Raw genomic sequence first — 114,912 nt, forward strand, 5'->3', positions numbered from 1 at the left:
ACGATCTCCGCTTCACGCAGCTTGCCAATGATGTCTTCCGGCTTGTGCTTTCTTGCCATTCCATTCCTCCTTCGTGGCCATTCCTAAAATAGAAATTGGGCCACTCAGAAGGGGGCAGATCACGCAACCCGATGACAGTCAGCCAAGTTTACGGGCGGACCGCCATCATCGATGAGCAGGAAATTGATTGCCGAAGGCCCGACCAGGCGTCGAATGAGTGGTTCAAAGTTGTACCGCGCCCAAACAATCAAGAGCAGCGCGGACACGCAACCCAGCCCAAATCCGAACCGGGAAAGGAGTAAGCTGCTACGTGCGAGGAAGAGGAGCACCACCACCAGCATGCCCGTGAAGAGCAAACCTATTGTTGCACGCTGGACCCCATATTCCGGCGCGACCAAAGCCTGAACCCCATACGTTCGATTGAGGAGGGCCACTGTCCAGAACAGCGGCAATGCCAATTGGGCCGATCCCCAAACCGCGTCATCGAATGGGCTGCCAAGATAAAGCCAAGTCGATAATGCGAACCCCGTCAGCAGCATGGCGCCATCGAGCAGCATCTGGATCAAGTAAATCCGAAGCCGGGTGCGCTCGAGCGATTGAGGAATGGTAAAGGATGCGGCCGTCACGAGGGTTGAATGCCGGTGCGAGAACACCGAATTGAAACTATAAGTGATAACGCGTATTCTTTAGCAGCGTTAACGCCTTGGCCAAGCCTCTATTTTCGCGGCGCGGCAACCCTAGCGATCTCGGTCAGTCCCTGGGCAAGCAAGAGCTCGGCCTGTTGGCTGTTGGCGAGCAGTGCACGGTGCAAGCCAATCAGTTTCTCGACCAGACGTGACAGCCGTGGGCCGCGCCACTTCTGCAATTGGCGCAGGATATCGCCCTTGTCCTTGAAGAAAATCCGGCGCGCCGCGGTCTCGGCTTCGACAAAGCGTTCGATATCGCCACTGCGCCCGATCTTCGCCGCCAATTGGGCCAACTGCGCCGCACGCCGTTCGACGGCGAGCAGCAGACCAACCGGGTTGAGGCCAAGTTCACGCATTCGCCGCAGTTCCCCGGGCAGGCGTTGGACATCACCAGACAAGACGGCGTTGACCAACGGCATCAGTCCGTCGTCCTCGGTCCGGGCGCCAATTGCTTCAAAGGTCTCGGCATCCGCGGTGCGTGGGGCCTGCGGCGTTGCGTCCAGGTAGAGCGCAAGCTTGGCCACTTCGCTGGCCGCAATTCGCGTATCGAGTGCGGCTGCACGGGCGATCCGCTCAGCCAGATCGCCGCCTAGCTTGACCCCGGCGGCCCCGGCCATGTCACGAACCGCGCTGCTTACGCTGCGCAGGTCCGGCGGATAGAACATCGCCATCAGCGCGTCGGGTCGGCCGGCCAGCAATTTGGCCGTGCGCGACTTGTCCGTCGCGCTGCTGGCCATGACGATCACCGGGCAGGGCTCGCTTTCACCCTGGAGCATGGCCTCGATCGCATCGTGGGCTTCATCGCCACTGGCGCGGACCAGGATATGGCGGCTCCCGCCGAACAGGGAGGTAGAGCGGGCCTCATCGCCCAGCCGGGCCGGATCCTTGCGCAGGTCGGCACCGGCCAACTCGATGCGTTCCCCGGCATCGGGTAGCAGTTCGACCAGCAGCTGAGCCGCATCCTGAATGCCGGCATCATCCTGCCCACACAGGAAGAACACCCGCGCCTCGCGCACGGCGCGGGGGGCGATTGACTTGAAATCCTTCTGGGTGGCCTTCACTGCCCGCCTGCTTGGCCTTCACGCAGCTGCAAGGCCAGCCGCGCCACGATCTTGTCTGCCACGACCTTTGCCAGATTTTCGAGCGCGGTCTGCTCAGCGGCGATTGTCGCATACTCCGAGCTGACCACGTCGATCCCGGCATCCGATCCTGCCGTCGCATCCAGGACAATCGCGCCGCTCACGGTATCGACCAATTGATAGCGCGCGCGCAGCGTCCGGCGTTCGCGGCCGATCGCATCGTTGGAAAGCAGGCCAAGGCCTTCAAGCTTTTCATCAAGCCGGACATCAAGCCGGTAACGCGGCACGGCCGATCCGGCCGCGCCCAAACGGTCAACCAGCGCATTGCGGACCAGCCAGCCGGCCTTGCCCTCAATTGCCGGAACCTCGACCGCGGCGAGGCCTTGGGCAACTTGCCCGCCCGCCCCGCCGGCATACATCGGCTTCAACCCGCAGGCTGATAGCAGCATCGCGCCGGCAAGGATGCCGACATGCCTCATGCGACGAGATTGACCAGCCGGTCGGGCACCACGATCACTTTCTTTACAGGCTTGCCATCAAGCGCACGCTGCACCTTGTCGCTGGCCAGCGCAAGCGCCTCCAGTTCCTCGCGCGGCATGCCCTTCGCCACGGTGATCGTGTCGCGCAGCTTGCCCAGCACCTGGATCGCGATGGTGACTTCGTCTTCAACCAGCAGCGCCGGATCGACTGCCGGCCAAGCCGCATCGGCCACCAGACCCCCAGATTCTTTGGCGCCGCCGATCGCGGTCCAGGCTTCCTCGGCCAAGTGGGGCATCATCGGTGCAACCAGCAGCAGCAGGGTGCGGATCGCGGCCGAACGGCTGGCGCTTGGCGCCGCCTTTTCGACTGCGCCGGTCAGTTCGTAGATCCGCGCCACGGCCTTGTTGAAGCCCAGTGCGGCAATGTCCTGCGTTGCCGCATGGACCGTCTGGTGGGTCTTGCGGTCCAGGGCCTTGTCTTCACCGCTTGCGCCGCCATCGTACTGGCCAAACAGGCGCCACAAACGCTGGACAAAGCGGGCGCAGCCTTCGATCCCGGCTTCGGACCACGGCAGGTCGCGTTCAGGCGGGCTGTCAGAGAGCATGAACCAGCGCACCGCGTCGGCACCGTACTGGGCAATGATGTCGTCAGGGTCGACAACGTTCTTCTTGCTCTTCGACATCTTGATGACGCGGCCGATCTCAACCGGCTGACCATCGGCCTTGAGCACTGCGCTATCCCCGCCGCGGTCGACTTCGCCAGGGCTGAAGTAGACCGGCTGACCGTTGGTAGGATCGATCCGCGAATAGGTCTCATGCGTCACCATGCCCTGGGTGAACAAGCTGGCGAAGGGCTCTTTCACATCGATCAGACCTATGTGATTGAGCGCACGCGTCCAGAAGCGGGCGTAGAGCAGGTGCAGGATCGCGTGTTCGATCCCGCCGATGTATTGCTCAACCGGCAACCACTGCTTGATCACTTCCGGATCGAATGGGCGGTCGCCCGGCTGGCTGGCAAAGCGCAGGAAATACCACGATGAATCGACGAAAGTGTCGAGCGTATCGGTTTCGCGCTCGGCGGGCTTGCCGCACTTGGGGCAGTCGACGTGCTTCCAGGTCGGATGGCGCAGCAGCGGGTTGCCGGGCACATCGAAGCTGACGTCCTCGGGCAGGGTGACCGGCAGCTGGCTCTTCGGAACCGGCACCACGCCGCAGCTATCGCAATGGATGAACGGGATCGGCGTGCCCCAATAACGTTGGCGCGAGACGCCCCAGTCGCGCAGGCGGTACTGGGTTTCGCCCTGACCCCAGCCATCGTGGGCCGCCTTGGCGATGACAGCGGCCTTGGCTTCGTCGATGGTCATACCATCAAGCCATTCGGAGTTCACGATCCGGCCCGGGCCAGTATAGGCCTCGTCACCATCGAACGCGGCATCGGTCTGCTCGCCTTCGGCGACCACGCGGGTCACCGGCAGCTCATACTTGCGGGCAAAGTCCAGGTCGCGCTGGTCATGCGCCGGGCAGCCAAAGACCGCGCCGGTGCCGTAGTCCATCAGCACGAAGTTCGCGACATAGACCGGCAGGTGCCACGATTTCTTGAGCGGATGTTCAACCGAATAGCCGGTGAAGAAGCCCTTCTTTTCCGCGGTCTCCAGTTCGGCTGCGGTGGTGCCGCCCTGCTTGCATTCGGCAATGAAGGCTTCGAGCTCGGGCGAGCCGGCGGCCAGCTTCTGGGCAAAGGGATGATCCGCGGCGATTGCCACGAAGCTCGCCCCGAACATGGTGTCGGGCCGGGTGGTATAGACCTCGATCCCGTCCGTGCTGTCGACGAAGTGGAACTTGCAGCGCAGGCCCTGGCTCTTGCCGATCCAGTTTTCCTGCATCAGCCGGACTTTTTCGGGCCAGTCCTTGAGCTCACCCAGGCCGGTCAGCAGATCGTCGGCGAACTGCGTGATCTTGAGGAACCACTGGTTGAGCTTACGCTTTTCGACCAGTGCGCCCGAGCGCCAGCCCCGGCCGTCGATCACCTGCTCGTTGGCCAGCACGGTCATATCGATCGGGTCCCAATTGACCGCCGATTCCTTGCGGTAAACCAGGCCGGCTTCATAAAGGTCAAGGAACAGAGCCTGTTCCTGGCCATAGTAGTCCGGCTCGCAGGTTGCCAATTCGCGGCTCCAGTCGAGCGCGAAGCCCAGCCGTTTCAGCTGCGCCTTCATGTTGGCGATATTGTCACGGGTCCAGCCGCCGGGGTGAACGCCCTTTTCCATTGCGGCATTTTCGGCCGGCATGCCGAAGGCGTCCCAGCCCATCGGGTGGAGCACTTCAAAGCCCTGCATCCGCTTGGTCCGCGCCAACACGTCGCCCATCGTGTAGTTGCGCACGTGGCCGATGTGGATGCGGCCCGAGGGATAGGGAAACATTTCGAGCACGAAGGAGCGCGGCTTGGCGCTGTCATCGTTCGCGCGGAAGGTCTGGCGTTGGTCCCATGCCTGTTGCCAGCGCGAATCGGCGCTGGACGGATCGAAGCGTCCGGACTCTGGATTTTGGCTCGTCATGGCCTGCCCTCTAGCCGCTGTGCGCGGCTTGTCGAGGGGGCGATTATTCAGCGACGGCACCCCGGCGCAGGTCACGGGCCTTGGTCAGGATGATGTCTTCCAGCTTCTGGACCGTAGCGGCCTGGACCGGGGCATCAACCCAGACGCCATTCTGGGCAACCTGGCGGCTGGCGGCGACGCGCAGGGCATCGGCACGCAGGTCCTGGTCAAGGATCGTGACGGTCACCTTCATCCGCTCACCCGGGTTGTTCGGGTTTGCATACCAATCGGTCACGATCACGCCGCCGTTGCTGTCAGTCTGGAGCATTGGCATGAAGCTCAACGCCTCAAGGCTGCCGCGCCACAGGTAGCTGTTGACGCCGATCGTGGTGATCTTGGATGCCGCCAGGTCAGCCTTGGGGCGATCCTTGCCGCCGCAGCTGGCAAGCGTGATCGCTGCCATGGCAACCAGGCCGGCGCGGCCGATGCGGGAAAGGGTGCTCTGGCCGGAAAAGACGGTCATCATGGTCAAGGTACGATCCTGTTATTGCGGAAGCTGCAGCCACCGCGCGAAACCTGCGTTGCTTCTATAGCCAAGGCGGCAAAGGCGGCAAGTGCGCATTGGCCGCCAGCGGCGTGAACCGCCGCTGAATGTGGGGCCGTTGCAAGCGGTTCAGGCCGAATTCATCGGGCAGCGGACAGTTTGTGCTTGGATTCTGAAGCCAGTCGCGCGAAAATCCGCGAGTCTCAAGCTGGATAGCTGCCAAGCATAATGACTGTTACCAGAAGCATCGCCGGCAATCAGGCCAAGGGGCGCAACACCGCCTCGGCTATGTTGCTGACTGCGGCCGTCACGGTACTGGCATTGCCCAGTGGGGTTCTGGCGCTGTCAGTTGGTATTGGTCCAAAGTTATCCGTCCCATCTGGCGACGCTGATATTGGCTTCGAACCGGCCCGGGTCGATCCGCGGCTCGCGCGGTCAATTTCAGTCCGCGCGCTTGGTGCCGGGCAGACCTTCCGTTTTACCCCCGGCGCGGCGCCCAACCGGCTTGACCGTTCGGTAACCGTCGCGGTGCGCGTTGACGGGGGAATGAGCCGGTCTGGACGCAATTCCCTGGCCGCTAGCGACGGCGGGTTCCGCATCGCGCCAACGGCCTATAGCCTGGGCGTTTCGCGGGGCTACCGCGGCTTTGCGCAGAACGGTACCACAAGCAGCGAATTGCGCCGGGTCGAGTTGCCAGACCTGGCCAGTTTCAAGCCCTCCCCGGGGGCAAAGGCCGATCCTTCGCGGTTTAGTCCGCGCATCGCACTCGATGGCCGCGAGCCTGCCGGCCGATCTCCGCGCACCCTGCAAGGTCAGCCAGAAGAAGTCGTCGATCTTGGCGGTTCCTATCGTCTGACCCGCAATATCAATGTGACGGCCGGCGTACGCAGCACATCGGACCGCGATCGGCTTGCGCCGCTCAGCGATGGTCGCAAGGACAACCAGGCCGTCTACGTCGGCACCCAGTTCAAGTTCTGATTTCAGGCCTGCGAATAGCTATGCTTAAAGCTTGTCGGACCTGCGGGTCTTGCATAACCTGACGCTACGTCTTCGCGGTGTAGGAGTGGGTCTGATGGCACGTGTGGCAGTGGTTACCGGCGGTACGCGCGGGATTGGTGAAGCGATTTGCCAGCGGCTGAAACGACAGGGTCACCTGGTGATTGCCAACTATGCCGGCAATGAAGCAAAGGCCAGCGCCTTCACTGCGGCCACCGGGATTCCTGCCTATCGCTGGGATGTCGGTGACCACGAAGCGACATTGGCTGGCTGCGCCCGGATCGAGGCGGAACACGGCCCGATCGACATTGTCGTCAACAACGCTGGTATCACCCGCGATGGGACGCTGCACCGCATGAGCTTCGAGGACTGGAACGAGGTCCTGCGGATCAACCTGGGCGGCTGCTTCAACATGGCCAAGGCCACCTTCCCCGGCATGCGCGAGCGCGGCTGGGGCCGGATCGTCAACATCGGTTCGATCAACGGCCAGGCCGGGCAATACGGCCAGGTCAACTATGCCGCGGCCAAGTCTGGCATCCACGGCTTTACCAAGGCGCTGGCCCAGGAAGGGGCCAAGTTCGGCGTAACCGTCAACGCCATCGCGCCGGGCTATATCGATACCGACATGGTGGCGGCGGTCCCTGCGCCGGTGCTGGAAAAGATCGTCGCCAAGATCCCGGTCGGCCGACTGGGCATGGCCGAGGAAATCGCCCGCGGTGTTGCTTTCCTGACCAGCGACAACGGCGGCTTCATGACCGGTTCGACCATGAGCATCAACGGCGGTCAGCACATGTACTGATTGCCGATCCCGTTGGCGAAAGTGAACACAGTGGATACCGAGTCCACTTTTTCCAACAGCCAGTGCCGGTCATTTATCGTCAGATTTTCGGGCTTTTGGCGCGGATCATCAGGGCGATGGGCGTTCGAACAAAGAAAAGATTTTCTGCCCGTCCAGTTCGCGCCAGCCTTTAGCCAACGATGTCAAAGACTGACTGCATATTGCAGGCTGCGGCCAAGTTGGAAAATGGTTCCCGCCCGGCGGCGCGCGAGCTAACACTTGGCCATGACCACCACCTATCACCCCCCGGTCAAACGCTCGGTCGAAATCGCCGGGCACAAGACCTCGATCAGCCTGGAACCGCTGTTCTGGGAACTGCTCAAGCAGGCGGCGGATGCCGAAGGCCTGCCGATCAGCGCGCTGGTGGCCCGGATCGACAGCGAACGGATCGTCGCGCCGACTCCGCCGGGGCTGGCCGGGGCGGTGCGGGTATGGCTGGTCGGACGGCTGGCGTCAAAATTGGGTCAGAACCAGCCCACCAAGGGCCGCGGCCCCCAGCACCGGCAGCACCCCCCATTTCAGGCGGAATAGCAGCACAGCGCATATCATGCTGAGCACGGCCGCGCGCCAATCAAGGCTGGCCCAGACCGGCAGGCCATTGGCATAGCTGCGGAACAGGACATGGCCGCCAAACCAGAGCGCAAGGCTGGCGATCACCCCGACGACGGAGGCAGTGACTGCCGCCAGCGCGCCCTTCAATCGCACCGCCTGTTCCATCCGCTCGATCCACGGCGCAAAGGCAAAGATCCACAGGAAGCAGGGGGCAAAGGTCACCCAGGTGGTCAGCGCAGCGCCAAGGATACCGGCGACCAGCGGCGTGAACGGCTCCGGTGCGCGGAAGGCAGCGAGATAGCCCACGAATTGCGTGACCAGAATCAGCGGCCCGGGCGTGGTTTCGGCCAGGCCCAGCCCGTCGGCCATTTCACCCGGCTGCAGCCAGCCAAACCCGCTGACGGCTTCCTGCGCCATGTAAGCGAGCACGGCATAGGCCCCGCCGAAGGTCACTACGGCAAGCTGCGAGAAGAAGCTGCCGATCTGCCACAACACATGATCGCGCCCCAGCAGGGTCAGGACCAGCGCCATCGGCAGCGCCCAGATCGCGCCCCAGATCAGCACGGCTCTCAGCGAGGCCGCCCAGGGACGCGGCGGCAATCGCCTGGCTTCCCCGGCTGGCTTCAGCGCCAGCAAGTCAGGCCGCAACGCAGCAACAGCAAACCCGATCAGACCCGCACCCAGTACGGCGACTGGAAAGGGCAGGGCGAACAGCGCCAGTGCCAGGAAGGCGGAAACGGCCAGTGCTTGCTTAAGCCGCGTATCAAGCGCGCGCCCGGCGATCCGCAGCAGCGCCTGCACCACCAGCGCCAGCACGGCCGCCTTGACCCCCAGGAACAGCGCCGCAAACCAGCCCAAGTTTGCTGCCGCCGCATAGAGGACCGAGAGTGCGAGGATCACCGTTGCGCCGGGCACCACGAACAGCAGCCCCGCCGCCAGACCCCCGCGCCACCCGTGCAGCTTCCACCCGATCCAGGTGGCCAGCTGCTGCGCTTCTGGCCCAGGCAGGAAGTGGCAGAAGTTGAGCGCGTGGAGATATTGCGCGTCGGTCACCCAGCCGCGCTCTTCCACCACCTCGCGGTGCATCAGGGCGATCTGGCCGGCCGGACCGCCAAAGCTGAGGCAGCCGATCCGGGCGAAGGTTTTGACGAGTTCGGCGAAAGTCGGGGTCGGTTGCGCAGTCACGCCATGCTCCATGCCTAACGCATCGCCGATAGGCGATGCATTTCAGGCAACGCTTGGGCGGACTGGCGCCTGACCGGGAGGTTGCGTGGCCCCGATGCCGCAGAAAATGCTATGGCAGCGGGGCCCGGTCAAGCGGCTTCAGGTAAACTTGCCGGCGGCCGGCGGGTCGCTTGCCGGGAAGCTTTCGTCGCTGGCTTCGTCAACCTGGTCCCAGTGCTTGGGATCGCTTTTCATCGCTTCGGGCCCGGCATTGCGCACCGGGGCAAAGCCTTCGGTAGCCTCACCATTGGCAAAAGCGGCGGAAGCCTTGGGTTCGGCGCTGCGGGTGGCGTAGCGATAGATGCCGTAGCCAACGGCACCGGCGAAGGCGAGTTTGAGCAGCATGGCATGGGCTCCTTCCATAAGTTTGCCCCATGCCTAACGGCTTTGGCACCGCCGGGTTCCGGCGATGATGTCAGTCCCCGCCGACCCGTTCGATCTCTGCGCCGACCAGCGCCAGTTTCTCTTCCAGCCGCTCGTACCCGCGATCAAGGTGGTACAGCCGGTGGACCTGTGTCTCACCCTCGGCGGCAAGGCCGGCGATCACCAGGCTCATCGAAGCGCGCAGGTCCGTCGCCATAACTTCGGCGCCGGTCAGCTTCTTCACGCCGTGGACCACGGCGGTGCGGCCCTTGGTTTCGATATGCGCGCCCATCCGGTTCAGTTCGGGTACGTGCATGTAACGGTTCTCGAAGATCGTCTCGGTCAGCACCGAACTGCCATCGGCCAGGCACAGCATGGCCATCAGCTGGGCCTGCATGTCGGTGGCAAAGCCGGGATAGGGCGCGGTCGAAAGCGTCACCGCCTTCATCGGTCCGTCGCGCCAGACTTTGATCCCATCGTCCGCGGGCTCAACTTGAACCCCGGCATCGCGCAGTGCTTGGAGCGTTGCATCCATTTCGTCTGCAACTGCGTGCTTAAGGAACACCTCACCCCCGGTTATCGCCGCCGCGCAGGCGTAAGATCCGGCTTCGATCCGATCGCTCATGACGCGATAAGTGGCGCCGTGGAGACGCGGTACGCCGTGGATTGTCAGGTCGCTGGTGCCGATCCCTTCAATCTGCGCGCCCATCGCCACCAGCAGCTTGCACAGGTCAACGATCTCCGGTTCCCGCGCAGCGTTGTGCAGCACGGTCTTGCCGGTGCAGAGCACGGCGGCCATCAGCGCATTCTCAGTTGCACCAACCGAGACCACCGGGAAGGCATAGCGCCCGCCGGGCAAGCCGCCATCGGGTGCGATTGCGCGGACATAGCCGGCTGCCAGTTCGATTGTCGCGCCCATCGCTTCCAGCACCTTGAGATGCAGGTCGATCGGGCGGTTGCCGATTGCGCAGCCACCGGGCAGTGAAACGGTCGCCTCGCCCATTCGCGCCAGCATCGGCCCCAGCACCAGGATCGAGGCGCGCATCTTGCGCACCAACTCATACGGCGCGACCGAAGAGGTCATCCGCGTGGCCGACAGGGTCATGACCCGGCCAAATTCTTCGGGCCGTGACCCAGCGATAGCGGTAGAAACACCGAATTGATTGAGCAGGTGCTGGAACCCGTCAATGTCCGCCAACCGCGGCAGGTTGCGCAGTGTAAGCGGCTCTTCGGTCAGCAGCGCGCAGGGCAGCAGCGTCAGCGCAGAGTTCTTGGCGCCCGAAATCGGGATGGTGCCAGACAGGCGCTTGCCGCCCTGAATGATGATCTTGTCCATGGAGGCCTGATTTAGCTGGTTTCCGGGAACCGGCAAGCGCCCTGCAATGCTATGCACAGCCTGGCACATCCGGGTTGCCAAGCGGCCCGTGCTGGCCTTAACCCGGCTGCAACAACTGAAGGATAGACGGCCCCCATGACTGAAGCCGCCAACCGCAAGCCGATCAAAAAAGCCGTCTTTCCCGTTGCCGGGCTTGGCACCAGGTTTCTGCCTGCCACCAAGGCGATCCCGAAAGAGATGCTGCCGATCATTGACCGACCGCTGATCCAATACGCGGTGGACGAGGCGCGCGAGGCCGGAATCGAGCAGCTGATCTTTGTGACCGGACGCGGCAAGAGCGCGCTGGTTGAGCATTTCGACATGGCGTTCGAGCTTGAGAAGACCATGGCCGATCGCCACAAATCGCTCGAAGTGCTGGAGCCCACCCGGATCCAGCCGGGTAATCTTGTGGCCGTTCGTCAACAGGTCCCGATGGGGCTGGGCCATGCGATCTGGTGCGCGCGGGCGATCGTGGGCGATGAGCCCTTTGCCATCTTCCTGCCGGACGAATTGATGATCGCCCACCAGGGCGGGGGCGGCTGCATGAAGCAGATGGTCGAGGCTTACAACGCGCACGGCGGGAATGTGATTTCGGTGCTGGAAGTGCCGGAAGCCGAGGTGTCCTCTTACGGCGTGATTGCCCCAGGCGCGCAGGTAAGCGCGCAGGTTACCGAAGTGGCCGGCCTGGTTGAAAAGCCCCGGCGAGAGGAGGCGCCCAGCAACCTTATCATTTCGGGCCGTTACATCCTGCAGCCCGAAGTGATGCGCGTTTTGGAAGGTCAGGCCGCCGGGGCGGGCGGGGAAATCCAGCTGACCGATGCCATGGCCCGAATGATCGGTCAGCAGCCGTTCCATGCCGTCACTTTCAATGGCCGCCGATTTGACTGTGGCAGCAAGACCGGGTTTGTCGAAGCGACTTTGGCCTTGGCGCTGGAACGCGATGACATGGCCGATGAAGTTCGTGCCATGGCCAAGCGGCTGCTGGCGCAAGGCTGATTATTGCGCCAATAGGTCGCGATGCGGATTGCCCTGTTCGAGCCCGAGATTGCCGGAAACGTTGGCGCGGTGATGCGGCTGGGCGCCTGTCTCGGCGCGCAGATTGATTTGATCGAGCCGCTGGGTTTTGCCTGGGATGATCGCCGCGTCCGTCGCACCGCGATGGACTATATCGATCACGTTTCGGTTACGCGCCACGTCAGCTTTGCAGCCTTCCAGGAGACGCTGGGGCAAAGCCGGCTGGTGCTGTTCACCACCAAGACCACGCAGAGCGCCTATGACGTGACTTATCGCGCGGACGATGTCCTGCTGTTCGGCAAGGAAAGCGCCGGGGTTCCGCTGGAGGTGGTTGGCGCTGCCCATGAACGCGTCCGCCTGCCGATGCGGCCGGAAGTCCGTTCGCTCAATCTCGCGACCTCGGCCGCGCTCGCATTGGGTGAGGCGTTGCGGCAGACGGGTGGATTGCCGGGTTAGCCCCGCACTTGCCCCGGCGTCACCCCGTGCCGCGCGCGGTAGGCGCGGATGAAGGCTGTGCTGGAAGCATAGCCGAGGCGCGTTGCGACATCGTCAATGGTCAGCGAACGATCGCGGAGCAGGGTAGCGGCAAGGCTGTCGCGGGCGTCGGCCAGGAGATCGCGAAAGTCACGGCCGGCAGCCGATAGCTCGCGCTGGAGCGTCCGGGGGTGGCGGCCCAGCGCGCGCGCAACGTTGGCCAGCGAGGCGCCGCCCATCGGCAGAAGGGTGTGAATCAGCCTGACCACGGCGATCTCCACCGCATCGGCCTGCTGCGCGGGCAGGGCATCAAGCAGCGCTGCGGCATAGCTGGCAAGCGCGGTGTCGGCGCCCGGGTTGACCCGATCCAGATCGGCAGCGGGAAATTCGAACCCGTCAAACACCGCGTCAAACTGGACCGGGCAGCCGAAGAAGCGGCGGTGCAGGGTGGGGCCGCGCGGCGGCGAGTGCGAGAAGTGCACCGCATCGGGCTGCCAACCCTCGCCCAGCTGCAGGCGGAACAGGTGAACGAAAGCCGCCAGTCCCAGCTCGCGCGATTGGCGCTGCGGCGCGGCGCTGCCGATCGCGAGGCCCAGCATGGCCGTTGCCGTGCCTCCCGCCTCGGTCAGGTGCAGGCTGAGCGAATCGCTCATCAGGTGGCGATAGCGTTCGACCATCGCCAGCGCGCCGCGCACCGTTGGCTGCTGGCCCAGCACCAGCCCGGCGACCCCGATGTTGGCCAGTCGGCGACGCGAAGCCAGGCGCAGGCCAAGGTCGTGGATGCCGCAGCGCTCGGCCAGTCCATCGAGCAGCCAGGCCACCGTTTCCGCCGGAATGGTCAGGTCGGCCCGGGCCAGGATCGCCGGATCGATCCCCGCCGCGCGCAGCGCCGGGTAAGGATCGCCGCCTCGTTCCAGCACGACGGCGGGCAGGTCGAGCAGCGCCGTGGCGCGAACCTGGGTCGTGGCGGACATGAAATGAGTGTCGCAAACTATCTATCATTTGTCACGAAATGATAGCTCCTGCGGCTAAGGCCGGGTGTAGCACTGCTGCCAAGCGAACGAAGGCTTGGGAGAGCCCCCATGAAAGTTGAACAATTGACCTGCGCCCTGGGCGCGGAAATCAAGGGCATTCGCCTGGCCGAGGCAGCTACCAATGCTGACCTGGCGGGTGAGATCAACGCGTTGCTGCTGGAGCACAAAGTCCTGTTCCTGCGCGATCAGGACATGACCGACGCCGAGCATGCCGGGGTTGCCCGCCAGTTCGGTGAGCTGGAAGACCATCCGTTGGCGAACAGCGCGGAAGGTGAGCCGGGTATCATCCATATCTGGAAAAGCCCGGAAAGCCCGCCGTTCCGTTATGAGAACGCGTGGCATCACGATGCCACCTGGCGCGAGATCCCGCCGATGGGGGCCGTGTTGCGCTGCGTTGAATGTCCGCCGGTGGGCGGCGACACGATGTGGTCCAATATGGAGCTGGCTTACGATCAGCTGCCCGATCACGTGAAGGAAGAAATTGCCGACCTGCGCGCGCGCCACTCGATGGAAGCCAGCTTCATGGCGGCCAAGCCGATCGAGGAGCGGCTGGCGATGAAAGAGCGCTATCCCGATCCAGAGCATCCGGTGGTCCGCACGCACCCGGTAACCGGCAAAAAGTCGCTGTTCGTGAACAGCTTCGCCACCCATTTCACCAATTACCACACGCCCAGTCGGGTGCGGGTGGGGCAGGACTTTACCAATGGTTCGGGTGAATTGCTGCGCTATCTGACCAGCCAGGCGGCGATCCCCGAGTACCAGGTGCGGTGGCGCTGGACCCCCAACAGCGTGGCGATCTGGGATAACCGCTGCACCCAGCATTATGCCGTGATGGACTATCCGTCCTGCGTGCGCCGGATGAACCGCGCCACAATCGTCGGTGATCGACCCTTCTGAACCCAATCAAGAACAAGACTTCCGGGAGAATGCCAATGACCTTTTTTGCCGACAGCGTCGGAACCGCACTGGTTGATGTCGATGCCCTGCCATGGATCCCGTTCACGCCCTATTCGGACGAGGTGTTCCTGAAGCTGATCAAGATCAACCCGATCAACGGCGAATGGACTACGCTGCTCAAGCTGCCGGCCGGGATGGCGCTGCCCAAGCACCACCATGCAGGCACGGTCCACGTCTATACCGTCGCCGGGCGCTGGCGCTATCTTGAGCATGACTGGGTGGCGGGCCCCGGCTCGATGGTGTTTGAAACTGCGGCCTCATCGCATACCCCGGTCGCCCTGCCCGAGGCCGACGTGATCGCGCTGAACATCATCATCGGGGATTGGAACCTGCTTGATGAGAATGACAACATCATCGCGGTGGAAAATTGGCGCACCATGCTGAAGCGCTATGCAGACTATTGCGCTGCCACCGGGATTGAGCCGGTCGACGTCACCAGCCAAGCGGGCAACTAAGTCACCATGCCGGCGCGCTTCGAACATGCCTGCATCGCCGTGTCCCGCGCCACGCTGCATTGCGTAAGCGCGGGCCCGGCGGATGGCGCGCCGCTGCTTTTGCTGCACGGTTGGCCGCAGACCTGGTTCATGTGGCGCGATGTGATGCCATTGCTGGCCGCGGCAGGCTACCGCGTGATCGCGCCGGACCTGACCGGGCTGGGGGATTCGACCCGGCCCGAGGACGGCTATGACAAGGCCACGATCGCCCGCGACATGGCAGAGTTGATGACGGCGCTGGGTCATGAGCAGTTCGGCGTTGTGGCCCACGATTGGGGCGGCCCGGTCGCCTTCTTCCTGGCCGCGCAGTTCCCGCAGCGCGTGCAGGCCATGGCCGTGTTCGATGCGCCAGTGCTGGGCGATGGCGGGCCGATCGAGCATCACGGCCGCTGGCACTTTGGCTTTCACGCCCTGCCAGGCCTGCCCGAAGCCCTGACCGCCGGACGCGAGGATACCTACCTGCGTTTCTTCTTCCGCTTCGCCGGAGCGAGCCAAGATGCAATCGCGGAAGCGGCACAGGCTGAATATGTGCGCGCCTATTGCCAGCCAGGGGCAATGACGGCCGGTTTCAACTATTATCGCGCCGTGCCGCAGGACATCGGCGCGGTCACCGCCTTTCGCGAATCCGGCCAGCGGCTGGCCATGCCGCTGCTGATCTATGGCGGCGATCCCGCCACCCGCGGCCGCGGCATGACCGCGCTGGAAAGCTGGGCGCGGGTAGCGGACAATGTCAGCGGCGGGGTGGCGGAGAACTGCGGGCACTGGATCCCCGAGGAGCGACCCGATTTTGTCGCGGGCGAGGTGCTGCGGTTCCTTGCCGGACTGACAGGCTGAGTGCGGCCAAGGCTGATCGGTAATACCCCTTAACTTTCGCCAATTGAGCGATAATGCCGATTACTGTGTGCCGGAAATCCCGTTGGGCTCGGCTGCTCTGCCAAATTAGCGGATCCTCCATGCTGGCCCGTGCCAGCGAAACAGGAGGAGAGATACCCCATGCAGATGCGCAAGATCGCGTTGGCCGTGCTGATGGCCGCCGCTTCGCCGCTGGCGCTGGCCGGCACCGCCCAGGCCGAAACCGCCACCCCGGCTACCGATGCCGCCAAGGAATGGTACCCCAAGACGCTCGACCTGGCTTCGCTGCGCCAGAACGAGGCCCAGTCGAACCCCTATGGCGCCGACTTCAACTATGCCGCCGAGTTCGCGAAGCTCGACCTTGATGCGGTCAAGGCCGACATCCGCAAGGTGCTGACCACCTCGCAGCCGTGGTGGCCGGCCGACTACGGCCACTATGGCCCGTTCTTCATCCGCATGGCCTGGCACAGCGCCGGTACCTATCGCTCGGGCGACGGCCGCGGTGGTTCCGATGGCGGTGAGCTGCGCTTTGAGCCGCTCAACTCCTGGCCGGATAACGTCAATCTCGACAAGGCCCGCCGCCTCGTCTGGCCGATCAAGCAGAAGTATGGCCGCGCGCTGTCGTGGGGCGATCTGATGATCCTGTCCGGCACTGTCGCGATGGAAGACATGGGCTTCAAGACGCTGGGCTTTGCCGGTGGTCGCATCGATGCCTGGCAGCCGGACCTGGTGTTCTGGGGCCCGGAAAAGAAGCTGCTGGCCGATGAACGCCGCGATGCCAAGGGCAACCTCAAGGGCCCGCTCGCTGCAACCCAGATGGGCCTGATCTACGTCAATCCGGAAGGCCCGAACGGCGTTCCCGATCCGTTGGCCGCTGCCGCTGATATCCGTCGCGCTTTTGGCGGCATGGCGATGAATGACGAAGAAACCGCCGCGCTGATCGCGGGCGGCCACACCTTCGGCAAGGCCCACGGTGCCCGCAAGCCGGAAGAGTGCGTGGGCAACGATCCGGGCACGGCCAGCATTGAGCAGCAGGGCAAGGGCTGGGTCAACAAGTGCGGCAAGGGCCATTCGGAAGACACGATCACCAGCGGACTGGAAGGCGCCTGGACCGCCAACCCGATTGCCTGGACCACCCAGTACCTCGACAACCTCTATGGCTTCGAATGGGTCAAGACCAAGAGCCCGGCCGGTGCCACCCAGTGGGTGCCGAAGGACGGTGCCGCTGCCAACATGGTGCCCGATGCGCATCGGGCCGGTGTGCGCCACGCGCCGATCATGTTCACCACCGACCTTGCGCTCAAGGAGGATCCGGCGTTCCGCAAGATCACCCAGCGCTGGCACAAGAAGCCTCAGGAATTCGCGGACGCCTTCGCCCGCGCATGGTTCAAGCTGACTCACCGCGATATGGGTCCGCAGGCGCGCTATCTGGGCAAGGATGCCCCAAAGGTGACCTTCGCCTGGCAGGAACCGCTGCCCAAGGCCGACTATCCGCAAGTGGATGCAGCGGACGTTGCCACGCTTAAGGGGCGGATTGCCACTTCGGGCCTGAGCACGGCCGAACTGGTGCGCACGGCCTGGGCTTCGGCCTCCACCTTCCGGGCCACCGACATGCGCGGCGGGGCCAACGGCGCCCGCATCCGCTTCGAACCGATGAAGACCTGGGCGGCCAACGATCCGGCCGAGCTGAACAAGGTGCTGGCTTCGCTTGAAACGATCCGGGCCGAGTTCAACAAGGGCGGGACGAAGAAGGTTTCGCTGGCCGACCTGATCGTGCTGGGCGGGACTGTTGGCATCGAACAGGCGGCCAAGGCGGCCGGCCATGACGTGACCGTGCCGTTCTCCCCGGGCCGGGTCGATGCCCTGCCGACCCAGGCTGATGCCAAGGCGCTTAACGACCTGCGGCCGACCGCCGATGGCTTCCGCAACTATTATGGCGCGGATGCCCACTTTGGCCCGACCGAGGCGCTGATCGACAAGGCCGACATGCTGAACCTGACCGTGCCGGAAATGACCGTGCTGGTTGGCGGGATGCGCGCGCTGGGTGCCAATGCCGGTGGTTCGACCGCGGGGGTCTTTACCAGCCGTCCGGGCAGCCTGACCAATGACTTCTTCGTCAACCTGCTGTCGATGGACACGGTTTGGAACAAGTCGGCGGCGACGCCGGGCCTTTATGAAGGCAAGGACCGTGCGACCGGCGCGGCCAAGTGGACCGCCACCCCAGTGGATCTGGTCTTCGGTTCGAACTCCGAACTGCGGGCCGTGGCCGAAGTCTACGCCTCGAACGACGCCAAGGAGAAGTTCGTGGCCGACTTTATCAAGGCCTGGACCAAGGTGATGAACGCGGACCGCTTCTGATCCGCGGATAACGGCAAAGGGGGCGATGGCTGGCAATGCCGGTCATCGCCCCTTGCGCGTCTAGATTGGAGAATAGCGTGCGCGACCTTGCCCTGATCCCGCTGCTGACCATGCTGGCCGCTGTCCCGGTGCAGGGGCAGTCCCGCCCGCCGGCCTTCGCGCAGTGCGCATCGTGCCATTCGACCGAGCCGGGCAAGACCGTGTTTGGCCCCAGCCTGCACGGCGTGGGCGGGCGCAAGGCTGGCAGCCTGCCGGGCTATGACTATAGCCCAGCGCTCAAGAAGGCGAAGATCACCTGGAATGCCGCCTCGCTTGATCGCTGGCTGGCTTCGCCGCAGAAGACCGTGCCCGGAACCCGGATGCCCTTCGGCGGGATCCAGGACCCGGCTGCGCGCCGGGCCCTGGTTACTTATCTGCTGACGCTCAAGTAATCGTTTACCCGGCGCGGGCGGCGATCCATTCATCAACGCGGCGCTCAAGGATCGAGAGCGGCTGCGAGCCGGAAGCGATCAGCAGGTCGTGGAAGGCCTTTACATCGAACTTCGCGCCCAGCTTCTGTTCGGCCCGCGCGCGCAGTTCCATGATCTTGAGCATGCCGATCTTGTAACCCGTCGCCTGGCCCGGCAGCGTCAGATAGCGGCGGATTTCGGAACGCGAGCGCTCGATCGGCTGGCGGCCGGTGGTGTTCATGTAAGTCACCGCCTGATCCTCGGTCCAGCCCTTGGCGTGTAGGCCGGTATCGACCACCAGTCGAGCCGCGCGGAACAGTTCGGCGTCAAGCCGCATGAAATCGGCCGCGATATCCGGGAAGGCGCCCATTTCCTTGCAGACCGCCTCGGCATAGAGGCCCCAGCCTTCGCCAAAAGCGACGTAGCCGGTGGCCGAGCGGAACTTGGGCCCGCCTTGCTGGCGCACCTGGATATCGCCCTGGGTGTTATGGCCGGGCACAGCTTCGTGGCACATCAGGGTGTAGAGCGCCGCCGGATCTGGGCGGGTGCCGACAAGGTGGACATAGGTTCGGGCCGGGCGCTTGCCATCGGGGCTGGGCTGGCTGGCATGGGCCGCACCGCCGGGGACTTCGGAAAAGGCCGGCTCGCGCACTACCTCGATCCCATAGGCCGGGAGCATGCCGAAATAGCCCGGCAGCAACTTGCGGGTATTGGCCACGAATTCATTCGCAGTCTTGAGGTATTCGGCGCGGGTTTCATCCGTAAAGGGCTGCGGTGGGTAAAGCCGCTTGCGTTCCTGGTAGAAGGCTTCGCGGTCCTTGAACCCGGCCTGGCGGGCAAGCGCGTCCTGCTCTGCTTCAATCCGGGCAACCTCCTTGAGACCGATCTGATGGATCTGGTCCGCGGTCAGGTCGGTGGTGGTGACGAGCTTCAGTTCGTTGGCATAGTAGTCCAGCCCGCCTGGCAGGGTTACCGCGCCGACCTTGCCGCTGGGGGCCGTGGCGAGGTTGCCCTTGGCCCAGTCGATCACGCGGCCATAGGCTGGCTTCAGGGCAAGGATCGCGTCCTTCGCCTGACCAAGCAGCAGGTCGGCATCGGCCTGGCCAAGCTTGCCGGCGCTGACCAGCGCAGCGGTCTTGGCCTTGACGTCAGCCCACAGCGCAGCATCCGGGCCGGGGCCGAACGGTGCGCCGCTGGTCAGCTTTTCGCTGGTGGCTATGATCGTTTCGATCTGGAACTTGGGCGCGCGGATCCCGGCCTGTTCACTGGCCTTGGTGCGGGCGAGCGCAAGATCAAGCACCGCCGGCATGCCGCGCAGCCGGGCAATGTAGTTGTTCAGGTCCGTCGCATCGGTAACCGAATGCGTGTTGATCAGGAAGTCCGGCAGCTGGCTGTGCGCCGAATAGAGCCGCGAATAGAACGGCGGCCGGTAGACACGGTTCTTGTTGCTCAGCGCGGCCCGGTCGGCTTCCAGCGCCCAGATGTCATAGTTGACCTGGCCTTCGGGGGAGAGCCTGGCGCGATCGAACTGTGCCTTCATCCGTGCCACGCTGGCCTGGCGCCAGGCCACCTGGGCATCGGCGGCAGCATCGCTGATGTCGCTCCACTTGTCGCCGCCGTCCTTGATGCCAAGGCGGGTGGCGAGCTGCGGCTGAGTCTTCACATAGGCGGCGAATTCGGCGTCGAGGAACTGGGTCAGCCGGGCATCCTCGCTGGCCTGGGTGCTCGCCGCTGCGGGGGCGGTCGGCGCGGTCTGGGCGGACAAGGCCGTCGAGGCAAACAGGGCGAGCGTTGCGGCGGCAAGGCCGGCATAGATTGGGCGGGTCGAAAGCTTGGTCATGTCGATTCAGTCCCTCTTGTGGCGCGCTTGATGGAGCGCTGCTCCATTCCGCTGAAGCCGGTTTAACCGCTACAGGCCATTGGCGATCCTGCCAATCGCCCTTCCGCTTCGACCAATGGCGCACTAAGCCGGACCGCGATGACGCTGATTGCCTTCAACAAGCCGATGAACGTGCTGTCGCAGTTCACCGATGCCGGTACGGCTGGAAGCCCGCGGGCTACCCTGTCGGACTATATCGACCTGCCGGCTGTCTATCCCGCCGGGAGGCTCGATCGCGATAGCGAGGGGCTCTTGCTGCTGACCGACGACGGCCGGCTGCAGGCGCGGATTGCCGATCCGAAGTTCAAATTACCCAAAACGTACCTTGTCCAGGTAGAGGGTGAGATCACTGACGAGGCGCTGGCTGCGTTGCGCGGGGGGGTGATGCTCAACGACGGGATGACCCGTCCGGCCCAGGCCGAGCGGATCGATCCGCCGCAGCTGTGGCCGCGCGATCCGCCGGTGCGGTTTCGCAAGACCGTGCCCGATGGCTGGCTGCGCCTGACGATCAGCGAAGGCCGCAATCGCCAGGTCCGGCGCATGACGGCTGCGGTTGGCCATCCCACCTTGCGGCTGGTGCGCTGGGCGATTGGCGATTGGTCGCTCGATGGGATTGCGCCGGGGGAATGGCGGCAGATTTAGACCGTCATCATCCTGCAACACGGCCATGAGACCTTTTGGACCATGGACCAGACAGAAACCCGCTTCGACTGGATCAGCTGGCTCGCCAGCATCCCCGGCATCCCCGCCGACTGGGGCAACCAGGCGGTAGAGTGCCCCGCCGACGATGACCCCTTGCCGTTGGCCGCCTAGCGCGCAGTAAAGCGCAGCGGCAGGGTCTTCAGCCCGCCGACAAAGGTGCTCTTGGCGCGGCGCGGTTCGCCGGCCAGTTCGACGCTTTCGATCCGGTCAAGCAGCGCTTCGAACAGCAGCTTCATTTCCAGCCGCGCCAGGTGCAGGCCCAGGCATTGGTGCGCGCCCGCCCCGAAGGCGAGGTGGCGGGTCTGGTCACGGGTCACGTCGAATTTGCGCGGATTGTCGAATTGGGCGGGATCGTGGTTGGCGGCGACATAGTTGATCATGATCCAGTCGCCCTTGGCGATCTTCACGCCCGAAAGCTCGACGTCCGCATTGGCCATGCGCATGAAGTGCTGCACCGGCGTGGTCCAGCGGATCGCTTCCTCAACGATATTGGCCAGCAGGCTGCGGTCCGCCTTTACCTTGGCGAACTGTTCCGGGTCCTTGGCCAGGGCCAGCATCGCCCCGGCTGTACTGGCGCTGGTGGTATCGTGCCCGGCGCTGGCGGTGATGATGTAATAGCCGGCGCGGTCACGGGCCGAGATCGGCTCACCATCCACTTCGGCATTGGCCAGGATGGTTGCCACATCATCGGTGGGGTTGGCGCGGCGCTGGGCGGCCAGGCCTTCGAAATAGGTTTCGAATTCGGCCACGGCCCCGAACACGATCTGGCTGATCATTTCAGGCGTCATGTCGGCCATGCCGCTTTTGGAAAGATCCTCGTCCTGCCCACCGAACATCTGCTGGGTCAGGAACAGCATCTTCGGCTCGTCTTCCTCGGGCACGCCCAGGATCTGCATCACGACATGGAGTGGATAGGGCGCGGCGACATGGGTAACGAAGTCTGCGCTGCCGGTTTCCCCGCCGGCGGCGATGAACCGATCGACCGTGGCCGCCGCCAGCTCGCGCACCCGGCCTTCCAGGCTGCGCAGGTTCTTGGGCATGAACCAGTCCTGCGTCAGGCGGCGCAGCTTGGGGTGCTTGGGCGCGTCCATGGCAACCAGCGATGCGACAAGGTTGGGGCTCTCGTCGCCCTGCTGCGCGGTGACCTGGCGGGCCAGCGCTTCACCCCCGCGATTGGTGAAGACCACCGAACGCGGGGCATTGAGGAAGGTCGCATTGTCCTTTGAAATGCGCATGACATCGTCATACTTGGTAACCAGCCAGAACGGCTCGTGATCATTCGTCGGGCTTTCGATCCTGACGACCGGGGTTTCGGCCCGCAGCCGGTCAAACAGGTCCAGCGCCGCGTTCCAATCGGCATAGGACTTGGGATCGATCACCGCCAGGGCATCGGCGGGGCTGGCAACGGGTCCGGTCATCGGTCTTACCCCTTGGCTTGCGCGGCTTCATAGGCCGCCTTGTATTCATCACGCAGCAGCCGCTTGTAGAGCTTGCCGGTCAGTTCGCGCGGAAGCTGTTCGCGGAAATCGATCTGGCGCGGCATCTTTACGCGGCTGAGCTGGCCAGAAAGGTAGGTGCGGATTTCGTCCGCCAGCGCCTCACCGGCTTCGGCCATGTTGAGCGGCTGGATCACCGCGACCACCTTTTCGCCCATTTCCGGATCGGGCGCGCCGATCACGGCGGCGTCGGCCACCTTGGGGTGGGTGACCAGCAGGTTCTCGATCTCCTGCGGGTAGATGTTGACCCCGCCCGAGATGATCATGAAGCTCTTGCGGTCGGTCAGGAACAGATAGCCGTCCTCGTCCTGGTAACCGACATCGCCAAGGCTCGACCAGCCGTGCTTGTTGCGCGCATCGCGGGTCTTGTCGGGATCGTTGTGGTATTCGAACGGAACCATGCCTTCGGTCGGTTCGAAGAAGATCTGGCCTTCGGTGCCGCGCGGCACCTCGTCGCCGTTCTCGTCGCAAACGCGGATGATTCCGGTCAGGGCCTTGCCGACCGTACCCGGCTTTTGCAGCCATTCCGGGCTGGTGACGAAGGTGAAGCCATTGCCCTCGGTCCCGGCGTAATATTCATAGATCACCGGCCCCCACCATTCGATCATCGCCTGCTTAACCGGCACCGGGCAGGGTGCCGCGGCGTGGATCGCGCATTTGAGGGTGGAGGTGTCGTACTTCTTGCGGACATCTTCGGGCAGTTTGAGCATGCGGACGAAGTGCGTCGGCACGAACTGGCTGTCGGTCACTTTGTACTTCTCGATCGCGGCCAGCGCGGCTTCGGGATCGAACTTTTCCATCACCACCACGGTGCCGCCCAGCTTCTGGATCGTCATCGACCAGCGCAGCGGCGCGGCGTGGTACAGCGGGGCGGGGGACAGGTAGACCGAATCCGGCTTGATCCCGAAGGCCATCATGGTCAGCCCGACCAGTGCGTTGGCCTGATCAATCGCCGGGTCTTCGGGCAAGGGGATCTTCACCCCCTTGGGCCGGCCGGTCGTGCCCGAGGAATAGAGCATGTCGACCCCGGCGCGCTCATCGGCGATCGGGGTTTCGGGCATGCCGGCCAAGGCATCTTCCGCCGAAAGCGCACCTGGCGTGTCAAAGCGCAACTGCTCAACTTGCGGTGCCAGCTTCGCAACGTCATCGAGCGTGGGGGCCAGATAGGCCGAGCCAAACAGGATTTTCGCACCGCTATCCTCAAGGATATAGGCAATCTCTGGTGGGGTGAGGCGGCTGGATATACCGACATAATGGACGCCCGAACGCTGGAAGCCCCAGGTCAGGCAGAAGAACCAGGGGTGGTTCTCCATGCACAGGGCAACCGTATCGCCGACCTTGATCCCGCGGGCGCGAAGCAGGTGCGCCACCTGGTTGGAACGGCGGTCAAGCTCGGCAAAGCTGATCGTCTGGCCGCTGCCGGCCATGATGATCGCGGGCTTGTCGGGATTGCTCTTGGCATGGATCGACGGATGCATCGGGAATCACTCTCCAGTGGTGGCAGTTACCATCCGGGAGTAACTTTAACCGGTCGATTAAACCCGGCAAGCGCAAAAGAATGGCGGGCGGCCCTTACGCAAAGAAAAAGGGCGGCGGTTGCCCGTCGCCCTGCTTTCTTGCGCAATGCTGTGATGGCTTACTTGCTGCCGCCCTTGGCGGAAGAGCCTGCGTCGTCCTTGGCGGCGAGCGAGCCGCCCCAAGCATCGCCCTGCATGTAGGGAACCGGGTTTACAGCGGTGCCGGCGATGCGGACTTCATAATGCAGGTGCGGGCCAGTCGAACGGCCGGTCGAGCCAACATAGCCGATCAAGTCACCCTTGCGGACAGCCTGGCCTTCGGCAACGTTCAGGCGCGAAAGGTGGCCATAGCGGGTTTCCAGCGCGGCACCGTGATCGAGCGAGATGTAAAGACCATAGCTTGAGTACCAGTCAGCCCGGGTTACCACACCATCGGCGGTGGCATAGATCGGTGTCCCGATCGGGCTTGAAAGGTCGATGCCCTTGTGCTGGCGGCGACCACCGAGAACCGGATGGGTGCGCATGCCAAAGCTGCTGGTCAGGCCGGCGCCTTCAAGCGGCATGCGCGACGGGATCGATACGGTGCGGCGGCGCGCCGGCACCGAAGTGCTCGAAGTGCTGCTCCAGCTCGCGAAGAGGCGGCGGAATTCTTCGTCGCCGTGCACGCCAGACTTTGCAGCCTGAGCTTCACGCAGGGGGGCAGCGATATCGGCTGCCGTGGCGCTGGCATTGGCCAGGGCCGGCGTGGCAAGCCCAAGGGCGGCGAGGACAGCGAGACCGCCGACCATGCTGCGAACCTTGGCAATAAATGCGAAACCGACCACTAAAAAACCTTAAAGTTAGGCAGGCCAACCGTTGCCGATCGGTCCACCCGGACCCCTGTATGCTTTGCCTGCCACGAAGGCCTGCAACTGGAATTTTGAGATGGTCGGACCCCCCGCCGTCTCGTTGGGCGTGGTTAAAGAGGCGTCATTCCGATGTCGCAACCCCTTCGTAGAAAGAGCGCGATAAACCGGCAGTGAGACGCGCTGAGTCGTTGAATGGCGGCTTAATCGCCCCTCTAAAATGAGTCGTCACCAACGATTTCCATAGGATTTGCGGAGATTCTCCGCGTGATTCGGCCAAAGCGATAAAATGAGTTGTCCCGAATCGAACATGGGCGATTTCATCGTCAAGGATTCGTTGCAGGACCCGCGCGCCGGTTTCGTCCCCCAGGCTGCGGATGCGTTCGAGGGTGTGGGGTGTCACATCCAGCCCGCGTGCTTCGAGCACCATCGGCACCACGGCCAGCCGCGCCGCGACATCGTGCCGCGTTTCAAAGGCGGCATCCCACAGCCCATCGTGGGCCGGGAGGGCGCCATAATGCGATCCCAGGCTGCGCAGCCGGCGTGCGAGCAGCGCGAAATGCATCGCTTCGTCTGCTGCGACCGAGAGAAAGTCGGAAACGAAGCCCGGTCCCATCTCCGCCCCGAACCGTCCGGCCATGTCGAGCGCGAGGTCGATGGCGACGAATTCAATATGGGCGAGCGAATGCCACAGCGCGATCCGCCCGCGTTCGGAGCCCGCCTTGTTGCGCTTGGGCATGCGGTTGGGTGGCAGCAGTTCGGGCTGTGCCGGCCGGGCCGGACGATCCGGCATGGCGCAGTCGAAGACGAATTCCAGTTTATCGGCCACCCAGTCACGCGCGACCGCGCGGGCGGCAAAGGCCTTGTCGGTCGGGTCTGCGGTTAGCAGCGCGGCGCGGATGGCCGCGGCAACGGTGGTCACAACGCCTTGGCCGCTTCCAGCACTTCGGCGGCGTGACCCTTGACCTTCACCGGGCTCCACACCTGGGCAACCTTGCCGTCCGTGCCGACCAGCACGGTTGAACGGACCATGCCCATGTAGGAGCGGCCATACATCGATTTCTCGGTCCAGAAGCCCAGCGCATCGGACAGGCCGCCTTCTTCGGGGTCGCTCGCCAAGGGCGCGGTTAAACCGTGCTTGGCGATGAACTTTGCGTGCTTCTGGGGCGGATCCTTGCTGATCCCCAGCAGCGCTGTGCCGGCCTTGGCGAAATCAGCCGACAGGGCCGAGAAATCAAGGTTCTCGGTGGTGCAGCCGGGAGTGTCATCCTTGGGATAGAAGAACAGCACCAACTTCTGTCCGGCATAGTCGGCCGGGCGCACGGCGGCGCCATCGGGTCGGGCCAGGGTCACGTCGGGCAGGCTGTCACCGGGGGCAATGGCCATTATTCGATCTCCAGTTCTTCACCGAAGGTCGCGGTCCAGGCCGCGGCCAGGATCCGGCGCGATTCGGTAAGCTTGTCAGTCAGGGCGCGCCAATCGCCAGATTCGCAAGCGCTGGCAAGTACGGCCTTTGCGCCGGGGTCGGGTTCGGTCCCTTCAGGTGCAAGCAGGCGCGAGGCAATCAGGAAGCGGGCAAGGGTGCGATGCGTCGGCAGAATCGCCTGATCCAGCTTGCCCGCCGCAACCAGCGCTGCCAGCGCGACCGGGATCGACGGCTCCAGCGCCACGTGATCGCGCAGTTGCAGGTAATGGACAATGAACTCCGCGTCGACCAGCCCGCCGCGTGCCAGCTTGACGTCGAGGGGCCCCTTGGCCGGCTTGTGCTGCGCCATCGTGGCGCGCATTTCCAGCACATCGGAACGCAGCTTTGTCGGATCGCGCTTCATCGCCAGCACGCCGCGGATGATGCCGGCCAACTGGTCGCGGGCCGCATCCGATCCATACAGCGGCCGCGCGCGGGCAAGGGCCATATGCTCCCAGGTCCAGGCGCTCTCACGCTGATAGCGTTCGAAGGAATCGAGGCTGACCGCCATCGGTCCCTGCGCGCCAGAGGGGCGCAAACGGGTATCAACTTCGTACAGCGCGCCCTCAGCCGTGGGGACAGAGAGCGCCGCAATCACCCGCTGGGCCAGCCGGTTGAAATAGAGCGTCGCGCCCAGCGGGCGGTCGCCCTCGCTTTCCGCAGCGTGGTCGCCAGTAAACAGGAAGACAACATCCAGGTCCGAGGCATGGGTCAGCGCTCCACCGCCCAGCCGGCCATAGCCAACGATCAGCAGCTCACCGCCCGGCACCCTACCATGCACGCGCTCAAATTCGGCCGTGGCGGCGCGGGCCAGAACCTGGATCGCGGCCTGGGCCACCCGGCTGAGCGCCTGGCCAATCTCCATCGGATCGCGCGTGCCTTCAATCAGCTGGACGCCCAGCGCGAAGCGGATTTCGCCCACCTTGCGGCGAACCCGGCCGAGCAGGGCTTCGTAATCGTCACCGGCCTCGCCGCGGGCCATGACCTCGGCCAGATCGTCAACCGCACCCGGCAGGTCAAAGGCGCTGGCGTCGATCAGCGGATCGAGCAGGTCTGCCCGCCGCGCCAGGGCATCGGCCAGCGGCGGGGCGAGGCACAGCACCCGGGCGACCAGATCGGCCAGGCCGGGCCGGGCCTCAAGCAAGCGGAACAGGTTGACCGCGCTCGGCAGATTGGAAAGCAATTGCTCCCACCGCAGCAGGGCATGGAGCGGCTCGGGCGCAGCGGCAAAGGCGGCCAGCAGGCGCGGCTGGACCGCATCAAAGGCGGCGCGGGCGGCCTCGCTGCGCAGCACCCGCAGCTTGCCGCTGCGCCAGCCCTCGATCCGGTCGGCCAAGGCATCCGGCTCCGGAAAACCAAGCCGCGCGATCTCTGCTGCCAGCGCGGCGCCGCTGCGCGGGGCGGAAACGGCAACGCTGGTCTGCTCCCCCGCGTGTTCGGCCACCAGCCGGTCGTACCGCTGGCCGACGGCTTCGGTGATTTCGGCCAGCTCCGCCACCAGCGCGGCGCCATCGGCCAGGCCATCCAGCTGCGCGACATTATCGAGCGCGGCAGGATCGATCGGCAGGCTGTGGGTCTGGTGGTCAGCCACCATCTGCAGCCGGTGTTCGATCACACGCAGCCGGTCATAGCTTTCGCCCAGCAGCGCGGCATCGCCGCCATCGATGATCCCGGCTGCGGCCAGGGCATCGAGGCTGGCGCGGGTCCCGCGCAGGCGCAGTGCCGGATTGCGACCGCCGTGGATCAGCTGGTGGATCTGGGCGAAGAATTCGACCTCGCGGATGCCGCCACGGCCCTTCTTCAGATCAAAGCCCGGACCGGGTGCGGTCGGCCCGTGGTGATTGGCCCGAATTCGCCCGGTCAGCCGCCCAACTTCGGCAATTGCCCCGAAGTCGAGGCTCTTGCGCCAGACAAAGGGGCGGATTGCGGTAAGGAAAGCCTCACCCGCCGCAATATCTCCGGCACAAGCCCGCGCACGGATAAAAGCGGCGCGTTCCCAGGCCAGGGCTGAGCTTTCATAGTGTGTCAGCGCCGCGCCGATCGGGATTGCCAGCGGGCTGACCTCGCTCGCCGGACGCAGCCGCAGATCGACGCGGAAGACATAACCTTCATCATCGACATGGCTCATCAGCTCCATCAGGCTGCGTGCCACGCGCTGCGCCGCTTCACCCGGCTCATCCCGGTCACGCCGGGGAAGCAGGGCGGGATCGTAAAGCAGGATCGGATCGATGTCGGAGCTGTAGTTCAGCTCCTGCGCGCCGTGCTTGCCCAATGCGAGGGCCAGGAACCCGGCGGGTTCGGCATCGGGTACGCGGCGGCGGATAGCCTCGGCAATTGCGGCATCAAGGGCGCGGTCGGCAAAGGCGGAGAGCTCCCCTGTTACCCGCAGCAGCGGGAAGGCACCCGCCAGGTCACCCACGGCCAGTGCCACGGCCAGCGCCAACTTCTCGCGCCGCAAGGCGGAACCGACCGAGGGCGCGCCTTCACCCGCGCGCTTGGCCCAATCGAGCGCGGCTTCGCCGTCTCCGGCTGCGAGCAGCGCTTCCAGTTCAGGCAAGCGCGCTAGCCCCCGCTCCAGATAGGGAGCGTGGCCACGGGCGCGGGCCAGGGCATAGGTCCAGTCGGCTTTCATCCTGCCTGTGCTTGCGAAGGGGGCGCGGCTCTGTCAATCGGCGGACCAAACTGTCGCTCCGAAAGGTTAGTGCAAAGATGAAACTCCGCGCCCTGCTGCTTGCCTCCCTGATGATCCCTGCCGCTGCCCAGGCAAAGGCCCCGCCGGTCCCCGTGGTTCAGCCGGTAGCGCTGAACCAGCCGGCGCTGGCCGAGATGGTGAAGACCCTGTCTTCCGACGAATTCGAGGGCCGCGCGCCCGGCACCGCGGGTGAGCAGAAGACGGTTGCCTACCTGATCGACCGGTTCAAGGCTGCCGGCCTGCAGCCCGGCAACAAGGGTTCGTGGACGCAGGACGTGCCGATCGTTGAGATCACTGCGAACAACGTGGCGGGCCTGGCGATCACCGGTGGCACCCAGACCATGCTGTTCGCGCCGGGCAAGGATTTCGTTGCCGGATCCTATCGCGCGGTCGATCGTACCGCGATTGCCGATGCGGAGCTGGTCTTTGTCGGCTTCGGGATCAATGCCCCTGAACTCGGCTGGAATGACTATGCCGGGATCGACATGAAGGGGAAGGTCGCGGTGATCCTGGTCAACGATGCGGACTTTGAAACCGCGACCGAGGAAGGCCCGTTCAAGGGACGGCGGATGACCTATTACGGCCGCTGGACCTACAAGTTTGAGGAAGCCGCCCGGCAGGGTGCGCGCGGCGCGTTGATCATCCATGACACGTTCCCGGCGGCCTATGGCTGGAACGTGGTCGAAAGCTCGTGGACCGGGGCGCAGTACTTTGTCCAGAAGGCCAACAAGGGCATGGACCAGACCGAAGCCAATGGCTGGATCCAGAAGCCAGTGGCCGAAGCGATCCTCTCCGCCGCGGGGCAGGACTTGGCCCGGCTGACCGCCGCGGCCAAGCAGCGCGGGTTCAAGGCCGTGCCATTGGGGCTGAAGGCCAGCCTGAACTTTGACAACCAGCTGCGCACCGCCATGTCGAAGAACGTGGTCGGGATCCTGCTGGGCAAGAAGCGGCCGGATGAATATGTCCTCTATACCGGCCATTGGGACCATCTTGGTCGCTGCAAGGCCAACGAAAAGGGCGATGACATCTGCAATGGGGCGGTCGACAATGCCACCGGCACGGCCATGCTTGCGGCGCTGGCCGAAGCGAACGTCAAGGCCGGACCGGCCGATCGCAGCCAGGTCTTCCTGGCGGTGGCGCTGGAGGAATCGGGCCTGCTCGGCAGCGAATACTATGCCGCAAATCCGATCTATCCGCTGGCCAGGACCGTGGGCGGGGTGAACATGGATGCGCTATCGCCCGGTTCTGCCTCGCGCGATTTCGAAGTGGTCGGCGGCGACAAGAGCGAGCTGACCCGCTACGTCAAGGCCGTGACCAGGGCGATGGGCCTGACCCAATCGGCCGAAAGCGATATCGAGCGTGGCTATTACTATCGCTCGGACCACTTCAGCATGGCCAAGCGCGGCGTGCCGATGTTCAACCTTGGCCGCGGAAGCGACTGGGTGAAGGGCGGCAAGGCCGCTGGCGAGGCCGCCGCTGAGCGCTACAACAAGGAAGCCTATCACGGGCCGGCCGACGAATTCGATCCCAATTGGGACTGGTCGGGCATGCTGCAGGATGGCGAGCTGTTCTATCGCCTCGGCCGCAGCCTGGCGATGACCAGTGACTGGCCGAACTGGCACCTGACCGACGAATTCCGCAGCATCCGCGACAAGAGCCTGAAGGGCGGCAAGTAATGGAAAATCCGAATGTGTGGATGCCGCCCGAATGGCATCCGCAGGACTGGATCTGGATCGGCTTCCCGCATGATCCGGTTGAATGGCCGGGCTTTCTGGAGCGCGCGCAGGAGCAGATCGCCGCTTTCGCCAATGCCGTGGCCGAAAGCGGGCAGGAAGTGCGCCTGATCGTGCGGAATGAGGCCAACCGGGCCCGCGCCAGCGCCCTGTGCAGCGCGGCGGTGAAGCTGGAAGTGCGGCGCTATGGCGATGTCTGGCTACGCGATACCGGGCCGCTGGTTGTGCAGCGCCAGGGCCAGCCGCTGGGCCAGCGCTTCGGCTTCAACGGCTGGGGCGGCAAGTACCTGATGGATGGCGATCAGGAGATCGGCGCCGAACTGGCGTCAAGCGCCGGGCTGCCGGTGGCTGCGGCTGACTGGATCCTGGAGGGCGGGGCGCTGGATTGCGATGGCACCGGCCTCGTCGCCACGACCGAGCAGTGCCTGCTGAACCCGAACCGCAACCCCCAGCTGTCGCGCGCCGACCTTGAGGCGCGGCTGGCCCGCGATCTGGGCTTCGACAAAGTACTGTGGCTGGGCGATGGCCTGATCAACGATCATACCGATGGCCATGTCGATAACCTGGCGCGGTTCGTTGCGCCCGGGGTGCTGGCACTGCCGCGCGCGACCGGCGCGGATGATCCGAATGCCGAGATTTACGCCGATGCGAAGCGCCGCGCCGAGACGGCCGGGCTGAAAGTGGCCGAAGTTCCTTCGCCGGGCCGGGTGGAAAGCGATGGCGGGCGGATCGAGCCGGCCAGCTACATGAACTTTGCCGTGACCAGCCATGTCGTCGTTGTGCCGATCTATGGCACGAAGCACGACGATGAAGGGGTGGCGGCAATCCAGGCGCTGTTCCCGGATCGTGCGGTGGTGGGCGTGCTGGCCGATGCGGTGCTGGCCGGTGGCGGTTCCTTCCACTGCGCCAGCCAGCAGATGCCGCAGTTCTGACTTAGGCTGTTTGCCTGACCCGGCTTCGACAAGCTCAGCCGGAGCGGTAAGAAAAGCCAAGGTGGATGGGCCATGCCCGCTGACCCTATGCCCCGCTCGCCCTGAGATTGTCGAAGGGCCAGCTCAATCGCCAGCGATCCTTGCGAATCCTTGACTCTGGCCTCATGCGCATTTAGTTTCAATTGAAACCGGAAGCGCGACAGGAGCAAGTCCCCCCATGGCCGACCTTTTCGAAAACCCGCTGGGCCTCGATGGGTTCGAATTCGTCGAATTCTGCGCGCCGGCAAAGGGCGTGCTCGAACCGGTATTCGCCGCTATGGGCTTTACCGAGATTGCCCGTCACCGCTCCAAGGACGTCCAGTTGTGGCGGCAGGGCGATATCAACCTGATCGCCAATTACGAACCGAAGAGCCCGGCCTGGTACTTCGCGCAGGAACACGGCCCTTCGGCTTGCGGGATGGGCTGGCGGGTGCGTGATGCAGCCAAGGCTTATGCCGAGGCGATTGCGCGCGGGGCCGAGCCGGTGGAAAGCCGCACCGGGGTGATGGAACTGCGCCTGCCGGCCTTCCGCGGGATCGGCGGATCGATGATCTACCTGATTGACCGCTATGGAGATGACCTGTCGATCTATGACATCGACTTCATTTATCATCCGGGGGTTGATCGTCATCCGGTTGGTACCGGGCTGCACGTGATCGATCACCTGACCCACAACGTCTATGGCGGGCGCATGGCCCACTGGGCCGCGTTCTATGAGCGGATCGCCGGCTTCCGCGAGATCCGCTATTTCGACATCAAGGGCGAATATACCGGCCTGACCAGCAAGGCGATGACCGCGCCTGATGGCAAGATCCGCATTCCACTGAACGAAGAGGGCGCCGGCGGCGGCGGCCAGATCGAGGAATACCTGCGCGCCTATAATGGCGAGGGGATCCAGCACATCGCCTTTGCCTGTGATGATCTCTACGCCGTCTGGGACCGACTGGCCGCGCTGGGCACGCCCTTCGCGCCCGCGCCGCCCGCGACCTATTACGAGATGCTGGATGAGCGTCTTCCCGGCCATGGCGAGCCGGTAGCGGAATTGCAGAAGCGCGGCATCCTGCTTGATGGCTCGACCGCCAATGACGATCCGCGCCTGCTGCTGCAGATCTTCAGCCAGACCATGATTGGCCCGGTCTTCTTCGAATTCATCCAGCGCAAGAAGGATGAAGGCTTTGGCGAGGGCAACTTTACTGCCCTGTTCAAGTCGATCGAGGCGGACCAGATCCGCCGCGGCGCGCTGCAGGTTGAAGGGGCGGAGCAATGAGCGCGATCCAGCTCGAGCGCATCCACCATGTCGCCTATCGCTGCCGCGACGCGAAGGAGACGGTGGAGTGGTACAGCCGCGTGCTGGGCATGCGCTATACGACCGCCTTTGCCGAGGATCACGTGCCCTCGACCGGCGAATTCGATCCCTACATGCATGTCTTCCTCGATTGCGGCGGGGGCAATGTGCTGGCCTTCTTCGAGCTGCCCAACCAGCCGGAGATGGGCAGGGATCCGAATACCCCGGCCTGGGTCCAGCACCTGGCTTTCAAGGTGCCGGATCTGGATGCGCTGCTGGCAGCCAAGGCGCACATTGAGGCGCAGGGCGTCGAGGTTCTGGGGCCAACCTATCACGGCATCTTCCGCTCGATCTATTTCTTCGATCCCAATGGCCACCGGCTGGAATTGGCCTGCGATATCGGTACGCCCGATCAGTATGCCGAACTGGCGGCAGTCGCCCCGGCCATGCTCCACGAATGGAGCGAAACCAAGCGCGCCCCGCGCCATGCCGCCTGGCTGCATGAAGATCCGGCTGAGCGCGGCGACAGCTGATATTGCCGGCAAGAGACGGATTGCCTTGGTTCTTAGGGTTTCATCGTGCAATTAATCGGCTAAGGGCCGCGCGTGCGCTCGCTTGTCTTGATCCCGCTCTGCCTCGCCACTGTTTCCGCTCCGGCCCTGGCCCAGCGCGCGGGTGACAACGCCGCGACCCAATCGAGCGATGCTTTTGGCCGCTCGGTCGGCAGCGAGAAGACCGGACTTTACAACAGTGAAGACGTGCGGGGGTTCAATCCGGTCGATGCCGGAAACATGCGGCTGGAAGGGCTCTATTTCGACCAGGTTGAGCGGATTTCATCGCGCCTGGCCGATGGCAACACGATCCGGGTTGGGGCTGCTGCACTGCGCTATCCCTTTCCCGCTCCGACCGGCCTGGTCGACTATAACCTGACCCAGCCACGCAAGGACACCAGCTATAGCATCAATGCCGAACTGGGCTCGTCCAACGCGATAGGGCCCGGTGGTTCGTTCGAGTTCAAGCAGCCGCTAACCGGCACCTTTGGGCTGTCGGGCGGGGTGGGCTTTCGCAATGCGACCCGGTTCGAAGGCGGGCACAGCCGGTATCGCACCTGGGGCTTTACTTCGGCCTGGCGGCCGCGGACGGGCACCGAGCTGCTGCTGTTCCTTGGCGATTTCATTTACCGCAGCGACGAACTGCGGCCCTATTACTATCCGGCGGGCACCACCCCTCCGCCCAAGGCCGAGCGCGGCCTTGACCTGAGCCAGCCCTGGGCCAGCCGCAATCAGGACCTGTGGACCGGGGGCGCAATCGTCAAAACGCCGCTGTTGGGGGCTCGGCTGGAGGCGGGGCTGTTTTACTCGGCCAAGGACCAGCACAGCACCTATGCCGACCTGATGCGCGGCGTGGCGAGTGATGGTTCGGTTGCCAACCGCCGGATTATTGCCGAGCAGGACAATTATGATGGATCGTGGTCGGGCGAAATGCGCCTGATCAAGGAATGGGTTGGCGGCACAGTCAACCATCGCCTGATCGCTTCGGTCCGTGGTCGCGCGCGCAATCGTGATTTTGGTGGCGGCAGCGTGCTGGCGCTGGGTGCCTCAACGATCCTGCGGCCTGACCTGCGCAGTGAACCGAACTGGACCCAAGGGGCCAAGAACCGGGATGAGGTGCGCCAGATTACGGGTGGCGTTTCGTGGTCGGTTGTATCGCCGCAGCACTTCAGCCTTGATCTGGGCCTATCCAAGAGCCGCTACCGCAAGGCGCTTGATTTTGCCGATGCGGCGCAAGTCGATCCGGTGACGCGCGACAATCCGCTGCTGCTAAACGTGGCCGGTTCGGTCCATCTTGCACGAGGGCTGTCGGTTTACGCCGCTTACACGCGCGGACAGGAAGAGGCCCTGGTCGCTCCGGATATCGCGACCAACCGGTCAGAAGCGCCGCCAGCGCTGCGCACCAGCCAGGTTGAGGCCGGCGCGCGCTGGGCAGTTACGCCGCGCCTGACATTGATCGCCGGGGCCTTTTCGATCCGCAAGCCCTATTACAACCTCGATCCGTCGCTGCGCTATCGCCAGCTTGGCACCCTGACCAACCGCGGGGTGGAGCTGTCGCTGACTGGTCAGCTCGCCCCCGGGCTTACGGTCGTCAGCGGCTCGCTGTTCCTCGACCCAACGATTTCGGGCGAAGCGGTTGATAGCCGGCTGATAGGGCCGCGGCCGGTCGGCCAGATCCGTCGTCGCTCGGTCGCAACGCTCGATTGGCGGATGGATGGCGGGCATGGGCCGCTGTCCTTCGATGCAACAGTCGAAAGCCTGTCGAGCCGGATGGGCAATGCCGCCAACACGCTGCTCGCCCCGCCGCGCGCCACGCTCAATCTGGGCGCGCGCTATCGGTTCAAGATGGCGGGCGGCACCTGGCTGCTGCGCCCCGTGGTGCTCAATGCCTTCAACGAATACAGCTGGAATGTGAATGCGTCTGGCGGGTTCACCTATTCCAACCCGCGCACGGTGACGCTCCAGCTCGTCGCCGACTTTTAGGTAACTGCCGGCGCGGCGAATTAACCCGGACCAACCACACCCGCCCCTCAACCCGCTCAGGGTGAGCGGGGATGCGGGAGACAATGGTTTTTGGGGGCGTGTGCATAATAGCCCGCGCCAACTCCAGCCCCCAACCGGAAGAGCTATGGGTTTAGCCCGGTTATTCCCCAGGCACCTTCACGCGCAGCATCGCCGCTGCGGCCAGCACCAGCGTGACCGCGGCGAAAGCCATGGTCCAGATCGGCTGGTCGGGGAAAAAGGCCTTCATGATCGAACCCATCACCGTGGCGACCAGCAGCTGCGGCACCACCACGAAGACGTTGAACAGCCCCATGTAGATGCCCAGCTTGGCCTGCGGCAGGCTGCTCGCCAGGATCGCATAGGGCATGGCCAGGATCGAAGCCCACGCAATGCCAATGCCGATCTCGCTGATGATCAGGTATTCCGCCGAGGTAAAGATGAAGAAGCTGGCGAACCCTGCAGCCCCCGCCAGCAGGCACGCGATGTGGGTCCTGGCCTTGCCGATCCGGCGCGAAAGCAGCGGCAGCAGCGTCAGCGCGGCGATCGCCGCGACGCCGTTATAGACGGAAAAGAGCAGGCCGACCCAGTTGCCGCCTTCCTGATAGGCGGCGCTGGCCGGATCGCCCGATCCGAAGAAGTTCTGGGCAACGACCGGTGTGGTGTTGATCCACATGATGAACAGTGCCGACCAAGAGAAGAACTGAACCACCGCCAGCTTCTGCATGATGTCCGGCATGCCTGAGAAATCGCCGACGATGGCAGTGAGCATGTTGGCGCCCTTGCCGGCCCGGGCCAGCCGGATCGCAAGGTAGCTCAGCACGCCATAGCCAACCAGCAGCATGGCCAGAAGGTAGACTTCCTTTTCCAGGCCCCACTGCTCGGTCGCCAGGGCCAACAGGCCGCCGCTGGCGATCCACCAGAACGGACCGCCCGTGTTGCGGTCTGCCAGGGCGCGCAGGGTCGGGGCCTCGGCATCTGCGGCCTCGCCAAAGGTGCGCATTTCTTCGGGTGAGTATTCCTTGGTGGTCAGCACGGTCCACAGCACAGCGGCAAACAGCGCCAGACCGCCGGCCCAGAAAGAATAGCGCACGGTATCCGGGATCTGGCCCAGTGGCGCCTCGTTGGCGACGCCCCAGTGATCCAGCAGATACGGAAAGATCGAGCCGACCACCGCGCCCGCACCGATGAAGGCGGTTTGCACGGCATAACCCGCAGTGTGCTGGTCCTTGCGCAGCATATCGCCGACGAAGGCGCGGAACGGCTCCATCGAAATGTTCAGGCTGGCATCCAGCACCCACAGCAGCACGGCTGCCATCAGCAGCACGTTGCTTGCAGGCATGGCCAGCAGCGACAGCGCGGCCAGCACGGCGCCAAGCAGGAAGAAGGGCCGGCGGCGGCCAAGGCGGCCCAGCCAGGTCTTGTCAGAGAGATGGCCGATGATCGGCTGGACCAGCAGGCCGGTCAGCGGGGCCGCGACCCACAGCGCGGGCAGATCATCAATCGACGAGCCAAGCGACTGGAAAACACGGCTCATATTTGCGTTCTGCAACGCGAAGCCGATCTGGATGCCGAAGAAGCCGAAGCTGATGTTCAACAATCCGGCCCAGCTTTGCCGCGGTTTTTCGATGCCCATAGCTCTCCCCTTTATGGCCAGCAGGGCTGGCATGCCCGCTGCCGGCAGGCAATAGGCATACGAATACGTAATCCGGCTTCAGCCGGCAGTGCTGGCCCGCACGATCAGCCGCGGCGGCAGGCTGCGGTTGGCGCTGACCCGGTCCTCGATTTGCTCGGCCAGTGTTTCGACCAGCAGCTCGCCCGCGGCGACCAGATCCTGCTGGACAGTTGTCAGCGGTGGATTGGTAAGGCTGGCGGCCGGAATATCATCAAAGCCGACCACGGCAACATCGTCTGGCACCTTGCGCCCGGCCTCGGCCAGCGCGCGCATCGCGCCGATGGCGATCAGATCGCTGGCTGCGAAAACGGCATCGAATTCGGCGCCGCGTTCCAGCAGTGCCCGGATCGCCGCACGGCCATCGCCCTCGCTGGACAGCGCCGCGACCTGGAGCGCCGGATCGGCGGTCAGCCCGGCGTCTGCCATGGCCTCGCTCATGCCGCGATAGCGGTCGGCAAATTCGGGGTAATGTTCGTCGGCCTGACCCAGGAAGGCGATCCGCTTCCGCCCGAGACTCAGCAGATGTTCACCCGCCAGGCGCCCGGCGGCGACATTGTCGGTGCCGACGGTCGAGCCGATCCCATCGGTTCGGACCGAGCCCCACCGTACGAAGCGGGTATCGTGTTCAACCAGTTCGGTCAGACGTTGGGCATAAAGCGTGTAGTCCCCATAGCCGAGCAGGATCAGGCCATCGGCCCGGTGGCTGTCCTGGTAACGGGTATGCCAATCGTCTTCCATCTTCTGGAACGAGATCAGCAGGTCCAGCCCACGGTTCGCCGTGGCCCGGGTGATCGCGCCCAGCATGGCCAGGAAGAAGGGATTGATATTGGCCCCGTCCGGGGTCGGGTCTTCGAAGAACAGCAGGGCGATGGTGTGCGAACGCTGCGAGCGCAGCGACGAGGCGTTCTTGTCGACCGAATAGTTCAGTTCGCGTGCGATCTCCTGGATCCGCTGGCGCGTCGCAAGACTGACCGATTTCGAACCACGCAGCGCGCGGCTGACGGTGGGCTGTGAAACCCCCGCCAGATAGGCGATGTCAAAGCTTGTCGGCTTGCTGGAGGGCTTGCGGCCCATCTGCTCTCCTGCCCCTGCGTGCTCCCGGTCTTTGGCCAGGATCGATTGCGGGAATAGCCGCTCGGACGCTTACCGGCAATGGCACAGGCCAAACCATCGCTGCCAACCCGGTGGCGTCCCGCAGTGCCAGTCTGAGGCGGGCCTAAGCCGTTGCCGAAACGCCACGCGGCCCATGTTGCATAATATGCGTATACGTATGCCTTCTTCCTGCTGGCCGCGATTGGCCCGTATCTGGACGCTTCCACGGGAGGAGGAGCCGCATATATTCGGCCCAATTCCGCATGGGGCATTGCGCCGAGGGATTGGACCTGTCGGCGCGGTTTAGGGAGAGTACATCGTGGCACTTCGCACCCGTTTTGCCGGTGGCCTTGGGGTTTCGGCCATCGCACTTGCAATTTCCGCTGTGGTTATGCCCAGCACCGCCTTCGCGCAGGATCAGGCTGCCGGAGACGCTAACGCCGACGACGCGATTGTCGTCACCGGCTTCCGCGCATCGATCGATTCATCGGCGGCGCAGAAGAAGTCGAACAGCTCGATCGTTGAAGTTGTTTCGTCCGAAGATCTGGGCAAGCTGCCCGACCTGTCGATCGCTGAATCGCTGTCGCGCCTGCCGGGCCTGGCCACCCAGCGCCTTGATGGCCGCGCCAACGTCGTTTCGATCCGCGGCCTTGCGCCGGACTTCACCACCACGCTGCTGAACGGCCGCGAGCAGGTCAGCGCCGGCAACAACCGCGGCGTTGAACTGGACCAGTACCCGACCGAACTGCTGAACGGCGCCGTGGTCTACAAGACCCCCGATGCCAAGCTGATCGGCCAGGCCCTGGGTGGCACGATCGACATGAAGACGATCCGTCCGATCGCCTATGGCAAGCAGCAGATCGTGGTTGGCGCCCGCGCCGAACTGAACGACCTGGGCAAGCTGAACCCGGACATCTCGAACAAGGGCTATCGCGCCAACATCTTCTACGTCGATCAGAATGCCGATGGCACGATCGGCTGGGCCTTCGGCTATGCCCGCATGCAGTCGCCGACCCAGGAAGAGCGCTGGAACGCCTGGGGCTATCCGGACCTCAATTCGACCACCAAGGTGATCGGCGGCGCCAAGCCTTACGTGAAGTCGAACGAACTGAAGCGTGATGGCTTGATGGGCGTGCTGGAATTCCAGCCGAACGATCGCGTCCACACCACCTTCGATGGCTACTGGTCGAAGTTCAACGACGAACAGCGCCTGCGCGGCATCGAACTGCCGCTGCAGTGGTCGGCTGCCTCGCTCCAGTCGGGCTACACCACTTCGGGTGGTCTGGTCACCTCGGGCCGCTTCAACGGCGTCGAGGCGGTGATGCGCAACGACATCGTCAACCGCAATGCCGAGATCTGGGCGGTTGGCAACAACACCTCGTTCAAGGCCAACGACACGCTGACCCTTGAGCTGGACCTCAGCTATTCGCGTCTGAAGAAGACCGAAGAGAACCTTGAAATCTACCTCGGCACCGGCCGTGGCGGCGGCGTCGGCGCAACCGACAGCCTGGGCTTCACCATGCCGGCCGAAGGCGGCGTGATCAGCTTCAAGCCGACCATCAACTATGCCGACCCGACCCTGTTCACGATCACCGACCCGCAGGGCTGGAACAGCTGCGGTGGCACCGTGCCGAACTGCCAGGACGGCTTCGTTAACCGTCCGACGGTCAAGGATCGCCTGCAGTCGATCCGTCTCCAGGCTATCCAGGCGCTGGACGGCTTCGTTGAAAACATCACTGTCGGCGCGAACTATTCGGATCGCCGCAAGCAGCTGATCGACGAAGGCTATGTGCTGACCAACAAGTCGTACCCGGCCAGCCCCGCCGTTCCGGCCAGCTACCTGTACCAGCCGGTCAGCCTTGGCTTCATCGGCATCCCGGGCATGGTCTCGTTCGATGCCTGGCGCTACTACAACGAAGGCAACTACAAGCTGACCAGCGAAGCGCTGTGGACGCCGAGCCGCCTGACCAACAGCTTCACCGTGCGTGAAAAGGTCCTGACCGGTTACGTCCAGGCCAACTTCAACGACGGCGCGCTGCGCGGTAACGCGGGTGTCCAGGTGGTTCACACCAACCAGCAGGCTGATGGCTTCGCCGCTTCGAACCCGGGTTCGGGTACGATCTCGAAGGCGATCACCGATGGCACGAAGTACACCGACTTCCTGCCGAGCCTGAACGTCTCGTACGAAGTCGCTCCGCAGACCCTGCTGCGCTTTGGCGCGGCCCGCATGCTGGCTCGCGCCCGCATGGATCAGCTGAACCCGGGCGTTGGCTACGGCTTCAACGCTGCCAACAATGTCGCCGGTGCTAGCATCACCCGTTCGCCCTGGTCGGGTAGCGTTGGCAATGCCAAGCTGCGCCCGCTGATGGCCGATACGCTGGATCTGGCGGTTGAAAAGTACTTCGGCCGCGGCGCCTATGTCTCGGTCGGTGGCTTCTACAAGCACCTCGAAAACTGGATCTATCGCCAGGATTCGACCTTCGACTTCACCGGCACCCCGACCCCGGGCAACGTCACCCCGACGTTCAACCAGGGCATCGTTTCGCAGTGGCAGAACGGTAAGTCGGGCAAGGTCTATGGCTTCGAAGGTTCGCTCTCGCTGCCGTTCAGCACCTTCTCGTCGACGCTCGACGGCTTTGGCTTCCTCGCCAGCGCCTCGTACACCGATAGCCGCGTGACCGAAGGTGGCGCCGCGCCGATCAACATGCCGGGCCTGTCGAAGTGGGTGGTGAACAGCACTGCTTACTACGAAAAGAACGGCTTCCAGGTGCGCGCTTCGGCCCGCTACCGGTCGGACTTCCTGGCCGAGGTCTCGGGCCTCAGCCTGGTGCGTGACAAGGTGATGGCGGCTTCGGAAGTCGTGTTCGATGCCCAGATCGGCTATACCTTCAAGGAAGGCATGCTGAAGGGCCTGGGGGTCCTGCTGCAGGGCAGCAACCTCACCAACGAACCGTTCATGACCTACTACAACAACGACAAGCGCCAGGTTCGCGATTACCAGAACTATGGCCGCAACGTCATGCTCGGCATTACCTACAAGTACTGATGCTGATCGGTGGGCCCGGCCGGTGGTCGGGCCCACCATTCCCTTCTTGGGGAAACCGTACCAGAATAGTCTAATCGTCCCTGAATGGGTGGGAGCTGGATTGTGAACGATAGTCGCATCCGCGACGTCGTCATCGTGGGCGGCGGAACGGCAGGCTGGATGGCAGCGGGCGCGCTTTCGGCGACGATGGGCGAACAACTTCGAATCCGCCTGATCGAGAGCGACGAGATCGGCATCGTCGGCGTCGGCGAGGCCACCATTCCCGCGATCCGCTTGTTCAACGGCCTAGTCCGGATCGATGAGGACGAATTCATCCGCGCCACCCAGGGCAGCTTCAAGCTGGGGATCGAATTTCTCAACTGGGGCCGCATTGGCGAAAGCTACATGCACGTCTTTGGCCAGATCGGCCAAAGCCTCGACCTGATCGAGTTCTGGCAATACTGGCTGCGCGGCCGCAAGGAAGGGCTGGCTGGCCCGCTTGGCGAATATTCGCTGAACGAGGTCGCCGCGCGCGCCGGCAAGTTCGGTCGGCTGCCGCCGCATCCGGGCGGGCAGATCGATGGCATTTCCTATGCCTTCCACTTTGATGCCGCGCTCTATGCCCGGTTTTTGCGCGGCCATTCCGAGCGCAACGGCGTGGTGCGAACCGAAGGCAAGATCACCGGCATCAACCGCAACGCACAGAACGGTTTCATCCGCTCCGTCACCCTGGAAACGGGCGAAGAGATCGCGGGTGAGCTATTTATCGATTGCTCGGGCTTCCGCGGCCTGCTGATCGAGCAGGAGCTGGAAACCGGCTATGTCGACTGGAGCCATTGGCTGCCCAGCGACAGGGCGATTGCGGTGCCGACCGCCAATGTCGGCCCGATCCGCCCCTATACCCAGTCAATCGCCCATCCGGCCGGCTGGCAGTGGCGCATCCCGCTGCAACACCGCACGGGCAACGGCCACGTCTTTTCCAGCAAGTTCATGAGCGAGGACGAGGCGACCCAGATCCTGCTGGATACGGTAGAGGGCGAAACCCTGGCCGATCCGCGCACGATCCAGTTCAAGACCGGCATGCGTAAGCTGGCGTGGAACCGCAACGTGATCGCCCTGGGGCTTGCCTCAGGATTTATTGAGCCACTGGAATCAACCTCGATCCACCTGGTGCAGAATGGCATCGCCCGGCTCATTTCGCACTTCCCCGACCGGCATTTCGCGCAGTCGAACATCGATACCTATAACCGCCGGATCGCCTATGATTATGAGCGGATCCGCGATTTCATCATCCTGCACTACACCGCCAACCAGCGCGACGAGCCGTTCTGGCGCCATGTGCGCGAAATGGAATTGCCGCAAAGTCTGCGCGATAAGATCGAGCTGTTCAAGGCGACCGGGCGGATCTTCCGCGAACAGGAAGAACTGTTTGCCGAAGTGGGTTGGTTCCAGGTCCTGATCGGGCAGAACATCCTGCCGGAAACCTATCATCCGCTGGCCGATGCGCTGACCCGCGATGAACTGGCCGGGTTCCTGAATGACCTGAAGACGATCCTGGCAGCGCCGGTGCCGCGGCTGCCAAGCCATGCCGAATTCATTGCGCAAACCTGCGCTGCCGAGCCGGCCCATGCCGGCTAACCTGTTCCTTCAAGCCAGAGGCATTGCCCGATGATCCGTTCGCTGCTCACCGCTGCCAGCCTGCTGGCCATGGCCCCTGCCGCGCTGGCGCAGGCGGCCCCCCCGGTGGCCGCGCAATCGGTGGCCGCGCAATCGCTGGCCGAGGTGCGCGCCCGCACGCCCAACCAGGAGGTGGTTTACTTCGTCCTGCCGGACCGGTTCGAAAACGGCGATCCGAAGAACGATACCGGCGGTCTGAAGGGTGATCGGCTGAAGACCGGTTATGATCCGACGAGCAAGGGCTTCTTCCACGGCGGGGACCTGAAAGGTCTGACCAGCCGGCTCGATTACATCCAGGGAATGGGCGCGACGGCGATCTGGTTTGCGCCGATTTTCAAGAACAAGGTTGTTCAGGGCCCCAAGGGTGATGAGAGTGCCGGTTACCACGGGTACTGGGTAACCGATTTCACCCAGGTTGATCCGCACTTTGGCACCAACGCCGATTTCAAGGCCTTTGTCGATGCCGCCCACGCGCGCGGCATGAAGGTCTACATGGACATTCTGGTCAATCACACGGCGGACGTGATCCAGTATCGCGATCCGGGTGACTATGCCTATCGCAGCAAGGCGGATTATCCCTATTCGCGCCGCGGCGGGCCGGGCGGGGCGCCGATCAATCCCGGCTTCAACGGGGACAATGATCCGCGGCCGGAAAACTGGGCGAAGCTGACCGACCCGAGCTGGGCCTACACGCCCTACGTTCCCAAGGAAGAGGCCTCGGTCAAGGTTCCTGCCTGGCTGAACGATCCGATCTATTACCACAACCGGGGCAATTCGAACTGGGTGGGCGAAGGCGCGGTCTATGGCGATTTCGTAGGCCTCGACGATGTGGCGACCGAGCATCCGCGGGTCGTGGCCGGGATGATCGAGATCTACGCCAGCTGGATCGAGCGCTTCGGCATTGACGGGTTCCGGATCGACACCGCCAAGCACGTCAATCCCGAATTCTGGCAAGCTTTCGTCCCGGCGATCCTGCAGGTTGCCAAGAACAAGGGTATTCCGAACTTCCACATCTTTGGCGAAATTGCGACGCAGGATATCGATCCGGCGCTGCTCGCGCGCTGGACCCGCGTTGCCGGGTTACCATCAAACCTCGACATGGCCTTTGCCAGCGCGGTGGTGCAAGCCAGCTCGGGCAAGATCGGCACCAATGTGCTGGCCCGCCTGTTCGAGGATGACGCGCTCTATGAAGGTGGCGAGAAGGCGGCGCTTAACCTGCCGACCTTCCTGGGCAATCATGATTTCGGCCGCTTTTCGATGTTCGTGAAGCAGTTCAACCCGGGCATCAGCCACGATGAACTGCTGGCCAGAGTGATGCTGGGCAATGCCATGCTGCTGACCCTGCGCGGGGTGCCGGTGGTCTATTATGGCGATGAGCAGGGCTTCATCTCGGATGGCAATGATCAGCTGGCGCGTGAGAACATGTTCCCATCAAAGGTTGCGGTCTATAACGACAACGACCTGATCGGGACCGAGGCGACCACCGCCCAATCCAATTTCGATCGCAATCATCCGCTTTACCGCCAGATCGCCACGCTGGCCGAAGTTCGCAAGGCGACCCCAGCGCTCTATGCCGGTTCGACGATTGGCCGCGCCTTCATCGATAAGCCCGGCCTGTTCGCCGTGTCGCGGATCGACCCGCAGACCGGGCAAGAAGTCGTGCTGGCATTCAATACGTCGAACCAGCCGATCACCCAGCGTGTTGCGATTGAGCCGCGCAGTTTGACTTTCAAGCCGCTTGCCGGTCAGTGCGCACGCAGCGCCGACGCACCCGGCAGCCTGACCATTACCCTGCCGCCGCTCGGCTATGCCGTTTGCGCCGCGCAGGAAACCAGCGTGAGTAATCGATGAACCGCCTGACCCGAATTGAAGCGTCTGGCCAGGACCAGGTCGGGAGCGAATGGTGGCGCGGCGCGGCGATCTACCAGATCTATCCGCGCAGCTTCCGCGATTCCAACGGGGATGGGATTGGTGACCTGCCCGGGATCACCGAGCGGCTGGACTATGTGGCCAAGCTGGGTGTCGATGCGATCTGGATTTCGCCGTTCTTCACCTCGCCGATGGCTGACTTTGGCTATGACGTTGCCGATTACTGCGGCGTCGATCCGATCTTCGGCACCCTGGCCGATTTCGATGCGTTGGTTGCCCGCGCGCATGAACTGGGCATCCGGGTGACGATTGACCAGGTCTATTCGCACACGTCAGACCAGCACGCCTGGTTCGTGGAGAGCCGCGCCAGCCGGGATAGCGCCAAGGCTGACTGGTATGTCTGGGCCGATGCCAAGCCGGATGGTTCGCCGCCGACCAACTGGCAGTCGGTGTTTGGCGGCCCGGCCTGGACCTGGGATGCGCGGCGCTGCCAGTATTACCTGCACAATTTCCTTTCCAGCCAGCCGCAGCTCAACTGCCACAACCCGGCCGTGCAAGAGGCGCTGCTGGGCGTGGCGCAGTTCTGGCTTGATCGCGGGGTCGATGGCTTCCGGATCGACGCGCTGAACTTCGCAATGCACGATCCGCTGCTGCGCGATAATCCGCCGGCCGAATCCGATGGCAAGCCGCGCACCCGCCCGTTCGATTTCCAGCAGCAGCTGTTCAACCAGTCGCACGCTGACATCCCCCGCTTCATCGAGCGGATCCGCGGCCTGACCGATAGCTACGACGGTATCTTCACCGTTGCCGAAGTGGGCGGCAAGGATGCCGAGCGCGAGATGAAGCTGTTCACCAGCGGCGAGGCCCGCCTCAACAGCGCTTACGGCTTCGATTTCCTTTACGCCCAGCAACTGACCCCCGCCGTGGTGGCGCAGGCGTTGGGCCAGTGGCCCGATGCGCCGGACATCGGCTGGCCGAGCTGGGCATTTGAGAACCACGATGCCCCGCGCGCCCTGTCGCGCTGGTGCGCACCGGATCAGCGCGATGCCTTTGCCCGGCTGAAAGTGGCCCTGCTGGCTTCGCTGCGCGGCAATATCATCGTCTATCAGGGCGAGGAACTGGGCCTGACCCAGGTCGACATCCCGTTCGAGCAACTGCAGGACCCTGAGGCGATCGCCAACTGGCCGCTGACGCTGGCCCGCGACGGCGCGCGGACCCCGCTGCCGTGGCAGGCGCAAAGCGAGCAGGGTGGCTTCACCGCCAGCGCCGCGCCGTGGCTGCCGCTGGGCGAAGAGAATATGGCCAAGGCGGTTGACCGGCAGGAGAGTGATCCGGCCTCGCTGCTGAACCTTACCCGTACCCTGCTGGCGCTGCGGCACCAGACCCCGGCGCTGCGCAACGGCACCTGCGAAGTGGTACTGGCCGACGAAGCGCGGCTGGTGCTGCGTCGTAAGTCGGCCGGGCAGGTTGTGGTTGCGATTTTCAATCTTTCATCAGCCGATGCGGCCTGGCCCGAAGACCAAGGAACCAGCGGCGAGGTGATTTTTGCGGCCAACGGGGCAGAACCCGGCCGCTTGCCGGCCTTTGGTACCGTGCTTATCCGGGAGAGCAATTGACATGAAGCCAATCCGTTTTGCGCTTGGCCTTGGCCTGGCGTTGGCAGCTGCTCCGGCGCTGGCTCAGCAGGCGCCCGTTACGGCCAGCTCACCCGATGGCGCGGTCAGCGTGGCGGTGACGATCGATGGCGATGGCCGCGCAGCCTATGCCGTAACCCGCAAGGGCAAGCAGATCATCGCACCATCGCGCCTTGGCTTCCTGTTTACCGATGAGGCAAAGATCGATCGCCGCCTGACGATCACCGGCCAGGAAGTGCGGGACTTTGACGAGACCTGGACCCAGCCGTGGGGCGAGTGGGCGAATATCCGCAACCGTTACCGCGAGTTCAAGGTCCACCTGAAGGAAACGACGGCCTTGGCGCGGGTCTTTACCGTTACCTTCCGGCTTTATGAAGACGGGGTCGGGTTCCGCTATGAGTTTCCGCAGCAGCCCAACATGGCGAAGACCAACATCGCCGACGAGCTGACTGAGTTCGCCTTCGCCCAGGATGGCACAGCCTGGTGGAAGCCTGCCTTCCTGTGGAACCGCGAGGAATACCTTTACAACAAGACCCCGCTTTCGGCGGTCAGCACGGCCGATACTCCGGTCACGATCAAGCTGGCTGACGGCACCCATGTGGCGCTGCATGAAGCGGCGCTGGTCGACTATTCAGGCATGGCGGTAACCCGCACCGAAGGCACCACGCTGCGCGCCAACCTGACGCCCGGCGCGGGCGAGGCCAAGGTTCGCAAGACGGGGGGCTGGAGTACGCCCTGGCGCACGCTGATTATCGCCGATGATGCACCCGGCATCTATCACAGCCACCTGATGTTGAACCTGAATGAACCCAACAAGCTGGGCGACATGAGCTGGTTCAAGCCTGGCAAGTTTGCCGGGGTCTGGTGGAACATGATCAAGGGCGAATGGTCCTGGGCGCGCGGGCCGAAGCACGGCGCGACCAATGCCAACGTCAAGAAGTACATCGATTTCGCCGCTGCCAACGGCGTGCCGGACGTGCTGGTCGAAGGCTGGAACGTAGGCTGGGACGGTGATTGGTTCGGCAATGGCTGGGACATGGACTTTGCCAAGCCGACCGAAGACTTCGACGTGAAGGCGTTGGCAGCCTATGCTAGGAAAAAGGGCGTTCGCCTGATCGGCCACCACGAAACCGGCGGTGCCGCGACACACTATGACAACCAGCTCGACAAGGCGTTCAAGTTCGCCGCCGACAATGGCTACATGGTGGTCAAGACCGGCTATGTCACCGACGCCGGCCAGATCGAACGGGTTGATGCCGATGGCAGGAAATACCGCGAATGGCATCAGGGCCAGTGGATGACCAACCACTTCGTCCGCGTGGCCGAGGCGGCAGCCAAGTACAAGATCGCCTTTGACAGCCACGAGCCGGTCAAGGGCACGGGCCTGCAGCGGACCTATCCCAACTGGGTGGCGCGCGAGGGCATGCGCGGGATGGAATACAACGCCTGGCTGGGTGGCAAGAACCCGCCGGAGCATGAAGCAAACCTGGTCTTCACCCGGATGCTCGAAGGGCCGATGGACTTCACCCCGGGCGTGCTGAGCCTGAAGGGTGCGGAGAACAGCGACCTGCTTTCGACCGTGGCCAAGCAGCTGGCGCTTTACGTGGTGATCTATTCACCGGTGCAGATGCTGGCCGATACGCCGGAGAACTACGCCAAGTTCCCGAAGGAGATGAAGTTCATCCGCGACGTTCCGACCGACTGGCAGGAAACCCGCGTCCTCAATGGCGAGATTGGTGACTATGTCACGATCGCCCGCAAGGAGCGCGGCGGCGAAGGTTGGTATGTCGGCGCGGTGGGGGATGAGAATGCCCACACCGTGTCCTTCAAGCTGGACTTCCTGACCGCGGGCAAGCGCTACAAGGCGGAAATCTATCGCGATGGCGATGATGCGGATTACCGCACCGACAAGCGCCATTCGATCGCAATTGAAAGCAAGGTGCTGACCAGTGCCGACAGCCTGACCCTGCGGATCGCTCCGGGCGGTGGCTTTGCAATTCGGCTGGTACCGGCCAAGTGAGGGCGCTGGGCGGCCTGCTGGCGCTGATCGGCGCTTTGCTGGCCGCCCCGGTGCTTGCCCGCGAGCAGACCGGGCGGTTCCTTGAATACGAACACGTCGCCGCCGCCGGCCTGCCCGAGCAGCGGCTGACGATCTGGTTGCCGCCGGGCTATGATCGCGGCAAACGGCGCTATCCCGTGCTCTATATGCACGACGGGCATAACCTGTTCGATCCGGCCAAGAGCAACTTCAACAAGGTCTGGGCCGCCGACCAGGCGATGTTGGCGGCGATGAAGCGCGGCAAGGTTGCGCCGCACATTATCGTGGGCGTGTGGGCGCCGGGCCGGGACCGCTATCGTCAGTACCTGCCGCAATCGCTCTATCAGGCTTCAACCGGTACCCCGCGCGCGGCGATGGACGCGATGACGGGCGGGCCAGTGCTGAGCGAGGCCTATCTCGATTGGCTGGCCGGTCCGCTCAAGCAATGGGTCGACGCCAGGTTTCGTACCCGTCCGGGCCGCGATGATACGGCGATCATGGGTTCAAGCATGGGCGGGCTGATGAGCTGCTATGCCTTTCTGGAACGGGCTGAGACCTATGGCCGGGCGGGCTGCATTTCGTCGCACTGGCCGGCAGCTGATCCGGCGAAAGTTGGTTCGGCAAATCCGGAACTGATCGCGCTTTGGGATGGCTGGTTCGCAGCGCGGCTGGGCCAGGCCAATGGCCGCCGGGTGTGGATGGACCACGGCACGGCCACACTCGATGCCTTCTATGCGCCTTACCAGCAGGCGATCGACGCGCGCATGGCCGCGAGCGGCTGGCAGCGCGGACGCGATTGGGAAAGCAAGGTTTACAATGGCGCCGAGCACGAGGAAAACGCCTGGGCACGCCGCCTGTCCGAAGTGTTCGGCTGGCTGCTGCGCAAGTAGCCCGATCAAGTAGGGCGGGGCAGGGCGGTCGTCGCCTTCATCCGCTCCATCGAAAAGCTGGAACTGACATCGGCCAGGTCGGGGATCGCGGCGATCAGCTTGCGATAGATCCGATCATAATGGGCGATATCGCGCACCACCAGCTTGAGCAGGTAATCGACATCGCCGGCCATGCGGTGGCATTCGACGATCTCGTCGATCGCGGCCACCCCGCGCGAAAAGGCTTCCAGCCACGCCGGGTCATGGCGGTTGGTGCGGATCGAAACGAAGACCGTGGTGGCAAGGCCGAGCTTTGCCGGATCGACCAGCGCCACCCGGCGGGCAATGATCCCGCTATCCTCCAGCCGCTTGATCCGCCGCCAACAGGCGTTGCTGGACAGGCCGACCCGGTCCCCCACGTCCTGGACCGCCAGCGAGGCATCACTTTGCAAGACCGCCAGGATCGCCCAATCAATCGAATCCAATTGCGATGAATTGTCATTCATTGGGATAAAATTGCATAAATTTGGCAATTAGTCCATAAAAACGGTGAAGATTTTGCATCATTTTCGGCATATTCTTGCAGCAGAAACCGGGAGAGCATGCCATGTCCCTCAAGACCCTCTTCACCGAGCACCCTGCCAGTGTTGATGAAACCTATGGCGAACATCTGGTCATGGCGACCGGCTTTGGCGCGCGGATGATCCTGGGCGGCTTCGCCTGTTTGCTTCACGGGATCTTTCCGTTCCTGTTCGTGAAGACCGGCAGCGCGCAGATCAGCACCCTGCACGAACGCATGGTCACGAACCGCCGCACCAAGCAGCTGCCGGCAATCCTCGATTTCGTGATCTGAACAAAAAACCGGCCCGGCGCTGGGCCGGACCGGTTTTGTGTTTCAGCCTTGCGGCGTGGGTCTAGTCGCCCAGCGCCTTATCCTCGTGCGCCCGCTTGATCACGTAATGGCGGATCGCTTCGGCCTGCTGCGGCGTCAGCTCGTTCTTCCAGCTGACCATGCCGTTGGCGGAGAGCGCGCCGCCGATCACGATATCGTTCCACATCTTCGCGTCTCCGAGCGATCCTGCGCGGCGCAGGTCGCGGGTCAGCGAGGTGCCGATTGCCGCATCGCCGTGGCAGACGGCACAGAACTGGCCGAATTGCTTCTGACCTTCAGCCAGTTGAGCCGGAGTGCCGGTCAAGGCCGGAGGATCGAGCGGCGGCGGAGCGGCCGAATCCATATCGGGCAGCTTCGCCTTGCCGCCCAGCTTGAAGACCAGCAGCCGCGACTGGTTGCGGATCGGACCATTGGGTTCAGACAGGTAGCCCGCGGTAATCGGCCAGGCGCCGCCCCATCCGGCCAGGACCGCAACATACTGCTCGCCCTTCACCCGGAAGGTTGAAGCCGGCGCGACAATCCCGGTCTGCGCGTTGAAGCTCCACAGCTTCTTGCCATTGGCAGGATCAAAGGCGTTGAATTCGCCAGCCATGTTGCCCTGAAACAGCAGGTCGCCTGCGGTCGAGAGCAGGCCGCCGTTCCAGGCACCAGGATACTTGATCGTCCAGCGCGCCTTCTGCGCGACCGGATCCCAGGCCACCAGTTCACCCGTGGTGACCGCCTTGGCCCCGGCCCGGACCGCCTTGTCCGCCGGCAGCATACCCGAGGCCAGGTCCAGACCGACATTGAAGCCCTGCTTGTTGGCCTTCCAGTTCGGGTTGTGAATGAAGGCGAACGAGTTGTTTATCGCGGGAATATAGACCAGCCCGGTTTTGGGGTTGAAGGCCATCGGGTGCCAATTGTGTGCGCCGATCGGACCCGGCGTGCCAAGCCACAGCTTGCCGGTGCGGTAATAGCGCGAATCCGGATTTTCGATCGGCCGGCCGCTCTTCATATCGAAACCGGTCGCCCAGTTGACGGGCACATAGTTCTTCGCGCTGATCAGCTTGCCGGTTTCCCGGTCAAGCACGAAGAAGAAGCCGTTCTTGGGCGCTTGCATCAGCACCTTGCGCTTGGCTCCGTCAATTTTCAGGTCGGCCAGCATGATGTGCTGGGTGGCGGTATAGTCCCAGGTCTCGCCCGGGGTGGTCTGGAAGTGCCAGACATACTCACCCGTTTTAGGCCGCAGCGCGACAATCGAGGAGAGATAGAGGTTATCGCCTTCGCCAGCCGAACGGTAGAACTGGTTCCAGGGGCTGCCATTGCCCACCCCGACATAGAGCAGATCGAGCTCTGGGTCATAGGCCATGGCATCCCACATGGTGCCGCCGCCGCCCTGCTTCCACCATTCGCCCTTCCAGGTGGCTTCGGCTTTCTTGAGATGCTCTTCCTTGTTCTTACCGGGCGCATCGGGCACCGAGTAGAACCGCCACAATTCCTTGCCGGTATCGGCATCATAGGCGGTCAGGAAGCCGCGCACACCCATTTCCGCGCCGCCGTTACCAATCAGGACCATGCCATTGATCACGCGCGGGGCGCCGGTGATCGTATAGGGCTTGGACTGATCAAGCGTAACCACGCTCCACACTTCCTTGCCGGTCTTGCGATCCAGCGCCACCAGTCGCCCGTCGAGCGTGCCCATGAACAGCTTGTCGCCCCAGGCGCCAAAGCCGCGGTTCACCACATCGCAACAAGCGGCAACGCCCCGCTCACCCGGGACCTTGGGATCGTATTCCCATTCAAGCTTGCCGGTTACTGCATCATAGGCCTTGGCCTTGGACCAGGCCGTCGTGATGTAGATCTTGCCATCAATGGCCAGGGGCGTGGCTTCTTGTCCGCGCGCGGTATCAAGATCGGCGAACCAGGCCAGCCCCAGGTCCTTGATGGTAGTCTGGTTGATCTGATCGAGCGGCGAATGGCGCTGTTCGTCATAGGTACGGCCATAAGACAGCCATTCATCCGGATTGGCGGCGATGATCCGCTCCGCATTGACCGCGCCAGGCATTTCCGAACTGGGCTGCTGCTTGCATGCTGCCAACGGCAGCGCCAGTGCCAGCAGCGCCACTTTCAGGCGCATTCCATCAATCAAGCGGGCCATCCCATCCCTCCAATTCTGTACGCCCGGTGAATCCGGGTCGCTCCCTTGGCGGCAATTGTGCCGTTAATCGCCCAGTTAAGCTAGCCCTCTTGTGCAACCCGGGTTATCACGAGGTATCGAGCAAAAGGAGCTTGGCGATGTGTGACGATCTGACCGCAATCGAAGAAGAACGCGCGCTGGAATTCCAGGGGATCGATCGCCGCGGTTTTGCTGCGCTGGGCGCGGCGGGGCTGGGTGCCCTGGCTGCACCGCTGGCTGGGTCCGTTCCGCAAGGTCTGACGGAACGGATGGTCACCCTCGCCACGCCGGATGGCAAGATGGATGCCTTCTATGTGCATCCCGCCAAGGGCAAGCACCCCGGCGTGATCCTGTGGCCAGACATTGCCGGCCTGCGCGATGCCTACAAGGTGATGGCGCGGCGCCTGGCGGCCGATGGTTATGCGGTGCTTGTGCTCAACCAGTATTACCGTTCTGCTCCCGCCCCGCATTTCAAGGCCATTGCCGAATGGCGGACGCCGGAGGGGCAGGCCAAGCTGCGGCCGATGATCCCGTTGCTCACCGCCGGAGCGATAGGGCGTGATGCGCGCGCCGCGGTTGGCTGGCTCGACAAGCAGGCTGCGGTCAACGTGAAGCGCGGGATCGGCGCGGCGGGATACTGCATGGGCGGGCCGTTCACCGTCCGCACGGCCCACGCTGCACCGGGCCGGGTTCGCGCCGCGGCATCGTTCCATGGGGGTGGCCTCGTAACCGACAAGGCGGACAGTCCGCACCTGCTGCTGAAGGCAACCAGGGCCGGCTACCTGTTTGCCATTGCTCGCAATGATGATGCCCGCGCTCCTGCAGACAAGGACGCCTTGCGCGCGGCGGCAAATGCCGCTGGCCGGGCCGCGGAAGTAGAGGTTTACCCCGCCGACCACGGCTGGTGCACGATTGACGCCCCGGTCTATGACAAGGTTCAGGCCGACCGCGCCTGGGCCCGGATGCTGTCGCTGTTCCGGGGGCTTTAGGCTCCGGAGCAGAATTCGCGGCGGTTGTCGCACGCCTCTCCCGCTCCCATATTCACCCAGCAAGGAGACCGGACATGGCAGACAAGCTGAACCTGACCGAAGCCGAATGGCTGGAAAAGCTGGGGCCCGAGCGGTACCACATCCTGCGCCAGGCCGGGACCGAGCGGCCCTTTACCGGCAAGTTTGAGCGCAACAAGGAGACCGGAACCTATACCTGTGGCGGCTGCGGCGCGCCGCTGTTCGCTTCGGACGACAAGTTCGATTCCGGCTGCGGTTGGCCCAGCTACACCGCGCCGCTGCCGAGCGCGCCGATCGATGAGCTGGTTGATACCAGCCACGGTATGATCCGCACCGAAGTGCGCTGTGCCCGCTGCGATGGCCACTTGGGCCATGTTTTTCCCGATGGTCCGGCCCCAACCGGGCTGCGCTATTGCATCAACAGCGCCAGCCTGGATTTCGAGCCGGAGGAATAAGCGCGCGCCCTGCATCAATTCTGCGATTCACCCCAGGTTACAAATCGCCTATGCAGAGCAGGACTGAGCCTTTGCCGGCTCGCTGGAGGGATTAGCAGACCGCAATGGCGCGCAAGGATGTAAAGGGGCGCGGTACGCCCGAACGCGAGGAACCGTCAGGATTTAGACGGTTTGTCCGCAGGCTGGTTGTCTGGGCAGTGTCGCTGGCCGTAGTTGGTGTGCTGGCGCTTGGCGTGGCGGTCGGCCTGACGGCGCGTTCGCTGCCGGAGTTTGAAGAGCTTAAGGGCAGCCAGGTTGGCCAGACCATTCTGGTGCGTGCCCGCGACGGCACCGAACTTGTCTCGATCGGGCCCAGCTATGGCCGTTGGCTCAGCCATGAGCAGATCCCGCAAATTATGCGCACGGCGATGGTTTCGGTAGAAGACCGCCGCTTCCATTCGCACCCCGGGATCGATCCGATCGGGCTTGCCCGTGCAGGTTTCGTCTCGATTTCGACCGGCAAGTCGGTCCGGGCGACCTCGACGATCACCCAGCAGCTGGCACGAACCGTCTTTCTGAACAACAACCGCAGCTATACCCGCAAATTGCGCGAGGCGGTGCTCGCCCTGGCGATGGAATGGAAATTCTCGAAGGACCAGATCCTCGAGCTTTACCTTAACAAGGTCTATTTCGGTGGCGGGGCCTATGGCGTCGATGCGGCCAGCCGCAAGTTCTTTGGCCATCCGGGCACCGAGATCACCTTGCCCGAGGCGGCGATCATCGCCGGCCTGGTCAAGGCGCCGTCGCACTATTCGCCCACTGCCGACAGCGAAGCCGCAATCGGCCGCGCCAAAGTGGTGCTGTCGGTGATGAAGGACAATGGCGATGTGACCCCTTCGCAGGCCGCCGCTGTCGATTTTGGCGCCATCAAGTTCGCGGCTGAAAAGGGCCAGAATTCGGTGCGCTATTTCACCGACTGGGCACTGCCGCAGCTTGACTTGCTGCTGCCTGACAACACCCAGGCGATCGAAGTCTGGACCACGCTTGATCCCAAGATGCAGGCGGCGGCGACCCAGGCAATCGAAACCAACACCCCCAAGGGTGCGCAAGGCGCGCTGGTCAGCATGGACCGCGATGGCGCGGTGCTGGCGATGGTCGGGGGCACGGACTACATCTCGTCCAACTATAACCGCGCCGTTAACGCTGTACGCCAGCCGGGTTCGGCCTGGAAGCTGTTCGTCTATCTGGCTGCGCTTGAGGCCGGCTATACGCCGAATGACCGGGTGGTCGATGAGCCCGTCACGATCGACGGTTGGAGCCCGCGCAACTCAAACGGGACCTATGCCGGTGAGATCGATGTTCGCACGGCCTTTGCCTATTCGAAAAACACGGTGGCGGCGCAGCTCGGCAACGAGGTGGGCTTCAGCGCGGTGGCGGGGATCGCCCGCCGCTTTGGCATCAGTACGCCGATTTCGACCGTGCCGTCGATGGTGCTGGGTACCAACGATGTCCGCGTGATTGATATGACCCGCGCCTTCGCCGCCGTTTCGGCCAAGGGTCGCGCGGTTGATCCCTATGGCATTACCAAGGTCCAGACGGTCGACGGCAAGGTCCTGTACCAGCGCGAGGTCCGGGAAGGGCCGATGCTGGTTCCGGCCTATGTATCGGCCGGGATTACCGACCTGCTGCAAAGTGCGGTCAGCACCGGCACAGGCCGCGCGGCCAGCATTGGCCGGCCGGTTGCGGGCAAGACCGGCACGACCAATTCGAACAAGGACGGCTGGTTCCTTGGCTTCTCGAGCGGGATCACCACTGGGGTTTGGATGGGCCGCGACGATGCCAAGGCGGTGCCGGGCCTGCAGGGCGGCACCGCCCCGGCTCGCGCCTTTGCCGCATATATGACCACTGCCGTGGCGAGCCGACCGGTCGAAAAGTTCGATACCGAGGTGACCCTGCCGGCCTGGCAACTGGAGCCGGACGACGAGGCGCAGCTTAGCGGCAATCCGGACGAATACTATTATGCCGACGATCAGGGGAACATGGTTGAGCCTGACCGGCAAGAGCAGCTTCCTGCAGGGGGTGCGGAACCGAAGGCTCAGCCGCCTGCCGCAAATGATGAGTTCCTGCGCGAGGCAACCGGCAGTCGTCCCGGATGACGCACAACAAAAACCCCCGCCGGTCACAGGGCGGGGGTTGTTGTATGCAGCAGCTTATAAGCCAGTTAGCGAATGCGCACCGGCAGGTAAGCAGCCGGCTGGCCGCGGCGCTGGACACGCAATAGCACCGCAGCGCGGTTCTCAGCCTTAGCAGCGCGGATAATCGATTCCAGATCGGCAATGGTAAGCACGTCGCGATAATTTGCCGAGAGGATCACATCGCCGCGCTGCAGGCCCTTGGCCCCAGCGTCTGACGTGCCATCGACCACCGAAATCACCAGTCCGCGGGTGTCGGCAGGCAGGCCAATCTGGCTGGCGATCTGCGGGGTCATCGGCAGAACCGAAAGGCCCAGCGCACGCTCGGCCAGCCCTTCGCCCTGCTTTTGCGGCGCGCGGTTATACCGGTCATCCGCGTCAGGGGTTGCCGGCGCGAACGTCTGCTTGGCCAGTTCCTCTTCGCTCGGGCGCTTGCCGACCGTGGCAGTCAGCGTCAGGCGCTTGCCATTGCGCATCACCTCGATCGGGATCCGCTTGCCGGGGGCTGTATTGGCGACGATGAACGACAAGGTGTTGTCAGGCGCAACTTCCTTATTGTCGACCTTCACCACCACATCGCCCGGCTGCAGGCCCGCTGCGGCGGCAGCCTGGCCCGGCTGAACGGTCTGAACCAGTTCGCCCCGGTTGCGGGCCAGACCCAGCGAGTCGGCCACGTCTTCGGTCACGGGGACGATCGTAACGCCAAGGTAGCCGCGCTCGATCGCCTGGCCGCGCATCAGCTTGTCGACGACCGGGGCCGCAATATCCGCGGGAATGGCAAAGCCGATCCCGACATTGCCCCCGGTGGGCGAGAAGATGGCATTGTTGATGCCGATCACATTGCCCTTCATGTCAAACAGCGGGCCACCCGAGTTGCCGCGGTTGATCGAGGCATCGGTCTGGATGTAGCGGCTGGCGCCCGATGAGCGGTGGACCGCCGAGACGATCCCCGAAGTCACCGTGCCGCCCAGGCCGAAGGGATTGCCGATGGCGATCACCCAGTCCCCAACGCGGGCTGCTTCGCTGTTGCCAAACTTGACGAAGGGCAAGGCTTTGCCCGCATCGATCTTGAGCACGGCCAGGTCCGATTGCGCATCGCGGCCGATCAGGCGGGCGGTGTGCTCGCTCCCGTCGCTCAGCGTTACGGTAATCGACTGGACTTCGCCCTGGCCATCGGCCGTGATCACATGGTTGTTGGTGACCACATAGCCATCGGCCGAAATGATAAAGCCCGAACCGAGCGACTGTGCCTCACGCGTGGTGGCTCCGCCGTTGCCACCGCCGAACAGGTCTTCGAATGGGGTACCGGCAAAGGGATTGCCATTGGCCACGCGCACGCGCTGGCGCGTGGCGATGTTCACCACCGCAGGCTGCAATTGCTGGGTCAGCTCGGCAAAGCTGGCTGGCGCACCGGCGCGGGGCACAACAGCTTCCATCCGGGCGGCGTCGTTCTGCGCAACCTGTGCCCCGGCGGGAATGCCGGTCAGCACCGAAACGGCCGCACCTCCAACCAGAAGTGCACTCGTTACTCCATAGGCGTATCGCACGTGTTCAGCTTCCTCTTCAAATTCGTTACACCCTGCACCGGGCGCGGGATGGATTCAATCGTTCCAGCCTGAACCGGAATTGAATGGTTCCACCAACGTCACTTACCGGCCTTTGAACTGCCGCAGGTATTCGTTGTTTGGCGACAGGATGATCGTGCTGCTGCCCTTGTTCGCCTGATTGGCGAAGGTGGCGTCATAGCTCTTCATCGCCCGGTAGAAATCATAGAAGGCCGGGTCCTTGCCAAAGGCGGCGGCATAAATCTGGGTTGCTTGCGCCTCGGCTTCCGAGGTGATCAGCTGAGCCTGTTTCTGGCCCTGGGCCTGGATCGTGGTTGCCTCCTGCTCACGTGCGGCCTGCATGCGGGCGAACGCGGATTCAAGCGCGCCGGCGGGCAGGTCAGCGCGTTGGATCCGCACGTCGATCACCTGGGCGCCATATTCACGGGCCTGCCGATCAAGGTTCTGCTTGATCTGCGTCATCGCTGCGCCGCGTTCGGCATTGAGCAGCGATTGGAAGGTGCGCTTGCCCAGTTCCTGGCGCAGAACCGAAGTCATGATCGGCTGGAGCTGGCTCATCACCCGGTCGGTTGTGCCGGCGGTCTTTACCATCTTGACCGGGTCGATGATCCGGAAACGGGCATAGGCCGTGACTTCCAGCCGCAACTGGTCGGTCGATAGCACGGTCTGACGCTCCATCGGGAAGGAGAGCAGCCGCTTGTCGATCCAGACCAGCTGTTCGATGAACGGAATGCGCCAGCTAATCCCCGCGCCGGTCGAACCGAAGGCCTGGTTGGGCTTGAAGGCGTTGATCTTGCGGACCGGCTCACCCAGTCGCACGACCACCACCTGCTGCGTTTCAGGCACGATCACGATCGAGGACATCGCCACGATCGCGGCTGCACCCAGCGCCAGCACGGCGCCCTTGTTGCGTTGCCACAGGCTGGTCAGCATCACTGGCCTCCCGCGGCAGGCGCCGCTTCCGGCGCACGGCGGCGCAGTTCAGGCAAGGGCAGGTAGGGCGTTACGCCATTGGCTTCGACAACGACCTTGTCGTTTGATGACAGCACGCGTTCCATGGTTTCGTAATACATTCGCCGCTTGGTTACTTCGGGGGCCAGCCGGTACTCGGCATAGACCTTGTCAAAGGCCGCGGCCTCACCCTCGGCGCGGGCCAGGGTCTGCTGCGCCCAGGCCTGGGCATTGTTCTTGTCGCGCTCGGCCAACTGCTGGGCAACGTTGACCTTCTGGAACGCGTCAGCAACCTTTTCTGGCGGATCGGCCTTTTTGATATCGACCCCGATTACGTTGACGCCGGTGCGATAGGCATCAAGGATGTCCTGCATCCGGCGGCGGGTGTTTGCTTCCAGCTGGCCGCGGCCGGTGCCATCCCACACGGCCTTCAGCGGCACTTCGGCCACCGACAGGCGCATGGCCGCTTCGGCCACGTCGCGCACGGTTGACTGGGGGTCGGTCGAAGCGAAGGTGAACTGTTCCAGGTTCTTGATGTTCCAGCGCACCTGATAGGACAGGTCGATCAGGTTCTGGTCGCTGGTCAGCACCAGGTTTTCGCCCTCGCCCTCGGGGATCACATCATTGGTGACCGAGGTGACATCGCGTGTCTCAACCTTCTGGAATGGCCAGGGCGCCGTGAAGTTAACGCCCGAACCGATCGTGCGGCTGTACTTGCCAAAGGTTGTGACGATGCCCTGCTCCTTGGGGCTGAGCTGGTGGGTCGAGCTGCTGAACAGCCACAGCAGCGCCACGCCACCCAGGATCACCGGCCACCAGCTCTTGCCGTTGGCGCGCGGTGGGAGCGAGGGGAAGCCCCCACCGCCGCCGCCTCCACCACCGGGGCCCTTGCGCTTGGCGCGGAAGATGTCCTCTATATTGGGCGAACGGCGTTCACCGGCATAGTCGTCCGGCTTGAGCCACGGATTGCGCGGGCCCGATGGGCCGGGCGGATCGCCGGCCGGTGCGCCATCGCCGGGCGGAGTTGCAGGAGGCTCTTCGCCACCGCCGCTGCCGCCAGCATCGTTTCCATTGCCCCACGGGCTCTTGCGCCCAGCCATAGCCAGCCACTGACCCGGCCTGAAACTGCCATTTGCACTCATGCACTTCGTTATAGGTAGTACTGGACCAAAAAACAGGGTCTCGCTGCGCTTTTTCCTTGCTAGGGGGCAGGCCATAGCAAACGGAGCCCCCAATTGAGCAATACTGATGCACTGAAGTCCCTTTTGCCCCCCCTGGCCCAGGCCCGGTTGCAGTCACTGCGGCTGGCTGATGGCGCGGCCACGGTGATCCTTGATGCCAGCGGCTTTGACGGGATCGAGCGAGACCGGCTGGAGGCAGCGGTGAAGGAAGCGCTTGGCGCTGCGCCAGACGTAAACGAAGTCCGCGTGGCGATGATGGCAGACAAGCCCAAGCGGCGGATCGTCGCGGTCGGTTCAGGCAAGGGGGGCGTTGGCAAGTCGACTGTTTCGGCCAACCTGGCCGTTGCTCTGGCCCGGTTGGGCCGCAAGGTCGGACTGGTCGATGCCGATATCTATGGCCCGTCGCAGCCACGTCTTCTGGGCACCGAGGGCAAGCGCCCCGATGCCCGTGAAAAGCAATTGCTACCGGTGCCCAGCGCATTCGGTGTTGGCGTCCTGTCGATGGGCAACCTGATTGAGCCAGGCAAGGCGATCGCCTGGCGCGGACCGATGGCGGGCAATGCCCTGGGCCAGCTGGTTGATGCCGATTGGGGCGCGGCCGAGATCCTGGTGGTTGACCTGCCGCCCGGCACGGGCGACGTGCAGCTGACCATGCTCCAGCGCCACAAGCCGGCCGGAGCCGTGATTGTCTCTACCCCGCAGGACCTCGCGCTGATCGACGCCACCCGGGCGATGCAGCTGTTCGAAGTCGGCCAGGTGCCGGTGATCGGGCTGGTCGAGAACATGGCCGGCTATGCCTGTCCGCACTGCGGCGAAGTGTCCGATCCGTTCGGGCGCGGCGGCGCCGAAGCCGAAGCGGCAAGGCTGGGCCACGCTTTCCTCGGACGGATCCCGCTTGATCTCGCGATCCGTCAGGCCAGCGATGCCGGTGTCCCGCCGGCTGCAGGCGATGGCCCGCAGGCCGAAGCGTTCCTCGCCCTGGCCCGTCGCGTGGCGACCTGGTTGGACAATAGCTGATGCAGCTGACGCGGCGGGGCGTTCTGATCGGAGCCGGGGCAGCCGGGGGCCTGTTGGTCGCCTGGGCACTGACCCCGCGCCGGTTCGATCCGCCGCTCGCCGCGCGAGAAGGCGAAACCGCTTTCAATGCCTGGCTCAAGATCGGGCGCGATGGCGTGGTGAGCGTTGCAGTGCCCGATCTGGAGATGGGGCAGGGGATCACCACGCTGCTACCGCAGGTCGTGGCCGTGGAACTGGGCGCGGACTGGCGCCAGATCGCGGTCGAACCGGCTCCGGTCAGCGGTGCCTATGCCAATGCCCCGCTCGCCGCCGAATGGCGCAGCATGTGGATGCCGCTGCTGCCGGATATGGCTGAGGGCGAGGATAGCGTTCTTGCCAAGCGCTTTGGCGAGCGCGAAGCTTTCATGGTCACGGCAGACGGCACCAGCCTTGCCGCGCACGAAGCCGCTGCCCGCGCGGCGGCCGCAACCGCCCGCGCGATGCTGGCCATGGCTGCCGCTGCGCGCTGGGACGTCACATGGGAGGAGTGCGAGGCGCGCGCCGGGTTCATCACCCACGGCAAACGGCGTGCCAGCTTTGCCGATCTGGTTGGAGAGGCCATGGCCTTCGATCCGCCCAGTCCGCCGGTGCTGCGCCCGCTGGCTGCGGCCGAGCGCGCAGTCGATCAGCCCGCTGGCGTCCGCCCGGCCTTCCCGCGTCTGGACCTGCCCGCAAAAGTTGACGGCAGCTATGCCTTTGCCGGCGACATTCGCCTGCCCGGCATGGTCTTTGCCGCGATCCGCCACGCACCGCAGGGTGAGGCAAGGCTGGGTACCCATGCTGCAGAAAATGCTGCACCGGTAAGCGGCCTGCTGCGTCTGGTCGAAGGGCCAGATTGGCTTGCGGCCGTGGCGCATGACTGGTGGTCGGCCGAACGTGCCCTGACCCTGATTGCGCCCAATTTTGCTGCGCAGCAAAAGCCCGACAGTGCCGTGATCGACCGACTGCTGGGCGAGGCGCTGCGTAGCGGCGATGGCAGTGAAATCGCGGCATCCGGAGATGGCGATCTGCTCCATGCTCCCTTTGACCATGCGCGGCTATACCGCATTGCCCCGGCGCTCCATGCCGCGCTTGAAACGGCCAGCGCCACGGCCCGCGTCAGCGTGGACCGGGTTGAATTGTGGGTCGCCAGCCAGGCCCCACAAGCCGCGCGCAAGGCCGTGGCGAAGGCGCTCGATCGCCCGCTGGAAGAGGTGGTGCTTTACCCCGTTGGCGCTGGTGGCAGCTTTGATGCCCGGCTTGATGCGCCCCATGCGGTTGAGGCCGCGATCATCGCGCGCGAAGTCGGCAAGCCGGTGCAGCTCAGCTGGTCGCGCTGGCAGGAAGCGGTGCGCGACCTGCCACGTGCCCCGGCGCAGGCTGCGCTGGCTGCCAAGACCGCGCCCGATGGCTCGCTTGCCGCGCTCAAGCTGCGGGTGGCCATGCCGGCGACGACGGCCGAATTTGGCGCGCGGCTGTTCAAGGGGGCTGATCCGCTGTCTGCGCGCGCCGCGCAGGGGCGGGCCGATCCGCTGGCGCTGGCGGGTTGCGTTCCGCCCTATACGATCCCGCACCTGTTGGTGGAACACGTGCCCGTGGCGCTGCCGCTTTCGACCGGGCGCTTGCGCGGCAATGCCGCAGCCCTGGGCTGCTTCCTGATCGAAACTTTCGTTGATGAGCTGGCCGTGCGTTCGGGCCGCGAAGGCCTGTCCTATCGCATGGCCATGCTGGGGCAGGACATCCGGCTGGCGAATTGCCTGCAACGCGCCGCGACTCTGGCCGAATGGAGCGGCGGCCGAGGCGGCTCAGGGCAGGGCCTGGCCTGCCACCGGATGACGCTTGACGACCGCGTAGGGCGCATCGCGCTGGTCGCCGCTGCCCGGCACGACGAACGCGGCATCCGTGTCGACAAGCTGACTGCCGTGCTCGATATCGGGCGAGTGATGAACATGGACATTGCCCGCCAGCAGGTTGAGGGCGGGCTGCTGTTCGGGCTGGGCCTCGCCCGCGGGCAGAGCACTGCCTATGCCGATGGCCTGCCGCTGTCGGGCCGGCTCAGCCAGCTGGGCCTGCCGCTGCTGGTCGATTGCCCGGAAATCGAGATCGAGTTCATCGAAGGCGATGCGCCGCCGTTCGATCCGGGCGAACTGGGCGTGGCTGTGGCCGCTCCGGCGATCGCCAATGCGCTTTATTCTGCGGGATCCACCCGCATGCACACCTTACCGCTTACCGGGGAACTTGCATGAACCTGCCCGCTGGCCACCCTCCTGTTGTCGCACCGCGCGTCGGCGTGTTGCTCGTCAACCTGGGGACGCCCGACGCACCCACGCCCAAGGCGGTTCGCCGCTATCTGAAGGAATTCCTGTCCGATCCGCGCGTGGTCGAGATTCCCAAGCTGGTCTGGTGGCCGATCCTCAACGGGATCATTCTCAATGTCCGGCCAAAGAAATCGGCTCATGCCTATGAACAGGTCTGGGGGCCCGATGGATCCCCGCTTGCCACGATCACCAAGGCCCAGGCAAAGTTGCTCCAAGGCCAGCTGGGCGAAGGCATCATGGTCCGCTGGGCGATGCGCTATGGCAATCCGGCGATGGGCACGGTGCTGGCGGAAATGAAGGCCGCCGGGTGCGAGCGGATCCTGATCGCGCCGCTTTACCCGCAGTATTCGGGCGCGACGACGGCAACGGTGGTTGATGAGCTTGGCCGGCAGCTGGCGGCCATGCGCTGGCAGCCCAGTACCCGCACCCTGCCGCCCTATTACGATGATCCGCTGCACGTGGCCGCGCTGCGTGACAATCTGGCCCGCCAGCTGCGTGCGCTGCCGTTCGTACCTGAAGTGCTGCTGCTTTCGTTCCATGGTATGCCGGACCGGACCTTGCACCTTGGCGATCCCTATCACTGCCAGTGCCGCAAGACCGCGCGGCTGGTGGGCGAGGCGCTGCGGGCAGAGTTCCCCGCCTTGCGAATCGAGACGAGCTTCCAGTCGCGCTTTGGCCGCGCCAAGTGGCTGGAGCCCTATACCGAAGAGACACTGACCGCCCTGGCCAAGGGCGGGGTAAGGCGGCTTGCCATTGCCGCGCCGGGCTTCTCCGCCGACTGCCTGGAGACCCGCGAAGAGCTGGCAATTCGCGGGCGCGAGGTGTTCGCGGAGGCCGGGGGGCTTGATTTTGCCGCGCTAGACTGTCTCAATACGTCATCTGCGGGGATGGCCATGCTCGAGGCGCTGGTGCGGCGCGAGCTTGGGGGATGGATTTAATCGTTCGATTAAGTTACATCAGTGTCAGTAACGGCAAAAGGACCCCCCCATGGCCACGCTTGCTCCTGAAGCCCCGAAGTTTACCCATTGGAGCCAGTCCCAGCCCAAGGATGCGCTTGCGCATATCCCGGGTGAGGATGGCTGGCCGATCCTGGGCAACACCTTGCAATTGCTGGCCGATCCGGCCGGCTTCGGCAACCGCATGCGCGCCAAGTATGGTGATATCTATCGCAACAACAGCTTTGGTCGCCGCGGCGTGATCATGTTCGGCGCCGATGCGAACGAACTGGTGCTGTTCGACCGTGAAAAGATCTTCTCGTCGGAACAGGGCTGGGGCCCGGTGCTGGATCTGCTGTTTCCGCGCGGGCTGATGCTGCTCGATTTCGATCATCACCGCGCTGATCGCCGTGCGTTGTCGATCGCTTTCAAGCCGGGGCCGATGCGCCACTATGCGGGTGCGCTCAACCGCGGCATTTCCGAACGGGCGGAGGAATGGCGCGGCCAGGAAATCCTGTTCTATCCGGCGATCAAGCAGCTGACGCTAGATCTTGCCGCCGATAGCTTCCTGGGCGTGCCGCTGGGGCCCGAAGCCGATGCGATCAACAAGGCCTTTGTTGACATGGTCCAGGCCTCGATCGGCGTGGTCCGCAAGCCGCTGCCCTTCACCGCGATGGGCCGCGGGGTGGCGGGGCGCAAGTTCCTGCTCGATTACTTCACCCGCGAAACGCTGAAGCGGCGCGAAGCGGGGGGCGGGCAGGACATGTTCAGCCAGTTCGCCACGGCCACGCGTGAGGATGGCTCGTTGCTGCCGGTTGACGAAGTGGTCGATCACATGATCTTCCTGATGATGGCCGCGCATGACACGATCACCAGCTCGGCCACCTCGCTGGTTTGGCTGTTGGCCAAGAACCCCGAATGGCAGGACAAGTTGCGCGCTGAAATCCTGGCCGTGACGGGCGGTGAAGGGCGGCCGCTGTCCTATGACGATCTGGGCAAGCTGGACCTGACCGAAATGGCCTTCAAGGAAGCACTGAGGCTGATCCCGCCGGTCCCCTCGCTGCCGCGCCGCGCGCTCAAGGACTTCACCTTCAAGGGCGTGCGCGTGCCTGCGGGAACCCCGGTCGGCATCAGCCCGGCGGCGGTCCACATGGAGGAAGAGCACTGGCCCGAGCCGGCCAAGTTTGATCCCATGCGCTTCACGCCCGAACAGGTCGCCAAGCGGCACAAGTACGCCTGGGTGCCGTTCGGCGGCGGGGCGCACATGTGCCTGGGGCTGCACTTTGCCTATATGCAGGTGAAGGTGCTGATGGCCCACCTGCTCAGCCGCTACCAGATCGAGATCGCCCCGGGTTATGAACCCGAATGGCAGCCATGGCCGATCCCCAAGCCCAAGGACGGGCTGAAGGTGACCTTCAAGCCGGTCTAATCGGCTTTCGGCAGGTACTTGACCGGATCAAGTGCGACGCGATTGCGCCGTACTTCGAAATGGAGCTGTGGCTCATTCGCTAGACCGGTTTCGCCGACCAGGCCGACGCGTTCGCCTGTCTTGACCTTGTCACCGTCCCGCACGGTGATCTTGTCGAGGAACGAGTAGGTCGTCGTCCAGCGGCCACCGTGGTGGATGATGACGGTCAGGCCGTATTCCTTTGGCCCCTGCCCGGCGAAGATCACCGTTCCAGCCGCTGCGGCGCGGGCGGCCGTGCCCTTGTCCGCCTTGATATCGATCCCGTCGTGGAAGGACGCATTGCCGTTGCGGGTCGCAAAGCCGCGGCGAATATCGCCGTTAAGCGGCCAGGCAAACCGTGCGGGCGGCTGAGTGCTTGTAACAGGCGCGCCGGGCGCCGGCCCTGGATCGGGCGCCATCCGCACCGATGTTCCCGCTGGGGGTTTGAAAGCAGTTGAGGGCAAAGCCGCAGGCGCGGCATCTGCCAACGGCGGCTTTGCCTTGGTCAGGGTGGGGATCACCAGCTTTTGCCCGGTCTGGATCGGTTTCTTGGGATCAAGTCCGTTGGCGGCAGCGATGGCTGACCAGGTTACGCCATAGTCCAGCGCGATGCCCAGGCTGGTTTCCCCATCCTTCACCGTGTGGGTGCGGCGACGGGGGATGACCAGCTTTTGGCCGGCACGGACCATGTAGGGTTCCTTGAGCCCGTTGGCCTCGATGATCAGCAGGCGCGGCACCGCCGCGCGGTTGGCAATGCCGCCCAGTGTCTCACCGGGCTGCACGACATATTCGGTTGCCGTCTTGGGATCATCGTTTGCCAAGAGCGGGGCGGCGGCCAGCCCGATAAGGGCCAGCGCGATACCGGCCCGCCGCATCAGCTGAAGCGTCCCGCCAATTCGGAAAGCGAACCCTCGTGGGTCAAATCGAGCTGCAAAGGTGTTACCGCCACAAAGCCATCCTGGATTGCCTCAAGATCGGTCGCATGACCGGGGGTATGTTCTATACCATTAAGACCAAACCAGAAATAGCGATATCCGCGCGGATCGATTCCTTCCACAACCGTCCCGCGCGAGTAGTCGTGGAAGCCCTGCCGGACCACGCGGATGCCCTTGACCTGATCCGCCGAAATGGCCGGGAAATTGATGTTGACCAGGGTGCGCGGGGCGAAGGGCAGGTCTAGCAGCGGGGCGATCACCTTGGCGCCCCAGGCCTCGGCCGCGCCGAAGGGAACGGCATCGCCCATGCCTTCGCTGGCGTAGACCTGGCTCAGCGCGATTGAGCGGATTCCGGCCAGCGCGCCCTCGATCGCGGCCGAGACCGTGCCCGAATAGGTCACGTCATCGCCCAGGTTGGCACCGCGGTTTACGCCGGACAGGATCAGGTCGGGTGCGGCGGGCATGATTTCCCGCAGCGCCATCATCACCGCATCGGTTGGCGTGCCCGACACCGAAAAGCGCCGATCGCCATGTTCACGCAGCCGCACCGGGCGCGACAGGGTAAGCGAGTGGCCTGCGCCGGATTGCTCCTCTGCCGGGGCGACGATCCACACGTCATCCGAAAACTGCCGCGCAATTGCCTCAAGCACGGTCAGGCCCGGGGCGAAGATCCCGTCGTCATTGGTCAGGAGGATGCGCATGGCGACCTTTCGGGTCAGAGAGGAACGAGCCGGTCGATCCCGCCCATATAGGGCCGCAGCGCCGCCGGGATTTCAACTGAACCGTCTTCCTGCTGGTAATTCTCCAGCACGGCCACCAGCGTGCGGCCAACCGCCAGCCCAGAGCCGTTAAGCGTGTGGACGAATTCCGGCTTGGCCTTCTCCTCTGCGCGGAAGCGGGCGTTCATCCGCCGCGCCTGGAAATCGCCGCAGTTGGAGCAGGAGCTGATCTCTCGATAGGCGTTCTGGCCGGGTAGCCAGACCTCAAGGTCAAAGGTCTTCCTCGCGGTAAAGCCCATGTCGCCAGCGCAGAGCAGCACCTTGCGATAGGGCAGTTCCAGCGCCTGGAGGATCGATTCGGCGGCGGCCGTCATCCGCTCATGCTCTGCCTCCGACTGGTCGGGCGTGCAGATCGTGACCAGCTCAACCTTTTCGAACTGGTGCTGGCGGATATAGCCGCGGGTATCCTTGCCCGCCGCGCCGGCTTCGGACCGGAAGCAAGGGGTCAGCGAAGTCAGCCGCAGCGGCAGCGCCGCGCCATCAAGGATCTGCTCGCGCACCGAATTGGTGAGCGAGACTTCCGCCGTGGGGATCAGCCAGCGGCCATCGGTGGTCTGGAAATTGTCTTCGGCAAACTTCGGCAACTGCCCGGTGCCGAACAGCGATTCCTCGCGCACCAGCAGCGGGGTGGCGCATTCAACATGGCCGTTTACCAGCGTTTGCTGGTCCAGCATGAACTGGCCCAGTGCGCGCTGCAGCCGCGCCATCTGGCCGCGCAGGAAAGTGAACCGCGCGCCGGAAATTGCCGCACCGGTCTCAAAGTCCAGGCCCAGCGCCGGGCCAAGGTCAGCATGCTCTTTGGGCGTAAAGGCGAACTGGCGCGGGGTGCCCCAGCGGCTGACCTCGACGTTCTGCGTCTCGTCCTCGCCATCAGGTACGGTTGGATCGGGCAGGTTGGGGTGGGCGGCAAGGGATTCCTGGAGGCTGGCCGATAGTTCGCGGTCTTCCTGCTCCAGCTTGGGCAGGTTGACCTTGATCTCGGCCACTTCGGCCTTGAGGCGTTCGGCTTCTGTCGCGTCACCGCGTCCGATTGCCGCGCCGATCGCCTTAGATGCCTCGTTGCGCCGGTTCTGCGCCTCTTGCATTGCTGTCGCTACAGCGCGGCGCGCCGTATCGAGTGCCAGGATCGAACCGGCAAGCGGTTCCACGCCCCGACGGGCAAGGGCGGCATCAAAGGCGGCGGGATCGTCGCGGATCAAGCGGATATCGTGCATAGCGCTGGCGCTATGCCCTCCAAATGCAATGGTATCAAGGGAGGGGGGAAGTGGTGGGCGCGACAGGGATTGAACCTGTGACCCCACCCGTGTGAAGGGTGTGCTCTACCGCTGAGCTACGCGCCCACTTCCTGCCAAAGGGCGCCAGGGCCAATCAGCGAAGCGCGCCCTTAAAGGGGCCTGCGCGAATTGACAAGCGGGGAAAGCCGGATAGAGGCGCAGCCATGACCGAAGAAACCCCTGCCAAGCCCGCCGCCGGTTCCGATGTGCCGCCCGATCGCCTTGCGATCAGCCCGCGCAGCCCCTGGTTCAACCAGGATGTGCTGATGCGCGGTGTTGGCATCCGCTTCAAGGGTGTGGTCCGCACCAATGTTGAGGAATACTCGATCTCCGAAGGCTGGGTGCGGGTCCAGGCCGGCAAGACCATGGACCGTCACGGACAGCCGCTTACGATCAAGCTCAATGGTCCGGTCGAAGCCTGGTTCGAAGACCTCGGCGATAATCCGCCGGTTGCCAAGGCTTAGATCCCAAGCTCTCGCTTAATGATCGCCGCGATGGGATCGCCATCGCGCGCGGCCAGTTCGGCCTTCGCCGGCTTGTTCGCGCGGGCCAGCACAGGCGCGCGGGCCGGTGCGGCGCGATCGCGCAGCTGTTCGCCCGGCTTGGGCTTGCTGGCATAGATGAAGCCAGCCAGCGGCCAGTGGGTGCTGCCCAGGGCCTGGTTCGGGCCGTACCAGACGCGCACTTCGCTCCAGTCATTTTCGGGCGAGACATCGACAGCCTGGACATTGTCCTCGATTTGGCCGCGGCGGCCGTTGATCGGGCTCCAGTTGGCGTGGCGGATCAGCACGGTGCGCGAATCGATCACCTTGCTGACCGCGGCAACGTGGCCAAGGCGCGAATTGCCATTGGGGCGGAACGCCATGACCGCGCCCACCTTGGGCTTGGTGCCCCGGGCATAGCGTCCTTCGGCCTGATCCCACCAGGTATGGGCATCGCCATAGATCCGGATCCCTGAGACCTCCCGGGCATAGGGCACACATTGCAGGTAGGGGGGCAGGCCATCGATCGCTGCTCCGCCTGCATCGCGATCATCAATATCAATCGCGCGCGCATGGGCCGGGCTTGCGGCGAGGACCAGCAGCAGAAGGGCGGGTAGAAGCGATCGGAACAGAACCATGCACCGCCTTCTGGCGAAGCGCGGTTAACGCCCGGCTTTTCGGAAAGGTTAAAAGCATAGCAAGTATCAACAGTGCGGCTTGCAAATTGGCCGCGGAAAGGTCAGGGCTGACGCGGTGAAACTCCCCCAGGTCATTATCATCGGGCGCCCGAATGTCGGCAAGTCCACGCTGTGGAACCGGTTGGTCGGCAAGAAGCTGGCCCTGGTCGATGACCAGCCGGGGGTGACGCGCGACCGCCGCTTTGGCGAAGCGCACTTGCTGGGCCTTGATTTTACCATCGTCGATACCGCCGGTTGGGAGGACGAAGACGCAGCCACTCTGCCAGGCCGGATGCGCCAGCAGACCGAGGCGGCGCTCGTTGGCGCCGATGTGGCGCTGTTCGTGATCGACGCACGCGCCGGGCTAACCCCGCTGGACGAGGAGATTGCCCGCAGCCTGCGCCAGTGCGATGTCCCGGTGGTGCTGGTGGCCAACAAGGCGGAAGGCAAGGCGGGCGACCACGGCCTCTACGAATCCTTCGGTCTCGGCTTTGGCGATCCGGTGCCGCTTTCAGCCGAGCACGGCCAGGGCATGGCCGACCTGTTCGAAGCGCTGTTGCCGCACCTTAATGAACGCCAGCTTGAAATGGATGCCGAAGCAGAAGCAGCGGCCGAGCTGGACGACGAGGAAGAGTACGACCCCAAGGCTGTGCTCAAGCTCGCGATTGTCGGCCGCCCCAACGCGGGAAAATCAACCCTGATCAACCGGTTCCTGCAAGAGGACCGGCTGCTGACAGGGCCCGAAGCCGGGATTACCCGCGATTCCATCGCGATTGACTGGGACTGGCACGATCCCGCAAGCGATGAGGTCCGGCCCGTGCGTCTGATCGACACCGCTGGCATGCGCAAGAAGGCGCAGGTCATCGACAAGCTGGAAAAGATGGCAGTCGCGGATGCCCGCCACGCGATCGATTTTGCCGAAGTGGTTGTGCTGCTGCTCGATGCCACGCGCGGGCTGGAGCATCAGGACCTGAAGATCGCCAGCATGGTGCTTGAAGAAGGCCGTGCGCTGATGATCGCGATCAACAAGTGGGACGTGGCAGAGGATGCCTCGGGCCTGTTCAACGGCATCCGCAAGGCGCTCGACGATGGTCTCAGCCAGGTAAAGGGGCTGCCGCTGCTGGCGGTTTCCGCCCGCACCGGCAAAGGTCTTGATGACCTGATCCGCGCGGCCTTCGAATTGCGCGATGCCTGGTCAAAGCGCGTGCCGACTGCCCTGCTTAACCGCTGGTTTGATGATGCCCTGGCCAAGAACCCGCCGCCGGCACCCGGCGGCCGCCGGATCAAGCTGCGCTACATCACCCAGGCCAAGACCCGTCCGCCGGGCTTCGTGCTGTTCGGGACCCGGCTGGATGAATTGCCGGCCAGTTACCAACGCTATCTGGTTAACGGCATCCGCCGCGATCTGGGCTTTGATGCCGTGCCGGTAAGGCTGACGCTGCGCACCCCGAAGAACCCCTTCGCGAAGAAGTAGGCCTTCGGGGCGGGCGGGCCGGGATCAGCTCCCGGCGGCTTCGCTTTGCAGCTGAATGTAGTTCTGCAGGCCCATCCGGGCGATCATCTCGAACTGGGTTTCGAGGAAATCGACATGCTCTTCCTCGCTTGCGAGGATCGAGCGGAACAGGTCGCGGCTGACAAAGTCGTGCACCGTTTCGCAGTGAGCGATTGCTTCCCGCAGATCCGGGATCGCATCTTCCTCTAGCGCGAGGTCGGCCTTGAGAATCTCTTCGACATTCTCGCCAATGCGGAGCTTGCCCATGTTCTGGAAGTTGGGCAGCCCTTCCAGGAACAGGATGCGTTCCGCGACCTGGTCTGCATGCTTCATCTCGTCGATCGATTCGTGCCGTTCATGATCGGCCAGCTTCTTGATGCCCCAGTTGTCGAGCATGCGGTAATGCAGCCAGTACTGGTTAACCGCGGTCAACTCGTTGAACAGAACCTTGTTAAGGTATTCGATAACCTTTTTGTCGCCCTTCACGGCGGTTTCTCCCGGGAGATTGGTGGGGATTGATTGCGGGCATGACTATGCGCCGCAACCGGGGCCGAGAGCAAGCCTGGATTCCCGGAACTTCAGCCAGTTTTACGGGTTGGTTGCCAGTACTATTGGCGAGACTTACGATCGCCTTGCGTTAGGCTGGCTCAAGCCCTGCGGTGCACGCGCGCATGCGTTCTTCGATCAACAATTCAGCGGCATCGTCAAGGCATTGGCCACATTGAGGCCGGCACCCAAGGGCTTCGTAAACGGCGTCCGGATCGCCGGGACAGCGCCGGGCAGCCTCGCGCAGCTGGCATTCGCGGATGGCATTGCAGACGCAGATATACATCGGCGGCTCCCGTTGGCTTCGACTCACTTAATAATGCGAATCGTTCGCATTCACAAGTGGCGGGCGGCGGGCAAGCGCCGTTCCGCTGTTAGCGACCGCCACAGCCACTCGATTGGTCCCTGTCGGTAGCGCATCAGCCACGGCTTGCTCCAGCCGAGCATGGCGGCCCAGCCGATCAGGACAAAACACCACTGCGCCAGAGATCCGATCCGTCCAACCAGGCCAAGGCCCCAGCCAAAGAAGCAGAAGGCCATGAGCACCGAGGTCAGCAGGTAATTGCTGAGCGCCGCCGCGCCGGCCGCTTGGAGGCGCTGGCCCAGGCGGGTCGGCAGCAAGCTTGGCGCTGCCAGGACAAGCAGCGCCGCCCAGCCCAGGGTAAGGGCCAAGTGCTGGGGCCCTGCCAGACCGATTAGTAACTGGAACATCGCATCGGGCGGGAAATCCCTGCTCCAGGCCCAAACAGTCTGGGCGATTGCCAGCGGCAGGCCAAAGGCCAGACATCCGATGGCCAACCGCCAAAGCGCCCGGCGCGACCAACCTCCGGTGAAAAACCCGCTGCGGTAAAGTGCCATGCCCAGCAGCATCAGCGGCACAGTCTCTCCGAGCGACAGCAGCGTGAACAGCAGGGGCATGTAGAGGGTTTCCCGGAAGCGTTCTTCCAGCATGGTGAAGTAAGGCTTGCGCAGCGTGTTAACTTCATCGCGCGCCTGGGCCTCTAACGCATCATACCGGCTGAGGACTTCGGCCCGCGTGACCGGATCGGCCCGGCCGTCATGAACAGCCTCGGCGGCGGTCATGCTTGACCATCCTGCGAGGCCGAAGGCCCCGTGCCACAGCGCGAAGGCGGCCAGCGCCACCACTACCATCCGCCGCACCGGCCAGTGGCGCAGTACCAGGGCAATGGGCGCCAGCATGGCGTAAAGCATCAGGATATCGCCGCTCCACAGCAGCAGTTGGTGAAGGTAGCCGATCAAGAATAGCCAGCCGAGCCGTCGCAGTTGCCAGTAACCGCCATCCTTGCCGGCTGCATCGCGGCGCTCGACAAAAAGCAGCATCGAAGCCCCGAACAGCAGGGTAAAAAGCCCGCGCATCTTGCCTTCGAACAGGACCTGGCTTGAGGCGAAAGCCAGTTTGTCCAGCACTGTCGGCGGAGCGAGCAGGTCAGGGCTGAGCACGGCCGTCGAACCACCGGCAAAGCCGGCAATGTTGATCGTCAGGATGCCGAGCACGGCTATCCCGCGTATCAGGTCCAGCGCAGCGATCCGATCTGGCGCTGCGCGGTCGCTCATCTCAGTTCCGCACCGCGATGCAGCTTTGGCCGCTGGCGCTCAGCCGGTTGCAGGCTGCCTGGGCAGCGGCTTGCGTTACAAAGCCGCCGGCCTGCAACTTGGTTACCGCGCCCGCCCTGACATTCAGGCGGGGCCGGCCGGCAAGTTCGGGACGGCCGCGCAGCCGGCTCCACAGAGCATCAGCATTGCCGGGCTGCCCAAAGGCGCCAAGCTGGACGCGCCACGGACCGCTGACGCTTGTCGTTGCCCTGGCGGGAGACGGGGGTTGGGCGTCACCCGAATCAGGTTCTCCCCCGGACATCGCAGGCGGCAAGCCCTGCCAGACCTTCACCGGCCGACTTGCGACCGGACGGGCATAGTCGGCACCGGCCGTCGCAGGGCTTTCGTTGACCGCCTGGCTGGCCGCGCCAACGGCATCACTGGCCTGGTCCGAGCTCATCGTGCGCATGGCAACGCTGGCGAGCGGCGCCGGAGCGGTCTGCACGGTTGAGCCAAGATCGGCGGCGGCCAGCTGGCGTGCGCGAGTGGCATCTGCCTGGCTGCGCAGTTCGTCTGCCAGGGCCACGGCCTGCTGGCGCTTGGGCATCGGCACGTGCTGGTCCATCTGGGCAAGCGCGGTTGTCGCCTGCGACAGGCCGGCCTGCTGGGCAAGGCTGACCAAGGCGTAGGCCCGGACCCAATCCTTGCTGACGATATCGCCGTTGAAGTGCCCGATCCCGATCAGATATTGCGCCCGGGGATCGCCCCGGTCTGCCGCGGCCCGCAGGAATGGCAGGGCTTGGGTTCGCTGGCCGCGCTGGAACAGCAACAGGCCGTAATTGTCACTGGCCTGGATGTGGCCCTGAGCTGCAGCGCGCCCGAACAGCGCTTCGGCCTGGGCCAGGTCCTGTTTCACGCCCTTGCCCAGCTTGTAGGCCTGGCCGAGGTTGAACATTGCATCGGCATCCCCCTTTGCCGATTCAATCTGCCACAGCTGCGTTGCCGTGGCAAAATCGCCCCTAGACCAGGCATCAATGCCTGCGCGGCTATCGGCCAGGGCTGGTGATGCCATGACAAGTGCAGCGCCCCCGAGGACGCGGAAAAAAAGCGTGTGACCCATTTTGACTTCCCGACTTCGCCGCGGAGTTCAACGGAAGGGGGCCATTTGCCGGCCCGAACCCCCGCGTTCCGAGACGCCTGAGACTAAACTGACATAGTAAACTATCGGTTAGCAAAGGATTTATGGCGAGAGCTGCGTTTGGATTGGCCTCGCAACCCTTATACGCATTAACCCTATATTAGGGCCGTTCTGCGATCTCCCCGGTTTAGGTCAGCATGACCGAACTGGCATTTCGCAGGGGGTATAGGCTTTGCGCGTACTGGCATTGGCATCGCAGAAAGGCGGATCCGGCAAGACCACCTTGTCCGGGCACCTCGCCGTCCAGGCCCAGCGCGCTGGCGCTGGACCGGTCGTGCTGATCGATATCGACCCGCAGGGTTCGTTGGCTGACTGGTGGAATGAACGCGAAGATGATTATCCCGCGTTCGCGCAGACCACCGTTGCGCGCCTGGCAGCCGATCTTGCGGTCCTGCGCCAACAGGGATTCAAGCTGGCCGTGATCGACACGCCCCCGGCGATTACCATGGCGATCCAATCGGTAATCTCGGTGGCAGAACTGATCGTTGTGCCGACCCGCCCCAGCCCGCACGATCTGCGTGCCGTCGGCGCGACGGTCGATCTGTGCGAACGGGCCGGAAAGCCGCTGATCTTTGTGGTCAACGCGGCCACGCCAAAAGCCAAGATCACCTCCGAAGCCGCTGTTGCTCTGTCGCAGCATGGCACTGTCGCCCCGATAACCCTGCATCACCGGACCGACTTTGCTGCCTCGATGATCGATGGCCGTACCGTGATGGAAGTAGAACCCAACGGCCGCTCCGCACAGGAAGTGGTCACGTTGTGGAACTACATTTCCGATCGGCTGGAAAAGAATTTCCGCCGCACTGTGTTCGCGGCGCCGGCTGCAGCTGCGATGTTGCCGGGTGCGCCGCGCCCCGCGGGCGGCTTTGGCCGCCGGGTCGCCGGTTCGTAAGGAGGCAACGGGACATGTCCGAACCCAAAACTTTTGCCTCGCTTTCACCGACTTTGTTGGCCCGGAAGGGCGGAGCGCGGCCGGCAATGCGTCCGCAACTCGGGCCACTATCCGGGGACTCGCTTGCGCGGCAGCTGGATGACCTTGGATGGAATGATATGGGCCATGACGGCACCGGGGCGGGCGAGCCGCGTGGTGCCGAAGTGGTCTCCATTGATCGCGAAGCGCTTGCTCCGGCCGTTGCGCAAATCCCGGAAGTTGTCCGCCAGCGGGCCGAAGCCATCTGCCGCGCCTCACCCCCACGCCGTTCGGCGCTGGCCGAGGGACGTCGCGCTGCCTTTACGCTCCGAATCGATGCTGAACGCCATCTGAAGCTCAGGTTGGCATGTGCCCTGTCCAACCGCAGCGCCCAGCAGCTCGTGACAGAAGCGCTGGATCAGCTGTTCGACGGATTGCCAGATGTTGCCGCACTGGCCGCGCAGGTTGCGCGGCAAACCAATTGATCCTGGAAGAGGGGAGGATTCCCATGCCCAACCGCACCATCCGCACTAAGCTTTTGCCGTTCGGCGTGACTGGGGCCATCGCCTTGGCGGTGATGGCTGGCGCTGGTTTGAGCGAGAACGTCGTTGCCAAACCAACCCCGGACAAGACTGCTGCGGCCGCAAAAGCTGCACTGGCCGATGGTCAATTCGATAAGGCGATCCAGTTGGCAGAGGCCCTGGTAGCAGCCAGCCCGCGCGAGCCATCTTATCGCGCTCTGCTGGCGCACGCCTACCTTAAGGCCGGTCGGTTCGAATCGGCTGCGCTGACCTTCGACGATGCAATGAAGCTTGGCGATAACAGCGGCAAGACCGCGCTCGGCCTTGCCTTGGCCTATGCTGCTGCAGGCCGTAATCGGGATGCGGTAGCCATCTTGGAAGATTGGCGTGATGCCATCCCGACCGCAGACCTTGGTCTGGCGCTGGCCCTTGCCGGTGAACCGACGCGCGGCAGCGCTGTGCTGGCTGATGCGCTGCGCAATGGTGAGAACACCCCGAAGCTGCGGCAAAATCTTGCCTATGCCTATGCGCTAGACGGGCTCTGGCGCGAAGCCCGTCTCATGATGAGCCAGGACATCCCCGCCGATCAGGTCGATGCCCGGATCAGCGATTGGGCCTCAACCGCCCGCCCGGAAGACTACCAGCTGCGCGTGGCTGGCTTGCTCAGCGCTCCGGTCCGCAAAGATCCAGGTCAGCCAACGCGATTGGCCCTGAATTCAAACCCGGTAACCGAGCAGCTTGCCGCGCAGTCGACGGCGGAAGGTCCGGCCGGAGAATTGCCCCCGGCGGCCAACCACGAGCCCGCAGCGGTGTTGGCCAGCTATACCCCGGTAACAGCACCAACGGCGAAACGAGACCCTGCGGCTAACCGGTTTGCCAAAGCTTTTGGCGAACCGGCTGGCATGCAGGCATCGACCCAGACGGCCAACAGCCAACAGGTTAAATTTGTTTCCCAGCCAGTTATTCAGCGCGTTCCATCGCCGCAAGCCCGCACATCGCGGGTGGCCAACTCCGCTTTGGTGCGCGGCGTTGCTCCGCGGCGGGTGACCTATGCCGCGCCGGCGCCCACCGCCGCTCCCGGTACACATCTGATCCAGTTGGGCAGCTTCTTTACGCAACAGGGTGCACGCCGGGCCTGGGGCATCTACGCTGCGAAGAACCCGGAACTGCGGAAATATCGCATGACGATCACGCGGGCAAAGGTCCGCGGCAAGACCTACTTCCGGGTCGCCGCTGCCGGCATCACTGGCAATCAGGGGGCATCAAATCTTTGCGGAGCAGTCAAGGCCCGCGGAATGGCCTGTTTCGCCTATACGGCCCCCAAGCCGAGTCCGGGTGTAAAGGCGCGGGGGGCAACCCAAATGGCTCAGGCCAAGGCCCCTGCTGCGGCGCCTAAAGCTGCTCCGGCCGCGCTAGCTCGGGCGCGCAAACGTTAAGCGCCAATAGCACCTTCACAGGGGGGGCTCTTTCCCGCAGCAGCGGGAAGGGGCCCTTAGCGTATGCGTTAAGCCGCGATCACCGCACCGCCCTTGAGCAGCATCAGCGCGCGGCCTTGTACGCCCTGCTTGTCAAACGGCGTGTTGCCGGCAGCGGCGGCCATCTTGTCGGAATCGACAATCCAAGGCTTGTCGGGATCGATCACGGCTATGTCTGCCTCTGCGCCCAGCGCGAGCAGGCCCGCGTTGACTCCCAGCAAAGCAGCCGGGTTGCTGGCCAGCAAGGCAAAGGCGCGCGCCGTATCGATCACCCCGTCCCGTACCAGACCAAGCGTCAGCGGCAGCAGGGTTTCCGCCCCGGCCATGCCGGGTTCGGCATCGGCGAAGGGCAGGCGCTTGTCTTCCGGCCCGCGCGGATCGTGGCCCGAGGAAACCACATCGATCGTCCCGTCAGCCAGCGCTGCGAGCACGGCCTGCCGGTCAGCCTCTGAGCGCAGCGGCGGTGACAGGCGCGTGAAGGTTCGAAAATCGCCGATGGCGACATCAGAGAGCAGGGCATGGGCAGGGGTAACCCCGGCTGTCACCGCAACGCCCCGGGCCTTGGCTGCGCGAATGAGGGACAATGCGCCTGCGGTCGTCACTTGCCGGAAGTGGAGTCGCGCACCAGTCAGTTCAGTCAGCGCGATGTCGCGGGCAACGGCCAGCGCCTCGGCCTCGGCCGGCGCAGAGGGCAGGCCCAGCCGGGTCGCCATTTCGCCCGCCGTGGCAACGGCTGAGCCGGTCAGCCCGCCGTCTTCGGCGTGGGTCACCACGACCAGACCCAACATGGCGCAGTAGGACAGCAGGCGGTGCATCACTCCGCTATCGGCAATCCAGCGCCGTCCGGTGCTAACGGCCTTGGCTCCGGCATCGCGCATCAGCGCCAGTTCGGCGAGCTCCATCCCGGCGAGGTCCTTGGTCGCTGCAGCGAGCGGGTGGACCCATAGGTCAGGCTTGCCCGACTGCGCGGAGAACCGCACCGCTGATCGCTTGTCGAGCACTACGCCTTGGTCCGGCATCAGCGCGGCGCGGGTGATCCCGCCGAAGTGGAAGGCCGGTTTGTCGATCGCGAAGACGCCCAGATCGATCAGGCCGGGGGCGATCAGCGCGCCCTTGGCGTCAATTACGCGGTCGCCATCCTGTGGGGTGACTTCGCCCAATGCAGCGATCCGACCATCGGCGCAGCGCAAGGCACCATCCCGGGGCTCGCTACGCGGCAAGACCAGGCGGCCGTTAATCAGAGTTACGGGGGTCAGGTCCTTCATGCCCAGCCCTCCACGCCGCGGGTTCGCCGTGTCAGCACGTCGAGACAGGCCATGCGAATGGCAACGCCCATCTCCACTTGGGTGGTGATTGCCGAGCGACCGGCGAGGTCGGCAACGGTGCTGTCGATTTCGATCCCCCGGTTCATCGGGCCGGGGTGCATGACCAGCGCATCAGGCTTTGCCTTGGCCAGCCGCTCCAGCGTCAGGCCATAAAGGTGGCGGTATTCGCGCGGGGAGGGGATGAACTGGCCGCTCATCCGTTCCTGCTGCAGGCGCAGCATCATCACCACGTCGGCGCCGTCCAGTGCGGCGTCGAAATCGTTGAATGGAGTAACCTTCATCGCCTCGATCCCGGCCGGCATCAGTGCAGGCGGCGCGCAGACACGCACGTCGGCGCCCAGCGTTGTCAGGCAATGGATGTTTGAGCGGGCGACCCGGCTGTGCAGGATGTCGCCGCAGATCGTGATGGTCAGCTTGCCGAAATCGCCTTTCGCGCGGCGGATCGTCAGCGCATCGAGCAATCCCTGGGTGGGGTGCTCATGCTGGCCGTCCCCGGCGTTGAGCACCGGGCAATCGACCTTGTCTGCAATCAGGCGGACTGCGCCGGAACTGGCGTGGCGAATCACTATCGCATCGGCGCGCATCGCGTTGAGCGTCATCGCCGTGTCGATCAGGGTTTCACCCTTCTTCACGCTTGACTGAGCGGCGTGCATGTTGACCACGTCGGCCCCCAGCCGCTTGCCGGCGATCTCGAACGACAACAGCGTGCGGGTGCTGTTTTCAAAGAAGGCATTGATGATTGTCAGCCCGGCCAGCCGGTCCGCGCGCTTCTTGGGCTGGCGGTTGAGTTCAACCCATTGCTCGGCTTCGTCGAGCAGGAACAGAATTTCCCATGGGGCGAGGCCCGCCAAGCCGGTGAGGCTGCGATGCGGGAAGGCGGCGGAGCCTGCTGGATAGCGGCCCGAAGCTGTAGGATTTGCCGATGTCATTGAAGACAGCGCCTTAGACCGCCACGATCAATGCGGCAAGGTGGATAAGAGCTGACTGGACAATCGCCACGACTGGCTGGGGATCGGCGCAAAGTTAGTAGCATCCATCGTATGCCATGGCTCCTTGATCGACGCGGGACTCGCCTTTCGAAAGGGGGCAGCTTATTCACTGGGGACGATACTTTTTTCTGGGAATCGCAGCATGATATTCGCACGCAAAGTCTGGGCCCTGCTTGTGGGTATCAAGGATGCCCTGGTCCTGCTGCTCCTGCTGCTGTTCTTTATGGCCCTTTATGGCGTGCTGACCGCCAGACCATCACCTGGACAGGTGCGTGAAGGCGCCTTGCTGCTGAAACTGGATGGTTCGATTGTGGAGGAACCCGCAAAGGTCGATCCGTTTGACTTGCTGATGTCCAGTGGCGGTGCGGCTAAGGAGCACCGCGCGCGCGATGTCATTGCCGCGGTTCATGCAGCGGCAAAGGATGAGCGGATCAAAGCCGTCGCGCTTGATCTCTCTGCCTTCACCGGCGGCGGCCAGGTAACCTTGCAGAATGTCGGAGAAGCGCTGGACAAGGTGCGCAAGGCGGGCAAGCCGGTGATCGCTTTTGCCCATGCTTATGCTGATGATGGCCTGTTGTTGGCGGCCCATGCCAGTGAAGTCTGGGTCGATCCGATGGGCGGCGCCTTTGTCATGGGCCCAGGCGGGATGCGGCTCTACTATGGCGAGGCTCTTGCTCGCTACAAGGTGACCGCGCATGTTTTCAAGGTTGGCACCTACAAGGATTTCGTTGAACCCTTTACCCAAAGCCAGGCTTCGCCTGCTTCGAAGGAAGCGCGCAATGCACTGCTCGCGGCGATGTGGGAGGATTGGCAGGCGCACGTCAAGGCTGCCCGCCCCAAGGCTGACCTTGACCGCGTGACGCGCGATCCCGTCGGCTGGATCACGGCTAGCGAGGGGGATGCCGCCAAGGCTGCACTTGCTGCCGGGCTGGTTGATCGTCTTGGGTCGCACACGCAGTACAAGGAACGCCTGCGCGCGCTGGTTGGTGAGGATCCGGCCGACGATACGCCGGGCAGCTTCGCTCACACCGCGATGGACACTCTGCTGGCCGCGCACCCTGCGAAAGCCGATGGCGCCAGCGTGGCGGTCGTAACCGTTGCGGGTGAAATCGTTGATGGCAAGGCAGGCCCTGGAACGGCTGGTGGCACGCGCATTGCCAAGTTGATCGACGAGGCGAATGCCGATGGAGCCAAGGCTCTTGTGCTGCGCGTCGATTCGCCCGGGGGGTCCGTTATGGCTTCGGAAGAGATCCGGACCGCGCTGGAACGGTTCAAGGCCGGCACGAAGGAATCTGGGCGTCGCCCGGTGGTGGTCTCGATGGCCAACCTCGCGGCGAGCGGCGGGTACTGGGTCTCAACCCCGGCGGACAAGATCTTTGCCGAACCGGGCACCATTACCGGTTCGATTGGGATCTTCGCGATGATTCCCAGTTTTGAACGGGCGCTAGCCGAATATGGGGTCAAGTCGGACGGGGTGCGCAGCACGCCGCTGTCGGGGCAGCCCGATATTCTGACCGGCCTGACCCCTGAGGTGAAGGAGATGCTCCAGGCCAATATCGAAAGCGGCTACCGGCGCTTTGTTGGTCTGGTTGGTGCCTCGCGCAAGAAGGCCCCCGAAGAGGTGGAAGCCTTTGCCGAAGGCCGGGTGTGGGATGGCGGTACTGCGCGGCAGAAGGGGCTGGTTGATCAGTTTGGCGGGATCGATGCCGCCTTGGCGGACGCCGCGCAGCGGGCCAAACTAGGCGCGGATTGGCACGCCGAATGGTATGGCGATGAGCAGGACCCTTATGCCTCGCTGATTGAGCAATTGCGCGGTGATGAGGAAGCCGGCGGACCAGGCGCAGGCATGGACCTGACCGGCTTGGTCGCCACGCGCCAGCAAGCCAGCCTTGACCGCCTGCTGGGCGATCTTGGCAATCTGTTTGAAGCGCGCGGGGCTCAGGCGCTTTGTCTTGATTGCCCGGTTCCGGTAGCCGCAAAGGCCGGTGGCAATGCTCGGTCAGGGTGGTTCGTTCGGCTGCTTGCGGTTTTCGAGCGCTAGCGCGCTTGCCCTTTCCCGCGGGGACCACTAAGGGCCACCGCTTGATTCAGTCCAAACCTGAATCGGCCCAGGATTTTAAGCTTCGTCGGTTAGCGGGCGTGGCGGAATTGGTAGACGCGCTGGTTTTAGGTACCAGTATCGCAAGATGTGGGGGTTCGAGTCCCTTCGCCCGCACCAGTCCCGCCCGGTTGCCAGCACCGCCGCAGCCGAGGTGTTTGAGAAGGCTTCTTTTGTCATGCAGATTGTCGAGACCACCAACGAAGGTTTGAAGCGCGCCTACACGGTGAAGATCCCCGCAAAGGATATCGCCGCGAAGATCGATGGCGAAGTTGCCAAGATTACCCCGCAGGTGCGTATGCCCGGCTTCCGCCCTGGCAAGGTTCCGGCCAACCTGGTCCGCAAGATGCACGGCCCTGCGCTCCACCAGGAAGCGCTGAATACGACCGTTCGCGAAGCGATGGACAAGCTGCTGGCCGATCATAAGCTGCGCCCGGCCATGCAGCCCGAAGTTTCGCTTGGCGAAGGCTATGAAGAAGGCAAGGACGCCGAACTCTCGGTCGCGGTTGAGGTGCTGCCGGCAATCACCGTCCCCTCGTTCGAGGGCCTCGCGCTTGAAAAGCTGGTGGTCGAAGTCGCCGAAGCCGAAGTGGACGAGCAGGTCAGCCGTCTCGCCTCGGGCGCGAAGAGCTTCACCGATGCCAAGAAGGGCAAGAAGGCGGAAACCGGCGATCAGCTGATCATCGATTTCGTCGGCAAGCTCGACGGTGTTGAGTTCGAAGGCGGCAAGGCGGAAGACGCTGCGCTGGAAATCGGCTCGGGCCGGTTCATCCCGGGCTTCGAAGAACAGCTCGTCGGTACCAAGGTTGGCGATGAGAAGACCATCACCGTGACCTTCCCGGCCGACTATCCGGCCGAGAACCTGAAGGGCAAGGACGCCCAGTTCGACATCACCGTCAAGGCGGTGAAGGTGGCTGGCGAAACCAAGATCGACGACGAGTTCGCTAAGAACCTTGGTCTTGAAAGCCTTGAGCAGCTCAAGGGTCTGCTGCGCGGCCAGATCGAGCAGGAACTGGCTGGCCTCACCCGCACTCAGATGAAGCGTGCACTGCTCGATCAGCTGGCCGCCGGCCACGATTTCGACGTGCCGCCGAGCATGGTCGAAGCCGAATTCGGCCAGATTTGGGCCCAGCTCCAGCAGGAAGCGCAGAACGAGGAAGATCCCGCTGCCGCCATGGCCGAGATCGAAGCCGAAAAGGAAGACTACCGGCGCATCGCGGTGCGCCGCGTGCGTCTTGGCCTGTTGCTGTCGGAAATCGGCCAGGCCAATGGTGTCGAAGTCAGCGGCCAAGAAATGCAGATGCTGGTGGCTCAGGCTGCGCAGCAGTATCGCCCGGAAGACCGTCAGCGCTTTGCTGAATACATCAGCCAGGATCCGCTCGCCGCGGCCCAGCTGCGCGCGCCGCTGTTCGAGGACAAGGTGGTCGACTTCCTGTTCGACAAGGCCGAAGTGACCGAGCGCAAGGTCAGCCGCGAAGAGCTGCAGGCTGCGATCGAAGCAGAAGAAGCGGCCGAACCGGCTGCCAAGCCGGCCAAGAAGGCTGCGCCGAAGAAGGCTGCCAAGGCTGAGGAAAAGCCGGCCAAAGAAACCAAGGCCAAGGCCGAAAAGCCGGCCAAGAAGGAAGCTGCTCCGAAGGCCGAGAAGGCCGAAAGGAAGCCGGCTGCCAAGAAGGCTCCTGCCAAGAAGTAAGCGGGATCCAATCCCAAACCCAGCGGGGCGGCGCCACCAGGCGACCGCCCCGTTTGTTTTGCGCTATTGCGGGGTAAAGGCGCGGCGGATGTAAGTCGGCAGCAGCTCTGCGATTTCGTCGAGCGAGGTGGTCAGCATCCCGATCCGGTTCATCTGTGCAAGCCATTGTGGGGCACCGGACGCCAGCGCAACGAAGACATCGGCCTCAACCGATGGCAAGCGCCCTGCGTCGATATGCGGCTTGGCCCAGACTTGGCCCCGTTTGCTCACCACGTCGTGCACTTCCTTTGCCTCATTGGCGAAGCTCTCAATCCACTTGGAGCCGGAAACGCCGAACATGAAGGCGGAACTGCCCGGATCGTCCTGCTGGAAAGCAAAGGCTGCGCGCACGGCCGCTTCAACCCCGTCAAGCGGATCGTCCGGCGTGGTCATCGCCACCATGATACGGTCCCAGAATTCGGCGCGGATCAGCGAGTAAACGGCAAAGCCCAGCGCCTCCTTGGTGGGGAACTGGTGAAACAGGGCGCCGTTGGAAACTCCCGCCGTGCGACAGATTTCAGCAACGGAGGTCCCGTCAAAGCCCTTTGATTGGAACAGTTCACGTGCCGCGTTGACGATGCGCTTGCGCGTGTCTGAGGAACGGCTCTGCTTCACGGGCGGTTCCCTGCTATATTTTACAAATGATTGCAATCATTTAGAGTGTTGCTCCCCCCAGCGTTTGAATCGCGGTTGGGGCAAGACGGCAGTCCGCGCCCGCTCATAGGCTGCGCCGGCCTTCAGCACGGCGTGGTCCTGCCACTTGGCACCCATCATCGAGAGGCCGACCGGCAGCCCTTCCACCGCGCCCATCGGGACGGTGAGGTGCGGATAGCCGGCGATGGCGGCAAGGCTGCCGGCACCAATTCCCAGGAAGCGATCGCCGGACACCAGATCGGTCGACCAGGCCGGCCCTCCGGTTGGCGCGACCAGCAACGCCACGTTGTTGTCGGCCAGCAACTTGTCGATTCCCAGTTCGCCTGCCAGCTTCTGCGAATTCGCCCGCGCCTTGGCATGGGCATCGGCATCGGTGATCTTGTCGGCCGCGATGAAGGTGTCCTGGCCAAACCAGCGCAGCTCCTTGTCGGCGTTGGCTCGGTTGAATTCGATCACTTCGGACAGACTGCGGGGCATGCCGGTGCCGGGCAGGGTGCTCAGATAGGCATTGAGGTCACGGCGCAGCTCATAACGCAGCACGAAACTTTCATCGCGATACATCGAGCTGTCTGGCTGGAAATCGATCGCCACGATCTCCGCACCGGCCGCCTTGAGATCGGCAACGGCCTGGGCAAAGACCTTGCTTACGCCTGGATGGTTGCCAATTGCGCGGGTCAGAACGCCGATCCGAACGCCGGCCAGTGAAGCGGTTGCCAGCCCCTGACTGAAATCGGCCTTGCGGGTATCCGCCTCGGCGGTTGCAGTATCGGCCGGGTCGCTGCCGGCGATGGCGCTCAGTAAGATGGCCGCATCAGCGACCGTCCGCGTCATGGGCCCGGCGGTATCCTGGCTGGCGCTGATCGGAACCACATGCGTACGGCTCACCAGCCCGACTGTCGGTTTGAAGCCGACGATCCCGTTGACGCTGGCGGGGCAGGTGATCGAACCGTCGGTCTCGGTGCCAATTGCGCCCCAGGCCATGCCCGCAGCAATTGCCGCGCCACTGCCAGAAGACGACCCGCAGGTGTTGCGATCAATGGCGTGAGGGTTTCTAGTCAGCCCCCCGATCGCGCTCCAGCCGGAAGTGCTGGGGGAATGCCGGATATTGGCCCATTCGCTTAGGTTGGTTTTGCCCAGCACGACGCCGCCCGCGTCGCGCAGTCGCGCCACCAGCGGTGCATCGCGGTTTGTGCGGTTGGCGGCCAGCGCCAGTGAACCTGCTGTCGTTGGCCATTCGCGGGTTTCGATATTGTCCTTGATCAGCACAGTCCGGCCATCGAGCGGACCCGAGCCTGTCAGGCGGGCCGCTTCGGCAGGTGCCGCAGGGTTGGCGGCGATCACTGCATTGAGCTGTGGGCCCTTGTCGGAATCGTCAAGCCTTGCAATGGCAGCGAGATAGGTCTCTGCCTCGGCTGCGCGCTGGGCTGAGCTTGCGGCGGAAGCTGGACTGGCCGTGGCGGCCAGCGCGGTTGCCAGCAGCAGCAGACATGACTGTGGGGCAACAACGGATGCAAAGCGCAACATTCATCAACTCCTGCCTGTCAAGATTGGCTTGTCACGACGTTATGATCAGGGCCGGGAAAACATCAATCGGTTAACACCCTTGAACATCGCGCGGCCAGGGACGACATAGGCCGCAACTATTCACATGAGGAATACCATGCTCGACCTGTTCAATCAGCCCGGCGCCCAGGGCAAATTCAACTACGATCCGGTTACCGGCGCGCTGATCCCTGTCGTGGTCGAACAGTCAAGCCGCGGCGAACGCAGCTTTGATATCTATTCGCGCTTGCTGCGCGAGCGGATCATTTTCGTTACTGGCGAGGTAGAGGACCACATGGCCTCGGTCATCGTTGCCCAGCTGCTGTTCCTGGAAAGCGAAAATCCATCGAAGGATATTTCGATGTATATCAACTCGCCCGGCGGCGTGGTGACGGCCGGCCTCGCGATTCACGATACCATGCAGTACATTCGCCCGCGCGTATCTACTGTTTGCATTGGCCAGGCCTGTTCGATGGGTTCGTTCCTGCTCGCTGCCGGTGAGCCAGGAATGCGCATTGCCCTGCCGAATGCCCGCGTGATGATCCACCAGCCCTCTGGCGGCGCCCGCGGCATGGCCAGCGATATTGAGATCCAGGCACGCGAAATTCTGCGCCTGCGCCAACGTATGAACACGCACTATGCCAAGTACACGGGTAAAAGCGTTGACGAGATCGAGAAGGCGCTGGACCGTGACACTTGGCTGGAAGCCGATGAGGCGCTGGCCTTTGGCCTGGTCGACAAGGTTTTCGAAAGCCGGCCCAGCACCGATTCGGATGCAAGCGGTTCAGGCGGTGCGCCGGAGTAAGCCGCCAAGGCTTTGCTAACCTTGCCGCTTCAGCCTGGGGCAAGCTCCCCGGTGCTAAGCGCCAGGATTGATTAATGCATTCGCCCGGTTAGGATTGGGCGAGTCCCGCCCATGCGGGAAACAGGAATAGGCATGACGAAATTGAGCGGATCCGACGCGAAAAGCACTCTTTACTGCAGCTTCTGCGGTAAGTCGCAGCATGAGGTGCGCAAGCTGATTGCTGGCCCCACCGTGTTCATCTGCGATGAATGCGTTGAGCTGTGCAATGACATCATCCGCGAGGAAACCAAGGCCGGCATCGCCGGCAAGAAGGACGGCGGGGTTCCCAGCCCGAAGGATATCTTCGAGACGCTGAATGACTACGTGATCGGCCAGGACCGCGCCAAGCGCGTCCTCTCGGTTGCCGTCCACAACCACTACAAGCGCCTGAAGCACAGCGGCAAGGGTGGCGACGTCGAACTTTCGAAGTCGAACATCCTGCTGGTCGGCCCGACTGGTTCGGGCAAGACCCTGCTAGCCCAGACGCTCGCCAAGACCTTCGACGTGCCCTTCACCATGGCCGATGCGACTACGCTGACCGAGGCAGGCTACGTGGGCGAAGACGTCGAGAACATCATCCTCAAGCTGCTCCAGGCCAGCGACTATAACGTCGAGAAGGCCCAGCACGGGATCGTCTATATCGACGAAATCGATAAGATCAGCCGTAAGGCCGAAAACCCTTCGATCACCCGCGACGTTTCGGGCGAAGGTGTGCAGCAGGCGCTGCTTAAGCTGATGGAAGGGACCACAGCCTCCGTTCCGCCGCAGGGCGGACGCAAGCATCCGCAGCAGGAGTTCCTGCAAGTCGACACAACCAACATCCTGTTCATCTGCGGCGGGGCCTTCGCCGGCCTTGAAAAGATCATTGCTGACCGCTTGCAGAAGCGTTCGATCGGCTTTGGTGCGCACGTCGCCGATCCGGACAAACGCAAGGTTGGCGAATTGCTGCAGAAAGCCGAACCGGAAGACTTGCTGAAGTTCGGGCTGATCCCTGAATTCGTTGGCCGCCTACCGGTGATCGCGACGCTGGAAGACCTCGATGTCGAAGCGTTGGTCAAGATCCTGCGCGAACCTAAGAATGCGCTGATCAAGCAGTATTCCAAGCTGTTTGAGTTGGAAGACGTGACCCTGACCTTCACTGACGATGCGCTGGAAGCGATCGCCAAGCGCGCGATTGAGCGCAAGACCGGTGCGCGCGGGCTGCGCTCAATCGTCGAAGGACTGTTGCTCGACACCATGTTCGACATTCCGAGCGAGGCGGAAATCGCCGAAGTCGTGGTCGACAAGGATGTGGTGGAGGGCCGCAAGGAACCAGTCCGGGTCCTCAAGGCCAAGGAAGAGGCGGCCTGAGGCCGCCTCTAACCGGCAGAATCAGTTTGACTGCTTGAAGAAGACTTCGCCGTCGCGCTTGACGACGATATCCTTCTGAATGCTGGCCTTGAGCTGCCAGGCATCGCCGTTCTTCACCCAAGTGTCGTTCGAGGTCACCTCGAATTCCATGGTCATTTCGTTGCCGTCGGGACCGGGGCGGGTCGCCTTGGCGCTGAGCTGCTGCTTCACGGCGGCCGTGGAACCGGTCACCGTGGCTTCAAGCACGGTCGTCTTGGCATCGCGGCCCATGGCGGCCGGCATACGTTGCATCATCTGCGCCAGTGCCGAAGCGTCACGAACTTCGCCCTGGATGTCGGTCATGGTGTAGCCGGGAGCAAGGATGGCGCCAACGGCAGCCTGGTCCTGAGCCGCCATCGCGCTGCGGAACGCATCATAGCGCCCCTGGAACAGGGTCTTGGGATCTTCCTGCGCAGCGGCGCTGCCGGCGATAGCCACGGCGACAATTGCGCCAAACCAGGGTGAAACGCGCATTCTCAATCCTTTCCCGAAAACGGTGGTGCCACCCTTAATGGTGATGGCCGCCGTGGCCTGCAAGGCTGCACGGTTCGCCGCCCAGTTCGATCTGGATGGTCGAATGGTCAATTCCGAAGTGACGTGCCAGCTCTTCGGATAGCTTGTGGAGCGTGGCATCGCCGGGATGTCCGCCCGGCATTTCGAGGTGCGCAGTCAGAGCGGTCTCGGTGGTGCTCATCGGCCAGATGTGGAGATCGTGGACGGTCGACACGCCCGGGCGGGCCATGAGCCAGCGCTGGACTTCATCCGGATCGATCCCGGGCGGTACGGCATGCAAACCCATCCGCACTGCGTTCTTGAGCAGACCCCAGCTCCCCCAGCCAATTGCCAGAGTGATCAGCAGACTGGTCAGCGGATCGATCCAAGCCTTGCCGGTCAGCCAGATGGCCACGCCGGCGATGACCACCCCGGCCGAAACCGCTGCATCGGCAAGGAGGTGGACGAAGGCGGCGCGCAGGTTCAGGTCTTCCTTTTGCCCGCTGGCGAACAGAGCGGCAGACAGCGCGTTGATCGCAATCCCGGCAGCGGCCACGCCGATCATCACCTCGCCTTCGATCGGCGCAGGATTGAAGAAGCGATGGATCGTCTCAAACAGGATCGCGCCCAGCGCTACCCACAGCAGCGCCGCATTGGCAATCGCCGCGAGGATCGAAGAGCTCTTGAAGCCATAGGTATAGCCGGCCCGGGCCGGGCGAGCGGCGAGAATGCTGGCTGCCCAGGCCAACAAGAGGGCCAGGACATCCGAGAGATTGTGCCCGGCGTCAGCCAGCAGCGCCATCGACCCGCTCCACACCCCCGCCGCGACTTCGATCATGACGAAGCCGACGTTAAGCGCCACAGCTACGGCAAAGGCGCGCCCTGAACCGGAAACCCGGTGGGAGTGCTCGTGGTGATCATGGTGATGATGGCCGTGGCTCCGATGGTGGTGAACCCCGGGCCCGTGGTGGTGCGCGCCGCTCATGCTTGTCCCTTCCGGACAACCGTTGCACATTTGCCGCAGTGCAGCAACAATCGTTCATGCCTGGTTGAACGTAAAACCCGCAGTTTTACTGCGTTTTTCCGGCTTTTCGATTGAAAGTTACGCATATGCGGCGACGAGTGTAATAATCTGCCACCGCGACTGCTGATGGTGTCAACGGGGTGGGAACTAGTCGCAGACATGTCACATGCGCCTGTTTAGAGGCCTGCATTGCGGCGCTATGAGCGTCCGCATCCGGCATCCGGGCGATTCGCCCGGAGCCTGAAGACACGTGTTTCTCAAGTCTGCCACAACAGGGAATACCTCCGTCATGCGCATCAATTCCGCCCTGACCACCGCCGCCAGCAGCTTCGCCATTGGCGTCGCCGCGCTGAGCGCACCGGCCTTCGCCCAGTCGACCGGCTCGATCGACTTCGATAAGGAAATCATCGTCACCGGGACCCGCACGGGCACCCAGGCTGTCGCAGGCGTTTCCGCCCCCGACACTGCCAAGGCCAAGGCCGTCCTGACCCAGGAAAACATTGAGCGTCAGAACCCGGGCCAGACCATCCTCGACACGATCAACCAGATCCCGGGCGTCAGCTTCCAAAACAACGACGCCTACGGTTCGTCGGGCGGCACGCTCAACATCCGCGGCTTCTCGTCGGACCGCGTCAGCCTGACCTTCGACGGCGTGCCGCTGAACGATTCGGGCAACTACGCGATCTATTCGAACCAGCAGATCGATCCCGAACTGATCGAGCAGGTCAACGTTAACCTCGGCACCACCGACGTCGACAGCCCGACCGCTTCGGCAGCCGGCGGTACCGTCAACCTGCGCACCAAGCGTCCGGACCGTGACTTCAACGTCATGCTGTCGGGCTCGGCTGGCCAGTTTGACTTCACCCGGATGTTCGCCAAGATCGAAACCGGTGACCTGACCGCCAGCGGTCTGCGTGCCTGGTTCTCGGCCAGCCGCGCCAAGAACGACAACCCGTTCAACAACTACGGCAAGGTCGACAAGCAGCAGTACAACGGCAAGATCTACCTGCCGCTCAAGGGTGACGACTTCATCTCGCTGTCGGGTCACTACAACCAGAACCGCAACAACTTCTTCGGTTCGCTGCCGCTGCGCCTTGATGCCAACCGCGTTGTCGGTTCGGCCAGCAGCAACCGCTTCCCGGCCAATGCCGACGAGCGCAAGTACCTGATCAACTATCCGTGCCTCATCGCCGCTGGCGTGGCTGGTACTGCCGATGCTGCGACCACCTGCGGCACCGAGTTCGACCGTCGCTACAACCCGTCGAACACTGGCAACATCCGCCTGAACTCGCGCTTCACCCTGGCCGACAACGTCGTCCTGACGGTGGACCCGAGCTATCAGTACGTTAAGGCCAATGGCGGCGGCACCGTGACTGGCCGTGAAGGCCTGCGCGACATCGACCCGACCTCAGGCGTAAACAACGTTGCCGGTTACCTGTCGGGCTCGCCCTACTTCGGCCGCGACGTCAATGGCGACGGCGACGTGCTTGACAGCGTTTCGGTTCTGGCACCGAGCCAGACCCAGACCCACCGCATCGGCGTGATCGCCGGCCTGCGCTGGGAAATGAACGACCACAACACCTTCCGCGTCAACTACACCTTTGACCGTGCCCGTCACCGTCAGACCGGTGAAGTCGGCCTGCTCCAGATCAATGGCGAACCGACCGACGTCTTCCCGGTCAATGCCGGCCTGAAGGACGTCAACGGTGCGGTGCTGCAGAAGCGTGACCGTCTGTCCTACGCGATCCTGCATCAGGTATCGGGCGAGTATCGCGGTGAGTTCATCGACGAGCGTCTGGTTGTGACGGCCGGCATCCGTATGCCGTTCTTCAAGCGCGACCTGACCAACAACTGCTTCACCAGCTCGGCTGGTGGCTTTGTTGAATGCTTCGGTGGCAACACCGCGCTGAACACCACCGCAGCGACGTTGAACCCCTACACGGCGACCACCAATGCCACCACGGGTGCCATTTCGGTCACTGGTTGGGCTGCACCGCAGAACCGCGTGCTGAACTACAAGAAGGTCCTGCCGAACGTTGGCTTCGTCTTCGACCTGACTGACAACCTCAGCGTGTTCGGCAACTTCTCGCAGGGTCTCTCGGTTCCGGGCACGGACAACCTGTACAACGCGTTCTACTTCCCGGCCGGCACGGCTCGCGCAAAGCCGAGCCCCGAAACCACCGATAACTTCGATGCCGGTGTGCGTTACCGTTCGGGTCGGATCCAGGCTCAGGTTTCTGGTTTCTATAACCAGTTCCACGATCGTCTGGCTTCGGCCTACGATCCGGAAATCAACCAGACCGTGTATCGTAACCTCGGTAACGTGAAGAAGTACGGCTTCGATGGCTCGATCGCGTTTCAGCCGGTCGACCAGGTCACCTTCTATGCCTTCGGCAGCGTGCTGAAGTCGAAGATCCGTGACAACATCGCGGTTGGTGAGAACACCGATGGTTCGCCAATCTACGCGCTGACCGCTGGCAAGCGTGAAGCTGGTGCGCCGAAGTACACCCTTGGCTTCAACGCCACCGCCGATTTCGGCCCGCTTAGCCTTGGTGTCACCACCAAGCGCACTGGTGAGCGTTATATCTACGACACCAACGAAGCGGTCTTCACCGGTACCTTCACCGCTTCGGGTGCGAAGGCTTGCGCCAACGCCTCAACCTGCGTCACGCCGACCGCAGCTACGGCTCGTACGCAGGTCTACAATGACGTTGCCCCGGCTTACTGGCTGGTCAACCTCGACGCTCGCCTGAAGCTGAACTTCCTCGGCCTCAACGACGGGACCTTCCTCCAGCTGAACGTCTACAACCTGTTCGACAAGTTCTATGTCGGCGGTTTCGGCGGCAACCTGAACCAGAGCCAGTCGTTCAACGCCACCACCGGCGTGTCGACCTTTGGTTCGGTCCCGAACGTGCAGATCGGCGCTCCGCGCACCGTCAGCGGCACGGTTGTGATCAAGTTCTGATCGAACCGATCAGTTCAACCAGACAAGGGAAAGGGGCGCTTCGGCGCCCCTTTCTTTTTGTCCCGACTGGCCTTGGATTAGCGGTAAACGCAGCTGTCCAGGGCAGCGTTGCGGATCACCCCGCTGCGCGCGGCGATGGTGTTGCCGTGGCGGCGGGTGAAGCCCCTGGCACCGGTTACGGCGCGCTTCTTGGGGCTAGGTAGGGCTGCGGCAATCCGGGCTGCCTCAACCCGGCTGAGCCGGGCCGCGCTTTTCTTGTAATAGCGCTGGGCCCCGGCTTCGACGCCATAGGTCCCGATCCCGGTTTCAGCGACATTGAGGTAAACCTCCATGATCCGCCGCTTGCCCCAGATGTTTTCGATCAGGAAGGTGAACCACACTTCCAGCCCCTTGCGGGCATAGCGGTCCCAACCCCAGCCCTGCCACAGGAACACGTTCTTGGCGGTTTGCTGGCTGATGGTTGATCCGCCGCGCAGTTTGCCACTTCCGTTGTTTTTGGCGCGCTGATTGCGCTCGATCGCCTGGGCGATTGCCTCCTGATCAAAGCCAGAATGGGTGCAAAACTTCGCATCTTCGCCCGCAATCACCGCTGCAACCATATTGCGGTCGATTCGGCTTATGGGCGTCCAGTCCTTTTCAATCCCGTTCGGATCGCTGAGCATCGTGATCGTAATGGGAATCGGCACGAACTTGTAGATCAGCGTCAGCCCCAGGCTGATCGCCAGGAACCAGACAATGATCCGGCTGGTCCACCAGCCAAGTCGATAGGCAAGACCGCTTTGCGCGGTGGGGCGGGCGGGCGTGAGAAAGCGCATCATTGCCTATAGGCTAGCGCGAGAGCCGTGCCGCGCCAATCCTTTGGCGCGGCACGGCGAAAGTCTCAGGCTGCCGGTAGCAGGCGCCGGTCGCCCGCAATGCGTAGCATGGCCTTCTGCAGCTTTTCGAAGGCGCGGACCTCGATCTGGCGGACGCGTTCGCGGCTGACCTGGTATTCCTGGCTGAGTTCCTCAAGCGTTTGCGGCTCATCAATCAGGCGGCGCTGGGTCAGGATATGGCGTTCCCGCTCATTCAGCGTCCCAAGGGCTTCGGTCAGCAGCGCATGGCGCATGCCGGCCTCTTCCAGATCGGCCACCGTTTCATCCTGCAACGGGCGATCATCCTGCAGCAGGTCCTGCCACTGGCCTTCGCCTTCATCGTTGAACGAGACGTTGAGCGATGCGTCCCCACCCATCATCATCCGGCGGTTCATGTTGACCACTTCGGTCTCTGACACGCCAAGCTTGGTCGCGATGGTCTTTACGTCGTCGGGATGAAGATCGCTGTCCTCATAGGCATCGAGGTTCTTCTTCATCCGTCGCAGATTGAAGAACAGCTTCTTCTGCGCCGCGGTGGTCCCCATCTTCACGAGGCTCCATGAGCGCAGGATGAATTCCTGCATCGAGGCCTTGATCCACCACATGGCATAAGTCGCCAGGCGGAAGCCGCGATCGGGTTCGAATTTCTTGACGCCCTGCATCAGCCCGATGTTGCCTTCGGCAATCAGCTCGGACACGGGCAGGCCATAGCCGCGATAACCCATGGCAATCTTGGCCACGAGCCGCAGGTGGCTGGTCACCAGCTGCTTGGCGGCTTCGGGATCCTGATGCTCCTGATAGCGCTTGGCGAGCATATATTCCTGCTCTGCCGTCAGCACCGGAAACTTCCGGATTTCAGCCAGGTAGCGATTGAGGCCCTGCTCCGCGCCAAGGCTGGGCACGTTGACTCCGCCGGTAGCGGGCAGGTTGCGCTTCTTATCGGGCATTCGACTAACCGTCCTTTCATCGTCGGCTTGCCGGTAAGGGACCCTATAGAGGCATCCCCAAGTGGCGGCCACACAGACTTTCTAATTACTGCAATCGTTCAAGTTTGGTTCCTCAATTCGACCAACAGCCCCGCCATGTCGGCGGGTAGTGCAGAAGCAAAGCTGTGCGCTGCCCCCGTAACGGGGTGGATGAAGCCCAGCTCTGCTGCGTGCAGAGCCTGCCGGGCGAAGTGAAGCTGGGTGAGAATCGGCTTAAGCCGCTGCGGATTACGACCATAGACAGGGTCGCCCAATAGCGGATGGCCGATTGATGCCATGTGAACACGCACCTGGTGGGTGCGGCCGGTCTCGAGCCGGCATTCGACCAGTCCGGCCAGTCCGAGTGGCTCGATCAGTCGGTAATGCGTGACGGCGTGCTTGCCGCGCTGGTTGAGCGGGTGAAGCACAGCCATTTTTTTGCGATCATGGTCTGACCGACCGATATGCCCGCTTACTGTGCCGCTCGCCGCCTTGGGCACCCCGGCAACAATGGCCCGGTAGGCCCGGTGGATCGAATGGTCGGCAAACTGCTTGGCCAGCCCCTCATGCGCGGCATCAGTTTTGGCCACGACCAGCAGTCCGGACGTTTCCTTGTCGATCCGGTGGACAATTCCCGGGCGGACCACGCCACCAATCCCCGACAATTGCCCGCGGCAATGATGCAGCAGGGCATTGACCAGCGTGCCATCAAGATTTCCGGCAGCGGGATGGACCACAAGCCCGGCCGGCTTGTCGATTACGATCAGGTGTTCGTCTTCGAACACGATGGACAGCGGAATATCCTGGGCGATTGCCTCGGCGGGCGCAGCGGCCGGGACGGTAATGGCAAAAGCGGTGCCGGCAGCCGGTTTCAGGCTGGCCTGGGCGGTGACGTTGTCGTCTAGTGCAATGCGGCCATCAGCGAGAAGCGCCTTGATCCGTTCGCGCGACAGCCCGCTCGCCAGGCTCAACGCCTTGTCGAGCCGCTCGCCCCCCGGCAGTGTGCCGGAAATAATGCGTTCCTCCCCATTCATTGCTATGCGAGATGGCGATGGAAATGGTTGTGACAAGTGGCGCGAAAGCCACACTGCTGACAGAAGCGGCGGCAGCCCACCCCGAAGAGGCGTGCGGACTGCTGTTGGGGCAGGGCGGCGTGATCAGCCAGGCTCTGCCGGCGCGTAATGTCCATAGCGATCCATGGCGGCATTTTGAAATTGATCCGGCAGTGCTCATTGCGGCCCACCGTGCGGCCCGCCAAGGTGGCCTCCAGGTTCTTGGCTATTATCATTCGCACCCCACCGGCCTGACCAACCCATCTGCAACGGACCAGGCAGCGGCCAGCGGTGATGGACGGATCTGGGCAATCGTTGCAGGTGGTACGATCGGCTGGTGGCGCGATGCTCCTGGCGGGTTTGAACCGCTTCCCCTTGGACTCGTCGCAAGTTAAGGAGGGGAAAAGGAGATTTGGATCGCATGACCGACAATTCGCTCAACACCATAGGTCTGGACCTGGCCAGCCTGCTTGCCTCGCGGCTGTGCCATGACCTGTTGAGCCCGGTCGGTGCGCTCACCAATGGATTGGAACTTCTCGCAGATGAGAAGGATCCCGAAATGCGCAAGCGCTGTTTTGAACTGCTGGAGCAGAGTGCAAGGATCAGCGCCGACAAGCTCAAGTTTTTCCGGCTCGCCTTTGGTGCTGCCGGCGGGTTTGGTGAGAGCGTCGCGGTTGAAGAGGCCAAGGTGCTGGTCGATGCTTTGGCCGCCAATAACGCCCGGGTTAACGTCAACTGGACACTGGGTGTGGCCAGCCTGCCAAAGCCGGCGATCAAAGTGCTGCTGAACTTTGCGCTGCTGGGGATGGAAGCCCTTGTGCGTGGCGGAACGCTGGATATTGGCGCTGAAACCCGCGGCGGGGCGAGCGAGATCGTCGTCCGTGCGGCTGGCCCGCGCATCGCCTTTGACCGGGAAATCGGTAAGGCGCTGGAAGGTGACCTAGGTGAAGGCGGGCTGACCAGCCGCAATGCTGCTGCCTTTATGCTCCACCAGATCGCCCAGCGCCAAGGCGGCGGGCTACAATTTGCATTGAGCGACGAGGCGCTGGTGCTCGGCGCGGTCCTGCCCGAGGGGTAATGGCTTGACCGAGCTGATCCACTTCGAGACGCCCTCGCCGAACTGGAACGAGCGGCAATTGCCCATCTCAATGGTGGTGCTCCACTACACCGGCATGCAAAGTGCCGACGAAGCACTCGCCCGGCTGTGCGATGAGGCAGCGCAGGTCTCCGCGCATTATCTGATCGAAGAGGATGGCACGGTCCACCGCCTGGTTCGCGAGGATCGTCGCGCCTGGCATGCCGGCAAGAGCCACTGGCGCGGGATCACCGATGTCAATTCCGCCAGCGTGGGGATCGAGCTGGTCAATCCGGGTCATGAGTTTGGCTATCGCCCCTTCCCGGATGAGCAGATGGCGGCGCTGCTGCCGCTGCTGGCCGAAATCGTGCAGCGCCATGATATTCCCCGCGCCAACGTGGTCGCCCATTCGGATGTCGCCCCGGCGCGCAAGGAGGATCCGGGCGAGCTGTTTGACTGGGACCTGCTTGCTGCACACCGCCTGGCGCTCAAGACCCCGCGGGTATCGATGCCATCGCCCTTTGAGAATGACGGGGCATTCTTCCTGGCGCTGGAGCGCTGGGGATATGACATTTCCGACCAGCAAGCGGCAGTGCGGGCCTTCCAGCGCCGCTGGCGCCCGCACATCATCGACGGGCAGGTCGATGGGGAGTGCTCGGCCATGCTGTTCTCGCTGCTGCTGGACCGCGATACCGGGAAGACACGGTAACCGCGCTTGCGGCGAGGCAGTGCACCGCCTAGATGAGTCCAGCCAGGGGGTCGGGCAGCCGCGTCATCGTAAGATGCCGAGGAAAGTCCGGGCTCCACGAAACAAGGGTGGCGGGTAACGCCCGCCGGGCGACTTGCTTGCAGGGAAGCCCAGGGAAAGTGCCACAGAGAGCAGACCGCCTGACTTGTCAGGTAAGGGTGAAAGGGTGCGGTAAGAGCGCACCGGGGCCCTGGTAACAGGGCTCGCACGGCAAACCCCACCCGGAGCAAGACCGAATAGGGGCGGCGCGCCCTGTCGCAAGGCAGGGCAGGTCAGTTTCGGACCCGACCGCCCGGGTTGGTTGCTAGAGCAACGTGGCAACACGCTGCCAAGAGGAATGGCTGCCAGGGCGGATACGGTCTCTCTTGGGATACCGTCCGCACTACAGAACCCGGCTTACAGGCCCCCTGGCTTTACTATTTTGGCTTTTAGCTGTCGCGCTTGTTGTCCCTGCGGGGCTTCGCACAGGAAGTCTTACAATGCGGAATGGCCCGATTCTTGGCAAACGGATACTTGTCCTGGAGGACGAACCGCTGATTGCCATTCTGCTCGAAGAACTGATTGAGGCGGCCGGCGGTGAGGCGGAATGGGTGACCACCCTGGACGCAGCGGATTCAGCGCTCACGCGGAAGCGACCAGACCTGGCGATGCTCGACATCCATATCAATGATCGCTCCAGCTTCGACCTAGCCCGGCAACTGCGCGGCCTAGGCGTGCCATTCATCTTTGCCAGCGGCTATACCAGCAAGGATGTGCCAAAAGACTTGGCTCAGGTTCCCAGCGTGACCAAGCCATATAGCCTGGACGAGTTGGAGCGGGCCTTCCGGGCAGCGCTGGGGCAGAGGCCTGACTGAGCGCTACTTTCCGGGCGCAGCTTTGCTTTCCGCGTCGAGCAGTTGCTGGACCTGCTGATAGAAGGCTTCGCGGGCCTGCGGTTCGGGGCCCTTGGTCGCCCGCGTCCAGTTGGCGTTCGAAGCGATCACCAGCCGCCGTTTCGGATCGATGAAGATGCCCTGGCCGAAGATGCCCTGTGCGGCGACTGACCCATCATCATAGGTCCACCACTGGAAGCCATAGCCGCGGCCAGGCTCGCCGATCTCTTTCTGCTTGATTGTTGCCTGGGCAAACCAGTCGGCCGGTACGATTTGCTTGCCGCCGGCCATGCCGCCACCCAGCACAAACTGGCCGAAGCGGGCATAATCGCGCGTTGCCGCCTGAAGGCAGCAGCCCGCGATCTCATGCCCGGTCTTGCTCAGCAGCCAGGTTGCTCCAGCTTCCATGCCCGCAGGCTGCCAGATCTTTTCCTGGAGATATTGGGCCAGAGGCTTACTTGTGGCTGATGAAACCAACACCCCGATCAGGTTGGTTTCCCCCGTGTTATAGTGCCAGACTGCGCCGGGCGGGTGAGCGCGCGGCAAGTGGCGCATGTAGCTGACGGTGGCATCGAGGCCGTCTTCCGGTTCGGCATTGTTGAACTTGGCAACGTCGGCGTTGGGATCTTCGTAATCCTCGTTCCACTGCACGCCTGAGCTCATGGTCAGCAGTTGCCGGATCGAGACGTCGTCATAGGCCGACCCCTTAAGGCCCGGAATATACTGGCTGACCTTGTCTTCCAGGCTCTTGATATAGCCGTCCTGGATCGCCGCGCCGACGAGGGTTGAGGTAAACGACTTGGCGACCGAGAAGCTGGTCCAGCGCCCCGTCGGGCCAAAATCCAGCGCATACTTTTCGAAGCGGATCTTGCCGTCCTGCAGGATCACGATCCCGGACGCGCGCTGATTGGCAAGGTATTCGTCCACGCCGGGAATGACCAGCGGCTTGCCCTGCGGCAAGGGCAGCGGCTTGGCCGAAGGCGCGATCTGGCTGGCCTTGGCCAGCACGGGCAAGCGGTCCATCGCCCGGAACGCGGCATCGCGCTGGTCAAGCGACCACATCAGCACGTCGCGGTCTGTCGGCATGGCTGCCAGCAGCCCGCGGGTTTCCCGATCAAGGCTGGCGTACCATCCCCCGCCTGCCAAAAGCACAGCCGCCAGCGTGCCGAGGGCAACAGTCCGTTTGCGCATTATCATCCTTCCCCTGATGTCCGGCGCACCATAGCCGCGCCGGCTGATCAGGGAAGGGGGTTAAAGGCGTCCAATGCTGGAATAGGCGAAGCCCTTTGCGCGGACTTCAGCCGGATCATAGATGTTGCGCAGGTCCACCAGGACAGGGGTCTTGGCCAAGGCCTTGACCTTGCTCAGGTCCAGCGCGCGGAAGGCGTCCCATTCGGTGACGATCGCGACGGCATCTGCATCCCGGATTGCCGAATAGGCATCGGGCTGCATGTCCACCGCGGGCATCAGCGGTTTGGCCACTTCCATGCCTTCCGGATCGTAAGCTGCAACCTGGACGCCAGCGTCAACCAGTGCCTGAGCGATGGCAATCGCCGGGCTGTCGCGCATGTCGTCGGTGTTCGGCTTGAAGGTCAGGCCGAGCATGGCGACCTTCTTGCCGCGGGCTTCGTCCATACCGCCGAGCGCTTCGATCACCTTGCGGCCCATTGCCCGTTTGCGGCTTTCGTTGACCTTGACCACCGCCTCGACGATCCGGGTCGGCGCTTCATAGTCTTCAGCAGTCTTGAGCAGGGCCAGCGTGTCTTTGGGGAAGCAGGAGCCGCCATAACCCGGTCCAGCGTGCAGGAACTTGGCGCCGATGCGCCCGTCCATGCCGATCCCGCGGGCCACGTCCTGAACATCGGCGCCGACCTTTTCGCACAAGTCCGCCATCTCGTTGATGAAGGTGATCTTGACCGCAAGGAAAGCATTGGCGGCATATTTGATCAGCTCAGACGAACGCCGGCTGGTGAACAGCAGCGGCGCCTTGTTGAGGAACAGCGGTCGGTAGACCTCGGTCATTACCTGGCGGGCCCAGTCATCGTCGGTCCCGACGACAATCCGGTCGGGGCGCTTGAAATCGCCGATTGCCGCGCCTTCGCGCAGGAATTCGGGATTGGAGGCGACTGCGACGCGAACGGGAAGATGGGCCTCATTGAGGATGCGCTCCACCTCATCGCCCGTACCCACCGGTACAGTCGACTTGGTCACCACGACAGCATCGTTCTTCAGGTTCTGTCCGATCTCCTCGGCCACGGCATAGACATAGGACAGGTCGGCATGGCCATCGCCGCGACGGCTGGGGGTGCCGACCGCGATAAAGATGGCGCCGGCGTCTGCAATGCCCTCGGCCAGGTCGGTGGTGAAGGACAGGCGCCCGGCGCGCACGTTCGATGCGACCAGTTCCGCCAGTCCCGGCTCATAGATCGGCATGATTCCGGCGCGCAGGCTTTCGATCTTGGCAGGGTCCTTGTCGATGCAGACCACTTCGTGTCCGAAATCAGCGAAGCAGGCACCCGAAACCAGGCCCACGTAACCCGAGCCAACCATCGCAATCTTCATCGCCTATTCCTCTGTTTGGACGCGAACCGCGCCGTCTTCCGCCACTGCGGTCAGCAGCCAGCGATTTGTTCCCTCCAGCCCCAGTGCCGTAAGCCTGCCACTGCGATAGGCGCCGGTATCGATGCCGATGCGGTTATGCCGGACCTGGGGGGAATCGAAAATGGTGTGGCCGTGGACCACGGTCGTACCAAAGCTCTCAGTATGGTCCAGAAAAGCTTCCCGGATCCAGCGCAGGTCACTCTGTCGCTGGTCCTCGATTGCCATGCCGGGACGGATCCCGGCATGGACAAACAGATAGTCGCCAATCTGGACCCAGTCTTCGAAGCCGCGGATGAAGGCTATGTCCGCGGCCGGAATGACTTTGCGGGCAAGGCCGGCCACTTCGGCCAGCTCGGCGCGGGTATAGGCCATGGGATCCAGCGGATAGGACAAAAGCATCTCGCGGCCGCCAAAGCGCAGGAAGTGGCGCATTGTCTCTTCCTGTTCGAGCGCACCAAGGAACATCTCCTCGTGGTTGCCCATCAGAATCCGCACGGTCCGCTTCTTCTCCCACGCACGGGCCATGCGGATTACGCCAGCGCTGTCGGGTCCTCGATCGATCAGGTCACCCAACAAGATTACTGCGGTCTGGGCTGCTCCCCGCGCGGCATCATCCGCGTCAATAGCATCCATAAGTGCCGAAAACAGGTCTGCGCGACCATGGATGTCGCCAATCGCATAGACGCGTTGCCCGACCGGAATTGCGGCAAGGGGGGGCTGCGGGGCTGCCCGGAGTAACTGGCGCAGACGGGAGAACATCAGGCCGTGGCCATAGCCGTCTGGTGGCTAATGGACAATAATCTCCGCGGCTTGGGTCGACCGTCGGCGGGATCTGGCCGTTGCCTTAAAGGCACACTTTTATTGCCGTTGTAATCTTTCGGCCGGTTTTTTCTTGTGCGGTGCAACAAAACTGTGTCACCCCCTTGTTGTCCAAACCGAATGCTGCCGAAACGAGCAGCAAGGGGTGGACGCAGGTGGGACGAAGCACCAACAATCGAATAGGAAGATTGACATGCTCACGTCCGTCCGCAGCCTCGTCGCTGCAACCCTTCTGGCCGGTTCGGCCCTTGCTGCTGCTCCGGCGCTCGCTGATGAAACCGATCCCCCGGCTGATGTGACCGTTACCGGCAACGTTGCCCTGGTTACCGACTACCGCTTCCGCGGCATCTCGCTTTCGGGTGGCGATGTGGCGATCCAGGGTTCGATCAACGTCAACCACTCGTCCGGCCTCTATGCCGGCACCTGGGCCTCGAGCCTCGAACAGGATGCACTCGATGTTTACGGTTCGAGTGAGGTTGATCTCTATGCTGGCTGGACCGGCAAGGTCAGCAGCGCCCTGACGGCCGACGTTGGCCTGCTGTACTACGTCTATCCAGCTGGTAGCGTTGGCGATGGCAATGTCTTCGAACCCTACGCATCACTTACCGCGGCGATCGGCCCGGCCAGCGCCAAATTCGGTCTGAACTATGCGTGGAAGCAGGATTCGTTGGGTGGGGATGACAACCTCTACCTCTATTCCGATTGGTCACTGGCCGTGCCCAACACCCCGGTTACTGTCACGGCCCACGCCGGTTACACCGACGGTGCCCTCTCGCCGAAGCGCCTGACTGCTGCCGGGACTGGTGGCGGTTGGGATTACAGCCTCTCGGCCAGCGCAACCCTGTATAAGGGCCTCTCGCTTGGCGTTGCCTACATCGGTGTCGATGGCGCCTCGATCGACAGCTTCTCGAACGATGCTGTTGTGGCGACGCTGAAGTACAGCTTCTGATAATTACCCCACGGGGTGAGCAGGGCGGCCTGTTCCGGCGAATGCCGGGGCGGGCCGTTCCGCAATTTATGTCGGGCAGTTCCAATCACCGCGCATCGGTATTATGCTTCGGGAAAGCAAGCCTGGAGCACCCGTGACCCATTTCCTGCACACCATGATCCGCGTGACCGATCCGGAAGCGACGATCGCCTTTTTTGAGCTGATTGGCCTGAAGGAAGTGCGTCGCTTCTCGAGCGAGCAGGGGCGCTTTACCCTGATCTTTCTGGCGGCGCCGGGTCAGGAAGGCGTCGCTGAGGTTGAGCTGACCTACAATTGGCCCGCCGAGGACGGATCTGCTGAAAGCTATACCGGCGGCCGCAATTTCGGACATCTCGCCTATCGGGTGGAGAATATCTACGTAACTTGCCAGGCGCTGCTCGATGCTGGCCACACCATTCATCGCCCGCCGCGCGACGGGCATATGGCTTTCGTGAAATCGCCTGACGGCATTTCAGTTGAGTTGCTGCAGAACGGCAATCTCGAGCCGCAGGAACCTTGGGCATCGATGCCCAATGTCGGGACCTGGTAACGGCCTAGTCGCGCTGCGGTGCCAGCCGCAGCAGCGCATAGCCGCAAAACGCCGACAGGATTGAGCCGGCCAGGACTCCGATCTTGGCTTCATCAATTAGCGCCTGCTGGCCGGGAAAGGCCAGCGCGCCAATAAACAGGCTCATCGTGAAGCCGATCCCACAGAGCATGGCCATGCCGGCCAATTGCTGGCGATTGGCGACAGGTGGCTCCGCCAGCCGCAGCTTTGCCGCGAGCAGAATGGCGCCCAGAATGCCGATTGGCTTGCCCAGCAGCAGACCCAGCGCAATGCCAAGCGGTAACGCACCAAACGCAATCGAGTTCGCCAGTTCGACGCCGGCATTGGCAAAACCGAACAAAGGCACCACCAAGTAAGCGCTCCACGGCACCAGAGCGTGCTCGAGGCGCAGCAACGGACTGTCACCGTGCCGATCCAGCCGCAGCGGGATCATAAAGGCGGCGAGAACTCCGGCAACGGTTGCATGCACCCCGGAATGAAGCACGCAATACCAGGTGACGATTGCGAGCAGGATATAGGGCAGCGCATGACTTATCCGTAGCCTGGCCAGCAATAGCATCAAGGCCAGCACGCCAAAGCCAGCGCCCAACCAGACGAGTTTGACTTGCGCCGTGTAAAACAGGGCGATGATCCCCACTGCGCCGAGATCGTCGACAATCGCTACGGTCAGCAGGAACAGTCGCAGCGCGGGCGGCGCGCGTTTGCTAAGCAGGGCCAGCACGCCAACCGCGAAGGCAATGTCGGTTGCGGCCGGGATCGCCCAGCCTTGGGACAGGCCTGGATCACGTCCGGCGACTGCAAGGTAGATTATCGCCGGCGCGGCCATGCCGCCCAATGCAGCCAGCACCGGAAGGCGGCGTTGGGCCGGAGTCGACAATTCGCCAATCAGCAATTCACGCTTGATCTCAAGTCCGACAACGAAAAAGAACACCGCCATCACCGCATCGTTGATCCACAGATGCGCAGTTTCGAGCTTCGCGATCGGGCTCCCGGGCAATGGTGCGTGCAGCAGTGCGTGATAGCTTCCGGAGAGCGGGGAATTGGCTGCCAGCATGGCCAAGGCGGCGGACAGGATCAGCAACAGGCCAGCCCCAGCTTCACCACCAAACAGCCGCGAAAGGGAGCGGGCGATGCGCGAAGCGGGATTACGGGTGCGGTGCATGGACCCAACCAATCGCCTATCGGCGTGCGCGTTGCAAGCCGCGGATAATATTGTTACTCTTCCGATGTTTGGCGTACAGGGCGGGGCGCTCCGGGCAATTTATGATGGCAGGATCAGCAGGGGATATCGGCTGGGCGCTGGAAGCTGTGCTGCTTGCTGAGCGGGAGCTTTTGCTCTTTGCAGGTTTCTGGCTCGCGGTTGGCCTGCTTGATGAGCTTGCGATCGATCTTTCATGGTTCTGGCTGAAATTGACCGGGCGGGCGCGGACCCGCTCGCTGCCTGCCGGCTATGGAGTTGCCCCTTTGGCGGGCCCTGTTGCAGTCTTCATTCCGGCCTTTGCTGAAAGCGCGGTGATCGGCACCACGATCCGTCACATGCTGCTCACCTGGCGGCAAGAGGCGTTGCGGCTCTATGTTGGCTGTTACGGAAATGACCCGGTGACCCTCGCGGCGGCGATTCAGGCGGCCGGCGACGATCCAAGGCTGCGGCTGGTTCTGGTCAATGCGAACGGGCCAACCACCAAAGCGGACTGTTTGAACCGGCTTTATGCCGCGCTGGAGGTGGATGAAAAGCGCGACGGCAGGCGGTTTCGTGGTGTTGTGCTGCACGACGCCGAAGACATGGTCCACCCTGACGCATTGGCGGCAATCGACGCGGCCCTCGCGGCGGTCGATTTCGTGCAGCTTCCGGTTCGCCCTGTAGCCGACCAAGCCAATCGCTGGATTTCGGGCCACTATGCCGATGAGTTCACCGAAAGTCATGCGAAGGCGATGGTCGTTCGCAGCGAGCTGGGACTTGCCTTACCTGCAGCCGGAGTTGGTTGCGGGCTCTCGCGGGCCGCGCTTGCGCGTCTGGTCAACATGCAACCGGCGGGGCCGCGCGCTGGTCCGTTTGCGCCTGACGCGCTGACCGAGGATTACGAACTGGGACTGATCCTGTCCAAGACCGGTCGCGGCAGCGCCTTTCTGAGGTTGCGCGCGGCCGATGGCAGTCTTGTTGCCACAGCCAGTTGCTTCCCGGACAAACTGGCTGCTGCCGTTCGCCAGAAGACGCGCTGGATCCATGGCATTGCCTTCCAGGGGTGGGATCGCTTTGGCTGGAGCGCCAAGCCTCTGGAATTCTGGATGACGCTGCGAGACCGACGCGGTCCGTTGACCACGTTGGTGCTGGCAGCGGCCTACGCCTTGCTGGCCCTGGATGGCCTGTTGGCCCTGACCCAAATTGTTGGCCTTGTGCCCCATATGCCGCTGACAGGGGCTCACCGTATCCTGCTTAGCATCGGTCTGGCCGGATTGGCCTGGCGGGCACTGCTAAGGATGCTGTTCGTGGGCCAGGAATATGGTTGGGCTGAAGGCCTGCGCGCGGTGCTGCGCATTCCGGTGGCTAATGTTATTGCCATTATGGCAGGGCGCAGGGCGATTGTTGGCTATATGCGCAGCCTTGCTGGCCATCCTGTGGGCTGGGATAAAACCGAACATCTCGCCCACCCGGCGGCCAGCTATTTGCAAGAGGCAGCGGCATGAGCGGCAGGCCTGCAGAGCGCAGGCGGCGCGGACAACCATTGGCTGTATTGGCCATTATGATGGTGGGATGGATTGGCCTGCGCGCGGCGCTTTGGGAGCAGATTGAGCTGCCCGGACTGCCTGCTCCGGTCTCACATGCAGTGGCACGGATGTTGCCTGCAGTCTTAACTGTGGCGCCGAACACGTCGGCTTTGAGCGAGGCGGCTGCCTCCCAGCCGACGGCGACGCACCAACGGCCAGTTGTCCTTGCCCCTCCGCCACAAGCAGTTCCCATCCAGCTGGGTCCGGCAATGGTGGTCAAACCGGCTCCGCACCTCGAATTCGTTCCGCCCGCAAGTCGGTTTGACGGCCCAAGGGTGGCGGCGGCGCACCAACTGGCCTGGATGGCGGGGGTGGCTCACCTGCCCGTACCGGACTTTGTCGTGGATCGCCTAACAGGGGATACCGGCGGCAAAGCGGAGCCTTACCTTGGCGCGGCGCGGCCTGCGCGGCCTTTCCCCAAGCCCGTGGGCCGCTGGTCGGCTGATGGCTGGTTCATGCTTCGCTCAGGTGGTGCGGTACCGACTGCTGCGGGGCTACCTTCGCCCAGCTACGGAGCCAGCCAGGCGGGGGCAGTGCTCCGCTACCGGCTCTCTGCGTCAAGCGTCCAGCATGCTGCCCTGTTCCTGCGGGCCAGCAGCGCGGTCCGCAGGCCGCGCGGAGAGGAAGCGGCGTTGGGTGTCGCCGCACGGCCGCTTGCGGGCCTGCCGGTTGCGCTGCAAGCAGAAATGCGCGCGACCCGGTTTGCGTCAGGAGTGGCCCTTCGCCCAGCGATTGCCGCGATAACCGAGTTGCCGCGAATTGAGCTGCTTGGCGGGCTGTCCGCTGAAGCCTATGGCCAGGCTGGCCTGATCGGAGGGGCGGATTCAACCGCCTTCGTCGATGGCCAGCTGCGGATCGAGCAGCGCCTTGTGCCTTTGGGCCGCGGCGAATTGCGGGTCGGGCTTGGCAGTTGGGGCGGCGCGCAGAAAGGCGCCAGCCGGCTTGATGTGGGGCCAACCGCGACACTTGATTTCGCGATCGGCGGCGGTCAGGGGCGCTTTTCTGCGGACTGGCGGCTGCGTGCTGCAGGCAATGCTGCCCCCCAATCCGGTCCGGCAATCACGCTGTCCGCAGGTTTCTAGGGTCTTGCGCCTTTTTTCCGCCGCCCTGCTGGGCTAGCCATGGCCCGCAGATGGACGTCTACCTTCCCATTGCCAACCTGGCGGTCAACGGCCTGGTCATCGTCGCGCTCGGCGCGCTGACCGGTATCCTGTCTGGCATGTTCGGCGTGGGCGGCGGGTTCCTGACCACCCCTTTGATGATCTTCTATGGCATCCCGCCCACGGTGGCCGCGGCTTCGGCCGCCAGCCAGGTGACCGGGGCATCGGTATCCGGCGTTTTTGCTCACGCGCGGCGCGGCGGTGTCGATTATCATATGGGTACGGTAATGGTTGCAGGCGGCGTGGTTGGCACCGGGATCGGGGCGATCCTGTTCCGGGTGCTCCAGCAATGGGGCCAGATCGATATCGTCATCAACCTGCTCTACGTCGGCCTGCTGGGTACGATCGGCACCCTTATGGCCCGCGAAAGCTGGCAGGCGGTCAAGGCGCAGCGGACCGGGGTGCCTTTGCCCGCGCGCAAGCGCCGCCATCATCCGATGGTCGCCAACCTGCCGCTGCGCTGGCGGTTCTATCGCTCGGGCCTCTACATTTCGCCGCTGGCACCGCTGCTGCTGGGCATGTTTACCGGCGTGCTGACGATGTTGATGGGGATCGGTGGCGGCTTCGTGCTGGTTCCGGCGATGCTCTACATCCTGGGGATGAGCGCCAACGTCGTGGTTGGCACGTCGCTGTTCCAGATCCTGTTCGTGACCATGATCACGACGATGATGCATGCGTTGACCACCAAAGCGGTCGACATCGTACTGGCAATCTTGCTGCTGATTGGTTCGGTTTCCGGGGCCCAGATCGGCACGCAGCTGGCACAAAAGTTACCGGCAGAGCGGCTGCGCTTTGTCCTTGCCGCGATAGTTTTGCTGATCGCGCTGCGCATGTTGATCGGTCTCGCTTGGCAGCCAGACGAGATTTACACGGACTCCCCGCTGTGAGGGCGCTGCTTGCCTTGCTGTGCCTCATCCTGCTGGGCGGTGCGCGTGATCCGATTCTGGTGCCAGAGGTTTCGCAGCATGAAATCCAGGTGCGCCAGGGTTTCACCGGTACTGAACTGCTGCTTTACGGCGCGATCCTGACGCCCGAAGGATCTCGTGCCGGGAAGGACTACGATATTGTCGTTGTGCTCAAAGGACCGACAAATTCGATTGTCTTGCGCGAGAAGCAGCGGCTTGCGGGCATTTGGGTCAACGCAGAAAGCGCGGAATTCCGCTCAGCTCCTGCGTTCTTTGCAGTGGCTTCGTCCAAGCCGATCGACAGGATCGTCGATCAAAAGACGGCGGCGATTTACGAACTTGGCCTGCCCTGGCTCCAGCTTTCTCCAATCGGGGCTTTTGACCCAACAGAGCAGCGTCGGTTTTCTGCGGGCCTGGTTGAGCGCCGTGTCCGTGAGGGGCTCTTCAAGGAAGACCCGCATGGCGTGCGGGTCAGCGAGCAGGTCCTGTACCAGGCTCGGATCAGGCTGCCTTCATCGGTGCAGACAGGCACCTATACGGCCGAGACTTTCGCGATCAGCAAAGGCCGCGTAGTCGCATCTGCTGTCGCCCGGGTCGAGGTTCGTAAAGTCGGGTTTGAGCGACTGGTCGCCGAGTTCGCCGATAACAATGGCTTCCTCTATGGACTGCTGGCTGTGCTTGTCTCGGTCGGCATGGGCTTTATTGCAGGGCGGCTGTTCGCGCTTGTTTAGGCCATTTTAACCGTATTAGCCTATCGATCCCCAGCGCCAGCGAGCGGGGGGTCCACGGGCATGGAAAGTATCAAGAGCCGCGGTTTTGGCCAGCGCGAAAATCCTGCGGACCAAGACATTTCCGATCCTGACGCTGAACCTGCTGCCGATCAGCAGATCGACAACGCGCGCGAACCCATCGGAATTGTTCTTGAAATTGCTGGTTCAGGTTCCGCCATCGCACTTGATCTTCAGCGCCTGCACGAATGCACCGATGATTTCGATCCGTCTGTGGCGTTGGCCGGTCAGGTTGGCAGCCAGGTCAAGATCCGCGTTGGCAAAGGCTGGCTGCTGGCCTCGGTCCGCACCCAGCGCCAGGATGCCAAAACACCGGGCGGGATCATGGCTCAGATCGATTTCCTCGGAGAGGGCGATGAAGAGCGCCTGACGGGGCGGATCCATTCCTTTCGGCGCGGTGTTACCCATTACCCAATCCCTGGCGCCCTGGTTTACCCGGCGACCAGCCACGACCTGAGGCAGATCTATGCCAGTGATGGTCGCTCCTCGATCCAGGTTGGCACTGTCTTCCCGACCAGGGACATCCGCGCCGGGATGTACATTGATGCCATGCTGGGTAAGCATTTCGCCCTGCTTGGCTCTACCGGTACCGGCAAATCGACCAGCGCGGCGCTGATCCTTCACCGAATCTGCGAGAGCTCGCCTGAAGGGCACATCGTGATGATCGACCCGCACGGCGAGTATTCGGCCGCGTTCAAGCAGACGGGCATGATCTTCGACGTTTCCAACCTGCAGATGCCCTATTGGCTGATGAACTTCGAGGAGCACTGCGAAGTCTTCCTGACCTCCAGCGGCAACGACCGACAAGAGGACATGGACATCCTCAGCAAGTGCCTGCTCGCGGCACGATCCAAGAACCGTCTGGCTGAATCGCTGGGCAAGATCACTGTCGACAGCCCGATCCCCTATTTGCTTTCAGACCTGACCAACCTGATCCAGACCGAAATGGGCAAGCTCGACAAGTCGACGTCATCGGCCCCCTACATGCGGATCAAGACCAAGATCGATGAGCTGAAGGCTGACCCGCGCTTTCAGTTCATGTTCTCTGGCATGCTGGTTGGCGACACCATGGCGGAGTTCATCTCCAAGATCTTCCGCTTGCCCAGCCGGGGCAAGCCGATCTCGATTATCGATGTCTCCGGCGTGCCATCGGATATCACGGCAACTGTCGTGGCCGTGCTCAGCCGCATGGTCTTTGACTTTGCGATCTGGGCGCGGGACGAGAAGACCCGGCCGGTCCTGTTGGTCTGCGAAGAAGCCCACCGTTATGTTCCGAACGAGAAGAACGCCGATGGCTCTTCGGTTGGCCGGATCCTGGGGCGCATTGCCAAGGAAGGGCGCAAGTACGGCGTCAGCCTGGGTCTGATCACCCAGCGTCCGTCCGACCTGGCCGAAGGCGTACTATCGCAGTGCGGCACGATCATCTCGATGCGCCTCAACAACGATCGCGATCAGGCCTTCGTCAAGGCCGCCATGCCCGAAGGGGCGCGGGGCTTCCTCGATTCGATTCCCGCACTGCGCAACCGCGAATGCATCATCTGCGGCGAAGGCGTTTCGATCCCGATCCGCGTTGCCTTCGATGAGCTGGAAGAGGTCAAGCGCCCCGCCTCTGCCGACCCTTCGATCAGCGAGCTCTGGCGCAACTCCGGCGGGGAAGAGGAAATGGTCCAGCGCACCGTCCAGCGCTGGCGCGCGCAGGGACGGTGAAGCGGATCACGCCGGCACACCTTCGCGTGCCGAAATGATCCGCGCCAGCATCCGCTTGCGCCACGGCAGCTTGAAATAGGTCAGCAGCGTAAGCGCCAGCGAAGTGACCGAACTGAGCAGGAACGAATACCACAGCGCATCCGGGCCAAGCACCGGATAGAGCAGGTAATAGGCCCCCAGCCGCACGGCATACATGGCGGTGAACAGCACGGCGAGCTGGGCGTAGATCACGCCATAGGCCCGCAGGGTGCCAAACAGTACGATGGTGATGCCGAACGGCAGGTAGGTCCAGATCGCCAGGTCCTGGATATGCAGCGCCGCCGCCACCGACGGGCTGCTGGCGCCCAAGAACAGTTCGAGCACCGGCCGGTCAAACGGCACGAGCGCCGCGATCATCAGCCCGGTCATCGCCAGGTTGGCCAGGCTTCCGGCCCGGCTGATGGCATCGACCCGGTCCTCGCGCCCGGCACCGATGTGCTGGGCCACCATGGCGCTGACCGCCGCACCGATCGCCATGGCCGGCATGCCGATGTAGTTCCAGATTTGCAGCAGCGCGCCATAGGCCGCGGCGGTGACCAGCCCTTCGCGGTTGACCAGTCCGATCATGATGACCCCGGCGCCCGAGATGATCAGCATCTGGGCGCCCATCGGCAGCCCGCGTGAGAGCAGGTACTGCGTTTCCTGCCAACGCGGGCACAGCCAGGCCAGTTCTGCCCCGCGCAGCCGCAGCGGCAGGTCCTTGGCATAGATCCAGCCAATCATGGCGACAAAGCCGATGCTGGTGGCAATAACGGTCGCCCAGGCCGATCCGGCGATGCCGAGTGCGGGTGCCGGGCCCAGGCCAAGGATCAGTACGGGATTGAGCGCCACGTCCAGCACCGTGGCCAGGATCATGAAGCGCAGCGGCGTCGCCGCATCGCCTGCTCCGCGCAGGCTCATGGCGATCATCGTCGTGATCGTCGCAATCGGGTTGGCAATGAACACCACCCGCAGATAGGCCAGCGCCTGATCGTGGGCCGCGCCAGGGGTGGCGAGCAGATCGAGCACCTTGTCCGCAAACAGGATGCCCAGGGTGGCCATGACCAGCGAGATCGCGCCCGTCAGCCCCAGCGCCGCACCCAGTATGCGCCGGGCGGTGATCACATCGTTTGCGCCCCAGGCCTGGCCGATCCGCACCGTTGCCGCCATGCCAAAGCCAAAGACCAGCGCGAACAGCAGGAACATCAGGATGTTCGAATTGGCCGTGGCAGCCAGCGCCTCATCCCCCAGCAATTGCCCAACCCAGATCGCGTTGATCGATCCGTTCAGGCTTTGCAGTACATTGCCGATCAGTTGCGGCAGGGCAAAGACCAGCAAGGTCCGCGTCAGTGGCCCCTGGGTCAGGTTGCCCCGCAGGGGGCCGGTTGCCGTGGGTGCGTCGCTCATGTCCCGCGGGTATCTCCATAAAGGTGGATGTGCATCCGGTCGGACAGGCGGAGCCCACGTTGAAGCGCCAGCGGTGCCAGCCAGCGTTCCCGGCTCCGCAGGGTGGTGCTGTCCGTTCCTTCGGGCATCACAAAAACGCGCTCACGCGGCAGGCCGTGCGTTTCGATCAGCGCGATCACTTCGTCGACATCAGCCGGAGTTGCCACGACAAACTTAAACCAGGCTTGAGGTTTTTGAATCCACTCGGTCAGACGCTCGGGAATCTGTGCAGAGTCAATGGGATTGCCCGAATGGCTGAGTTTCGGGCTGACATTGTACTGGCTGACCAGCGCATCAAGCGCCGGGTGCGGGGCAACGGTGCCGTTGGTTTCGATCTCCACGGTCATGCCGTCCAGCAGGGCGACCATTCGCGCCAGCGCGGCCCCTTGCAGCAGGGGTTCGCCGCCGGTGATGACCAGCCGGTCCTGCCCCAGCGCCATGATCCGCGCGGCGACCTCGGCCTCTTCCAGCATCACCTGGTTGGCCTTGCGCTCAAAACTCAGTCCATCGCGGTGCGGACGGTTATCGCCTTCGAACCGCCAGGTATAGGCCGTGTCGCACCAGGTGCAGGCCAGGTTACAGCGCGATAGCCGCACGAAGGCGACCGGGCGGCCGATGCTGGGGCCTTCGCCCTGCAATGAGGCGAAGATCTCGGGCTCACCGGGGGTTGTGGTGGCAAGCGTCAGCATGGCGCAGCCTTACCCTGAAGTGGACAGAGTGGACACTGAGTCCACATTTCCCAACAGGCCGAAACTACCGAAAAATCGCCAGAAATAGTGCGGAAACGGTCCGCCTTGTCCGCGTGGGCGGAAAAAAAGGGCGCAGGACAGGTAAACGTCATCGGCATGGCGTTGCGTCCTTGGCAGATTTGGGCCGAGTAGGACAGGGGCAGAGCTTGGGCCCCCTCCTCTTCAGGGGAGGGGGAACAGGCTTATGCTTACCCCAGACGCGCCAGCGCCGCTGCCAGGCGTTCGGCTTCAGCCTGGTGCATGGCATGGTCGGCGCGGGCCTTTTCGACGGCTTCGGGCTTGGCCTTCTCGACGAAGGCGGCGTTGGAGAGGCGGCCCTCCAGGCTCTTGGCCTCCTTGGTCGAAACTTCCAGCGCCTTGGCCAGGCGGGCCTTTTCGGCGGCAATATCGATCACGCCTTCCAGCGGAATGATCACATTGGCATCGCCGGCACCAACCTGCATGGCGGCGCCAGCCGGGGCCGCTTCAAAGCGGATGCCGTTTAGCCGGGCGAGCCGTTCGATCGCTGCCGGGTTGCGTTCGATGATTCCGCGCGTCGCGGCGCTAGGTTCGGGCAGGAAGGCGTCCAGCTTGGCGCCGGGGGCAATGCCCAGCTCGTTCTTGGCGGTGCGCAGGTTGCCGATCAGCGCGATCAGCCAGTCGACCTCGGCCTTGGCGGCAGCATCGACGCTGGCACCCGGCTGCGGCCACCTCGCGGTGATCAGCGGATGGTCCGGGCGATCACCCAGCTTGGACCACAGCTCTTCGGTGACGAATGGCATGAAGGGGTGCAGCATGACCAGAATCTGGTCGAGCACCCAGCCGGCGACGGCCTTGGTCTCGGCGTCGAACTGGCCCTTGATCAGTTCGATGTACCAATCGCAGAACTGGTCCCAGACGAAGTGATAGACCGCATTGGCCGCGGCATCGAAGCGCAGGTCGGCCATGGCCTTGTCGAGCTCGGCCAGGGTTTCGACAACTTCGCCGATGATCCATTTGTTGACGGCCGAGGTGGAGGCTGGCGCGGCGACCGCGTGGCTCGCGCCGATGCCGTTGCTCTGGCAGAAACGGGCGGCGTTCCAAAGTTTGGTCGCGAAGTTGCGGTACCCTTCAACCCGCTTTTCATCCATCTTCACGTCGCGGCCCTGGCTTTCCATGGCGCACATGAAGAAGCGCAGCGCATCGGCCCCGTACTGATCGATCAGGCCCAACGGATCGACCACGTTGCCCTTGGACTTGGACATCTTCTGGCCATCGGCGGCGCGCACCAGCCCATGCAGGTAGAGCCGCTTCCACGGCACTTCCTTCATGAAGTGCAGCCCCTGCATGGCCATGCGGGCATCCCAGAAGAACAGGATGTCAAAGCCGGAAATCAGCAGGTCATTGGGGTAGTGCCGCTTTACGAGGTCGGTCTGGTCCGGCCAGCCGAGCGTGGCGAAGGGCCACAGCGCGGAGGAGAACCAGGTATCGAGGACGTCGTCATCGCGGATCAGGGCCTTGCCGCCGGCCAGCGCCTGGGCCTGTTCCTCGGTCTCGGCCACGAAAACTTCGCCGTCCTCGGCATACCACGCCGGAATGCGGTGGCCCCACCACAGCTGGCGGGAGACACACCATGGCTGGATGTTTTCCATCCAGTTGAAGAAGGTCTTTTCCCAGGTCTTGGGCACGATTTCGATCGCGCCGCTGCGAACGGCTTCAAGCGGGGCCTTGGCCAGGTGCTCGGCGTTGACGTACCACTGGTCGGTCAGCCAGGGTTCGATCACCACGCCGCCGCGATCGCCAAACGGGGTCTGGATCGTGCGGGGTTCGAAATCGGCCTGAACCTCTTCGCCATCCTTGTCCTTGGTAACGTGCGGGATCAGGAACCCGGCGTCCTTCATGTCGGCCACGATCATCTCGCGCACCGCAAACCGTTCGAGCCCAAGGTACTTTTCGGGCACCATGCCATCGGCGGTCTGGACCACGCGGGCTTCGGCATCGAACATGTTGAGCATGTCGGCCGGCTTGATCCCGGCGCGCTTGCCAACTTCAAAGTCGTTGAAGTCATGCCCCGGAGTGATCTTGACCACACCTGATCCGAGTTCGGGATCGGCGTGTTCATCGGCCACCACCTTGAAGCGGCGGCCGGTGATCGGCTGGAGGATTTCCTTGCCGACGACCGCCTTGTAGCGATCGTCCTCTGGGTTCACCGCCACGCACATGTCGGCGAGCATGGTTTCGGGGCGGGTGGTGGCCACTTCGACATGACCCGAGCCATCGGCAAAGGGATAGCGGAAGCGCCAGAAGCCGCCCTTGACCTCGCGGGTCTCGACCTCAAGGTCAGAGATCGCGGTCTTGAGCTTGGGGTCCCAGTTGACCAGCCGCTTGTCGCGATAGATCAGCCCCTGGTTGTAGAGATCGACGAAGACCTTCACCACGGCGCGGGTGAAGTGCGGGTCCATGGTGAACTGTTCTCTGGACCAGTCCATCGAACAGCCCAGGCGGCGCAGCTGGCGGGTAATCGTGCCGCCGCTTTCGGCCTTCCATTCCCAGACCTTGTCGACAAACTG

At 63.5% G+C, this 114,912-nt stretch carries 99 protein-coding genes, 2 tRNA genes and 1 other RNA gene (1 of these 102 only partly in view); 54 read left to right on the plus strand and 48 right to left on the minus strand.

The window, feature by feature from the left end; translation table 11 throughout:
* Window positions 1-119 precede the first annotated feature (119 nt).
* The 5 genes from RQP55_RS10515 to RQP55_RS10535 all read right to left on the minus strand — a co-directional run bounded on the left by RQP55_RS10515 (window position 120) and on the right by RQP55_RS10535 (window position 5,241).
* The gene (locus RQP55_RS10515; protein WP_315610152.1) at window positions 120-626 is read right to left on the minus strand and encodes a hypothetical protein; all 507 of its coding nucleotides are present in this window, start codon (window positions 624-626) and stop codon (window positions 120-122) included.
* 89 nt (window positions 627-715) lie between these two features.
* Entirely contained in the window at window positions 716-1,747 is a 1,032-nt protein-coding gene (gene holA / locus RQP55_RS10520) for a DNA polymerase III subunit delta (RefSeq protein WP_315610153.1), read from the minus strand.
* Window positions 1,744-2,244: an LPS assembly lipoprotein LptE gene (gene lptE / locus RQP55_RS10525; protein ID WP_315610154.1), complete on the minus strand. Its 501-nt coding sequence runs from the start codon at window positions 2,242-2,244 to the stop codon at window positions 1,744-1,746. Before lptE ends, holA begins: the two co-directional genes overlap by 4 nt.
* Window positions 2,241-4,799: a leucine--tRNA ligase gene (leuS, locus tag RQP55_RS10530; RefSeq protein WP_315610155.1), complete on the minus strand. Its 2,559-nt coding sequence runs from the start codon at window positions 4,797-4,799 to the stop codon at window positions 2,241-2,243. Before leuS ends, lptE begins: the two co-directional genes overlap by 4 nt.
* A 43-nt stretch (window positions 4,800-4,842) precedes the next feature.
* Window positions 4,843-5,241, minus strand: coding sequence for a DUF3576 domain-containing protein (locus RQP55_RS10535; protein ID WP_410000287.1), 399 nt, complete (start codon window positions 5,239-5,241; stop codon window positions 4,843-4,845).
* Window positions 5,242-5,550: 309 nt separating this feature from the next.
* Between RQP55_RS10535 and RQP55_RS10540 the strand changes: the two genes are divergently transcribed.
* From RQP55_RS10540 to RQP55_RS10550, 3 genes are all read left to right on the plus strand, one after another.
* On the plus strand, window positions 5,551-6,300 hold the full coding sequence (locus RQP55_RS10540; RefSeq protein ID WP_315610156.1) for a hypothetical protein: 750 nt from the start codon (window positions 5,551-5,553) through the stop codon (window positions 6,298-6,300).
* A 94-nt stretch (window positions 6,301-6,394) separates the two neighbouring features.
* Window positions 6,395-7,117 carry an acetoacetyl-CoA reductase gene (gene phbB, locus RQP55_RS10545; protein ID WP_315610157.1) on the plus strand — a complete coding sequence of 241 codons (723 nt, stop codon included), beginning with the start codon at window positions 6,395-6,397 and terminating at the stop codon, window positions 7,115-7,117.
* Window positions 7,118-7,381: 264 nt separating this feature from the next.
* Entirely contained in the window at window positions 7,382-7,687 is a 306-nt protein-coding gene (locus RQP55_RS10550; protein ID WP_315610158.1) for a ribbon-helix-helix domain-containing protein, read from the plus strand.
* Here RQP55_RS10550 and chrA read toward each other — a convergent pair.
* From chrA to murA, 3 genes are all read right to left on the minus strand, one after another.
* The gene (gene chrA, locus RQP55_RS10555) at window positions 7,610-8,905 is read right to left on the minus strand and encodes a chromate efflux transporter (protein ID WP_315610159.1); all 1,296 of its coding nucleotides are present in this window, start codon (window positions 8,903-8,905) and stop codon (window positions 7,610-7,612) included. The two genes, RQP55_RS10550 and chrA, sit on opposite strands and share 78 nt — an antisense overlap.
* A gap of 126 nt (window positions 8,906-9,031) precedes the next feature.
* A complete protein-coding gene (locus RQP55_RS10560) occupies window positions 9,032-9,277 on the minus strand; it encodes a hypothetical protein (protein WP_315610160.1) in 246 nt (81 codons plus the stop codon).
* 70 nt (window positions 9,278-9,347) lie between these two features.
* Window positions 9,348-10,631, minus strand: a complete 1,284-nt coding sequence (murA, locus tag RQP55_RS10565) for a UDP-N-acetylglucosamine 1-carboxyvinyltransferase (RefSeq protein ID WP_315610161.1) — start codon at window positions 10,629-10,631, stop codon at window positions 9,348-9,350.
* A 135-nt stretch (window positions 10,632-10,766) separates the two neighbouring features.
* On the opposite strand from murA, the gene galU reads away from it, so the two are divergent.
* Window positions 10,767-11,666, plus strand: coding sequence for a UTP--glucose-1-phosphate uridylyltransferase GalU (gene galU, locus RQP55_RS10570; RefSeq protein ID WP_315610162.1), 900 nt, complete (start codon window positions 10,767-10,769; stop codon window positions 11,664-11,666).
* Between the two features lie 21 nt (window positions 11,667-11,687).
* Window positions 11,688-12,140, plus strand: a complete 453-nt coding sequence (locus RQP55_RS10575) for a tRNA (cytidine(34)-2'-O)-methyltransferase (RefSeq protein WP_315610163.1) — start codon at window positions 11,688-11,690, stop codon at window positions 12,138-12,140.
* Here the strand turns inward: RQP55_RS10575 and RQP55_RS10580 are convergent.
* Complete coding sequence (locus RQP55_RS10580; RefSeq protein ID WP_315610164.1) at window positions 12,137-13,132, minus strand: AraC family transcriptional regulator; 996 nt, start codon at window positions 13,130-13,132, stop codon at window positions 12,137-12,139. The genes RQP55_RS10575 and RQP55_RS10580 overlap by 4 nt on opposite strands.
* 108 nt (window positions 13,133-13,240) lie before the next feature.
* Between RQP55_RS10580 and RQP55_RS10585 the strand changes: the two genes are divergently transcribed.
* The 5 genes from RQP55_RS10585 to RQP55_RS10605 all read left to right on the plus strand — a co-directional run bounded on the left by RQP55_RS10585 (window position 13,241) and on the right by RQP55_RS10605 (window position 18,284).
* Entirely contained in the window at window positions 13,241-14,089 is an 849-nt protein-coding gene (locus RQP55_RS10585; RefSeq protein WP_315610165.1) for a TauD/TfdA dioxygenase family protein, read from the plus strand.
* A gap of 35 nt (window positions 14,090-14,124) precedes the next feature.
* Entirely contained in the window at window positions 14,125-14,604 is a 480-nt protein-coding gene (locus RQP55_RS10590; protein ID WP_315610166.1) for a 2,4'-dihydroxyacetophenone dioxygenase family protein, read from the plus strand.
* A gap of 6 nt (window positions 14,605-14,610) precedes the next feature.
* Window positions 14,611-15,477 carry an alpha/beta hydrolase gene (locus RQP55_RS10595; protein WP_315610167.1) on the plus strand — a complete coding sequence of 289 codons (867 nt, stop codon included), beginning with the start codon at window positions 14,611-14,613 and terminating at the stop codon, window positions 15,475-15,477.
* A 165-nt stretch (window positions 15,478-15,642) separates the two neighbouring features.
* Entirely contained in the window at window positions 15,643-17,853 is a 2,211-nt protein-coding gene (gene katG, locus RQP55_RS10600) for a catalase/peroxidase HPI (protein ID WP_315610267.1), read from the plus strand.
* 77 nt (window positions 17,854-17,930) lie between these two features.
* Window positions 17,931-18,284 carry a c-type cytochrome gene (locus RQP55_RS10605; protein ID WP_315610168.1) on the plus strand — a complete coding sequence of 118 codons (354 nt, stop codon included), beginning with the start codon at window positions 17,931-17,933 and terminating at the stop codon, window positions 18,282-18,284.
* Between the two features lie 4 nt (window positions 18,285-18,288).
* Here the strand turns inward: RQP55_RS10605 and RQP55_RS10610 are convergent, their stop codons facing one another.
* The gene (locus tag RQP55_RS10610; protein WP_315610169.1) at window positions 18,289-20,142 is read right to left on the minus strand and encodes a DUF885 domain-containing protein; all 1,854 of its coding nucleotides are present in this window, start codon (window positions 20,140-20,142) and stop codon (window positions 18,289-18,291) included.
* Window positions 20,143-20,280: 138 nt separating this feature from the next.
* Between RQP55_RS10610 and RQP55_RS10615 the strand changes: the two genes are divergently transcribed.
* Window positions 20,281-20,823 carry a pseudouridine synthase gene (locus tag RQP55_RS10615; RefSeq protein WP_315610170.1) on the plus strand — a complete coding sequence of 181 codons (543 nt, stop codon included), beginning with the start codon at window positions 20,281-20,283 and terminating at the stop codon, window positions 20,821-20,823.
* 42 nt (window positions 20,824-20,865) lie between these two features.
* Window positions 20,866-20,994 carry a hypothetical protein gene (locus tag RQP55_RS10620; protein ID WP_315610171.1) on the plus strand — a complete coding sequence of 43 codons (129 nt, stop codon included), beginning with the start codon at window positions 20,866-20,868 and terminating at the stop codon, window positions 20,992-20,994.
* Here the strand turns inward: RQP55_RS10620 and RQP55_RS10625 are convergent.
* From RQP55_RS10625 to RQP55_RS10650, 6 genes are all read right to left on the minus strand, one after another.
* Entirely contained in the window at window positions 20,991-22,301 is a 1,311-nt protein-coding gene (locus RQP55_RS10625) for a cytochrome P450 (RefSeq protein ID WP_315610172.1), read from the minus strand. The genes RQP55_RS10620 and RQP55_RS10625 overlap by 4 nt on opposite strands.
* A gap of 5 nt (window positions 22,302-22,306) precedes the next feature.
* Window positions 22,307-23,857, minus strand: a complete 1,551-nt coding sequence (locus RQP55_RS10630) for an acyl-CoA synthetase (protein WP_315610173.1) — start codon at window positions 23,855-23,857, stop codon at window positions 22,307-22,309.
* A 158-nt stretch (window positions 23,858-24,015) separates the two neighbouring features.
* Complete coding sequence (locus RQP55_RS10635) at window positions 24,016-24,684, minus strand: M23 family metallopeptidase (RefSeq protein ID WP_315610174.1); 669 nt, start codon at window positions 24,682-24,684, stop codon at window positions 24,016-24,018.
* Window positions 24,685-24,865: 181 nt separating this feature from the next.
* Entirely contained in the window at window positions 24,866-25,663 is a 798-nt protein-coding gene (locus tag RQP55_RS10640; RefSeq protein ID WP_315610175.1) for a ferritin-like domain-containing protein, read from the minus strand.
* Window positions 25,660-26,127 carry a peroxiredoxin gene (locus RQP55_RS10645; protein ID WP_315610176.1) on the minus strand — a complete coding sequence of 156 codons (468 nt, stop codon included), beginning with the start codon at window positions 26,125-26,127 and terminating at the stop codon, window positions 25,660-25,662. Before RQP55_RS10645 ends, RQP55_RS10640 begins: the two co-directional genes overlap by 4 nt.
* Window positions 26,127-28,838 (minus strand): bifunctional [glutamine synthetase] adenylyltransferase/[glutamine synthetase]-adenylyl-L-tyrosine phosphorylase, encoded by a 2,712-nt coding sequence (locus RQP55_RS10650; protein ID WP_315610177.1) that lies wholly within the window; start codon window positions 28,836-28,838, stop codon window positions 26,127-26,129. Before RQP55_RS10650 ends, RQP55_RS10645 begins: the two co-directional genes overlap by 1 nt.
* Before the next feature lie 77 nt (window positions 28,839-28,915).
* On the opposite strand from RQP55_RS10650, the gene RQP55_RS10655 reads away from it, so the two are divergent.
* From RQP55_RS10655 to RQP55_RS10675, 5 genes are all read left to right on the plus strand, one after another.
* Window positions 28,916-30,574 carry a M28 family metallopeptidase gene (locus tag RQP55_RS10655; protein WP_315610178.1) on the plus strand — a complete coding sequence of 553 codons (1,659 nt, stop codon included), beginning with the start codon at window positions 28,916-28,918 and terminating at the stop codon, window positions 30,572-30,574.
* Window positions 30,574-31,563, plus strand: coding sequence for an agmatine deiminase family protein (locus RQP55_RS10660; RefSeq protein ID WP_315610179.1), 990 nt, complete (start codon window positions 30,574-30,576; stop codon window positions 31,561-31,563). The genes RQP55_RS10655 and RQP55_RS10660 overlap by 1 nt, the downstream gene beginning before the upstream one ends.
* A gap of 217 nt (window positions 31,564-31,780) precedes the next feature.
* A complete protein-coding gene (hppD, locus tag RQP55_RS10665) occupies window positions 31,781-32,869 on the plus strand; it encodes a 4-hydroxyphenylpyruvate dioxygenase (RefSeq protein ID WP_315610180.1) in 1,089 nt (362 codons plus the stop codon).
* A complete protein-coding gene (locus RQP55_RS10670) occupies window positions 32,866-33,420 on the plus strand; it encodes a VOC family protein (protein ID WP_315610181.1) in 555 nt (184 codons plus the stop codon). The genes hppD and RQP55_RS10670 overlap by 4 nt, the downstream gene beginning before the upstream one ends.
* A 72-nt stretch (window positions 33,421-33,492) precedes the next feature.
* Window positions 33,493-35,421, plus strand: coding sequence for a TonB-dependent receptor domain-containing protein (locus RQP55_RS10675; RefSeq protein WP_315610182.1), 1,929 nt, complete (start codon window positions 33,493-33,495; stop codon window positions 35,419-35,421).
* Between the two features lie 160 nt (window positions 35,422-35,581).
* On the opposite strand, the gene RQP55_RS10680 is transcribed toward RQP55_RS10675, so the two are convergent.
* Complete coding sequence (locus RQP55_RS10680) at window positions 35,582-37,075, minus strand: MFS transporter (RefSeq protein WP_315610183.1); 1,494 nt, start codon at window positions 37,073-37,075, stop codon at window positions 35,582-35,584.
* 78 nt (window positions 37,076-37,153) lie between these two features.
* Window positions 37,154-38,188: a LacI family DNA-binding transcriptional regulator gene (locus RQP55_RS10685; protein ID WP_315610184.1), complete on the minus strand. Its 1,035-nt coding sequence runs from the start codon at window positions 38,186-38,188 to the stop codon at window positions 37,154-37,156.
* 337 nt (window positions 38,189-38,525) lie between these two features.
* On the opposite strand from RQP55_RS10685, the gene RQP55_RS10690 reads away from it, so the two are divergent.
* From RQP55_RS10690 to RQP55_RS10715, 6 genes are all read left to right on the plus strand, one after another.
* Entirely contained in the window at window positions 38,526-41,252 is a 2,727-nt protein-coding gene (locus tag RQP55_RS10690; RefSeq protein ID WP_315610185.1) for a TonB-dependent receptor, read from the plus strand.
* 102 nt (window positions 41,253-41,354) lie between these two features.
* A complete protein-coding gene (locus tag RQP55_RS10695; protein ID WP_315610186.1) occupies window positions 41,355-42,869 on the plus strand; it encodes a tryptophan halogenase family protein in 1,515 nt (504 codons plus the stop codon).
* A gap of 30 nt (window positions 42,870-42,899) precedes the next feature.
* Window positions 42,900-44,759 (plus strand): alpha-amylase family glycosyl hydrolase, encoded by a 1,860-nt coding sequence (locus RQP55_RS10700; RefSeq protein ID WP_315610187.1) that lies wholly within the window; start codon window positions 42,900-42,902, stop codon window positions 44,757-44,759.
* A complete protein-coding gene (locus RQP55_RS10705) occupies window positions 44,756-46,393 on the plus strand; it encodes an alpha-amylase family glycosyl hydrolase (protein WP_315610188.1) in 1,638 nt (545 codons plus the stop codon). Before RQP55_RS10700 ends, RQP55_RS10705 begins: the two co-directional genes overlap by 4 nt.
* Window position 46,394: 1 nt before the next feature.
* On the plus strand, window positions 46,395-48,431 hold the full coding sequence (locus tag RQP55_RS10710) for a glycoside hydrolase family 97 protein (RefSeq protein ID WP_315610189.1): 2,037 nt from the start codon (window positions 46,395-46,397) through the stop codon (window positions 48,429-48,431).
* Window positions 48,428-49,339 carry an alpha/beta hydrolase gene (locus RQP55_RS10715; RefSeq protein WP_315610190.1) on the plus strand — a complete coding sequence of 304 codons (912 nt, stop codon included), beginning with the start codon at window positions 48,428-48,430 and terminating at the stop codon, window positions 49,337-49,339. The genes RQP55_RS10710 and RQP55_RS10715 overlap by 4 nt, the downstream gene beginning before the upstream one ends.
* Window positions 49,340-49,344: 5 nt before the next feature.
* Here RQP55_RS10715 and RQP55_RS10720 read toward each other — a convergent pair whose 3' ends face one another.
* Complete coding sequence (locus RQP55_RS10720; protein ID WP_315610191.1) at window positions 49,345-49,824, minus strand: Lrp/AsnC family transcriptional regulator; 480 nt, start codon at window positions 49,822-49,824, stop codon at window positions 49,345-49,347.
* Window positions 49,825-49,925: 101 nt separating this feature from the next.
* Here RQP55_RS10720 and RQP55_RS10725 point away from each other — a divergent pair, with 101 nt between their 5' ends.
* Entirely contained in the window at window positions 49,926-50,171 is a 246-nt protein-coding gene (locus tag RQP55_RS10725; RefSeq protein WP_315610192.1) for a DUF6356 family protein, read from the plus strand.
* A 61-nt stretch (window positions 50,172-50,232) separates the two neighbouring features.
* On the opposite strand, the gene RQP55_RS10730 is transcribed toward RQP55_RS10725, so the two are convergent.
* On the minus strand, window positions 50,233-52,347 hold the full coding sequence (locus tag RQP55_RS10730) for a PQQ-dependent dehydrogenase, methanol/ethanol family (RefSeq protein WP_315610193.1): 2,115 nt from the start codon (window positions 52,345-52,347) through the stop codon (window positions 50,233-50,235).
* 137 nt (window positions 52,348-52,484) lie between these two features.
* Here RQP55_RS10730 and RQP55_RS10735 point away from each other — a divergent pair, with 137 nt between their 5' ends.
* The 3 genes from RQP55_RS10735 (at window position 52,485) to RQP55_RS10745 (ending at window position 55,962) form a co-directional block, all read left to right on the plus strand.
* Window positions 52,485-53,354, plus strand: a complete 870-nt coding sequence (locus RQP55_RS10735) for a dienelactone hydrolase family protein (protein ID WP_315610194.1) — start codon at window positions 52,485-52,487, stop codon at window positions 53,352-53,354.
* A 74-nt stretch (window positions 53,355-53,428) separates the two neighbouring features.
* Window positions 53,429-53,827: a peptide-methionine (R)-S-oxide reductase MsrB gene (msrB, locus tag RQP55_RS10740; protein WP_315610195.1), complete on the plus strand. Its 399-nt coding sequence runs from the start codon at window positions 53,429-53,431 to the stop codon at window positions 53,825-53,827.
* 104 nt (window positions 53,828-53,931) lie between these two features.
* A complete protein-coding gene (locus RQP55_RS10745; RefSeq protein ID WP_315610196.1) occupies window positions 53,932-55,962 on the plus strand; it encodes a PBP1A family penicillin-binding protein in 2,031 nt (676 codons plus the stop codon).
* Window positions 55,963-56,027: 65 nt separating this feature from the next.
* Here the strand turns inward: RQP55_RS10745 and RQP55_RS10750 are convergent, their stop codons facing one another.
* From RQP55_RS10750 to RQP55_RS10760, 3 genes are all read right to left on the minus strand, one after another.
* Window positions 56,028-57,545: a Do family serine endopeptidase gene (locus RQP55_RS10750; protein WP_315610197.1), complete on the minus strand. Its 1,518-nt coding sequence runs from the start codon at window positions 57,543-57,545 to the stop codon at window positions 56,028-56,030.
* A gap of 102 nt (window positions 57,546-57,647) precedes the next feature.
* Window positions 57,648-58,496, minus strand: coding sequence for a protease modulator HflC (locus tag RQP55_RS10755; protein ID WP_315610198.1), 849 nt, complete (start codon window positions 58,494-58,496; stop codon window positions 57,648-57,650).
* Window positions 58,496-59,614 carry a protease modulator HflK gene (locus RQP55_RS10760; RefSeq protein WP_315610199.1) on the minus strand — a complete coding sequence of 373 codons (1,119 nt, stop codon included), beginning with the start codon at window positions 59,612-59,614 and terminating at the stop codon, window positions 58,496-58,498. Before RQP55_RS10760 ends, RQP55_RS10755 begins: the two co-directional genes overlap by 1 nt.
* A gap of 333 nt (window positions 59,615-59,947) precedes the next feature.
* Here RQP55_RS10760 and RQP55_RS10765 point away from each other — a divergent pair, with 333 nt between their 5' ends.
* The 4 genes from RQP55_RS10765 to RQP55_RS10780 are packed head-to-tail and all read left to right on the plus strand — an operon-like array spanning window position 59,948 to window position 65,412.
* Window positions 59,948-60,712 carry an Mrp/NBP35 family ATP-binding protein gene (locus RQP55_RS10765; protein ID WP_315610268.1) on the plus strand — a complete coding sequence of 255 codons (765 nt, stop codon included), beginning with the start codon at window positions 59,948-59,950 and terminating at the stop codon, window positions 60,710-60,712.
* Entirely contained in the window at window positions 60,712-62,976 is a 2,265-nt protein-coding gene (locus tag RQP55_RS10770; protein WP_315610200.1) for a molybdopterin cofactor-binding domain-containing protein, read from the plus strand. Before RQP55_RS10765 ends, RQP55_RS10770 begins: the two co-directional genes overlap by 1 nt.
* Complete coding sequence (gene hemH, locus RQP55_RS10775; protein ID WP_315610201.1) at window positions 62,973-63,986, plus strand: ferrochelatase; 1,014 nt, start codon at window positions 62,973-62,975, stop codon at window positions 63,984-63,986. Before RQP55_RS10770 ends, hemH begins: the two co-directional genes overlap by 4 nt.
* Window positions 63,987-64,035: 49 nt before the next feature.
* A complete protein-coding gene (locus RQP55_RS10780) occupies window positions 64,036-65,412 on the plus strand; it encodes a cytochrome P450 (RefSeq protein ID WP_315610202.1) in 1,377 nt (458 codons plus the stop codon).
* Here the strand turns inward: RQP55_RS10780 and RQP55_RS10785 are convergent.
* From RQP55_RS10785 to RQP55_RS10800, 4 genes are all read right to left on the minus strand, one after another.
* Window positions 65,409-66,305 (minus strand): M23 family metallopeptidase, encoded by an 897-nt coding sequence (locus tag RQP55_RS10785; protein ID WP_315610203.1) that lies wholly within the window; start codon window positions 66,303-66,305, stop codon window positions 65,409-65,411. The genes RQP55_RS10780 and RQP55_RS10785 overlap by 4 nt on opposite strands.
* Entirely contained in the window at window positions 66,305-67,066 is a 762-nt protein-coding gene (gene surE / locus RQP55_RS10790) for a 5'/3'-nucleotidase SurE (protein WP_315610204.1), read from the minus strand. The genes RQP55_RS10785 and surE overlap by 1 nt, the downstream gene beginning before the upstream one ends.
* A 14-nt stretch (window positions 67,067-67,080) precedes the next feature.
* Window positions 67,081-68,358 (minus strand): serine--tRNA ligase, encoded by a 1,278-nt coding sequence (gene serS, locus RQP55_RS10795; RefSeq protein WP_315610205.1) that lies wholly within the window; start codon window positions 68,356-68,358, stop codon window positions 67,081-67,083.
* A gap of 51 nt (window positions 68,359-68,409) precedes the next feature.
* Window positions 68,410-68,484 (minus strand) — tRNA-Val (locus RQP55_RS10800).
* Between the two features lie 98 nt (window positions 68,485-68,582).
* Between RQP55_RS10800 and RQP55_RS10805 the strand changes: the two genes are divergently transcribed.
* Window positions 68,583-68,882: a DUF3297 family protein gene (locus RQP55_RS10805; RefSeq protein ID WP_315610206.1), complete on the plus strand. Its 300-nt coding sequence runs from the start codon at window positions 68,583-68,585 to the stop codon at window positions 68,880-68,882.
* Here the strand turns inward: RQP55_RS10805 and RQP55_RS10810 are convergent.
* Window positions 68,879-69,538, minus strand: coding sequence for a CHAP domain-containing protein (locus tag RQP55_RS10810; RefSeq protein WP_315610207.1), 660 nt, complete (start codon window positions 69,536-69,538; stop codon window positions 68,879-68,881). The genes RQP55_RS10805 and RQP55_RS10810 overlap by 4 nt on opposite strands.
* Before the next feature lie 115 nt (window positions 69,539-69,653).
* Here RQP55_RS10810 and der point away from each other — a divergent pair, with 115 nt between their 5' ends.
* Window positions 69,654-71,051, plus strand: coding sequence for a ribosome biogenesis GTPase Der (der, locus tag RQP55_RS10815; protein ID WP_315610208.1), 1,398 nt, complete (start codon window positions 69,654-69,656; stop codon window positions 71,049-71,051).
* A 24-nt stretch (window positions 71,052-71,075) separates the two neighbouring features.
* On the opposite strand, the gene bfr is transcribed toward der, so the two are convergent.
* From bfr to RQP55_RS10835, 4 genes are all read right to left on the minus strand, one after another.
* Window positions 71,076-71,555, minus strand: coding sequence for a bacterioferritin (gene bfr, locus RQP55_RS10820; RefSeq protein WP_315610209.1), 480 nt, complete (start codon window positions 71,553-71,555; stop codon window positions 71,076-71,078).
* A 151-nt stretch (window positions 71,556-71,706) separates the two neighbouring features.
* Entirely contained in the window at window positions 71,707-71,901 is a 195-nt protein-coding gene (locus tag RQP55_RS10825) for a bacterioferritin-associated ferredoxin (protein WP_315610210.1), read from the minus strand.
* 50 nt (window positions 71,902-71,951) lie between these two features.
* Entirely contained in the window at window positions 71,952-73,190 is a 1,239-nt protein-coding gene (locus RQP55_RS10830; RefSeq protein ID WP_315610211.1) for a DUF418 domain-containing protein, read from the minus strand.
* A gap of 1 nt (window position 73,191) precedes the next feature.
* A complete protein-coding gene (locus RQP55_RS10835; protein ID WP_315610212.1) occupies window positions 73,192-74,241 on the minus strand; it encodes an SPOR domain-containing protein in 1,050 nt (349 codons plus the stop codon).
* 298 nt (window positions 74,242-74,539) lie between these two features.
* Between RQP55_RS10835 and RQP55_RS10840 the strand changes: the two genes are divergently transcribed.
* The 3 genes from RQP55_RS10840 to RQP55_RS10850 are packed head-to-tail and all read left to right on the plus strand — an operon-like array spanning window position 74,540 to window position 77,234.
* Complete coding sequence (locus RQP55_RS10840) at window positions 74,540-75,259, plus strand: ParA family protein (protein WP_315610213.1); 720 nt, start codon at window positions 74,540-74,542, stop codon at window positions 75,257-75,259.
* A 14-nt stretch (window positions 75,260-75,273) separates the two neighbouring features.
* On the plus strand, window positions 75,274-75,762 hold the full coding sequence (locus RQP55_RS10845; RefSeq protein WP_315610214.1) for a hypothetical protein: 489 nt from the start codon (window positions 75,274-75,276) through the stop codon (window positions 75,760-75,762).
* A gap of 23 nt (window positions 75,763-75,785) precedes the next feature.
* The gene (locus RQP55_RS10850; RefSeq protein WP_315610215.1) at window positions 75,786-77,234 is read left to right on the plus strand and encodes a tetratricopeptide repeat protein; all 1,449 of its coding nucleotides are present in this window, start codon (window positions 75,786-75,788) and stop codon (window positions 77,232-77,234) included.
* A 68-nt stretch (window positions 77,235-77,302) separates the two neighbouring features.
* Here the strand turns inward: RQP55_RS10850 and RQP55_RS10855 are convergent, their stop codons facing one another.
* A complete protein-coding gene (locus tag RQP55_RS10855) occupies window positions 77,303-78,538 on the minus strand; it encodes a dihydroorotase (RefSeq protein WP_315610216.1) in 1,236 nt (411 codons plus the stop codon).
* Complete coding sequence (locus tag RQP55_RS10860) at window positions 78,535-79,527, minus strand: aspartate carbamoyltransferase catalytic subunit (RefSeq protein WP_315610217.1); 993 nt, start codon at window positions 79,525-79,527, stop codon at window positions 78,535-78,537. The genes RQP55_RS10855 and RQP55_RS10860 overlap by 4 nt, the downstream gene beginning before the upstream one ends.
* 202 nt (window positions 79,528-79,729) lie before the next feature.
* On the opposite strand from RQP55_RS10860, the gene sppA reads away from it, so the two are divergent.
* The 3 genes from sppA (at window position 79,730) to tig (ending at window position 83,375) form a co-directional block, all read left to right on the plus strand.
* Entirely contained in the window at window positions 79,730-81,628 is a 1,899-nt protein-coding gene (gene sppA / locus RQP55_RS10865; RefSeq protein WP_315610218.1) for a signal peptide peptidase SppA, read from the plus strand.
* A 92-nt stretch (window positions 81,629-81,720) separates the two neighbouring features.
* Window positions 81,721-81,805 (plus strand) — tRNA-Leu (locus tag RQP55_RS10870).
* A gap of 58 nt (window positions 81,806-81,863) precedes the next feature.
* Entirely contained in the window at window positions 81,864-83,375 is a 1,512-nt protein-coding gene (tig, locus tag RQP55_RS10875) for a trigger factor (RefSeq protein WP_315610219.1), read from the plus strand.
* Window positions 83,376-83,438: 63 nt separating this feature from the next.
* Here the strand turns inward: tig and RQP55_RS10880 are convergent, their stop codons facing one another.
* Window positions 83,439-84,029: a TetR/AcrR family transcriptional regulator gene (locus tag RQP55_RS10880; protein WP_315610220.1), complete on the minus strand. Its 591-nt coding sequence runs from the start codon at window positions 84,027-84,029 to the stop codon at window positions 83,439-83,441.
* A gap of 36 nt (window positions 84,030-84,065) precedes the next feature.
* The gene (locus RQP55_RS10885; protein WP_315610221.1) at window positions 84,066-85,592 is read right to left on the minus strand and encodes an amidase; all 1,527 of its coding nucleotides are present in this window, start codon (window positions 85,590-85,592) and stop codon (window positions 84,066-84,068) included.
* Window positions 85,593-85,728: 136 nt separating this feature from the next.
* Between RQP55_RS10885 and clpP the strand changes: the two genes are divergently transcribed.
* Window positions 85,729-86,415 carry an ATP-dependent Clp endopeptidase proteolytic subunit ClpP gene (clpP, locus tag RQP55_RS10890; protein ID WP_315610269.1) on the plus strand — a complete coding sequence of 229 codons (687 nt, stop codon included), beginning with the start codon at window positions 85,729-85,731 and terminating at the stop codon, window positions 86,413-86,415.
* A 132-nt stretch (window positions 86,416-86,547) separates the two neighbouring features.
* Entirely contained in the window at window positions 86,548-87,804 is a 1,257-nt protein-coding gene (gene clpX / locus RQP55_RS10895; protein WP_315610222.1) for an ATP-dependent Clp protease ATP-binding subunit ClpX, read from the plus strand.
* Between the two features lie 21 nt (window positions 87,805-87,825).
* Here the strand turns inward: clpX and RQP55_RS10900 are convergent, their stop codons facing one another.
* Complete coding sequence (locus RQP55_RS10900; RefSeq protein ID WP_315610223.1) at window positions 87,826-88,317, minus strand: nuclear transport factor 2 family protein; 492 nt, start codon at window positions 88,315-88,317, stop codon at window positions 87,826-87,828.
* Window positions 88,318-88,351: 34 nt separating this feature from the next.
* Window positions 88,352-89,320: a cation diffusion facilitator family transporter gene (locus tag RQP55_RS10905; protein ID WP_315610224.1), complete on the minus strand. Its 969-nt coding sequence runs from the start codon at window positions 89,318-89,320 to the stop codon at window positions 88,352-88,354.
* 328 nt (window positions 89,321-89,648) lie between these two features.
* On the opposite strand from RQP55_RS10905, the gene RQP55_RS10910 reads away from it, so the two are divergent.
* Window positions 89,649-92,324, plus strand: a complete 2,676-nt coding sequence (locus RQP55_RS10910) for a TonB-dependent receptor (RefSeq protein ID WP_315610225.1) — start codon at window positions 89,649-89,651, stop codon at window positions 92,322-92,324.
* A gap of 77 nt (window positions 92,325-92,401) precedes the next feature.
* Here RQP55_RS10910 and mtgA read toward each other — a convergent pair whose 3' ends face one another.
* The 3 genes from mtgA to RQP55_RS10925 all read right to left on the minus strand — a co-directional run bounded on the left by mtgA (window position 92,402) and on the right by RQP55_RS10925 (window position 95,177).
* Window positions 92,402-93,142, minus strand: coding sequence for a monofunctional biosynthetic peptidoglycan transglycosylase (gene mtgA, locus RQP55_RS10915; RefSeq protein ID WP_315610226.1), 741 nt, complete (start codon window positions 93,140-93,142; stop codon window positions 92,402-92,404).
* A gap of 62 nt (window positions 93,143-93,204) precedes the next feature.
* Window positions 93,205-94,125: an RNA polymerase sigma factor RpoH gene (rpoH, locus tag RQP55_RS10920; protein ID WP_315610227.1), complete on the minus strand. Its 921-nt coding sequence runs from the start codon at window positions 94,123-94,125 to the stop codon at window positions 93,205-93,207.
* Between the two features lie 98 nt (window positions 94,126-94,223).
* On the minus strand, window positions 94,224-95,177 hold the full coding sequence (locus RQP55_RS10925) for an RluA family pseudouridine synthase (protein ID WP_315610228.1): 954 nt from the start codon (window positions 95,175-95,177) through the stop codon (window positions 94,224-94,226).
* A gap of 11 nt (window positions 95,178-95,188) precedes the next feature.
* Here RQP55_RS10925 and RQP55_RS10930 point away from each other — a divergent pair, with 11 nt between their 5' ends.
* The 5 genes from RQP55_RS10930 to RQP55_RS10950 all read left to right on the plus strand — a co-directional run bounded on the left by RQP55_RS10930 (window position 95,189) and on the right by RQP55_RS10950 (window position 97,872).
* Window positions 95,189-95,590, plus strand: a complete 402-nt coding sequence (locus tag RQP55_RS10930; protein WP_410000285.1) for a M67 family metallopeptidase — start codon at window positions 95,189-95,191, stop codon at window positions 95,588-95,590.
* Between the two features lie 26 nt (window positions 95,591-95,616).
* On the plus strand, window positions 95,617-96,273 hold the full coding sequence (locus RQP55_RS10935; RefSeq protein ID WP_315610229.1) for a histidine phosphotransferase family protein: 657 nt from the start codon (window positions 95,617-95,619) through the stop codon (window positions 96,271-96,273).
* 4 nt (window positions 96,274-96,277) lie between these two features.
* The gene (locus tag RQP55_RS10940) at window positions 96,278-96,979 is read left to right on the plus strand and encodes an N-acetylmuramoyl-L-alanine amidase (RefSeq protein WP_410000286.1); all 702 of its coding nucleotides are present in this window, start codon (window positions 96,278-96,280) and stop codon (window positions 96,977-96,979) included.
* 42 nt (window positions 96,980-97,021) lie between these two features.
* Window positions 97,022-97,433: RNase P RNA component class A (rnpB, locus tag RQP55_RS10945), an RNA gene on the plus strand.
* A gap of 64 nt (window positions 97,434-97,497) precedes the next feature.
* Window positions 97,498-97,872: a response regulator gene (locus RQP55_RS10950; RefSeq protein WP_315610230.1), complete on the plus strand. Its 375-nt coding sequence runs from the start codon at window positions 97,498-97,500 to the stop codon at window positions 97,870-97,872.
* A 3-nt stretch (window positions 97,873-97,875) separates the two neighbouring features.
* On the opposite strand, the gene RQP55_RS10955 is transcribed toward RQP55_RS10950, so the two are convergent.
* From RQP55_RS10955 to RQP55_RS10965, 3 genes are read right to left on the minus strand one after another with little or no spacing between them, the layout of a single operon-like run.
* Window positions 97,876-99,081, minus strand: a complete 1,206-nt coding sequence (locus RQP55_RS10955) for a serine hydrolase (RefSeq protein ID WP_315610231.1) — start codon at window positions 99,079-99,081, stop codon at window positions 97,876-97,878.
* A gap of 60 nt (window positions 99,082-99,141) precedes the next feature.
* A complete protein-coding gene (locus RQP55_RS10960; RefSeq protein ID WP_315610232.1) occupies window positions 99,142-100,452 on the minus strand; it encodes a UDP-glucose/GDP-mannose dehydrogenase family protein in 1,311 nt (436 codons plus the stop codon).
* Window positions 100,453-100,455: 3 nt separating this feature from the next.
* Window positions 100,456-101,250 carry a metallophosphoesterase family protein gene (locus tag RQP55_RS10965; RefSeq protein WP_315610233.1) on the minus strand — a complete coding sequence of 265 codons (795 nt, stop codon included), beginning with the start codon at window positions 101,248-101,250 and terminating at the stop codon, window positions 100,456-100,458.
* A gap of 253 nt (window positions 101,251-101,503) precedes the next feature.
* Between RQP55_RS10965 and RQP55_RS10970 the strand changes: the two genes are divergently transcribed.
* Together RQP55_RS10970 and RQP55_RS10975 are read left to right on the plus strand one after the other, a co-directional pair.
* Entirely contained in the window at window positions 101,504-102,259 is a 756-nt protein-coding gene (locus RQP55_RS10970; protein WP_315610234.1) for a TorF family putative porin, read from the plus strand.
* Between the two features lie 133 nt (window positions 102,260-102,392).
* Window positions 102,393-102,827, plus strand: a complete 435-nt coding sequence (locus tag RQP55_RS10975; RefSeq protein ID WP_315610235.1) for a VOC family protein — start codon at window positions 102,393-102,395, stop codon at window positions 102,825-102,827.
* Between the two features lie 4 nt (window positions 102,828-102,831).
* On the opposite strand, the gene nhaA is transcribed toward RQP55_RS10975, so the two are convergent.
* Window positions 102,832-104,007, minus strand: coding sequence for a Na+/H+ antiporter NhaA (gene nhaA, locus RQP55_RS10980; protein WP_315610236.1), 1,176 nt, complete (start codon window positions 104,005-104,007; stop codon window positions 102,832-102,834).
* A gap of 104 nt (window positions 104,008-104,111) precedes the next feature.
* Here nhaA and RQP55_RS10985 point away from each other — a divergent pair, with 104 nt between their 5' ends.
* The 5 genes from RQP55_RS10985 to RQP55_RS11005 all read left to right on the plus strand — a co-directional run bounded on the left by RQP55_RS10985 (window position 104,112) and on the right by RQP55_RS11005 (window position 110,171).
* Entirely contained in the window at window positions 104,112-105,530 is a 1,419-nt protein-coding gene (locus RQP55_RS10985; RefSeq protein ID WP_315610237.1) for a glycosyl transferase family protein, read from the plus strand.
* A gap of 290 nt (window positions 105,531-105,820) precedes the next feature.
* Window positions 105,821-106,693, plus strand: a complete 873-nt coding sequence (locus RQP55_RS10990; RefSeq protein WP_315610238.1) for a hypothetical protein — start codon at window positions 105,821-105,823, stop codon at window positions 106,691-106,693.
* Between the two features lie 50 nt (window positions 106,694-106,743).
* Entirely contained in the window at window positions 106,744-107,658 is a 915-nt protein-coding gene (locus RQP55_RS10995) for a sulfite exporter TauE/SafE family protein (protein WP_315610239.1), read from the plus strand.
* A complete protein-coding gene (locus RQP55_RS11000; RefSeq protein WP_315610240.1) occupies window positions 107,655-108,407 on the plus strand; it encodes a TIGR02186 family protein in 753 nt (250 codons plus the stop codon). Before RQP55_RS10995 ends, RQP55_RS11000 begins: the two co-directional genes overlap by 4 nt.
* Window positions 108,408-108,467: 60 nt before the next feature.
* Window positions 108,468-110,171, plus strand: a complete 1,704-nt coding sequence (locus tag RQP55_RS11005; RefSeq protein ID WP_315610241.1) for an ATP-binding protein — start codon at window positions 108,468-108,470, stop codon at window positions 110,169-110,171.
* Between the two features lie 6 nt (window positions 110,172-110,177).
* Here the strand turns inward: RQP55_RS11005 and RQP55_RS11010 are convergent, their stop codons facing one another.
* The 3 genes from RQP55_RS11010 to RQP55_RS11020 form a co-directional block, all read right to left on the minus strand.
* Window positions 110,178-111,596 carry an MATE family efflux transporter gene (locus tag RQP55_RS11010; protein WP_315610242.1) on the minus strand — a complete coding sequence of 473 codons (1,419 nt, stop codon included), beginning with the start codon at window positions 111,594-111,596 and terminating at the stop codon, window positions 110,178-110,180.
* Window positions 111,593-112,324: a 7-carboxy-7-deazaguanine synthase QueE gene (locus RQP55_RS11015; protein ID WP_315610243.1), complete on the minus strand. Its 732-nt coding sequence runs from the start codon at window positions 112,322-112,324 to the stop codon at window positions 111,593-111,595. The genes RQP55_RS11010 and RQP55_RS11015 overlap by 4 nt, the downstream gene beginning before the upstream one ends.
* 248 nt (window positions 112,325-112,572) lie before the next feature.
* Window positions 112,573-114,912: the 3' portion of a valine--tRNA ligase gene (locus RQP55_RS11020; protein WP_315610244.1), read on the minus strand. It continues 345 nt past the right edge of the window; 2,340 of the gene's 2,685 nt are visible here — the last part of the coding sequence; its start codon lies beyond the right edge, outside the window; the stop codon is at window positions 112,573-112,575.

Source organism: Novosphingobium sp. APW14 (assembly GCF_032337075.1).
In the GTDB taxonomy this organism is placed as follows: Bacteria; Pseudomonadota; Alphaproteobacteria; order Sphingomonadales; family Sphingomonadaceae; genus Novosphingobium.

Bases quoted from the DNA above. Each gene is read 5' to 3' on its own strand.
- RQP55_RS10580 (WP_315610164.1), bottom strand. From the start codon at position 13,132: ATGTCCGCCACGACCCAGGTTCGCGCCACGGCGCTGCTCGACCTGCCC.
- RQP55_RS10610 (WP_315610169.1), bottom strand. From the start codon at position 20,142: ATGACCAAGCTTTCGACCCGCCCAATCTATGCCGGCCTTGCCGCCGCA.
- RQP55_RS10785 (WP_315610203.1), bottom strand. From the start codon at position 66,305: ATGCGGCGGGCCGGTATCGCGCTGGCCCTTATCGGGCTGGCCGCCGCC.
- RQP55_RS10950 (WP_315610230.1), top strand. From the start codon at position 97,498: ATGCGGAATGGCCCGATTCTTGGCAAACGGATACTTGTCCTGGAGGAC.
- RQP55_RS10960 (WP_315610232.1), bottom strand. From the start codon at position 100,452: ATGAAGATTGCGATGGTTGGCTCGGGTTACGTGGGCCTGGTTTCGGGT.
- clpP (WP_315610269.1), top strand. From the start codon at position 85,729: ATGCTCGACCTGTTCAATCAGCCCGGCGCCCAGGGCAAATTCAACTAC.
- RQP55_RS10770 (WP_315610200.1), top strand. From the start codon at position 60,712: ATGCAGCTGACGCGGCGGGGCGTTCTGATCGGAGCCGGGGCAGCCGGG.
- RQP55_RS10780 (WP_315610202.1), top strand. From the start codon at position 64,036: ATGGCCACGCTTGCTCCTGAAGCCCCGAAGTTTACCCATTGGAGCCAG.
- leuS (WP_315610155.1), bottom strand. From the start codon at position 4,799: ATGACGAGCCAAAATCCAGAGTCCGGACGCTTCGATCCGTCCAGCGCC.
- RQP55_RS10925 (WP_315610228.1), bottom strand. From the start codon at position 95,177: ATGAATGGGGAGGAACGCATTATTTCCGGCACACTGCCGGGGGGCGAG.
- RQP55_RS10620 (WP_315610171.1), top strand. From the start codon at position 20,866: ATGGACCAGACAGAAACCCGCTTCGACTGGATCAGCTGGCTCGCCAGC.
- RQP55_RS10990 (WP_315610238.1), top strand. From the start codon at position 105,821: ATGGTGGTCAAACCGGCTCCGCACCTCGAATTCGTTCCGCCCGCAAGT.
- RQP55_RS10660 (WP_315610179.1), top strand. From the start codon at position 30,574: ATGGAAAATCCGAATGTGTGGATGCCGCCCGAATGGCATCCGCAGGAC.
- RQP55_RS10860 (WP_315610217.1), bottom strand. From the start codon at position 79,527: ATGACATCGGCAAATCCTACAGCTTCGGGCCGCTATCCAGCAGGCTCC.
- RQP55_RS10720 (WP_315610191.1), bottom strand. From the start codon at position 49,824: ATGAATGACAATTCATCGCAATTGGATTCGATTGATTGGGCGATCCTG.
- RQP55_RS10930 (WP_410000285.1), top strand. From the start codon at position 95,189: ATGGCGATGGAAATGGTTGTGACAAGTGGCGCGAAAGCCACACTGCTG.
- mtgA (WP_315610226.1), bottom strand. From the start codon at position 93,142: ATGATGCGCTTTCTCACGCCCGCCCGCCCCACCGCGCAAAGCGGTCTT.
- RQP55_RS10710 (WP_315610189.1), top strand. From the start codon at position 46,395: ATGAAGCCAATCCGTTTTGCGCTTGGCCTTGGCCTGGCGTTGGCAGCT.
- RQP55_RS10935 (WP_315610229.1), top strand. From the start codon at position 95,617: ATGACCGACAATTCGCTCAACACCATAGGTCTGGACCTGGCCAGCCTG.
- clpX (WP_315610222.1), top strand. From the start codon at position 86,548: ATGACGAAATTGAGCGGATCCGACGCGAAAAGCACTCTTTACTGCAGC.
- RQP55_RS10535 (WP_410000287.1), bottom strand. From the start codon at position 5,241: ATGGCAGCGATCACGCTTGCCAGCTGCGGCGGCAAGGATCGCCCCAAG.
- RQP55_RS10635 (WP_315610174.1), bottom strand. From the start codon at position 24,684: ATGGTCGGCGGTCTCGCTGTCCTCGCCGCCCTTGGGCTTGCCACGCCG.
- serS (WP_315610205.1), bottom strand. From the start codon at position 68,358: ATGCACGATATCCGCTTGATCCGCGACGATCCCGCCGCCTTTGATGCC.
- RQP55_RS10655 (WP_315610178.1), top strand. From the start codon at position 28,916: ATGAAACTCCGCGCCCTGCTGCTTGCCTCCCTGATGATCCCTGCCGCT.
- RQP55_RS10680 (WP_315610183.1), bottom strand. From the start codon at position 37,075: ATGGGCATCGAAAAACCGCGGCAAAGCTGGGCCGGATTGTTGAACATC.
- RQP55_RS10590 (WP_315610166.1), top strand. From the start codon at position 14,125: ATGACCTTTTTTGCCGACAGCGTCGGAACCGCACTGGTTGATGTCGAT.
- katG (WP_315610267.1), top strand. From the start codon at position 15,643: ATGCGCAAGATCGCGTTGGCCGTGCTGATGGCCGCCGCTTCGCCGCTG.
- RQP55_RS11005 (WP_315610241.1), top strand. From the start codon at position 108,468: ATGGAAAGTATCAAGAGCCGCGGTTTTGGCCAGCGCGAAAATCCTGCG.
- RQP55_RS10700 (WP_315610187.1), top strand. From the start codon at position 42,900: ATGATCCGTTCGCTGCTCACCGCTGCCAGCCTGCTGGCCATGGCCCCT.
- RQP55_RS10845 (WP_315610214.1), top strand. From the start codon at position 75,274: ATGTCCGAACCCAAAACTTTTGCCTCGCTTTCACCGACTTTGTTGGCC.
- RQP55_RS10705 (WP_315610188.1), top strand. From the start codon at position 44,756: ATGAACCGCCTGACCCGAATTGAAGCGTCTGGCCAGGACCAGGTCGGG.
- RQP55_RS11010 (WP_315610242.1), bottom strand. From the start codon at position 111,596: ATGAGCGACGCACCCACGGCAACCGGCCCCCTGCGGGGCAACCTGACC.
- RQP55_RS10830 (WP_315610211.1), bottom strand. From the start codon at position 73,190: ATGAGCGACCGCGCAGCGCCAGATCGGATCGCTGCGCTGGACCTGATA.
- RQP55_RS10560 (WP_315610160.1), bottom strand. From the start codon at position 9,277: ATGCTGCTCAAACTCGCCTTCGCCGGTGCCGTTGGCTACGGCATCTAT.
- nhaA (WP_315610236.1), bottom strand. From the start codon at position 104,007: ATGCACCGCACCCGTAATCCCGCTTCGCGCATCGCCCGCTCCCTTTCG.
- RQP55_RS10970 (WP_315610234.1), top strand. From the start codon at position 101,504: ATGCTCACGTCCGTCCGCAGCCTCGTCGCTGCAACCCTTCTGGCCGGT.
- RQP55_RS10805 (WP_315610206.1), top strand. From the start codon at position 68,583: ATGACCGAAGAAACCCCTGCCAAGCCCGCCGCCGGTTCCGATGTGCCG.
- RQP55_RS10760 (WP_315610199.1), bottom strand. From the start codon at position 59,614: ATGGCTGGGCGCAAGAGCCCGTGGGGCAATGGAAACGATGCTGGCGGC.
- RQP55_RS10965 (WP_315610233.1), bottom strand. From the start codon at position 101,250: ATGTTCTCCCGTCTGCGCCAGTTACTCCGGGCAGCCCCGCAGCCCCCC.
- RQP55_RS10615 (WP_315610170.1), top strand. From the start codon at position 20,281: ATGACGCTGATTGCCTTCAACAAGCCGATGAACGTGCTGTCGCAGTTC.
- RQP55_RS10835 (WP_315610212.1), bottom strand. From the start codon at position 74,241: ATGGCATCACCAGCCCTGGCCGATAGCCGCGCAGGCATTGATGCCTGG.
- lptE (WP_315610154.1), bottom strand. From the start codon at position 2,244: ATGAGGCATGTCGGCATCCTTGCCGGCGCGATGCTGCTATCAGCCTGC.
- RQP55_RS10910 (WP_315610225.1), top strand. From the start codon at position 89,649: ATGCGCATCAATTCCGCCCTGACCACCGCCGCCAGCAGCTTCGCCATT.
- RQP55_RS10575 (WP_315610163.1), top strand. From the start codon at position 11,688: ATGCGGATTGCCCTGTTCGAGCCCGAGATTGCCGGAAACGTTGGCGCG.
- RQP55_RS10850 (WP_315610215.1), top strand. From the start codon at position 75,786: ATGCCCAACCGCACCATCCGCACTAAGCTTTTGCCGTTCGGCGTGACT.
- RQP55_RS10900 (WP_315610223.1), bottom strand. From the start codon at position 88,317: ATGCGCGTTTCACCCTGGTTTGGCGCAATTGTCGCCGTGGCTATCGCC.
- rpoH (WP_315610227.1), bottom strand. From the start codon at position 94,125: ATGCCCGATAAGAAGCGCAACCTGCCCGCTACCGGCGGAGTCAACGTG.
- RQP55_RS10855 (WP_315610216.1), bottom strand. From the start codon at position 78,538: ATGAAGGACCTGACCCCCGTAACTCTGATTAACGGCCGCCTGGTCTTG.
- phbB (WP_315610157.1), top strand. From the start codon at position 6,395: ATGGCACGTGTGGCAGTGGTTACCGGCGGTACGCGCGGGATTGGTGAA.
- RQP55_RS10755 (WP_315610198.1), bottom strand. From the start codon at position 58,496: ATGCTGACCAGCCTGTGGCAACGCAACAAGGGCGCCGTGCTGGCGCTG.
- sppA (WP_315610218.1), top strand. From the start codon at position 79,730: ATGATATTCGCACGCAAAGTCTGGGCCCTGCTTGTGGGTATCAAGGAT.
- RQP55_RS10645 (WP_315610176.1), bottom strand. From the start codon at position 26,127: ATGGCCATTGCCCCCGGTGACAGCCTGCCCGACGTGACCCTGGCCCGA.
- murA (WP_315610161.1), bottom strand. From the start codon at position 10,631: ATGGACAAGATCATCATTCAGGGCGGCAAGCGCCTGTCTGGCACCATC.
- RQP55_RS10985 (WP_315610237.1), top strand. From the start codon at position 104,112: ATGGCAGGATCAGCAGGGGATATCGGCTGGGCGCTGGAAGCTGTGCTG.
- RQP55_RS10670 (WP_315610181.1), top strand. From the start codon at position 32,866: ATGAGCGCGATCCAGCTCGAGCGCATCCACCATGTCGCCTATCGCTGC.
- RQP55_RS11015 (WP_315610243.1), bottom strand. From the start codon at position 112,324: ATGCTGACGCTTGCCACCACAACCCCCGGTGAGCCCGAGATCTTCGCC.
- RQP55_RS10885 (WP_315610221.1), bottom strand. From the start codon at position 85,592: ATGTTGCGCTTTGCATCCGTTGTTGCCCCACAGTCATGTCTGCTGCTG.
- RQP55_RS10625 (WP_315610172.1), bottom strand. From the start codon at position 22,301: ATGACCGGACCCGTTGCCAGCCCCGCCGATGCCCTGGCGGTGATCGAT.
- hemH (WP_315610201.1), top strand. From the start codon at position 62,973: ATGAACCTGCCCGCTGGCCACCCTCCTGTTGTCGCACCGCGCGTCGGC.
- RQP55_RS10765 (WP_315610268.1), top strand. From the start codon at position 59,948: ATGATGGCAGACAAGCCCAAGCGGCGGATCGTCGCGGTCGGTTCAGGC.
- RQP55_RS10550 (WP_315610158.1), top strand. From the start codon at position 7,382: ATGACCACCACCTATCACCCCCCGGTCAAACGCTCGGTCGAAATCGCC.
- hppD (WP_315610180.1), top strand. From the start codon at position 31,781: ATGGCCGACCTTTTCGAAAACCCGCTGGGCCTCGATGGGTTCGAATTC.
- RQP55_RS10725 (WP_315610192.1), top strand. From the start codon at position 49,926: ATGTCCCTCAAGACCCTCTTCACCGAGCACCCTGCCAGTGTTGATGAA.
- RQP55_RS10810 (WP_315610207.1), bottom strand. From the start codon at position 69,538: ATGGTTCTGTTCCGATCGCTTCTACCCGCCCTTCTGCTGCTGGTCCTC.
- RQP55_RS10650 (WP_315610177.1), bottom strand. From the start codon at position 28,838: ATGAAAGCCGACTGGACCTATGCCCTGGCCCGCGCCCGTGGCCACGCT.
- RQP55_RS10735 (WP_315610194.1), top strand. From the start codon at position 52,485: ATGTGTGACGATCTGACCGCAATCGAAGAAGAACGCGCGCTGGAATTC.
- RQP55_RS10730 (WP_315610193.1), bottom strand. From the start codon at position 52,347: ATGGCCCGCTTGATTGATGGAATGCGCCTGAAAGTGGCGCTGCTGGCA.
- RQP55_RS10685 (WP_315610184.1), bottom strand. From the start codon at position 38,188: ATGGGCCGCAAGCCCTCCAGCAAGCCGACAAGCTTTGACATCGCCTAT.
- galU (WP_315610162.1), top strand. From the start codon at position 10,767: ATGACTGAAGCCGCCAACCGCAAGCCGATCAAAAAAGCCGTCTTTCCC.
- RQP55_RS10540 (WP_315610156.1), top strand. From the start codon at position 5,551: ATGACTGTTACCAGAAGCATCGCCGGCAATCAGGCCAAGGGGCGCAAC.
- surE (WP_315610204.1), bottom strand. From the start codon at position 67,066: ATGCGCATCCTCCTGACCAATGACGACGGGATCTTCGCCCCGGGCCTG.
- RQP55_RS10595 (WP_315610167.1), top strand. From the start codon at position 14,611: ATGCCGGCGCGCTTCGAACATGCCTGCATCGCCGTGTCCCGCGCCACG.
- RQP55_RS10905 (WP_315610224.1), bottom strand. From the start codon at position 89,320: ATGAGCGGCGCGCACCACCACGGGCCCGGGGTTCACCACCATCGGAGC.
- chrA (WP_315610159.1), bottom strand. From the start codon at position 8,905: ATGGAGCATGGCGTGACTGCGCAACCGACCCCGACTTTCGCCGAACTC.
- RQP55_RS10955 (WP_315610231.1), bottom strand. From the start codon at position 99,081: ATGCGCAAACGGACTGTTGCCCTCGGCACGCTGGCGGCTGTGCTTTTG.
- tig (WP_315610219.1), top strand. From the start codon at position 81,864: ATGCAGATTGTCGAGACCACCAACGAAGGTTTGAAGCGCGCCTACACG.
- RQP55_RS10630 (WP_315610173.1), bottom strand. From the start codon at position 23,857: ATGCATCCGTCGATCCATGCCAAGAGCAATCCCGACAAGCCCGCGATC.
- RQP55_RS10745 (WP_315610196.1), top strand. From the start codon at position 53,932: ATGGCGCGCAAGGATGTAAAGGGGCGCGGTACGCCCGAACGCGAGGAA.
- msrB (WP_315610195.1), top strand. From the start codon at position 53,429: ATGGCAGACAAGCTGAACCTGACCGAAGCCGAATGGCTGGAAAAGCTG.
- RQP55_RS10585 (WP_315610165.1), top strand. From the start codon at position 13,241: ATGAAAGTTGAACAATTGACCTGCGCCCTGGGCGCGGAAATCAAGGGC.
- RQP55_RS10995 (WP_315610239.1), top strand. From the start codon at position 106,744: ATGGACGTCTACCTTCCCATTGCCAACCTGGCGGTCAACGGCCTGGTC.
- RQP55_RS10825 (WP_315610210.1), bottom strand. From the start codon at position 71,901: ATGTATATCTGCGTCTGCAATGCCATCCGCGAATGCCAGCTGCGCGAG.